The sequence below is a fragment of the Paracoccus sp. J56 genome, from assembly GCF_019633685.1.
Lineage (GTDB): Bacteria > Pseudomonadota > Alphaproteobacteria > Rhodobacterales > Rhodobacteraceae > Paracoccus > Paracoccus kondratievae.
In genome coordinates this window covers 1-115013 of sequence record NZ_JAFL01000011.1, presented here as the reverse complement: position 1 = coordinate 115013, position 115013 = coordinate 1, and the positions used below count along the sequence as shown (strand labels likewise).

The window sequence follows — 115013 nt, the reverse complement described above, 5'->3', positions numbered from 1 at the left end:
CGCGCAGATTCGACATCGCCTGCGGTTTCGGACAGGATCTTTTGCCACAGGCGCAGGGCTGACACCGGACTCCATGGCAGCGCCGCCTGCGCCAGCCAGCGGCGCAATTCCGGCGGCAGGCGGTCGTATTGCGCAATCGGGCAGGACCTGCGACGGCGGCGCAGCGAGGTAGCAAGATTGGCGCGCATCAGTGCAGTCGCCGCCTGTCATCAGGGTCTATCGCCGGATCAAGTGCCAGAAACAGCCGCGCCTGTCCGGTGCCCTTGATCGGCGGAGAGCGGTGCAAAAGCCGTGTCACCTCCTCTCCCGGCCAAAGAGTGCCGCGCATGATCGCCACCTCTCCGCTTTTCATCCTGGTGACAGGGATGATATTGCCCTCGGCGTCCTCATGCGCGAACTGCGTCCCCGGCCCGCGATAGCTACAGACCAGCCGCGACGGCATCCGGTCGATGTGATAGCGGCGGCAGGCGTCCGTCGTCACCGCCTCAAGCCGCAGATGCAGCACCGGGCTAGCCGCCACCTGGGCAAAGACCAGTGCCAGCGCCGCGATGTCGCTGGCGAACAGATCGCGCATCTCACCCCGCGGCAGGCCAGAAATGTCACAGGCGGTATGAACAGCACTTTCCACCGAACGCAGCCCAACCACCGACCGCAGGGCGGGCAGTTGCTCCAAAGGGATCTCATCAACCCAGCGGGCAAAGCCGGGCGACAGGCTGCGCCGCCAGATTGCCGCCCCGATCCCCGCATCGGCGACCCGCGGCAAGATCAGCCCATTCGGGGATTCGGCGATCATACGGGCCTCGACCAGCGCGGAGGTGCGCAGCGAATGCAGCGTGGATTCCGTCATGCTCGAGCCCTGTTTTCAAGCGACACGGCGCTGGCCCCATTGCGGAAAGGGATCAGGCAGATCGGCCCATGCTTCGGGAATAAAGCCCTCATCCTCGACCAGTGCACCGTCGAGCGCACGGGTGATTGCCGCCGGGTCCATGCCCGCACCGATAAAGACCAGCTCTTGTCGACGGTCGCCCCAAGGGTCCTGCCAGTTCCGCGTCAGTTCGGACAGGCTGTCGGGATGCACGGGCCAGCGCTCCCGCGGAACCGAGGCCCACCATGCTCCAAGCGGCGTCACACTGGACATCGCGCCGGCGAGGCTGAATTCAGCCGCCCAATCGGGGCGCGAAGCGATCCAGAAATGCCCTTTTGCCCGGATCACCCCCGGCAAATCACCGTTGAGCACCCGATAGATACGTTGCGGATCGAATGGCCGCCGCGCGCGATAGACAAAGGATGAGATGCCGTATTCCTCGGTTTCGGGCACATGATCGGCAAAGCCGTAAAGCTCTTTGGCCCACATCGGATGCATATGCGCCCGGTCGAAATCGAACAGGCCGGTGTCAAAGATCGCGTCCGCAGCCACGCGGCTGAAATCCGTCTCGATCAGCCTTGCGTCGGGGTTCAGCGCCCGCACGATCTTGCGCGCCTGATCCAGCCGTACCGGCCCCGCATCGCTGACCTTGTTCAGCACCACCACATCGGCAAATTCGATCTGGTCGGTCAGCAAGTCGACCAAGGTGCGATTGTCCTGATCGCCCAGCGTCTCGCCCCGGTCAGCAAGAAAATCGTGGCTGGAGAAGTCTTTGGTCAAGTTCACGGCATCAACCACGGTCACCATGGTATCCAGCCGCGCCACGTCCGACAGGCTGTCGCCGTTCTCGTCGCGGAAATCAAAGGTAGCGGCAACGGGCAGCGGTTCGGCAATGCCGGTCCCCTCGATCAGCAGGTAGTCAAAACGGCCTTCACTGGCCAGTCGGCGGACCTCGACCAGCAGGTCATCGCGCAGGGTGCAGCAGATGCAGCCGTTGGTCATCTCGACCAGCCGTTCTTCGGCGCGGTTCAGTTCGGCGCCGTCGCGGACCAGATCGGCGTCAATGTTCACCTCGGACATGTCATTGACGATGACAGCGACGCGGCGGCCCTCACGATTGTTCAGGACATGGTTCAGAAGCGTGGTCTTGCCCGCCCCCAGAAAGCCGGACAGGACGGTGACAGGCAGGCGGGCATCGCCAGAATGCTGGCTGGTCGGCATGGCGTCCTCTTTATGTAATGTTATTACATTTCTTATTAGAGGCAAACGCCACCGACCGCAATCCCCTTGCAGCGATCACATGATGCAAAAATCCCTGAGCCCGGCCGCAGAACGCCGACCGGTCACCGGGTCAGGATCTGAGGAAAGGCCCGCCTTGGGCGGTCAGCGCCCCTCGTCGATCTTTGGCAGGAACCAGGCCAGCAGCCCGGCCAGCGGCAGGAACGAACACAGCTGATAGACTGTCCCGACCCCATAGCTGTCGGCAAGCGTACCCAGAATCGCCGCCGCGATCCCGCCAAGGCCAAAGTTCAGCCCATAAAACAGCCCGCCGATCAGACCGATCCGACCCGGCATCAGCTCCATCGCATAGATCAGGATCGAGGCGAAAGCGCTTGCCATGATCAGGTTGATCGCGACCGTCAGCACTCCGGTCCAGAAAAGATCAGCATAAGGCAGGATCAGGGTCAGTGGCAGGGGTCCCAGCACCGAAATCCAGATGATGCGATAGCGGCCGATACGGTCGCCGATGATGCCACCAACCAGCGCCCCCACCGCCGAGGCCAGCAGAAAGATGAAAAGCATCATCTGCGACGACCGGATCGACAGGCCAAAGCGATCCATCAGGTAGAAGGTATAGAACGAACGGAAGCTTTCGTTATAGGCGTTCTTGGAAAACATCAGCAGCGTCAGCACCACAAGCCCGATCCCGATGGTCAGGGGGGCGTAATGGGCCTGGGGGGTGGCACCCTTTTTCGTCGCCGCCCTGTTGGCGACGAATTCGGCGCTGATCTCGCGCTGGCGGCGGCCGATCCAGACCAGCATCATCATCGCGATCAGGGCAGCAACCGCGAAGATCGCAAGGCTCGGCTGCCCCCAGGGTACGATGATCAGCGCGGCAAAGACCGGGCCCAGGGCCCCGCCCGCCTGTCCGCCAACCTGAAAGATGCCCTGCGCAAAGCCCTGCCGCCCGCCTGCGGCGTAACGGGCCATGCGCGTCGCCTCGGGGTGAAAGATCGACGAGCCGATGCCGATCAGCGCCACTGAAATCAGGATGATCTGATAGCTATGGGCATAGGCAAGACTAACCAGTCCCGACAGGGTGAACATCATCCCTGCCACCGGCGAATAGGGGGCCGGGTGGCGGTCGGTCACCATCCCGATCACCGGCTGCAACAATGAGCCCGCGATCTGAAAGGTCATGGTGATCATGCCGATCTGCGTAAGCGACAACCCGTGCTCGGCCTTCAGGATCGGATAGGCGGCAGGGATCAGCGATTGCATCAGGTCGTTCAGCAAATGCGCCAGACCCAGAACCAGCAGCACGGTCACATGGGTTCTGGCCCGGGGGGCGGCGGTCAGCGTAGCGCTAGTCATTACGACGATCCTGGGCTTTTTCCAGAGAGAATACGGCGATGGTCAGGCCGATTCTGCGCCTATCTGATGCCACAATCGCCCCGCTTCGCAAGAGCCCAAAGGCTTATGCGCCCTTTCTTTGCCGATCCAGCGCCCCGCGCGACAACCGGTCAAGCAGGACCGCCACCGCGACGATTGCAAGGCCGGCGCGCAGGCCCAGCCCCATCTCCATCCGCGTCAGGCCGCGCGTCACCTCGGCGCCCAGACCGCCCGCTCCGACCAGCCCGGCCAGCACGACCATGGCAAGGGACAGAAGGATGCATTGGTTCAGACCGACAAGCAAAGTAGGCCGAGCCGCGGGAAATTCGATCTTCCACAGGATCGCGCGGGGTTTGGCGCCGATCGCCTGACCAAGTTCTTTCAGATCGTTTGGCACAGTGCGGAACGCCAGAGTGGTCAGACGCAGCATCGGCGGAATGCCGTAAACGATGGTGGCGATGATCGCAGGCACCCGCCCAAGGCTGAAGATCATCACGGCCGGGATCAGATAGACCCATGGCGGCACGGTCTGCATGACATCAAGGATCGGACGCAGTGCCGCCTCGACCCCCGGCCGGCGCGCCGCAATGATGCCCAGAGGAAAGGCGATGGCGACCGCGATCAGCACCGCTACAAGGACCAGCGCGATGGTCTGCATCGAGGCCTGCCACAGCCCGGTCAGCCAGCAAAAGCCAAGGCAGCACCCTGCAAGGACTGCTACCCGCAGCCCGGCGGCCATAGCGGCCAGCACCACAACCGCTGCAACAAGCCCCGCAGGCGGCAAGGCCAGAAAGGCTGCCTCGATGGCGCTTAGCACCGCCTCGATCACCTGGGTTATCAGCGCGAAAAACGGGTGAAAGCTGGCGTTCAGCCAATCGACAGCGGGTGCCAGAAAGGCTCCGGGATTGAAACTCATTTCGTCCTCGCTGCAGCCTGGGTCACACGGTCCAGCACCATCGTCAGCACCACGATGGCAATCGATGCGTTGATCGAGGTGGCAATATCCAGCGTGCGGATGGCGCCATAGATGGTTTCGCCAAGCCCGCCCGAACCGACGATTCCCGCGATGACCACCATGCCAAAGGCCATCATCAGGCTTTGGTTAACTCCGGCCATGATCGAGGGTACGGCAAAGGGCAACCGGATTTTCAAGAACATCTGCAAGGGCGTCACGCCTGTTGCATGGCCAAGCTCGATGAACTCGCGCGGGGTCTGGCGGATGCCCAGTGCCGTCAGGCGGATCGCCGGAGGCATGGCCACGATCACCGTGGCAATAAGCGCTGTTGCCGGCCCATAGCCCAAAAGCGCAATCGAGGGCAGCAGGTAGATATAGGGCGGCAGGGTCTGAACCAGATCCAGTGCCGGGGTCAGCAGCTTTTCCAGCCGCGGCAGCAGTCCGGCCAGCACGCCCAACGGCAGGCCAGTCGCCAGCGCGATAACGGTGGCCGCAATGACCAGCGCAAGCGTGCTCATGGTTTCGGGCCATAGCATCATCGCTGCGCAAAGCGCGAGTGCTGCGGCCGTGACCACTCCGGGAACCAGTCCCAGCACCCGCCAGGCCAGCAACCCGGCAAGGGCAGCGATGACATAAAAGGGCGGCAGCATCAAAAGCCCAAGCACACCGGCATATAGCCCTTCGAGCACGAGCCGGCAAAAATCAAAGACAAAGCTTGCATGATCGGCAAGCCAGAACAGCGCATTATCAACCTGCGCATCAAAGGCCGAGATGAGTTCTTCCATGGCCAATCCCTCCTTTATGGCCAACCGCTCAGGCCGCGCGAGCCTCGGTTTCGCCCCTGACCCCCAGCAGCAGATCGCGGATGGTGACGATGCCCCGCAGGCGGCCGCCCTCTTCTACCGCGACGGCATCGCTGCCCGTGCTGGTAATCAGACCGATCAGCGCGTCGATATCGGCATCAGGCGAACAGCGTGGCAGACCGTCCGTCACGCCCTGCCAGCGGACCAAGGGCTGCATGACCGAATGCGCGCGGATCAGGTGCAACCGCGAGATACCGGCAACGAAATCCGCGACATATTGGTCGGCGGGGTTCACCACAATCTCTTCTGCGGTGCCGGTCTGGATGATGATCCCGTCCTTCATGATGGCGATACGGTCGCCGATGCGGATCGCCTCATCTAGATCATGGGTGATAAAGACCGCCGATTTGCCAAGATCTTTGGTCAGCTGCCGGAATTCATCCTGCAGCTGGCGCCGGATCAGCGGGTCAAGCGCGCTGAAAGGTTCGTCCATCAGGATGATTTCGGGGTCCGAGGTCAGCGCGCGCGCCAGCCCGACGCGCTGCTGCATCCCGCCCGACAATTCAGCCGGAAAGCGCGCTTTCCAATCCGACAGCCCGACCTTGGCCAGCGCAGCCTCGGCAGCGCGGTTGCGCTGATCTCGCGGGACGCCCTGCACCTCAAGCCCAAAGGCAGCGTTTTCCAGCACAGTGCGCTGAGGCAACAAGGCGACCGACTGAAAGACCATGCCGATATGGCGCGCACGCATCTGGCGCAGCTCGGCAGCGTCCAGCGCGGCGATGTCACGCCCTTTGACCATGATCCGGCCAAGACTTGGCTCGATCAGCCGATTCAGCAGCCGGATCAGCGTCGACTTACCCGAGCCTGACAGGCCCATGATGCAGAAAATCTCGCCCCGGCGGACCTGTAATGAGGCGTTCGAGACACCAACCACACAGTTATATTGCCGCAGGATATCCTGTTTGGTCAGATCGCGTTCGGCGATGGCGCGAATAGCCTCGTCACTGCGGTCGCCAAACACTTTCCAGACCGACTGGCAGTCGATCAGAGCCTCGGTGCTTTCCATGTTTTCCCTGTCGCTTTTTCCTGATGCCGCAGCGGCCCGGCCAAAGGGCCGCCGGGCAGGGATCAGTAGGACTTGATGCTTTCCCAGCGCTTCAGCCGGTCCTCATGCGAGGCGGTCCACTCTGCAACCGCCTGATCCATGGTCTGGCCATCGTTCACCGCCGCATTTATCCGGGCGATCTCTTCGATGGGGATGTAAACGCTACCGATGATCTCGCGCGCTTCGGGATTGGCTTCGGCAAAACCCTTTTGCGCGATCCAGTAATAGGATTGCGGCGGCGCGAAAATGCCTTTGGGATCGGCAAGGAACCTGGTGTCGAACTTCAGCGCCATCCAGGTCGGTTCCCACAGGGTGACGGCGATCCACTCCTTGCGGTCCACCGCCGATTTCAGGGCGGCGGTCATGCCCGCGGTGCTGCCCTCAACCAGTTGCAGTTTCAGCCCATAGGCGTCGATCGCATCGGATGCCTCACGCATCAGGCCCGCTCCCGGCTCGATCCCGATGAGGCGGCCGCCGAACTTGTCGGCGTTCTCATTCAGCTCTTCGACGGAATCGATGGTGACGTATTTCGGCACCGCGATGCCCTGATAAAGCCCGTGCGAAACCGGAGACAGTTTCTCAAGCCGGTTCTTGTTGCGGTTCCAGTAGTCATGGGCGACATAGTCGATCTGCGAGGCCATGATCTGTACGTCGCCCTTGGTCAGCGCCGCATAGGCGATGCCCCACTCGGAAAACTCGGTCACCTTGACGGTGTAACCTTTGTCCTCAAGCACCTTTTTGGTGATGCCGGTGATCGGGGTCAGGTCCTCCCATGACAGGGTCCCCATGCGAATCACCTTTTCCTGAGCGATGACTTCGGACGCCAGCCCCAGGGCCAGCGCGCCGGCAAGAACAGCTTTGAATAACCTGCGCATTTTCGTTCCTCCACTGATTGGATCGTTGTCGGTCCAGGTCGCGGACATGAGGCGTCCCTTGCCACGACGCACGACGCAGCAGTCTTTGCCCGGACTCATGTGTTTCGAGACGGGTTGCGATTTCCGGTGGGTTCAGAAGTGGCCTTACGTCAGGACGCCCCCATCCTGAATAAACTCATTTATCCATTCGCACCGGCACTTGAGCAAACGAGATTTTGCTTTGGTCGGGCATTAGAAAATCTACGGCGGGCCGCCAGCGGCATCAGCCTGCCTGTTCCTTCAGCACGGTCAGCACATGTTCCACAAACCCCGCCACATCCGGCCGTTTCAGAGATTTCTTTTTGCAGTTCAGAAAGTTGCCGCGACCCGCCGTGATCAGCGCAGGGTGGGCGAATGTCAGCCGCCCCTCATCGATCAGCGCCCTGACCATATGATGCCAGCCCAGCATCACCCCCTCGCCCCGCAGCGTGGCGTTCATCAGCAGACTGACCTTGTTCGTCGACAGGCTGGAAGGGGCCTTGGCCCATTCAGCGCCCTGCGCGCGAAACCATTCTGCCCAGCCAAGCGGCTGCCACCCGATGGCATCCGCACTCCAATGTCGGTCATGCAGATGCAACAGGTTGACGCGGTTCAGTGCATCGGGGTCCTCAAATGGTCCGTGTTCGGCCAGAAATGCCGGGGTACAGACCGGCTGGGCAATTTCCTGAAACAGAAAATGCAGCTCTTCGCCGACCTCGCAACGCTCGTTGCCGCATAGGAACGAGATATCCACCTCAGAGTAATTGCGCAGCGTGTCATCGGAATCCGAGGCCAGAACCACAAATCCGATCTCGGGGTGGCGGGCGCGGAAACTGTCGATCAGCGGCTGCAACCAGAACAAGGCCATGGCGTCGGTGGCCGAAATGGTCACCGTTCGCGGTCCCTCATCGCCGGTCAGAACCGAAACTGCGGCGCTGATCGTATCAAGTCCGGCTGTAACTGCCGCATAAAGGCTGGCGCCTTCGGGCGTCAGTTCCAACGCATTGTGCCTGCGGATGAACAGCGCAGTATCAAGCGCCCGCTCAAGCAGCCGGATTTGCTGGCTGACCGCGCCTTGGGTCACGTTCAGCTCGCGTGCAGCAAGGGTAAAGCTCAGATGCTTGGCCGCCACCTCGAACGTGGCGAATGAGCCAAGCGAAGGCAGGTAGCGGCGCTTGATCGGCGGCATGGCAGCGACATGTCCAGTTGAACGGGACGTCATTCTAGCCGCGCGCGCCATTCTTTCCAGCGCATATAAGCGTTCGCGCCGACCGTGTCTAAAGGATGGGGCGGCAGCCTGTCCGGCTGGGCCTCGGCGGTGAAAAAGCGGGTCACGGCGCTTGTCAGGCCGCATAGCATTTCGGCCGCGCCGATCCCGGTCAGGGTACTGCGCGTGGTGCCCAGCCCGTTATCCACACAGGCCGCGTACAGCCCCGGCTCAAGCTCACGCATGACCGAAACGCCATTTCGGGACAGGCACAGATGGCCCGACCAGCAATATTCAAAGCGCACACCCCTTAGCATCGGGAAACGCGCCTCGAATTTCTGCCGCATATGGCGGACAAGGCGGGCAAGGTCGCGGGTGCTGGTCTGCATCCGGGGCCGGTAATAGCCACCTTGCCGGATAACGATACGATGGCCGCCCTGTGCCGGACCAATGCGCCGCACTGTCGTCCCCATAGGATCCGAGGGCGTCGCCCCCCAGCATTCATGTCCGCCAAGCGCGCGCAGATGATCCGCCGACAGCTCTTCGGTCATGCAGGCGTTCAGCATGATGTGCATCAGCCGTCCGCGCTGAAAGCCAAAGCTTTCCAGATGGCCGTTATTCGCCATGATCACCCGCTCGGCGCGGACCTCGCCCCGTGCGGTCAGCAGCCGCCAGCCCTGTGCCCCATTCTCGATGCAAAGAACCGGCGATTGCTCAAAAATGCGAACGCCCGTACGTTCAAGCCCCAGGGCAAACCCGCGTACATAACCTGCCGGCTGGATCATCGCAGCGCCGGGGGTGTAAAGCCCGCCGCGATAATAATCGGTGCCCGTGATTTCGCGCATGGCGCTGGCGTCCAGCATCTCATGCGCCTCGCCCAGATCGCGCAGATGGCGGGCGTAGCTTTCATTCGCAGCCATCCCCACCGCCGAGGCAGCGGCGTTGATCTTGCCGCTGCGCTGAAACCAGCCCTCAGGGATGGCGTATTCCGCCACCGCCTGCGCGGCAAAGTCGATCGCATGCCGGTTCAGCTGGGTTAATTGCCGATCCCGGCTTTCACCCGAGCCCGCATAATCTGACGAGGTCAGCTCATGCGGCAGGTCGATCATAAAGCCCGAGTTGCGCCCGGTTCCCCCTTCCGCGATCCGCGCCGCCTCAAGGATTACCACGTCCAGTCCCGGATCAATCTGATGCAGGCGGCGGGCGGCGGATAGCCCCGCGAACCCACCGCCGACAATGGCGATATCGCAGCCAGTCGCCCCCTCAAGCCGTGCACGCGGCGCGGCCCGAGACAGGATGGCATTCCACCCGGCCGGACCGTTAAAGACCGGGGTGCGAAGGGCCTCGTGCCTTGCCATCCTAGTCAAGGGCCGTATCGGCGTGATCGGTCAGGTCCAGCCAGATCGTCTTAAGCTGGGTGTACTGGTCATGGGCGTGGATCGAGTTGTCACGTCCACCAAAACCCGACTGCTTGTAGCCGCCAAAGGGAGTCGAGATGTCGCCCTCGCCAAAGCTGTTCACCGTCACGGTACCCGCGCGCAGCATCCGCGCCCCACGCAGCGCCCGCTTGCCATTGGCAGTAAAGATCGAGGCGGCGAGCCCGTAATCCGTGTCGTTCGCGACGGCTATGGCTTCCTCAAAACTGTCCACGGTTATAACCGTCAGGATCGGGCCAAAGATCTCTTCTGCCGCCAGTCTGGAATCACGCGGAGCCTCGACGATGGTCGGTTCGATGAAGCCATCAGCCACGATCTTGCCGCCCATCAGAATGGTTTCCTGCCCGGCTGCCTCCAGATAGGCGCTGACCTTGCCAAAATGCGCCGGGCTGACCAGCGCACCTACCCGTACCTGCGGATCAAGGGGATCGCCCACGATCCATTCACGGGCATGGGCGCGCACCCGCTCAAGCAGCCGGTCACGGATGCCGCGCTGAACGATCAGACGCGAGGCGGCCGAGCAGTTCTGGCCCATGTTCCAGAAAGCCCCGTTGACGACATGGGCAGCAACCGCATCCAGATCTTCGGCATCATCCAGCACGATACAGGGGTTCTTGCCACCCAGCTCAAGCACCACCTCTTTCAGGTTGCTATCGGCCGAATAGTGCAGGAACCGCCGCCCGGTCACGGTCGAGCCGGTAAAGCTGACCATATCCACATCCGGGTGGCGGCCCAACGGCTCGCCCACATCGGCACCACTGCCGGTCACAACGTTCAGCACGCCACGCGGCAACCCGGCCTCGACCGCCAGTTCCGCAACACGCAGCGCGGTCAGCGTGGTCTCGGCAGCAGGTTTGACCACGACCGAACAACCGGCAGCCAGCGCCGGGCCGATCTTCCACGCCAGCATCAGCAGCGGAAAGTTCCAGGGCAGAACCAATCCGACCACACCCACCGGCTCACGCACGATCATGGCGATATGATCGTCCGAAGCCGGCGCGACCTGATCATAAATCTTATCGATCAGCTCGGCATGCCAGCGGATGACATGGATCGTTTCGGGCACGTCCACCGTTTCGCAGTCATAGATTGTCTTGCCGCTGTCGATGCTTTCCATCACCGCCAGTTCGCGCGCGTTACGCCCGATCAGGCGGGCAAGACGCAGCAGAATCTCTTTGCGCGCGCCGGGATGCAGGCGTGACCAGCGGCCATCCTCGAAAGCCTCGCGGGCCTTTTGCACAGCCAGATCAACATCCTCGGCACCACAGGCGGCAACCTCGGTCAAGGTCTCGCCGGTCGCGGGGTTCACGGTGGCAAAGGTCCGGCCCGAGATGGCCGGCCGGAAAGTGCCGTCGATAAAGGCGTTCTGCGGCAGGCTCAGCGCCCCGGCGATAGCCTTATATTCCTGATTGGTCAGCAGACCGGTCATCTCAGTTTCCCTCCGTGATCGCCTTGACAGTGGTTTTCAGTGAGCGGATCACCTGTTCCAGAGCGCGCTTTTCATCCTTGTTCAGCCCCTTCAGCGGCGGGCGCATCGTGCCAGCACGCAGGCCGGTCGTCTCGACCCCATGTTTGACGCATTGGATGAATTTGCCGCCCTGTTCGAGCACGCGCATGAGCGGCAGCATCGCCGACATGATCTGGCGGCCACGGGTGAAATCCCCCCGGACGACGCATGCTTCGTACAGCGCGACATGCTCTTCGGGCAGGAAGTTCGAGCCGGCGCAGATCCAGCTGCGCGCACCCCATGCAAAGAATTCCAGCGCCTGATCATCCATGCCGCAGGACAGCTGGATATGCGGATAATCGCGCGCCAGCAGATGCAGCCGGTTGATATCGCCAGAACTTTCCTTGATGCCAATGACGTTGCGCGAACGCCCGACACGATCAAGAAACTCGCGTCCCATCTCGACGCCCATGCGGCCGGGATAGTTGTAAAGCACGATCGGCAGATCCGCCGCCCGGTCAATGGCAAGCGCATTCAGCGCATTCTCACGCTCGGTCGGGACCGAATAAGGCGGCGTGCCCAGCAGCAGCCCGTCCGCCCCCATCTGACGCGCGCCCTGCGCCAGCGCAATCGAGTCGGGCGTGCGCATGGCACCGGTGCCGACAAGGACCGGCAGGCGACCCGCCGCGCGCTCAAGGATAAAGCGCGCAAGATCCAGTCGCTCTTCGACGGTCTCGGCATAGTTCTCGCCGGTAGAGCCGCCCGAGATCAGGCCGTGTACCCCCGCCGCAACCAGCCGCTCGACCAGATCAGCCAGCGCGTCATAGTCGATCGAGCCATCGGCGTGAAACGGGGTGATCAGCGGCGTGTAGATACCTTCCAGCACCATCCGGGGCGTCATGTCGCGGCCTCCATTTTTCCTGTAGGATGGCTGCTTGATAAGGCCCCGCCGGACAGCCCGGCAAAGGAGAATATTCAGGCCCCTGGCATTAGAAAAAATAGGGCCAGCAGGCGCCCGGCCATGGCGTTGCAGGGGCGACATGTTGATGAAACACCCCCTCTGCTGCTAATAATCATGGCTGCAATGACAACAAAACTCTGCAGGCAGCAGAAGGGGCAGTACATGAAATTTCCGCGCAGGACATTGCGGCTTGGCATCGCCGTGGCCTCGGCGCTGCTCGTATTGAGCGGCTGTTCGGGGTTCCGTCGCCACAGCGAACTGGAGTGCATGGAGCGCGCCATGTATTTCGAATCCAACCGCTCAAGCCGGGACGGCATGATCGCGGTTGGCAGCGTGGTGATGAACCGGGTGCGGTCGGACAAATTCCCGAACTCGGTCTGCGGCGTCGTCGGGCAAAAGGGTCAGTTCGCCCGTGGCATCATGACCCGCAAGATGAACCCACGAGAGATGCCCAAGATCAAAGAGGCCGCCCGCTCGGTCATGCGCGGCGAACGCCATCCGCTGATCGGGGACGCCACGTTCTTTCACACGGCCGGGCACCGCTTTTCCTATGACAACATGCATTACGTGCTGGTGACAGGGGGCAACGCCTTTTACGAAAAGCGCAAAAGTGCCTTTGTAACCCGTCCCGTACCCCCGCCGCCGATCGAAGGTATCACCGGCCGGTAAAAAATAAAGAACCGGCCCCGGTCCAATGCCGGGGCCGGTCAGGTGCCGCCCCGGCGAACCGGGACAGCTGGCGGGGACTTCAACGCGAGCGCTCTTTGAGGCCACCGGTATGCGGGTCGATTTCCTCGAAATGGCCGTGAACCTCGATATCGTCCAGCAGCCCCTTCCACAGCGAGGCGCATAGCCCGACCATCACGACAAGGAAGGGCGCAGCGGCAATGATCGAGGCGGTTTGCAACCCGTCAAGCCCGCCCATCACCAGCAGAACCGAGGCCGAGGCGCCCGCAAGCACGCCCCACAGCACGACGATGCCGGCGCGCGGATGGGTGGTGCCGTAACTGGACAGCATCCCCATCACGACCGAGGCCGCATCCGCCCCCGAGACGAAAAAGATCGCGACCAGGAACATCGCCACGACCGAGGTAAGCCCGGCCATCGGATATTGCTCCAGCATCGCAAACAGCGACACGGCCTCGCCCTTTTCGGCAATCGCCCCGACCAGCCCGCCGGGGCCGCTGATCTCAGAGAACAGCGCGCTGCCCCCCATGACGGTGAACCAGACAAAGGTCACCGCACTGGGGATCAACAGAACGCCTACGACGAATTCACGGATCGTGCGCCCACGCGAAATGCGGGCAATGAACACGCCGACAAAGGGGGCCCATGAAATCCACCATGCCCAGTAAAAGATCGTCCAGCTTGCCAGCCATTTGCTGTCGCTAAAGGCCGAGGTGCGGAACGACATCGAGATCAGATCGCTGAAATAATAGCCCAGCGACTCGATCAGCGTGTCGAGGATAAAGACCGTCGGACCCAGCAGCGCCAGAAACAGCAACAGCACCACCGCGATGACCATGTTCATGTTGCTGAGAAACTGGATGCCCTTGCCGACGCCCGAGACGGCCGAGAGGATGAACAGCACCGACAGCACCGCGATGATCGCCAGCGCGATGGCCGGGGATTCTCCGGTCTGCCACAGATAATTCATGCCGCTGTTGATCTGCTGCGCGCCAAGCCCCAGCGAGGTGGCGGTACCAAACAGCGTGGCGATGATCGCCAGCACGTCGATCATGCGCCCGACCGGCCCATGGATGCGGTCACCAAGCAGCGGGTGAAAGACGCTCGACACCAGCGTGGGCAGGTCGCGGCGATAGCTGAAATAGGCCATGGCAAGGCCCGCCATCGCATAGATTGCCCAAGGGTGCAGCGCCCAATGGAAATAGGCATATTGCATGGCGACCAGAGCCGCCTCTTTGGTCTGCGGCGCGGCAAGGCCATGGGGCGGGTTGGCGTAATGGCTGATCGGCTCGGCCACGCCCCAGAACATCAGCCCGATGCCCATGCCGACGCTGAACATCATGCAAACCCATGAACGCGTCGAGAATTCGGGCTGTTCGTCATCATGGCCAAGCTTGATGCGGCCAAAGCGGCTGAAGGCCAGAAACAGCGAGAAGGCCAGAAAGAAGGCCGTCGAGATAACAAAGCTCCACCCAAAGACCCGGATGATCCAGTTCAGGGTGGCCCTGGCGACCACGGCCAGGCTGTCGGGGCCTAGAACGCCCCACATCACAAAGCCTCCTGCGACCGCAATGGCCGGCCAGAAGACGCCAATGTTAATTCCCCTTTCGGGTTTCGTCTGCATTTACGATCTCCTCCGCAGTCTCCTCCAAGACTCGTTAAGGCGTCCGGCGCTGGGGATGCGCCGGGGCCGTCAGGCTCTCGCACAAAATGGAGGTCCGCATGACCCGGTCGTGGACAAGGCGGCACGCGTTTCACGCAGCCAGATCATGGCTTTGTTCCGATACGGCTTTTGCTCTGTGGCAGCGAACAATTCGTTGGCTTGGGCGAGTATCCTACGCTGGGTAAGATGTGACATGAGACCCGCCGCAAAGAGTACTCAACCGACATGTTGAGAGGCAAAAACGTCCAGATCGCGACAATTGCATTTAAGCTTGGTCAACAAAAAACCACACTCGAAGCCTTTGGCATTGCTGATTTTCCACCCCAAGAACAGGCCCGGCGGGGGCTGCAACAGAGGCGGCCGGGCGATTCTGCCTGAGGTTGATGCGGCATTGCAGGGTCTGACCCTGCTGGCGCTTCATCTCATAAAAAAACGCCTGCCCCGCAAGGGGGGCAGGCGCAAGGATACAAAAGGGACGTCAGACTCTTTCCAGCGCGATGGCGATGCCCTGACCCACACCGATGCACATGGTCGAAAGCGAGCGTTTGCCACCGTTCAGCGCTAGCTCAAGCGCAGCGGTGCCGGTGATCCGCGCACCCGACATGCCCAGCGGGTGACCCAAGGCAATGGCACCGCCATTGGGGTTCACGCGCGGGTCATCCCCGGCGATGCCAAGCTCGCGCAGCGTGGCGATGCCCTGGGCGGCAAACGCTTCGTTCAGTTCGATGACGTCGAAATCGGCAGGGGTCAGGCCCAGCCGCTGCATCAGCTTGCGGCTTGCCGGGACCGGGCCGATGCCCATGATCCGGGGCGGGACGCCCGCCGTTGCCCCACCCATCACCCGGGCGATGGGCGTCAGGCCATGGGCCTTGACCGCCGCCTCAGATGCCAGGATCAGGGCGGCCGCCCCATCGTTCACGCCCGAGGCATTGCCTGCCGTGACCGAACCATTGGGAAACAGCGGGCGCAGCTTGGCCAGCGCCTCGGCCGTGGTGGCACGGGGGTGTTCGTCGGTATCGACGACCACAGGCTCGCCCCGGCGCTGAGGGATCGTAACAGCAGCAATCTCGCGCGCCAGACGGCCATTGGCGATGGCAGCCGCCGCCTTTTGCTGCGAGCCCAGCGCCATGGCGTCCTGCGCCTCGCGGCTGATGCCGAATTCATCGGCGACGTTCTGGCCGGTCTGAGGCATGGAATCGGTACCGTACGCCACATCCATCTCCGGGTTCACGAAGCGCCAGCCGATGGTGGTATCGTGAATCTCGGCATGGCGGGAAAAGGCGCTTTCGGCCTTGGGCAGCACAAAGGGCGCGCGCGACATGGACTCGACCCCGCCCGCGATCATCAGGCTGGCCTCTCCTGCCGCGATCTGGCGCGCAGCGACCAGCACCGCGTCCATGCCCGAACCGCAGAGCCGGTTGATGGTGGTGCCTGGCACCTCGATGGGCAGACCGGCAAGCAGCGCTGACATACGCGCGACGTTGCGATTATCCTCGCCCGCCTGATTGGCGCAGCCATAGATCACGTCATCCACCGTCTGCCAGTCCACATTGGCGTTCCGCTGGATCAATGCGCGCAGGGGAACCGCGCCAAGATCGTCCGCACGCACCGAGGACAAAGCCCCGCCGAAACGGCCGATCGGCGTGCGGATATAGTCACAGATAAAAACAGCATTCATATTCAAAGCTCCGGTACGATCAGATCGGCGATTTCGCCATCTACATGCAAGCGCGCGCCGGTCACAGCCTGCAATTCGTCCAGCGAGATCGCAGGCAGCTTTTCACGCAGCACGAAATGGTCATTTTCGATATCAACCACAGCAAGCGAGGTATAGACGCGCGTCACGCAGCGAACCCCGGTCAGCGGCAGGGTGCAGCTTTCGACAAGTTTTGGCATGCCATCCTTGGTGACGTGATCGGTCAGGACGGCGACACGTTTCGCGCCATGGACCAGATCCATCGCGCCGCCAACAGCCGGCACGCCACGCGGTCCGGTGGACCAGTTCGCCAGATCACCGTTCTGCGCCACCTGATAGGCGCCAAGGATCGCGACATCCAGATGCCCGCCCCGCACCATGGCGAAACTGTCGGCATGGTGGAAAAAAGCCGCCCCGGGATTAAGGGTGATAGCCTTTTTGCCAGCATTGATCAGGTCCCAATCCTCTTGTCCGGCGGGCGGGGCCTCGCCAAAGCCAAGGACGCCGTTTTCGGTATGGAACACCGCCTGACGGCCGGAGGGCTGGAACCTGGCCACCATCTCGGGAAAGCCGATGCCCAGGTTCACATAGGCACCGTCAGCGATGTCCTGCGCCGCGCGCCAGGCGATCTGGGCGTTGGAAAGCCTGGTCGTCATGCCTGCACCTCGGGATAGACCGCATTGGCGCGGTTCAGCGCCTCTTCCTGCGCGGGGTTTGCGACTTCGACGACGCCATCGACAAATATGCCCGGCGTCACCACATGTTCAGGATCAATGCCGCCCGGCGCGACCACCTGTGTCACCTGCACGATGGTTCGTGCCGCCGCCATCGCCATCAGGGGCGAGAAATTGCGTGCCGCCATGCGATAGGTCAGGTTGCCGTGATGGTCGCCAAGTTCGGCCTTGATCAACGCCACATCGGCCTTGAGCCAGCGTTCCTGGACATAATGCCTGCCCTCGAACTCTGCGACCGGCTTGCCCTGCGCCAGATCGGTGCCATAGGCGGTCAGAGTGTAAAAAGCCGGAATACCCGCGCCACCGGCCCGGATCCGTTCGGCCAGCGTGCCCTGCGGGACGAGTTCCAGCCCGATCTCTCCGGCAAGGTATTTCTCGGTAAAGACACGCGGATCAGCCGAGCGCGGGAAAGAACAGACCATCTTGCGCACCATTCCCTGCTTGATCAGCGCAGCAATACCGACATGGCCGTTGCCAGAGTTGTTGTTGATGACCGTCAGGTCACGGGGGCTGCCGGTCGCCAGACAGCGGTCAATCAGCGCATGGATCAGCTCGATCGGCGCGCCCGAGCCGCCGAAACCGCCGATCATCACTGTTGCGCCGTCCGGGATGTCGGCAACCGCCTCGGCCAGACTGGGGATGCGTTTGTCCATGTGTCCTCTTCTGCAGGTACGGACAGGTTGTTGCCCATAGAGCCACCGGCGGGCCAGAGATTCCGTGCGGATGTTGACATTTGTTCAAATTGTGGAAAATCCTGTGCGCATGGTGAACAAAACTGACTTTATCGCCTCGCTTGCCAAGGGGCTGAAGGTGATCGAAGCCTTTCGGGCCGAGCAACCGCGCCTTTCAATCACCGAGGTCGCCGAGGCGACCGGCCTTGACCGTGCGACCGCGCGGCGCTGTCTTTTGACCCTGCACGAGCTTGGCTACGCCGATTACGACGGCAAATTCTTTACCCTGACCCCGCGTGTCCTGCGTCTTGGCATGGGAGCAATGGCGGCAATTCCACTGGCGCAACTGGTGCAGCCCTGGCTTGACCAATTGTCCGAACAGATCGGCCAAAGCACCTCGGTCTCGATCCTCGACGATACCGAGATCGTCTATCTTGCCCGTGCAGCACAGCGACGGGTCATGTCGATCGGGCTGATGCCGGGCTCGCGCCTGCCGGCGCATTGCACCTCAATGGGGCGGGTGCTGTTGGCCGCCCTGCCCGAGCCCGAGGCCCGCGCCATTATCGAACGTTCTGACCTGACCCCGCGCACACCCTTTAGCCTGACCGCGCCGGCTGAGATTATGGCCCGTCTTGGTCAGGTCCGGGCCGAGGGCCATTCGCTTAACGATCAGGAGGTCGAGCTGGGGCTGCGCTCGCTTGCCGTGCCGCTGTACAATATTCATGGCCGGGTGGTCGCGGCACTGAACACCGGCGTGGCTGCGGTCCATGCCTCGGCGCAGGAAATGGCCGCGCTGTACCTGCCGCCCCTGCTGAAGGTGCAAGAGGGGCTGCGCCGCGTCCTGCGCTGACCGATTATTCTACATCATGGAATGATAAGCGCGCGGAACCTTGCTTTTACAAATCCGGGTGCAGAATTTCCCTTGCGTTCCGGCAAGAATCGTTCAGAAATCTGCATCAGACAAGGCGGCTACCGCGTCCATATGGTGGATCGGTGTCAGGGGAGGGGAGGCCCCCGCCGCCATGGGAGGGACAAGATGCAACTGACCGACACCCAGCCCGAGGGAGAGTTGGCCCTAGGCGGTATCGAGGCGCTGGCCGAGCCAAAGCGCGCCGAGCGTTGGATGCGCCCGGTTGAAATCATCGCTGCCGGCCTTTTGGTGGTGATGATGGTCACCGTGCTGGCCAATGTCTTTTTTCGCTATGTGCTGACAAAGCCGCTGATCTGGGGGGATGAGGTCGCCTCGATCAGTTTCATCTGGATGGCGATGCTGGGCGCGGCTCTGGCGGTGGACCGGCACGAGCATATGCGGCTGACCGTATTCCTGCCGCTGCTGCCCGGACGGGTGGCACGCGTGGCCGAGATCGTGGGGCAGGTTCTGGTCTGCATCCTGCTGCTGCGGCTTTTGCCGGTAGCGGTGGAATATGCCTATGAGGAAAGCTTTGTCCGCTCTCCCGCGCTGGGGCTGCCGATGTCATGGCGCGCCTCGGCCCTGCCTGCCGGGATCGGGCTGATGACATTTCTGTCGCTGCTTGCGGTGCTGCGCACCCGTGAATGGCGGATAATCGGGGCCACGCTGATCGTAACGGCGGCGGCAGTCGCGGTGCTGTGGTATGCACGCCCTGCCCTTTTGTCGCTGGGCAACTGGAACCTGCCGATCTGGCTGGGGCTGCTGGTCGCGGTGCTGCTGTGCATAGGGGTGCCCATTGCGTTCTGCTTTGCGCTGGGAACGCTTGCCTATCTGACATTTGCCAGCCACGCGCCGATCTTTGTGATGATGGGCCGCATCGACGAAGGCATGTCCTCGCTGATCCTGCTGTCGGTCCCGGTCTTTGTTCTGTTGGGCTGCATTCTTGATGCAACCGGCATGGGCAAGGCCATCGTGAACTTTCTTGCCTCGCTGCTTGGCCATGTGAAGGCGGGGATGAGCTATGTGCTGCTCGGCTCGATGTTTCTTGTATCGGGGATCTCGGGTTCAAAGGTCTCGGACATGGCGACGGTTGCCCCGGCGCTGTTTCCCGAAATGCGCCGCCGCGGCCATTCCGCGCCCGAGATGACGGCGCTGCTGGCGACTGGCGCAGCCATGGCCGACACGGTCCCGCCTTCGATCGTGCTGATCGTGCTTGGCTCGGTCGCGGGGGTGTCGATTGCGGGGCTGTTCACCTCGGGCTTTGTCATCGCCATGGTGCTGCTGGTGGTGCTTGCCGTGCTTGCGCGCTGGAAAGCCCGGGGCGAGGATATGTCGGGCGTCAAACGCGCAACCCCGGTGCTGATCGGCAGGGCGCTGCTGATTGCTGCCCCGGCTTTGGTCCTGCCCTTCATGATCCGCAGTCTTGTTGCCAGCGGCGTTGCGACAGCGACCGAGGTATCGGCCATCGCAGTCGTCTATGCCTTTATCATCGGGGTCGTGCTTTACGGCGGCATCCCGCTGCGCCGCGTGGGCGCGATGCTGGTCGAGACTGCCGCCATGTCGGGTGCAATCCTGCTGATCCTTGGTGCAGCCTCGGCCATGGCCTGGGCGCTGACACAATCGGGCTTTGCCCGCGACCTGATGACCGTGGTTACCGGTCTGCCGGGCGGCTGGGTCGTGTTCATGCTGGCCTCGATCGCGATCTTTCTGATCCTTGGCTGCGTGCTGGAAGGGCTGCCGGCCATCGTGCTGCTGGCGCCGATCATGTTCCCCATCGCCCGAGGGCTTGGCATTCACGACATCCATTACGCCATGGTCATCGTCACGGCCATGAACATCGGCCTGATGGCACCGCCCATCGGCATCGGCTTCTACATCGCCTGCAAGATCGCCAATGTGCCCGCCGATCAGGTCATGCGCCGGATCTGGCCCTATCTTGCGGCGCTGATGATCGGCCTTCTGGCCATCGCTGCCGTGCCCTGGTTCTCGACCGCATTGCTATGATCCAAACAACCTCGGGGAGGAGGAAACCATGAAAATCAACCGTCGCAGCGTCCTGATGGGGGCCGCCGCCGGGGCGCTGGCCGCGCCCTTTATCCGCACCGGCGCAGCCCGCGCCGCCGAATTCAGCTACAAGATCGCCAATAACCAACCGCTAGAACACCCAAGCAACGTCCGGCTGATCGAGGCGGTCAAGGCGATCCTTGAGGAAACCTCGGGCGCTGTGGACATCCAGATCTTTCCGTCCAACCAGCTTGGCGCCGATACCGATGTGCTGGGTCAGCTGCGCTCGGGCGGGGTCGAGTTCTTCCAGCTGTCGCCGATCATCCTTTCGACGCTGGTGCCGAACGCCTCGATCAACGGTGTGGGCTTTGCCTTCCCGGATTACGACACGGTCTGGAAGGCGATGGACGGCGAGCTGGGTGCCTATGAGCGCGGACAGATCGAGGCCGCGGGCCTTGTCGTGATGGACAGGATCTGGGACAACGGCTTCCGCCAGACCACCTCCTCGACCAAGCCGATCACCTCGCCCGAGGATCTTCAGGGCTTCAAGATCCGCGTGCCGGTCAGCCCGCTGTGGACCTCGCTCTTTTCGGCCTTTGGGGCGGCTCCGGCCTCGATCAACTTTGCCGAGGTCTATACCGCACTGCAAACCGGCATCGTCGATGGTCAGGAAAACCCGCTGGCGATCATGAAGGTCGCCAAGCTGTGGGAGGTGCAGAAATACCTGTCCATGACCAACCATATGTGGGACGGGTTCTGGCTGCTTGGCAACCGCCGTGCCTGGGCCGCCCTGCCCGAGGAAGCCCAACAGATCGTCGCCAAGAACTTCAACGCCGCCGCCGAACGGCAACGCGCCGACGTGATGGAGCTGAACGCCTCACTGCGTGGCGAGCTTGAGGGACAGGGCTTTGTCTTTAACGACGTCGATCCCAAACCATTTGAGGACAAGCTGCGCGAGGCGGGCTTCTATACCGAATGGAAAAAGACCTACGGCGACGAGGCGTGGGAGATCCTTGAGACCGCCATCGGCCGCAAGCTCGCCTGACATGACCGGACAGCCCGCCCCATCCCCCGCACCCCCTGCGCCTGAGCCCGCCGGCGGCGGCGCGCAGGCGGTGGCGCGGGCGCTGTCGCTGCTGTCGCTGGTCGGCAGGGGTGGCAGCGCGGGATCGGGGCTGGCTCAGCTTGCCGCTGCAACCGGGCTTGCGCGACCGACAGCACGGCGGCTGCTGCTGGCGCTGACCGAGGCGCGCATGGTCGAGCAGGACCGCCACACCCGCCGCTATCATCTTGGTCCCGAAGCGTATCTGCTGGCCTCATTCGCGGCCGAGCGGCACGGCATCCTGCATCACGCGCGCGACTCCATGCTGCGGCTGGCGCGCGACACTGGCGATACGGTGCTGCTGACCGTGCCACAGGGCGACCACACGCTTTGCCTTGAGCGGATCGAGGGCGACTTCCCGGTCCGGACCCATGCTCTGATGCGCGGCGACCGCAAACCAGCGGGCGTCGGCGCAGGGGCGCTGGCGATCCTTGCCGCCCTGCCGGTGGCCGAGGCGGATGCGCTGCTACAGCGTACGGCCCCGCTGACCGAGGCGATGGCCCCCGGCCTTGCCCCGGCACTTATCGAGGATCTGGCGCGCGCGCGGGCCAGCGGCCATGCGCTGAACCCCGGTCGGGTCGTGCCGGGATCGTGGGGCCTGGGCGTTGCAATCCTGTGGCCCGATGGCCGCCCGGCGGGTGCGCTGTCCATCGCTGCAATCGACAGCCGCATGGGCGAGGCCCGTCAGGCCGAACTGACAGCCATGCTGCACCACGAAGCGCGGCTGACCGAAACCCGTCTCGCCGCGCTTGAGACGCAACCCGAAAGGAACATCGCATGACGGATCCGCTGATCGTCGGCTGGGCGCATACGAAATTCGGCAAGGCCGAAGCGCCCGACACCATGGCCCTGATGGCCGAAGTTGCGCGCCCGGCGCTGGACCACGCCGGGCTTGGCCCCGAGGCCGTCGATGGCATTTTCGTCGGGGTCTATAACAACGGCTTCTCGCGGCAGGATTTTCAGGGCGCTCTGGTCGCCATGGGTACCCCCGAACTGGCGGGCGTACCCTTTATGCGCACCGAAAACGCCTGTGCCACCGGCTCGGCCGCGCTTTACTCGGCTGCGGATTTCATCGCCTCGGGGCGTGGCAAGGTCGCGCTGGTGATCGGCGCCGAAAAAATGAGCGCGACCCCCGGAGATCAGGTCGGCGACATCCTTTTGTCAGCAAGCTACGTCCCGGAAGAGGGCGACATCCCCGGCGGATTTGCAGGCGTTTTTGGCCGCATCACCGACACCTATTTCCAACGCCACGGCGACCGCTCGGAAGAGCTGGCGATGATCGCCGCAAAGAACCACGAAAACGGTATGCGCAACCCTTATGCGCATATGCAAAAGCCCTTTGACGTCGCTTTCTGCAACACTGTCTCGGACAAGAACCCGCGGGTGGCGGGACCGCTGCGGCGCACGGATTGTTCACTCGTCTCGGACGGGGCTGCGGCGCTGGTGCTGGCCGCGCCCGATGTGGCGGCCGATCTGCAACGCGCCATCCGCTTTCGCGCCCGGGCGCAGGCGGGCGATCTGCTGGTGCTGTCGCGGCGCGACCCCATCGCCTTTGACGGCCCGCGCCGGGCATGGGCAGCGGCGCTTGAACAAGCCGGGCTTGGTATCATGGATCTGGCGCTGGTCGAGACCCATGACTGTTTCACCACCGCCGAGATGATCGAATACGAGGCCATGGGCCTGGCCGAACCCGGTCAGGGCTGGCGCGTCATCCGCGACGGCGTGACCCGCTTTGACGGCGCGTTGCCGGTGAACCCCTCGGGCGGGCTCAAGTCGCGCGGCCATCCGATCGGCGCAACCGGCGTCTCGCAACATGTCATGGTCGCCATGCAGCTTTGCGGTGATTCTGGCGAAATGCAGGTGCCGGGCGCCACACTCGGCGGGGTATTCAACATGGGCGGCGCAGCAGTCGCCAGCTATTGCTCGATTCTGGAGCGGATGAAATGACCGAACCCATCGGCGGCCTGAACCCGGTCTCGACCCGGGTGATGAACCTTGCCACTTTTCTGACCCAGGCAGCACGGCGGGACCCTGACGGCGTCGCGCTGGTCATGGGCGATGCGCGCTGGAGCTGGCGCGAGTTCGAAGCCCGCGCCGACGCCCTTGCCCACGCGCTGCAAACCCGCTTTGGCCTGCAAAAGGGCGACCGGGTCATGTGCCAGTCGCAGAACTGCATGGAGATGATGCAGGCCATGTTCGCGGTCTGGCGCGCCGGTGGCGTCTGGGTGCCCGCGAACTTTCGCCAGACGCCCGAAGAGGTGGCCTATCTGACACAATCCTCGGGCACGGCACTGATGTTCTGCAACGCGGGCTTTCCCGATCACGCCGCCGCCTGCGGGGTAACGACGCTGGTCTTTGGTCAGGCGGACTTTGGCCCCTCGGTGCAGGATATCACCGAGGCGCATCTGGGCCAGCGCCCCGAAGTCGCGGTGGTGGATCGCGACGACCCGTGCTGGTTCTTCTTTACCTCGGGAACGACGGGACGGCCCAAAGCCTCGGTCCTGACCCACGGGCAAATGGCCTTTGTCGTTACAAACCATCTTGCTGACCTGATGCCCGGGCTGACGGGCGACGATGCCTCACTGGTCGTCGCGCCGCTGTCCCATGGCGCGGGGGTCCATCAGCTGACGCAGGTGGCACGGGGGGTCAAGACCGTGCTTTTGCCGTCCGAACGTTTCGATGTCGCGCAGGTCTGGGATCTGGTGCGGGAATGGCGTGTCTCGACCATGTTTACGGTGCCGACGATCCTTAAACTGCTGGTCGAACATCCGGCGACAGCCGGGGCCGATACCTCATCGCTGCGCTATGTGATCTATGCTGGCGCGCCTATGTACCGGGTCGATCAGCAAAAAGCGCTGGACACGCTTGGCAAGGTGCTGGTGCAATATTACGGGCTGGGCGAATGTACCGGCGCAATCACCGTCCTGCCCGCCCATCTGCACGAAACCGGGGAAGGTCCAAACGTCCGCATCGGTACCTGTGGCCATGCCCGCACCGGGATCGAGATCCAGATACAGGACGATCAGGGCCGCGAACTGCCGCCCGGCCAGACCGGAGAGATTTGCGTGATCGGCCCCGCCGTCTTTGCCGGCTATTACCAGAACCCACAGGCCAATGCGAAATCCTTTCGCAACGGCTGGTTCCGCACCGGGGACCTTGGCCATATGGACGAGGCGGGCTTTGTCTATATCACCGGACGCGAATCCGACATGTTCATCTCGGGCGGCTCAAACGTTTACCCGCGCGAGATCGAGGAAAAGATCCTGACCCACCCCGCCATCTCTGAGGTCGCGGTGCTTGGCATCCCCGACCCGCTGTGGGGTGAGGTCGGCTGGGCGGTCTGCGTTGCCCACGCTCCGGTCAGCGAAGCAGAGCTGACCGAATATCTTGGGCCCAGGGTCTCGCGCTACAAACTTCCCAAACGCTTTCTGTTCTGGGACGCGCTGCCGAAATCGGCCTATGGCAAGATCACCAAAAAGATGATCCGCGAAGAGCTTGAGGCCCGCGGCCTGCTGGAGAAAGCACCGGCATGAGCCCCGACACGCGGATGGTCCATCCCGGCCCGCGCGCCACAAGCCGCGCCGAGGTGCGGCGCGCCGTGTTGCGCCCTGTCAGGGGGCGGCTGCGCGCGGGTCAGACGGTCATGCAGGCGGTGGGCGATCTGTTCGCCTCTTGCGGCTGCAAGGGCGGGGTGTTGTCGCTTGCCGGGCTTTGCTGCGGGCCGATGCGTTATGTGCTGCCCGACCTGTCCACCGACGGGCTGCATGCGGCGTGGTATTCCGAGACGCACGCCCCGCCGGGCCGCTGGACAATCCGCAGCGCCACCGCCACCGTCGGCTGGAAAGAGGGCGCGCCCTTTCTGCATTGCCACGGCATCTGGTCGGATGGGCGCGAAACGGCCATGGGGCACCTTTTGCCCTTTGACTCGGTCATTGCCGAGGACGTCACGGTCGAAGGACTTGGCGCCCCCGGCACATGGTTCGAGGCCCTGCCTGACCCCGAGACCGCCTTTACCCTGTTCACGCCTGAGGGGGGCGAGGATGGCGCCGCCCTTTTCGCCCGCATCCGCCCGGGCGAGGACGTAGTCACCGCCATCGAAACCCTCGCCGCCAGGCATGGCATCAGCTCGGCAAGGCTGCATGCCGTCGGCAGTATCGACCACATCCGCTTTTCGGACGGGCAGCGTATGGACTGCCTTGCCACCGAACTGCGTTTTGACGACGCCCGGCTGATCCGGGGCACCGCGCATATCCCGATTGAGGTCGTGGATATCCACGGCCATATCGCCCGAGGCGTGCTGGAACGTGGCCCGAACCCTGTGGGCGTCACGCTGGAACTCATCATCGAACCGACAGAGGACCCATCATGAAAACCGCTATCGTCACCGGGGGTTGCCGGGGCATCGGCCTTGCCGCCACCGAGATCTTTCTTGAACAGGGCTGGCGCGTGGCCATGGTCGATCGTGACACCGAAGAGCTGCACCGGGTCGCGGATGGTATGGAAAACGTGCTGGCGGTCGAGGCCGATGTCTCGATTCCCAAGGATGTCGAGCGCATGGTGGCCGAGACAACCGCCGCATTCGGCCGCATTGATGCGCTGGTGAACAATGCCGGGGTCGCGCTGTTTTCGCGCGTCGGCCGCACCAGTTTCGAGGAATGGCGCGAGGTGATGTCGACAAACCTTGACGGCGTCTTTCTGTGCACCCAGGCGGCAGTGCCGGAACTGGCCAAGACGCGTGGGGCAATCGTCAATATCGCCTCGATCTCGGGCCTGCGCGCCTCGACCCTGCGGGTAGCATACGGCACCTCCAAGGCGGCGGTGATCCACCTGACCAAGCAATTCGCCGCCGAGCTGGGCGAACAGGGCATCCGCGTCAATTGTGTGGCACCCGGCCCGGTCAAGACCAAGCTGGCTGCCGCCGTCCATGCGCCCGAAATCATCTCGGCCTATTACGACGCCATCCCGCTGAACCGCTATGGCGAGGCGCGTGAGATCGCAGAAGCCATCGTCTTTCTATGCTCGGACAAGGCGAGTTTCGTGTCAGGACAGACCCTGGCCGTCGATGGTGGCTTTGACGCAACCGGCGTCGGCCTGCCCGCGCTCAGGCGCGAGAACGAACCGGCCTGACCGCGGGCCGGTGCCGCATCCAACCCGCTGACCAATGCCGGGCCGTGTCACGACATCACGGCCCGGCCGAAAATTGTCTGCAGATATAATCATAACAATATTGCCAATTGCCTGGATTGGATTAATTTCAATCCATGACAATATGGACCCCAGATCCCGGTACCCTGCATCGCCCGGCCTATCTTTCGCTGGCCGAGCAATATGCCCGCGCCATTCGCGACGGGCGGCTGCCCGCTGGCACCCGCCTGCCGCCCCAGCGCAAGCTGGCCGACGATCTGGGATTGTCGGTCCAAACCGTCTCGCGCGCCTATGAAGAACTGATCCGCCGCGGCCTGGTGGTCGGAGAGGTCGGGCGCGGCTCTTTCGTGTTGCCCCCGGGGGGCGAAAACTCACCACCCTATCTGGCAGAGCGGCAGCGCGAACTGATCGACCTGTCGATCCTCAAACCCGTGACCGAGCATATGCATGTCGAGACCTTCCGTCAGGGCCTGCATTGGGTGGCCGAAAATCTGACGGCTTCGGCCGCGCTGTCCTTCCGCCCGAACTCGGTCCTGCCGAAACACCAGCAGGTCGCCGCAGACTGGCTGCGCCGTCATGGCGTCGACACCGCACCGCAAAACATCACCATCACCGACGGCGCCACCTCGGCCATCACCACGGCGGTGATGAGCGCGGTCCCGGCGGGCGGCACTTTGGCGGCCGCCACGCTGACCCATCATCTGTTGATCCCGCTGTGCCGCTATCTGGGCCTGCATCTTGAGGGACTGCCCGTCGATGAGGACGGCATCATCCCCGAGGCGCTGGATCATCTGGCCCGCAAGGGCTGTTTGCGGGCGCTGTATATGCAACCGGCGGCAATCAATCCCATGGCAATCATGACCAGCACCCAACGTCGCGCCGAACTTGCCGATATTGCCCGTCGGCATGATCTGCTGATCATCGAAAACGACATGCTGAACGCGATGATTCCCGACCGGCCGACGCCCATGGCGGCACTCGCGCCCGAGCGGGTGCTGCATATCAACGGCTTTACCAAGACCACGCTGCCGGGCCTGCGGGTTGCCTGGCTGGTGTCTCCGCCCCAGATCGCCTCGACCGCCGCTAACCGGCATCTGGTGACAAACTGGATGGCCACACCCGCCATGGTCGAATTGCTGAGCCATTGGATCAGTGACGGCACGGTGGACCGGCTGATCTGCTGGCAACGCGAGGCGTTGGAACAGCGCCACCGCATCGCCCGTGAGGTGCTGGGCGCAACCCCGTTTCGCGCACATCCCCAAAGCCTGCACATCTGGCTGGAACTGCCCGAAGGTCGCGACGAAGAGGAATTTGTCGCCCAGGGCCGCCAGCGCGGCGTCGCCATCGCTTCGGGCCGGGCCTTCCGGCTGAGTGAACGTGGACGCCGCGACGCGGTGCGAATCGCCCTTGGCTCGACCAGCACAGATGAGCTGCACCGGGGCCTAGCACTGGTCGCCGATGTACTGAACGGCACCTCGGAGCCGTTGCTTCCGCTGATCTGATGAGCAGATCAAAGCTAAAAATTGTTATGATATTATTTTAATATTGACCTGATTTGATCTCGCTGCAAAGCTCTCCTCAGCAACAAAGGGGGACGCCTTTGGACCAGCCGATCATCCGCATCCAGAATTTGCAGAAATCCTTCGGGACGCTGACAGTTATCGACGGGCTGAACTTTGATGTGGCCAAGGGCGAAAAGCTGGCGCTGATCGGCCCCTCGGGCTCGGGCAAGACCACGATCCTGCGCATCCTGATGACGCTGGAAGGGATCTCGGGCGGACGGATCGAAATCTGTGGCGAACCGCTGTACCACATGCAACGCAATGGCGCCGAGGTCCCCGCGGATGAGGCGCATCTGCACCGGATGCGTCGCCACATCGGCATGGTATTTCAGCATTTCAACCTGTTCCCGCATAAATCGGTGCTGCAAAACATCACGCTCGCCCCCATGCTGACCAAGGGCGAGACGCGGGCAGCGGCCGACAAGCGGGCGCGCGAATTGCTTGATATGGTCGGCCTGGCCGATAAGGCCGGCTACATGCCAAGCCAGCTTTCGGGCGGCCAGAAACAACGCGTCGCCATCGCCCGCGCGCTGGCCCTTCAGCCCCAGATCATGCTCTTTGACGAGGTGACCTCGGCTCTTGACCCTGAACTGGTCGAAGAGGTGCTCGAAGTGATGAAGCGCCTGGCCGCCGAAACCGACATGACCATGCTGCTTGTCACTCACGAGATGGGATTTGCCCATGACTTCGCTGATCGCGTCCTGTTCTTTGACCGGGGCCGCATCGTCGAACAGGGTCCGCCCAAGCAGATCTTTACCGCGCCGGCAGAGGACCGGACGAAGTCCTTCCTGCGCAAGATCATCGCCGCCGGACAGCGCGTGTGATGCAACCCAACAGGAGAGAATGATGAAAAAATGCCTGATCGCCTTGGTTTTGGTGGCCGCGCCGCTGCCGGCCCTTGCCGACAAGCTAGATGACCTCAAGGAACAGGGCTATGTCCGCATCGCCATCGGCAACGAACCGCCCTATACGGCTGTCGCCTCGGACGGCAAGGTCTCGGGGGCGGCACCGGATGTGGCACGCGCGGTCTTTGAGCGGCTGGGGATCAAGGATCTTGAGGCCTCGATTGCCGAATATGGCGCGATGATCCCCAGCCTTCAGGCCGGGCGGGTCGATGCGATCACCGCAGGTCTGTTCATGAAACCCGAGCGGTGTCAGGCCGTCGCCTATTCCGAACCGATCCTTTGCGATGCCGAGGCACTGCTGCTGCCCAAAGGCAACCCAAAGGGCTTTAAATCCTATGCTGACATCGCCAACGACCCTGCGGCAAAGCTTGGCGCGCCGGGCGGAGGCACCGAGGAAAAGCTGGCGCTTGATGCGGGCGTGCCGCGCGACCGGCTGATCGTGGTTCCTGATCCGCAATCGGGGCTGAAGATGGTGCAGGACGGCCGTATCGACGCCTATTCGCTGCCGGTCCTGTCACTCAACGATCTGCTTAAGAAATCGGGAGACGCGAACCTTGAGGTCTTTGCCCCGGTCGAAGGCGCCCCGGTTTATTGCGACGGCGCGGCCTTTAACAAAAAGGACACCGCCCTGCGCGACGCCTTTGACGTCGAGCTGGCCAAGCTGAAAGAATCGGGCGAGTTCGCCAGCATCGTCGAGCCTTACGGCTTTTCGGCACAGGCGGCGATGTCGACGACGCGCGATCAGCTCTGCGCGGCGCAGTAACCTCTGGGCGGGGGGTTACCTCGCCTTTTCATCAGCGAAAAAAGGCAGGCTTCGGCGCATGGGCGACTGGGCAGGATATCTGACACTCATCCTTCAGGGGGCATGGGTCACGGTCAAGCTGACCCTGATGGGCTCGGCTTTGGCGCTGGTCGTGGCCTTTCTTGCCGGGCTTGGCCGCATCTCGCACCACGCGCCGATCCGCTGGCTTTCAACCGCGTATATCGAATTCTTTCGCGGCACTTCGATCTTTGTCCAGCTGTTCTGGATCTATTTCGTGCTGCCGATGACAGGGGCCGAGCTGACGCCCATGCAGGCGGGGGTAATGGCGCTGGGGTTGAATGTCGGCGCATATGGGGCCGAGGTGGTGCGCGGCGCGATCCTGGCCGTGCCGCGCGGCCAGCACGAGGCCTGCATCGCCGTCAACCTGACGCGCTGGCAGCGGCTGCGCCATGTCATCCTGCCGCAAGCCCTGCCGCTGATGCTGCCGACCTTTTGCAACAATGCCATCGAGCTGCTCAAGGCGACTTCGGTCGTCTCGCTGATATCGCTGTCGGACATGACCTTTCAGGCGCAGGTGGTCCGTTCACAGACCGGCAGCACGCTGATGCCCTTTGTCACCATCCTGGTGCTGTATTTCGCGATGTCCTCGGCCATCTCATTCGGCATGCGCCGGATCGAGCGCCGGGTGACGCGCGGTCTCGACGGAGTGCGCTGACATGGAATGGGATTGGGATTTCGCCTGGTCGATCATGCCCACCCTGCTTGCAGGGTTCCGCATCACGCTGATCGCGACCTTTCTCGGCGCTATTGTGGCCGCAGTGCTGGGGCTGGTCTTTGCGATCCTGCGCCGCTCATCCAACCGCTGGCTTTCACGCGGGACCAGTTTTGTGGTCGAATTCATCCGCGGCACGCCGCTGCTCGTGCAGCTGTATTTCATCTTTTACGTGCTGCCCGATCTGGGGCTGCGATTGCCGGCGCTGATGGCGGGGGTGATCGGCATGGGCCTGCACTATGCGACCTATGCTGCCGAGGTCTATCGCGGCGGCATCGAATCCGTCCCGCGGGGCCAGTGGGAGGCCGCGCGCGCCACCAACCTGACCACCCGGCAGACCTGGCTGCATGTCATTCTGCCGCAGGCGGTGCCACCGATGATCCCGGCGATGGCGAATTACCTGCTGGCCATGTTCAAGGAAACGCCGTTGCTATCCGCCATCACCGTACTTGAGCTGATGAATCAGGCGAAATCGGTCGCCAACAGCTCATACCGCTATGTCGAGCCGATGACGCTGGTCGGGGTGATGTTCCTGATCGTCAGCCTGCTGTCGGTCATCGCGCTGCGCTGGCTGGAACGCCGTTATGGAAGGGTCTCGCAATGAACACCCTGCCGCTGTCCGTCACCTTTGACAACCGGCCCCTGCCCCGTCGCGTCGGGCTGGTGACACTGGCCACAGATCACACGACCGAGGTCGATTTCTCGGTCCTGCCGGCGCATGGCGTTGGCGTCTATGCCACCCGCATCCCCTTTGCCAATCCCGTCACGCCCGAGACATTGGCCGCGATGGCCCGCGACGTGACCTCGGCAGCGGCGCTGATCCTGCCTGATGAGGATCTGGACGCGGTGGTCTATAGCTGCACTTCGGCCTCGGTCGTGATCGGCGACGAAGCGGTGCGCGAGGCGATCCGGCTTGGCAAGCCGCGCGCTGAGCCGATCACACCGATTTCAGCCGGATTTGCCGCTTTGCGGGCGCTTAAGGCAGAGCGGATCACACTTCTGACCCCCTACACCCCGCGCACCACCCAGCCGATGGCCGATTGCTTCCGGGGTGCGGGCTTTGCCCTGCAAGGGGTGTCCTGCCTGAACCTGACCGACGATCGCGAAATGGCACGAATTTCGCATGCGACGATCATCGAGGCGGCGCGTGCCGCCATCGCCCCGGACAGCCAGGCATTGTTTATCGCCTGCACTGCCGTCCGCGCCGCCACCGTCGTCGACCGGATCGAACAGACGGTCGGGGTCCCGGTGGTCTCGGCCAATTCCGCAACGCTGTGGGCGGCTGCGCGGGCCTGCGGCGTGACCGGCCCGATCGCGCCCGGCCAACTGATGAGGACGGCATGAGCGTCACCCTTAACGACATCCACGCCGCCGCCAAGCGCATCCGCGCCCATGTGGTCGAAACGCCGCTGTTGCCGGACGAGGTCCTGTCAGCCCGGCTGGGCAAGCCCATCTGGCTGAAATGCGAATACCGCCAGACCACTGGCGCCTTCAAGCTGCGCGGCGCGACCAATGCGCTTTTGTCCCTGCAACCCAGGGCGCTGGCGCGCGGCGTTGTCACAGCTTCGACCGGAAATCATGGCCGGGCGCTGGCCCATGCGGCCCGCGCGCTTGGCGTGCCGGCGACTGTCTGCCTGTCGCGTCTGGTACCCGAAAACAAGGTACGTGCCATCCGCGACCTCGGGGCCGAGGTGCGCATCGCCGGCGCCAGCCAGGATGAGGCAATGGCCGAGGTTGCCCGCGCAGTCGAACGCGAAGGGATGACCGAAATCCCGCCCTTTGACCATGAAGCGGTGGTTGCCGGTCAGGGAACGTTGGGTCTGGAAATCGCGCCCATGGACCCTGCGACGGTGCTGGTACCGCTTTCCGGCGGCGGGCTCGCAGCTGGGATTGCGGTGGCGCTCAGGTCGCTTGCCCCCCAGACACGGATCATCGGCCTGACGATGGAGAGTGGTGCCGCCATGGCCGCGAGCCTTGCCGCCGGTCACCCGGTCGAGGTCGGGGAAAGCCCCAGCCTTGCCGACAGCCTTGGCGGCGGCATCGGGGTCGCAAACCGCGTGACCTTTCCGCTGTGCCGCGACCTGCTCGACGATGTGGTCCTGCTGACCGAAACCGAGATCGCGGCCGGTATCCGCCATCTTGGCCGCGCGGGCCATGTCGTCGAAGGCGCGGCCAGCGTCGGCACCGCCGCGCTTCTTGCGGGTAAGGTCGCGCCGACCGGCCCGACCATCTGCATCCTTTCCGGCGCGAATATCGACCCCGCGCTGCATTCCCGCATCATGGCAGAGGCCGCATGAGACCGCCCGTCACCATCCTGACCGAAACCGACCTGCGCGCGCTTGTGCCGCCGGATACCAAAGCTGTTGCCTGCATCCGCGATGCCTTTGTGGCGCTGGCGACCCGACCTGTGGCAATGCCGCCGATCCTGCGCCTGGATATCCCCGAACACCGGGGCGAGGTCGATGTAAAGACCGCTTATATTCCTGGCCTTTCGCATTTCGCGATCAAGATCTCGCCCGGATTTTTTGGCAATCCCGCGCTTGGCCTGCCCTCTACCAATGGGATGATGGTGGTGCTGTCCTCGCGTACCGGACTGGTCGAGGCTCTGTTGCTCGACAACGGCTATCTGACCGATATTCGCACCGCGGCAGCCGGGGCAGTGGCCGCCGACGCGCTTGCGCGCCCGGATGCAGGCAAGGCAGCGATCCTTGGGGCGGGGATGCAGGCGCGGATGCAGCTGCGCGCGCTTACACTTGTGCGCAAACTTACCGGGGTGCGGGTCTGGGCGCGGGATGCGGCCAAGGCACAGGCTTTTGCGGCCGAGATGACCAAAGCGTTGGGCATCCCCGTCACCCCCGCCGCCAGCGTCGCCGGGGCGACGCACGACGCTGATCTGGTCGTGACCACCACCCCCGCCGAGCAGCCGATCCTAGGTCCCGACGACATTGCCCCCGGAACCCATGTCACCGCCATGGGCTCGGACGCGCAGCATAAGAATGAGATCGCGCCCGAGCTGATCGCCTGCGCACTCTATGTTGCCGACCGCCTCTCGCAAACGCGAGAGCTGGGCGAACTGCGCCATTCGCCCCTTGCCGGGCAGGAATTTCCCGAACTGGGCCAGATCCTTGCCGGACAGGCCGCGGGCCGGACCAGCGCCAGCCAGATCACCCTGGCCGATCTGACCGGCACCGGGATTCAGGACACCGCCATCGCCACCCTGGCACTTGCCCGTGCGGGCAAAACCGGGGCCGGCCGTACCTTCACCCTGTGAGAGCAACCGCCATGACAGAAGTCGCATTGAAATTCACCCGCGAGGAATATGCCGGACGCCTCGCCAGGACCCGCCGGGCGATGGAGGCGAAAGGCGTCGATCTGCTGATCGTCACCGATCCGTCGAACATGAACTGGCTGACAGGCTATGACGGCTGGTCATTTTACGTCCATCAATGTGTCGTCATCCCGCCCGAGGGCGAACCGATCTGGTACGGGCGCGGACAGGACGCCAATGGCGCAAAACTGACCGCCTATCTGCGGCATGAAAATATCATCGGCTATCCCGACCATTACGTGCAGAACCCCGAAATGCACCCGATGGACCACCTGTCCGCCATCCTGCGCGACCGTGGCTGGGGCGCAAAGCGCATCGGCGTCGAAATGGACAATTACTGGTTCACCGCCGCAGCCTTTGCCAGCCTGACACAGCACCTGCCGGATGCGCGGTTTTCAGATTGCACCGCCCTTGTGAACTGGCAACGCGCGGTGAAAAGCCCGCAAGAGATCGCCTATATGCGCAATGCCGCGCGGATCGTCGAGGCGATGCACGCCCGCATCCTCGACAAGGTCGAGGTCGGCATGCGCAAATGCGATCTTGTGGCCGAGATCTATGATGCAGGCGTGCGCGGCATCGACGGAATCGGCGGCGATTATCCCGCAATCGTGCCGCTGTTGCCCTCGGGGCGCGATGCCTCGGCCCCGCATCTGACATGGGACGACAAGCCGATGCAGCGCGGCGAGGGCACTTTCTTTGAAATCGCCGGGTGCTATCACCGCTATCACGTCCCCCTGTCGCGCACGGTATTTCTGGGCAAACCGACACAGGCGTTCCTAGACGCGGAAAAAGCGACGCTCGAAGGGATGGAGGCAGGGCTTGCCGCCGCGAAACCCGGCAATACCTGCGAAGATATCGCCAGGGGCTTTTTCGACGTTCTGGCAAAGTACAACATCATCAAGGACAACCGCACCGGCTATGGAATCGGCGTCAGCTACCCCCCGGATTGGGGTGAACGCACGATGTCCCTGCGCCCCGGCGACCGCACAGTGCTGCAACCCGGGATGACCTTTCACTTCATGACCGGCCTCTGGCTTGAGGACATGGGGCTGGAGATCACCGAGTCGATCCTGATCACCGACACCGGCGTCGAGTGCCTTGCCAATGTCCCGCGCCAGCTTTTCGTAAAGGATTAGGGCCATGTTGCAGATGCAGCCCCCGCCCTCGCTGGTGCCTTCGCCCGTCACGGCGACGGTGGATTTTGCCGCGCCCGGGGTACAGCACGGCTTTCTGCGCCTGCCCTACTCGCGCGATGACGCGGCCTGGGGTTCGGTGATGATCCCGGTCACCGTGGTCAATCACGGCGAGGGGCCGACGGCGCTGCTGACCGGCGCAAACCACGGTGACGAATACGAAGGGCCGATCGCGCTTTTCGATCTTGCCGCAACCGTCCGGCCCGAGGAAGTCACCGGCCGGCTGATCATCATTCCGGCGATGAACTACCCGGCCTTTGCAGCAGGCACCCGTACCTCTCCGATCGACCGGGGCAACCTGAACCGCAGCTTTCCGGGTCGGCCCGACGGCACGGTGACCCAAAAGATCGCCGATTATTTCCAGCGCGTGCTGCTGCCCATGGCCGATGTGGTGCTGGATTTCCATTCGGGCGGAAAAACGCTGGATTTCCTGCCCTATTGCGCCGCCCATGTGCTGCCCGACAAGCGGCAAGAGGCGGCCGCCTTTGACCTTGTACGCGCCTTTGGCGCCCCATGGTCGTGCAGGATGCTCGAAATCGACGCGGTCGGCATGTATGACACCGCCGCCGAAGATATGGGCAAAATCTTTGTCACCACCGAACTGGGCGGAGGCGGGACAGCATCGGCCCTCACAGCCGGAATCGCCCGGCGAGGCCTGAGAAACCTGCTGATTGCCGCCGGGGCGATGCGGGGCGAGGTCACGGCCCAGCCGACACGCTGGCTTGATATGCCCGACGCTGATTGCTTTGCCTTTGCCGAGGACGGCGGGTTGATCGAATTCCTGATTGATCTGGGCGGGCCGGTCAGTGCCGACCAGCCTGTCGCGCGCATCTTTCCCATCGGGCGGACCGGGCTTGCCCCGATTGCCGTCCATGCCCGCCGCGCCGGGCTGCTGATGGCGCGGCATTTCCCCGGCATCGTGAAACCCGGCGACTGCGTCGCCGTCATCGGCGAGGAGGTCGAAGGATGATCTCGGACAAGACCCTGCTTTGCGAAGACGCCTTTATCAACGGCGGCTGGGTCGGCGGCCCGCGCTTTGACGTCACCGACCCCGCGACCGGCACGGTTATCGCCCGGGTGGCACGGCTTGATGCGTCGCAGGCCCGCGCAGCCGTCGATGCGGCTCAGGCCGCCTTTGCCCCCTGGGCCGCCCAGCTGCCGCAGGAACGCGCGGCAGTGCTGTTGCGCTGGTACCAGCTTATCCGCGAAAACCGCGAGGATCTGGCCCGGCTCATGACCGCCGAACAGGGCAAACCCCTGTCCGAGGCCCGGGGCGAAATCGACTACGCGGCCAGCTTTGTCGAATTCTACGCCGAAGAGGCAAAGCGACCGAATATCGAAAGCGTGACCTCGCATCTTTCGACCGCCGAGATGGAACTGTGGCGCGAACCTTTGGGCGTCGCGGCGCTGGTGACCCCGTGGAACTTTCCCTGTGCCATGATTACCCGCAAGGCCGCGGCAGCACTGGCGGCGGGTTGTACCACGGTTGTGCATCCTTCGGCGGAAACGCCACTTTCGGCGACCGCCCTGGCAGAGCTTGCGCGGCGCGCAGGCTTTCCGGCAGGCACCTTTAACGTCGTGACCGGGGACGCGGCCGAAATCGTCGGCGCATGGTGCGCCGACCCCCGGGTTCGGGCGCTCAGCTTTACCGGCTCGACCCGTATCGGCAAGCAGCTGTATCGCCAAAGCGCCGATACGGTAAAGCGGCTAGTTCTTGAGCTTGGCGGTCACGCGCCCTTTATCGCCTTTGCCGATTGCGACCTTGATCTGGCCGTTGATGAGGCGATCAAGGCCAAATTCGCAACCTCGGGACAGGATTGCCTTGGCGCAAACCGCTTTCTGATCGAACGCGGGATCTATGATGAGTTCTGCCGCCGCTTTGCCGCCGCCACCGCCGCGCTGACACTGGGTCCGGGGGTCGAGGACCGCGACCTTGGTCCGCTGATGAATGAAGTCGCCGTCCGCAAGCAAGAGGAACATGTCGCCGACGCATTGGCCCGCGGCGCACGGCTGCTGACCGGGGGGACACGGGATGCGCAGGGGCCGCTGTTCTATCAGCCGACCGTTCTGGCCGATGTCCCGCCCGAGGCGCTGATCTTTCACGAAGAAACTTTCGGCCCTGTCGCCGCCATCGCCCCTTTTGAAACCGAGGACGATGCGGTGGGTATCGCCAATGGCACCGAATACGGGCTGGTCGCCTATGTCCATAGCCGCGACCCGCGCCGCATCTACCGCCTGTCGCGGGCGCTGGAATTCGGCATGGTCGCCGTCAACCGCACCAAGGTCACCGGCGCACCGATCCCCTTTGGCGGCATGAAACAGTCCGGGCTGGGCCGCGAAGGCAGCCGCCACGGGCTCGAAGCATTCACCGAGATCAAATACGTCTGCCGCGACTGGGCAGAGACAAGGAGAGCATGATGCTGACCAATGACGAACTGTCCAAATGGGACCGCGAGAGCCTGTTCCACCCCTCGACCAATCTTGGCCAGTTCGCGCGGGGCGAGGGCGCGCAGCGCATCGTCGCAGGCGCCGAGGGTGTCCATATTCTGGACCGCGACGGCAACCGGCTGCTGGACGGCTTTGCGGGCCTGTACTGCGTGAACGTGGGTTATGGCCGCACCGAAATCGCCGATGCAATCGCCCGGCAGGCGCGCGAGCTGGCCTATTACCACGCCTATGCCGGTCATGGCTCAGAAGCGTCGATCACGCTGGCAAAGATGGTCATGGACCGCGCGCCCAAGCATATGGCGCGGGTCTATTTCGGGCTTGGCGGCTCGGACGCGAATGAAACGAACATCAAGCTGGTCTGGTACTACAACAATATCCGCGGGCTGCCGCAAAAGAAAAAGATCATCTCGCGCTGGCGCGGCTATCACGGCAGCGGCCTGATGACCGGCTCGCTGACCGGGCTTGAGCTTTTTCACCGCAAGTTCGACCTGCCGCTGGCGCAGGTGATCCATACCGAGGCGCCCTATTACTATCGCCGCAAGGATGCCGGCATGACCGAAGAGCAATTCAGCGCCCATTGCGCCGAAGAGCTTGAGCGCCTGATCGCCGCCGAAGGCGCGGACACCATCGCCGCCTTTATCGGCGAGCCGGTTCTGGGCACCGGCGGGATCGTCCCGCCGCCCAAAGGTTATTGGCAGGCGATCCAGAAAGTTTTGGCGCGTCACGATATCCTGCTGATCGCTGATGAGGTGGTGACAGGCTTTGGCCGGCTGGGCAGCATGTTCGGCTCGGACCATTATGGCATGACGCCCGATATCATCACCTGCGCCAAGGGCCTGACCTCGGCCTATGCGCCGCTGTCGGGCAGCATCGTCGGGCAAAAGGTCTGGGATGTGCTGATGCAGGGCACGGACGAAAACGGCGTCCTTGGTCATGGCTGGACCTATTCCGCCCATCCCATCGGCGCAGCGGCCGGTATCGCCAATCTGCGGCTGATCGACGAGCTGGGACTGGTCGGGAACGCCGGTCGCACCGGCCGCTATCTGAACGACCGGATGCGCGCCGCCCTTGGCGATCATCCCAATGTCGGTGAAATCCGCGGTGAGGGCATGCTTTGCGCGGTCGAGCTGGTCCGGGATCGGGACCAGCGCACCTTCTTTGACGCTGACGAGGGGGTCGGGGCCAAGGTCGTTGGCGCAATGCTCAGACGCGGTGTGATCGCCCGCGCCATGCCGCAGGGCGATATCATCGGACTTGCCCCGCCCCTGTGCCTGACCGAGGCCGAGGCCGATGTCATCGTCGATGCCGCCGCCGGATCCGTGCGCGAAATCCTGGGCTAAGGCGGAATAACTCGTGACGACCGCTATCCCCGAAACGATGTGCGCCATGGTCCTGACCGGCCATGGCGGCCCCGACAGGCTGGAATGGCATGACGACTGGCCCGTTCCCCGCCCCGGCCCGGGCGAGGTTCTGGTCCGCATCACCGCCTGTGCCAAGAACAACACCGACCGCAAGGTGCGTGAGGGGCTGTATTCCGACGATGGCGCGGTCGCCTCATTCGCCATGGCGGGCGAGACGCTGACCTTTCCGCGCATTCAGGGCGCCGATGTAGTCGGCCATGTCGTCGCCGTGGGTCCGGGCGTATCGCCCGACCGGATCGGCGAAAGGGGGCTGCTCGATTTCAACATCTATCCCGATCAGCGCGACGATCTGAACCTTGCGCCGGATTATTTCGGCCATGGCGCAGACGGGGGCTATGCGGAATATGGCTGCTTTCCCTCGGACCAGTTCCACGCCATCTCCAACCCCGCGCTCAGCGATGCCGAGCTTGCGACACTGGGCATGTGCTCGTGGCAGACGGGCTATCACATGTTGACCTCGGCCAATGTTTCGGCAGGTGAGCATGTGCTGGTCACCGGGGCCTCGGGCGGGGTCGGAACCGCGCTTTTGCAAATGTGCCGGGTCATCGGCGCGATCCCCCATGCCATCGCCAGCGCCGGCAAGGCCGAGGCACTGCGCGCGCTTGGCGCCGAAAGCGTGATCGCACGCGAGACCGTCACCGACTGGCCCGTGGCGATTGCGCAGGCAACAGGCGGTGTCACGATCGACGCGGTGATGGATCTGGTCGGGGGCGAGATGACCGTGCCACTGATCCGCACCATGTGCCGTGACCTGCGCGGACGGCGGACACCACCGCGCCTGTCCATTGCCGGGGCAAGCGCGGGCAATGTCACTGCCCTGCCCTGGACGCTGATCTATCTTAATCAGGTCCAGATCTTTGGCGTCTCGCACGGCACCCGGGCCGAAGCGCGGCAACTGATCAGCTGGATCCGCGAGAACCGGTTCAGGCCCGTGCTGTCAGGGATCATGCCCCTGTCCCGCCTGCGCGAGGCCGAGCAGCTGTTTGTCGAGCGTAGCCGCGATTTTCTTGGCAAGCTGGTGATCGTCCCGGATCGGGTGATCGCGGAACAAGGGCTGACACCAATGGCCTGAACCTCCCGCCCGGCAGGGCAGATGTGCAAGGGGCGACCCACACCGGCCGCCCCTTGTCTGATGAACTGTCTTTGGCGATGGGCCGCAGGTCAGGCGCGCTCGGGCACCGGCAGACCCAGCCAGTCCTTGTAAAAGGTCTCGATATCCGGCTCAAAGTCATGGATGACCGGATACCATGGGGTCGGCGCCTCGACCTCCAGCAAATCGCCCGACAGCGGACAGAAATATTCGCGGATGACCTGCCAGTCGGGCGAGGGGGCCATCAGGCGCGGATAAATCTCTTCCATCTGCTGGGGGGTGCTACGCACCCGGACCCGGGCATAAAGTTTCCAGTTCTGGTCCCAGTCGCAGAAATCATGGCCCGCCTGACTGCGGATCACCCATTTCTTGTCCGACTTGCGCTGCACGATATACAGTTTAGGTCCCAGCGGCAGAATGATCGGATCGTCCCATTCCACCTGCTCTTGCAGGATCTCCAGATAGATCTGGAAACGCTCGCGGTCCTTTGGCGTGGACAGCATGTTATGCAGCGTGTCACGGTCGATCTTGCCGTCCACCAGATCCTTGATCTTGGCTTTGGTATAGGCCATCGGTTCCTCCCTTGGATTGGCCTTGAGGGGATATTGGCTGCGCCCGGGGGGAACGGACGCAGCCGGGGGCGTCATTCCTCGACGAATTGCACGGTCCTGACGTCCGGCAGTTCCGAGATATCCATCGAGTATTCCCGCCCGTAAGAAGGGATGGGCAGATCCGCCTCGCACAGTTTCCAGTCGGCGGGCAGGTTCCAGAAGGCGCGGAACTGCTCTTCAAATCGCGGCCCAAGCTTGAACGAGGCGGCATACATCTGCTGAACATGCACACCCGCATCCTTGTTCAGGATCCGCTGGCGTTCCTCGGCCATCCATTCGTTGGTCGGGACCGATTCCGCGAGCCGCTGTTTGCGGATGGCCTGACGGCGGACCTCGGTCGCGGCCAGATCCACGCCCTTCATGCCGTCGCCCGCCTCCTTCAGCACCACGCCATAGACGCTGTCGGCAAACCGTTCGAGCAGATAGCCGCCGTTCACGTCGTCAGCGACCTTCTGCGGCTCGCGGTCCAGAGGATCGCCAAAGCCCGGCCCACCCCGCATGTAGTTGAGGTAAAGGTCATAGTCCCTGAACATCGCCTCGGTGGTGATGGCCTGCTTGTCACGCTTGATGCGCGCGTCAGGCAACTGGCCATCCCAGACCGGATTTTGCGGGTCGGTATCGCCGCCATGGGGGATCGGGCCACCCTCGGCGATGAGCTCTTTCAGGCGGGTGTCATGGGCCTCGAACCGATAGCCCGAGGCAGCGGGGTAGCCACCCATCAGCCCCCAGTCCGAGCTGATATGCCCGTTACCCATAAAGAACATGGTCCAGTCTTTGGCGTTCCAGACCATGCGCAGCGATTCAAAGCCGCAGCCGCCGCGATACTTGCCCGCGCCGCCTGACGAGGCCTTGATCTGCCGACCCAGATAGATCAGCGGTTCGGCCAGTTCCCAGATCTCCATGTCACCCATGTCGCCTTCGGGGTTCCAGACCGCAGCGGCATGGCTGATCCCATCGCTGAAGGCGCTGGCCCCGACTCCGTTCGCGGCGCATTCGAACGAGTTCACGGCATGGATTTCATCATACTGGTTAAAGCCGCCGCCCTGTAGCCAGTTCGAGGTATTGGCGTTACCCGAGTTCACTTCTTCCAGATAGCCGCGCCCGAAATAGGCCCGGCTCAGCCCGCGCCACAGCGCAGTCCACGAACTGACGAGGAAATGCCATGAATAGCTGAATGCCACCCGCCTGTCGTCGGGGTTCATCCATGTGCCCTTGGGCAGGCGGAACTCGGTCCCGTAGGCGGCGCCGTCGTTGATCATCTCGGTCGGGATCAGCGACTGGGTCATCATCACCCAGATACCGCTGGTAAAGCTGACCTGATGGGCGTTGTAGGTGTGCCAGCCCCAGCGCGAGGCGCCCTCGAAATCCAGCCGCCATGTACCATCCCCGCGAATGGTGATTTCGGACGGGGTGTGCATGATCGTGTCGACCTTGGCAAAGTCCGAGGGGACCCGCACATCCTCATGCGCATAGGGCACGTCCACAAAACCGACCTGCCGATACTTGCCGGGAATGGTCATCGCCCTGATACGGGCCTGAAGACCCAGCCGGCCGTGCTCGACCGCCTCATAGGCGAATTTCCAATAGGCCTCGATACCCTCTTCGGCGATCACCTCCTGCACCAGATCGCGGATCATGTGGCAGCCCGCGACGCGGGTACGCTCGTCCAGCATCCAGTAGCGCGTAGTGCGCACCATGCGCTGGCTTTCGTGCAGCCAGTCGCGGAACAGCGTGTCATTTTCGCCAATCTTGCGGCAGGTGATCGAATAGCCGTCGCCGAAACGCTGCACCTGCCCGGTAGACATCGAGCCCGGCCCGACCGAGCCGGTGTCGATCACGTGGGTGACGCCACCGACCCAGCCGATCAGTTCCCCCTCGTGAAAGATCGGCACGATGGTGTGGATGTCGCAGGGGTGGACGTTCCCGATCAGGCTGTCGTTGTTGCAGAAAATGTCCTTGTCCCTGATGCCGGGGTTATGTTCCCAGCCGTTCTCGATCATATATTTGATCGCCGCGCCCATGGTCCCGACGTGGATGATGATCCCGGTCGAAGTCAGGATCGAGTCGCCAGCCGCGTTATAAAGGGTAAAGCACAGCTCACCCTCTTGCTCGACGATGGGCGATGCCGCGATCTTTTTGGCGGTTTCGCGCGCATCCACCACCCCGGCCCGCAGCCGCGAGAAAAGCTTGTTGTACTTGATCGGATCGCTGTCGCGCATCTCAAGCCGCTCAAGCCCGGCGTAATGTTTGGTCCGCCTGGTGGCCTCCATCAGCCGGTCGCGGTGTTGCTTCAGGGTCTCGCCGCCGCGGACGATGCCGCGCGTGTCGACCTTTGCTTGAATGTTCATGTCGATCTCCTCCCTCGGAGCTTCAGAGTTCTTTCAGGTGGAACAGGCGATGACCGTCGAGCCAGGTCTCGAAACCTCCGGGCACCACAAAGGTCGTGGCGTCGGATTCGATGATCGCCGGGCCGGTGACGCGGTTGCCCGGTTTCAGCTTTTCCATCTGGTAAAGCTGCGCATCGACCCATTGCTTGTGGCGATAGAACTTGCGGGTGCCAAGCCTGGCCTCTTCGGGCGGGGTCGGACCGGCCTCGGGTTCCTTGGGGATCCGGGGTTTGGGGATTGGCACCGTGCCGCGCATGATCGCGCCAGTCACCGAATAGCCAAGCTCGGGCGAGCGGGCAGCGGCGGCATAAACGCGTCCATAGGTGTCGTTGAAGGCCTCGACCAGCTTATCCCAGTCCTCGGCCGAGTTGGCCTCAAGGATCGGGCTTTCGATTTCCAGATCGTTCAGCTGGCCGCGATACTGCATGCGGAAACCGGGTTGCAGTGTCACGCGATCAGCGGAATAGCCGTTGATCTCGAACTCTTCGAGGACCCGCTCTTTGAGCTCTTCCCAAGCTGCCTGCAGGGTCTGGGCCTGACGGACCTTGAGATCATCCCCGGCCTCGCTTGCGATGTTGATATCGAGCGATTTATCATAGCGATACTCGAAATCCGCCGCCGCGCAGCCAAAGGCGGAAAAACCTGCCGCCCAGGCGGGAACGATCACATCCTCAAAGCCCAGACCCTCGGTATAGCCATAGGTGTGGACAGGACCTGCGCCACCATAGCTGAAGCAGACGAAGCTGGACGGGCTGTAACCCTTGCCCGAGATCATCGAGCGCAGATAGTCACGCAGATCGCTGTCCAAAAGCTCGATCACCCCAGCCGCGGCATCCTCGACCGACAGGCCAAGCGGATCGGCGATCTGCTCCTTCATCGCGTTCCAGGCCCGCTCGCGGTCCAGCTTGACCTGACCGCCAAGGAAGTTGTCGGGGTTCAGATAGCCAAGGATGACATGACAATCCGAGATGGTGACGGTCTCGATCCCCGATTCAGCCCAGCAGACACCGACGCGATAGCCCGCCGAATCCGGGCCAAGCTTGATCGCCCTGGTATAGGGGTCAAGCCGGATAAAGCTGCCCGCCCCGGCGCCGACCGAATCCATGGCGACCAAAGGCAGGGACAGGACAAGCCGCGCCATATCCGGGTCGTTGCGGATCGTCAGTTCGTTCTGGGTGATCAGCGCCACGTCGAACGAGGTGCCGCCAATGTCAGAGCAGGCGATATTGGAATAACCCAGCACTTCGCCAAGATATTTCGCACCGATCACGCCCCCGATCGGACCCGAGACGATGGTGCGCGCCAGCTCCTTGGCCTTCCAGCTGATGGTGCCGCCATGCGTCGCCATCACGCGAAAGTCGAATTTCGAGCCGTTATCCTTGAACGCGGATGAGATCTTGTTCAGCGTCTGGCGCGACGGCTCGGCGGCATAAGCCTCAAGGATGGTAGTATTGGTGCGGTGGGTTTCCTTGCGCACCGGATAATAGTCGGTCGAGGCAAAAACCGGGATGGACTTGCCCGAGGCCGCGATTTCCTCTTGCACGATATCGCGCACCCGCCGTTCATGCGCGGGGTTGCGGTAGCTGTGCAAAAGCGAGATCACGATGCCTTCGACATCCTGCGCGATCAGTTCGCGCGCAGCCTGACGGGCGGTTTCCTCGCGCAGCGGAATGACCACGGTACCCGACATGTCGATGCGTTCCATGACGCCGCGCGTCAGGTGACGCGGCACCAAAGGCTCGTCATAGTAATGGGTGTTCAGGTGGATCCGGTCTTCATAGGCAAAGCCCAGATAGGCCTGGATCGCACGGCCCATGCGGTGGAAATCCTCCATCCCCGCATTGACGATCAGGCCGCAGCGCAACCCCTTGCGCTGAACCACTCGGTTCAGCATGGCGGTGCCTGAATAGACACCGGTCTGGATTTCGGACAGCGCCTCTTCCAGCGTCAGTCCCCAATGCTCCAACCCCTCGCGAGAGCTGGCGATCAGGCCAAGCGCCTCGTTCTGTGGCGTCGATTGGGCCTTGCCGACGACGAATTCGCCTTCGCTGTCCACAAAGAACGTATCTGTCATGGTGCCGCCAGCGTCGATGCCCAGCACCTGCACCTTGCGTCTGTTGGGTTTGTCCAATGGCACGGTTTTCTCCTCCCATTGCGCCACCTCCCTGTGGCGTAGCGGCAGGATGGAATCGTGCCACCTGTCCGTGTTGTCCGGTTTTCGGACAGGGCGTCGGACAATGGCGGACAGAACGGCACTTATTCGCGGCGGGGCCGCCTGATGCCGTATTGGTCAAGCTTGAGGTAAAGCGTCGAGCGCGCGATCCCCAGCCTGCGCGCGACCTCGGTGATGTTGCTGCCCGCCTCGGCCATAGCCGCCATGATCTCGGCCCGCTCTCGGTCGCGCAGGGTTTCCTCGCGCCGCGGACCGGGTGCGCGCGTCAGGTGGCGGGGCAGGTCCGACGCATCAACCAGCCCGCTTAGCGAGGTCACACCCAGAGATTCCACCAGATTGCGCAATTCCCGCAGATTGCCCGGCCAGTCATGGGCCTGCAACTGCTGCATTGCCGCCGGGGTAAAGCGCAGCACCCTGCCCTGACGGTGCTGCGGCGCATAGGTCTGGGCAAAGCGGCGGATCAGCGCCGGCAGGTCCTCACGCCGCTCGGCCAGCGCAGGCAGGCGCAAGACCGCCGCAGCCAGCCGGAAATGCAGCGCCGAGCCAAGCCCGCCCACGCCAAGGCTGTCGGACAGCGGCACCGAGCACAAGGTTATCAACTGGACCGCCGTCCCCGCCCGTTCGATCTGCGCCAGCGCCTGCGTCAGAAGCGGCTGCACCTCGGCCGGGGTTTCGGCCGGTTCGTCAAGGCACAGCGTGCCGCCGCTTTGCGCCAGACGCAGCAATGCCTCGCTGCCACCCGATCCCGGCTTCAGCGTCGCCGCGTCAAGAAGGCTGCAATCGAGCATCTCGAACGGCAACCCGGCCAGGGGGCCACCTGCATGCAGCGCACGGGCAAAGGTCTCTTTGCCGCTGCCGACCGGCCCCTCAAGAACCAGAGGCAGGCCGTTTCCGACGATCCGTTCAGCGGCATTGCAAAGATCCTGCATCACCGCCCCTGTTTCAGCGATCTGGCGCAGATCTGGGGGCGCGGCCGGCTCACGCCGTGCTGGACGGGTGCGGCGGGGAAAGGTCACGACAACGCCCAGCGCCTCGCCACGTTCGGACAGGACATCGACCTCGGCATCGGCCAGAACCTCGCGCACCCGCCCGGCCAGATCATGGCAGTCGCCGTCGTTGTCCTTCATCAGGCTTTGCAGGACCGCACCTTTCGCTTCGACCTGCGCGGCAGCTTCGCGGCTGGGGGTGCGGGACCAGACTTTGCGCCCGTAGCGGTCAAGCAGCAACAGATCCTCGGCTCCCCCGCCATTGTGCCGTGCCAGCAGCGCATCAATCAGGACCGCATGTTCATGCAGACCGGCGCTGCGCAAGCTTTCCTCGATCTGCAAAGCCAGCGTCACCGACAGCGCGGCGCCCCGGCGCATGCTGTCCTGAGCAGGACCCGAGATATCGACAGCGCCAAGCAGCCGCCCGCTCAGCGGGTCATGGATCGGGGCTGCAGCACAGGACCAGCGCTGAATCGCCTCGCAGAAATGCTCCACCCCGGTGATGACGACAGGCTGGGCCAGATGCAGCGCGGTGCCGATGGCGTTGGTGCCAATCGCGCCTTCGTCCCAGCGCCCGCCCGGTTGCAGATGGTTTTCCGCACCGCGCGACAGGATGCGGGAATCGCCCGTCGCATCCATGACGACGCCTCTGCGGTCGCAAAGCAGAAGCATCGCCCCGGCGTCCTCAAGCATGTATCCGGTGCGGCGGATCGCGTTCTGCGCCGCCTTGCGCAGCCTCGCGTTGCGGTGGCGAATGCCATGCAATTCGTCCTGCGCAACCGTCGGCGCACGGTTGAGCGAGCCGATTTCCCCCCGCTCCCGTGATCTGACCCAGGACCTGAACACGATCTCCCGGATGCTGGGGGGCACGCTCCCCAACGCACGGAACCGCTCCCAGTCCTCCTTCTGGATGCTTTCCGTCATCATCGCGCCTTTCTGCAGGCTTGCCGCAGAGTAATGTGACTGGCGCAGCTTGTGTCAAGAAAAGAACGCCGCGCCCCGCCTCTGGTATGGGATCGGGGGACGGCGGGTCACCTAGCGGTCAGAGGTGCGAAAATCCAGCTTGCCCGACATGAGAATGGCGATGACCGAACAGACGGCGCCCGAAAGCAGGTATAGCCCCGCAGCCGACAGCCCCAGCCAGGTCGACAGCAGCAGTGCCGTCAGCGGCGCGAAACCCGCCCCGAACATCCAGGCCAGATCCGAGACGATGGCCGAGCCGGTATAGCGGTTGCGCGCCCCAAAGAGCGAGGCCACCGCACCCGAACTTTGCCCGAAGCTAAGGCCAAGGATAAAAAAACCGGCGATCATGTAAATGAGCTCTCCGGTCTCGCCGCCGGACAAAAGCAGGGGGGCGAGTGCCGCAAAACAACCGATAAGCAGCGCCCCGATCAGCAAGAGGTTACGCCGTCCAAAGCGGTCGGCAAGCCAGCCCGACAGCAGAATGGCAACGATTCCAGCAACGGCGGCCACGGCCTCGATAATCAGAAAGCTTAGCAGCGTCTCGTCGGTATAAAGATAGATCCAGGACAGCGGATAGACCGTGACCATGTGGAACATGGCAAAGCTTGCCAGCGGAACGAAGATCCCGACAAGCACCGCACCGCCATCCTCGCCGAGGGTCTTGCCGATGCGGGTCGGCTGCAGCTCACGCGATTCGAAAAGCTGGGAAAACTCATCGGTCGCGACGATGCGCAGCCGGGCAAACAGCGCCACCACGTTGACCGAGAAGGCGACAAAGAACGGGTAGCGCCAGCCCCAGTCCAGAAAATCCTGCGCCGTCAGATTGGCGGCAAGATAAGCAAACAGCAGGCTTGCCACGATCAGCCCGATCGGCGCGCCAAGCTGCGGCACCATGGCGTAAAGGCCGCGCCGGTTCGGTGGGGCCGTCAGCGCCAGAAGCGAGGGCATACCGTCCCATGCCCCGCCAAGTGCCAGCCCCTGTGCGATGCGCAGGATAGCAAGGATGACCACCGCCCAGCCGCCGACATTTTCATAGCTGGGGATCAGGCCCATCGCGACGGTGGCGGTTCCCATCAAAAACAGGGCTGCCGTCAGCTTGGTCACGCGTCCATGGCGTCTGTCAATACCCATGAACAGGACGCTGCCAAGCGGCCGGGCGACAAAGGCCAGTGCCAGCAGCGCAAATGACAGCAGCGTGCCGGTCAGCGGATCGACAAAGGGAAAGATCCGCTGAGGAAAGACGATCACCGAGGCAATCGCGAAAACGAAGAAGTCAAAGAACTCCGAGGTGCGTCCGATGATCACCCCGACGGCAATGTCCGAGGGTGAAACGCTGTGATGGCCGTGCGATGACGGGGCTGCCGTCCCGGCGGCGGGCATGGAAGAAGTTGTGCTCATGTTCCCGAGGAATCCGATGTGATCCAGATTCGCGCCCGGCTTGACCAAAGTCCACCGCGGCGTTTCCTACCTTATTGCTGCCGCAATGAGGGGCCAGGCAGTATAGGACAAAACGCCGCATGGCGGATTTGATCCAGATCAAGGTAAGCCAATTACCGCATAGGTCGCAGCCTTTCGCGACTCAGCCATCCGCACCTGTCGTTCACGGACACTCGGACAGTCCAATGACCCAAAAACGAAAATTCGCCGGCCTGCCGTGGCTTGCGCTGGCGTTCCCGCTGGCCGCCTGCAAGGCCGAAGTTCTGGCCCCCGCCGGGGATGTGGCGGCGCGACAGCGCGACCTGCTGGTGACCTCGACGCTGCTCATGCTGCTGATCATCGTCCCGGTCATGATCCTGACGGTGATCTTTGCGCTGCGTTACCGCGCCAGGAATCGCCGCGCCGACTATCAGCCCGACTGGGACCATTCGACCAAGCTTGAGTTCGTGATCTGGGCCGCGCCGCTTTTGATCATCATCACGCTTGGGGCGCTGACCTGGGTCGGTACGCATCTGCTGGACCCCTATCGCCCGCTTGACCGCATCACGAGCGGCAAGCCGGTGGCCAGCGACACCAGGCCTCTGCAGGTGCAGGTGGTGGCGATGGACTGGAAATGGCTCTTTATCTATCCCGAACAGGGCATTGCCTCGATCAACGAGATGGCGGTGCCGGTCGATCGTCCGGTCGAGTTCACGCTGACCTCGACCTCGGTCATGAACGCATTCTACATCCCGGCGATGGCTGGCATGATCTACGCCATGCCGGGGATGGAAACCAAGCTGAATGGCGTCTTTAACCGCCCGGGCGAATACAAGGGCATCGCCTCGCATTACTCGGGCCAGGGCTTTTCGGGGATGCATTTCAAGGCACTGGCCAGCGACGAGGCAGGCTTTGACGCCTGGGTCGCCAGGGCCCGGGCTGGCGGCGGCACGCTGGACCGCCCCCGCTACCTTGAGCTTGAGGCACCCAGCGAAAACGTGCCGCCGATGTCCTTTGCCGATGTCGATCCCCAGCTTTTCCAGCGCGTCGTGAACATGTGCGTCGAGCCCGGCAAGATCTGCATGGCAGAGATGATGGCCCTGGACGCCCAGGGCGGCACCGGGCTTGCCGGTACGATGAATGTGCAGCGGCTGACCTATGACAAGGACCAGCGACGCGGCACCCGCGCCCCGGTTCTGGGGTGGGAGCCCTTTCAGATCGCCTCGTTCTGCACGCCCGAGGATTCGGCGCGGATGTTCGGAAAATCGCCCGAGCTGACCCGCACGACAGTGAACATGACGCCTCTGCGCGGCCATGCGCTGCCCCCGCCGAAAGGGCTGTTCACCCCCTCACAGGACAATGCCGTGACGCTGTTGGACCCAACCAGGGGTCAGGCGCAGAAATTCTGATCGGACGCAAGCATGGCAACGTTTTCCAACGAAACCACCTTTCTTCTGGGCCGGCTGAACTGGGATGCGATCCCGAAAGAGCCGATCGTCCTGGGCACCTTTGTAGTCGTAGCGATGGGCGGGGTCGCATTGCTTGCAGCCCTGACCCGCTACCGTCTGTGGGGCTGGCTGTGGCGAGAGTGGTTTACCTCGGTCGATCATAAAAAGATCGGCATCATGTATATCATCCTTGCGCTGGTCATGTTCCTGCGCGGCTTTGCCGATGCGATCATGATGCGGTTGCAGCAGGTCTGGGCCTTTGGCGGATCCGAGGGCTATCTGAACTCGCATCACTACGACCAGATCTTTACCGCCCATGGCGTCATCATGATCTTTTTCGTGGCGATGCCCTTTGTCACAGGGCTGATGAACTATATCGTGCCGCTGCAGATCGGCGCGCGTGACGTTTCATTCCCCTTTCTGAACAACTTCTCGTTCTGGATGACGGTCGGGGGCGCGATCATCACCATGGCCTCGCTGTTTGTGGGTGAATTCGCACAGACCGGCTGGCTGGCCTTTCCGCCGCTGTCGGGCATCGGCTACAGCCCATGGGTCGGGGTGGATTATTACATCTGGGGCCTGCAGGTCGCGGGGGTCGGCACCACGCTTTCAGGCATCAACCTGCTGGTGACGATCCTCAAGATGCGCGCGCCGGGCATGACGATGATGCGGATGCCGGTGTTTACCTGGACGGCCTTCTGCACCAACATCCTGATCGTCGCCTCGTTCCCGGTCCTGACCATGACGCTGATCCTGCTGACGCTGGATCGCTATGTCGGCACCAACTTCTTTACCAATGACCTTGGCGGCAATCCGATGATGTATATCAACCTCATCTGGATCTGGGGCCACCCCGAGGTCTATATCCTCATCCTGCCGCTGTTCGGGGTGTTTTCCGAAATCACCGCGACCTTTTCGGGCAAGCGGCTGTTTGGCTACAGCTCGATGGTCTATGCCACCGTCTGTATCACGGTGCTGAGCTATCTGGTCTGGCTGCATCACTTCTTTACCATGGGCTCGGGCGCCTCGGTGAACTCGTTCTTCGGGATCACCACGATGATCATCTCGATCCCGACGGGGGCCAAGCTCTTTAACTGGCTGTTCACCATCTATCGCGGCCGCGTCCGGTTCGAACTGCCGATGATGTGGACGCTGGCCTTTATGCTGACCTTTGTGATCGGCGGCATGACCGGGGTGCTGCTTGCGGTGCCGCCCGCCGATTTCGTGCTGCACAACTCGCTGTTCCTCGTTGCGCATTTCCACAACGTCATCATCGGCGGCGTGCTGTTTGGCTGTTTCGCGGCGGTGAATTACTGGTGGCCCAAGGCCTTTGGTTTCAAACTGGATGTGTTCTGGGGCAAGGTCTCATTCTGGTTCTGGGTCATCGGCTTCTGGTTTGCCTTCATGCCGCTGTACATCCTTGGCCTGATGGGCGTGACGCGAAGGCTGCGTGTCTTTGATGACCCGGACCTGCGCATCTGGTTTGCCATCGCCGCCCTTGGCGCGGTGCTGATCGCCGTCGGCATCTTGGCCATGTTCGTGCAGTTCGGCGTCTCGATCATGCGCCGCAACCGCCCCGGATACCGCGACCCGACCGGGGACCCGTGGGACGGGCGCACGCTGGAATGGGCGACCTCGTCGCCACCGCCCGCCTATAACTTTGCGTTCAACCCGATCTCGCACGGGCTGGATACCTGGTGGGAGATGAAGCAGCAGGGCGCCACCCGGCCGACGTCAGGCTTCATGCCGATCCATATGCCGAAAAGCACCGGCACCGGCGTGATCCTTGCCGCTTTGGCGACGGTCTGCGGGCTGGCGATGGTCTGGTATATCTGGTGGCTGGCGGGCCTGAGCTTTCTTGGCATCATCGCTGTCTCGATCGCCCATACCTTCAACTATGATCGCGACTATTACATCCCGGTCCCGGAAATCGAGGCGACCGAGGATGCCCGGACGCGCCAGCTTGCGCAGGGGGTCTGAGCCATGAGCCACGTTGTAACCGACACCACCACAGACAACCTTGGCCGTTATTGGGAGCTTAAACCCCATCACCACCCCGAGGGCGCCTCGACCAGCCTGGGTTTCTGGGTCTATCTGATGAGCGACTGCCTGATGTTTGCAGTGCTCTTTGCGGTCTATGGCGTGCTTGGCACCAGCTTTGCCGCCGGACCAGGGCCTAAGGACCTGTTCGATCTTGGGCTTGTGGCGGTCAATACGGGGATGCTCCTGCTGTCCTCGATCACCTTTGGCTTTGCCATGCTGGCGATGTTTGCGGGCAGGCAGGGGGCGACCCTGCGCTGGCTGGGGGTGACGCTGGTCTTTGGTCTGTGCTTTCTGGGGATCGAGCTTTACGAATTCCAGCACATGATCCACCTGGGCGCCGGACCGCAGCGTTCGGGCTTTCTGTCGGCTTTCTTTACGCTGGTCGGCACGCACGGGCTGCATGTGACCTTTGGTTCGATCTGGCTCATAACGCTGATGGTGCAGATCGCGCGCCGGGGGCTTGGGCCAGAAAACCAGCGCCGGATGATCTGTCTGTCGATGTTCTGGCATTTCCTCGACGTGATCTGGATCGGCGTTTTTACCTTCGTCTATCTTCTGGGGATGATCTGATGTCCGCTGAACACGCACATACCGCGCATCATCAGGATCACGGCCACGACCACGGCAGCCATGCCGCCTATATCAAGGGTTTTCTGCTGTCGGTGATCCTGACCGCGATCCCCTTTGGTCTGGTCATGGCCGGAGGGTTTGAAAACCGCTCGCTGACCGCCGTCACGGTGATGGGTTTTGCCGTGGCCCAGATCCTCGTCCACATGGTTTATTTCCTGCATATGAACGGTAAGCAGGAAGAGGGCTGGACCATGCTTTCGACCATCTTCACCATCGTCGTGGTGGTGATCCTGCTCGCCGGTTCGCTATGGGTCATGTATCACATGAACACCAACATGATGCCGCAGATGGATCATGAGCTGATGCAGGGCTTTGGCTCGTGAATTTCCGCCGGCTGCTGGCGGCTGCCGGGGCGCTGGCAGTCCTTCTGGCGCTGATCGCGCTTGGGGTCTGGCAGGTCCAGCGGCTGGCGTGGAAAACCGATCTCATCGCCCGGGTTGAGGCACGGCTGGCAGCCGATCCCGTCCCCGCCCCCGGACCAGCGGATTGGGCTGGGCTTGATCCGCGCGATGCCGAATACCGCCGGGTGACGGTCAGCGGCAATTATCGCGCCGACAGCGACACTTTGGTCAAGGCAGTGACTGCCCGGGGGCCGGGCTTTTGGGTCATGACGCCGATGCGCACCACCGAGGGCTGGGATCTGTTGATCAACCGCGGTTTTGTCCCCGAAACCACCCGCAACGACCGCCCCTTGCCCAGGGATCAGGTGACGGTCAGCGGGCTTTTGCGGATGAGCCAGAACAATGGCGGGTTCCTGCGCCGCAATGATCCCGTCGGCGGACGCTGGTATTCCCGCGACACCTCTGCCATCGCCGCCGCACAGGGCATCGGCCCGGTCGCACCCTATTTCATCGACGCCGACGATCGCGGGGACGAGGCGCAACCGATCGGCGGGCTGACCGAGGTCAGGTTCCGCAACAGCCATCTTGGCTATGCGCTGACCTGGTTCTCATTAGCGGCGCTATGGGCGGGCGGGCTGATCTGGCTGCGCAGGCGCGGCCGGACCTGATCCCCCGACATCAGGGTCGTATTGCAGGCTTAGCGGTCAATCAGCTTAACCATAAGCCACCGGAACCGGTGGAACGGCTCGGGCGATATCAAGCCTATCACAACCCATGAAAAACGGGCCGGGAATATCCCGGCCCGCCAAAGGTATCCGGCGCGATCAATGCGCCGCTGCCGCCGGGTCGGTCCCACGTGCCGGAATGCCATTGAACAGAAGGTTCAGCAGCAGGGCCGAAAAGGTCCCGACCAGAATGCCGCTGTGAAAGATCCGCTCGACCAGATGGGGCATCTTGTCAAACATCGTCGGCGCGACAACCGGGATCATCGACAGCGCAAGGCTGACCGCCACGATATAGACATTGCGCCGGTTCCCGACAAAATCGACCCGCGCCAGGATCTTGACCCCTGTGGCTGAAACCATTCCGAACATGACCAGCGCCGCGCCACCGATCACATAGCTGGGGATCGAGGCGCTGATGAAAGCGATCTTGGGCAGGCAGCCCAGCAGGATCAGGATTGCACCGCCTGCCGCGACCACATAGCGGCTAAGCACGCCCGTGATCTGCAACAGCCCGACGTTCTGCGCATAGGTCGTGTAGGTGAAGGTATTGAAGATGCCGCCGATGATATTGCCGATACCATCGGTACGCAGTCCGCGCGCCAGACGCTCTTCGCTGATCTTTTGCCCGACCATGTCACCCACGGCAAGAAACTGACCGGTGGCCTCGATCATCATCACGATCATCACGGCGCTTAACCCAATCGTGCCCCAAAGGTTAAAGGTCGGCAGACCAAAGGCAAAAGGGGTGACCAAATTGACCCAGTGCGCCTCGGCCAGACCTTGAAAGCTGACCTTGCCCGCCGCAATCGAGATCAGAAAGCCCAGTCCGATTCCGATCAGCACGCCAAGATTAGCGTAAAATCCGCGAAAGAACCGGGTCACCAGCAGGATGGTCAGAAGCACGATCCCGGCGACGGCTATGGCAAAGGGTTCGCCATAGGCTGGGTTCGGAACAACGCCTTCGGCAGTGCGGATGGTCGGATTGCCGCCAGCAGCCCAGTTCACCCCCACCCGCATCAATGAAACACCGATCACCAGCATAACCGTGCCAGTCACGACCGAGGGGAAAAAGCGCACCCATTTGCTGAAAAACCAGGCAGCAAAGACTGTAAATATCCCCGAGGCAATCACCGCACCGAAAACGCCGCGGATGCCCACATCGGGATCGCTGCCGGTGGCGATGATCACCGGGACGGCGGTAAAGCTGATCCCCATCATGATCGGCAGCCGGGCACCAAATTTCCACAGGCCCAGACACTGGATCATCGTCACGACGCCGCAGCAGAACAGATCGGCGCTGATCAGCAGCGCCACCTGTTCCTTGCTCAGCCCCAGCGAATTGCCGATCAGCAACGGCACCGCCACCGCACCCGCATACATCACCAGAACATGCTGCAGCCCCAGCGCCACAAGCTTGGGAACCGGCATTTTTTCTTCAATCGGATCAAAGGCCACTGCCCCTTCCCGGGACACAGCAACTGGCGCGGCCGCCTCCTCCCCGTCCCATGCAGAGTTTCTCATATCGAGTGTGCCACTCATGGTTTCGTCTCCCTGTCTGCTGGCTTGGTCGGCATGTCTTTTGCGCATGCACTTCATCTTGGGCCGACGACAATTCATTTATCAATCGGCACAATTGACTTTGTTCATATGATCTTTCTATGAATTGAGATGGAGGGATCGCATGGAACCCACGCTCAAGCAGTTCCGGGCCTTTGTCGCCGTCGCGGAAAGCGGACAGTTCACGCGGGCAGCGGAACGGCTGGGGCTGTCGCAATCCGCGGTCAGCACCCTGATCAGCCAGCTTGAGCAAAACCTTGGCCTGCGGCTGTTTGATCGCCACACACGATTGCTGCGGCTGACCCAGGCTGGTGCCGAGGCACTGGCCGTGGCGCGTCAGGCCGTCGGAGATCTGGATCGTCTGGTTGAAAATGCCCGTGATCTGAACAATTTCAGCCGGGGCCGGGTCAGCATCGCCGCTGGCACCTTGCAGGCAGCACTGATGCTGCCGCGCCTTATCCGCAGCTTTCGCGACAGATACCCGAATATCGACGTGACCATGCACGATGTGTCGGAACGGGCGGTGGTCGATATGGTCAAATCCGGCCAGGTCGATCTGGGTCTTGGCACCGTTCCGGATCGGGACAGCGAGGTTCTTGGGCTGGAGCTGACCACCGATTCCTTTCTGGTTGTCATGCCGCCGGAGCACCCTCTGGCCCAACGGCGCGGGCTGCGCTGGAAAGATCTTGAAGCCGAAACACTGATCGGCCCGCAGCGGGGCAACCCCATCCGCGAACGGCTGCGGGCCGAGCTGGCGCGTGTCCAGGTGAACCTGACGCTGCACCGTTCGTTTCAGGATGTCTCGTTGCCGCTGACAATCATCGGCATGGTCGAGGCGGGGCTTGGCATCGCGGTGATGACCTCGGCCGTCAATCCTCTGGCGAAATCCATGGGACTGGTCACGGTGATGCCGGTCGAGCCGATCATCACCCGCAAGATCTCGCTTATTCAACGCGCCGATCATTCGCTGTCGCCTGCCTGCCGACTGTTTCGCGACTTTCTGCACCGATCGACGCAATCGAGCCTGCGCAACGGGTTTCGCCGGACCGGATCGGGTCAGTGACCCCCGCCGCCAATCGGGCGGGGGGCAGTAGCCTGGCCGTGCGCCTTAGTCCCGTGCGGAACTTTCAGCGGCCTTGCGACGCAGGCCATTCAGCACATCCTCGGGCGTGATCGGATAGTGGTGAAAGCGCACGCCGACGGCGTCGTAAACGGCATTGGCAATGGCCGGGCCAATGGCAATGATCGGGTCCTCGCCTACCCCTTTGGCGCCCCATGGCCCCCCAGGATCGGGCGCGGCCTCAAGGATTACAGTTTCGATATCCGGCATATCCATCGACAGCGGCATCTTGTAATCGACCAGACCGGCATTCAGTGACCGGCCGGTCGTCCGGTCGATCACATAATCCTCGGTCAGGGTGTGGCCGATGCCTTGCTGGATACCGCCCTCGATCTGCCCCTGCGCTGCGACGGGATGGATGACGCGGCCTACGTCATGGACGGGCATCACCTTGCGGCATTCGATGATTCCGGTTTCGGTATCTACCGCAACCTCAACGAAATGCGCCGCAAACGAGTGGGACTTGGTCGGCATATAGCTGCCCGAGGCAACCAGATGCTCGGCCGGAATCCCGCGCGACGGGCCCATTGCCTCAGCCACGGTGATGCTGCGGTCAGGCTGCCCCTGGACCAAGATCACCCCCTCGACCATCTCAAGATGCCCGGGCTTTTCCTGCAGCTTTTCGGCCGCGCGTGCCAGTACACGCTGACGCAGCTCGGCCGCAGCCATTTTTGCCGCCGAGCCGACCAGATAGGTGGTGTGGCTGGCAAATGCACCGATATCCCAGGGCACCACATCCGTATCGCCATGCACGACCGAGACCGTCTCAAAGGGCACGCCCAGCTCTTCGGCAACGATCTGGGCCAGCGCGGTATGGGCACCGGTCCCCAGCCCCGCCGCCCCGGTCAGCAGGGTAACGCTGCCGTCCTCATTCATACGGACAATGGCGTTGCCCTGCTCTTTAATGCCCGGATAGGCAGATGAGCCGTGCATCTCGCAGCCGATGCCCCAGCCCTTGCGGATCGCGGGGTTGGCGGGATCGTGACGGTCAGCCGCGCGCTTGCCCGCCCAGTCAAAGGCACGTATGCCGTGCCGGATACAGGCCTCCAGCCCATATCCGACGACAGGATGGCCAGAGGGGGCGATATCACCTTCGCGTACAGCATTGCGCAAACGGATCCCGGCCGGGTCGATACCCAGCTTTTCGGCCGCCTCATCCATCTGGATGTCGATGGCGAAATAGGTCTGTACCACGCCATAGCCGCGATACGCCCCGGCAATCGGCGTGTTGGTATAGACCGCGCGCCCATCCAGCCGCACATTTTCGCAGCGATAAAGCGAGGTGGCCGAGGCAGTGCCGACATTGGTGACGCCGGGACTGTGCGATCCATAGGCACCGGATTCATAGACGATCTTCATCTCACGCGCGGTCAGCGTACCATCTTTGCGAAAACCCTGCCTGAGCCACAGCCGGAAGGGATGGCGCGACCGGCCGGCAAGAAAGGTCTCGCGCCGGGTAAACTCCATCTTGACCGGGCGACGGCATTTCTTTGCCAGCAGCGCACATAGGAATTCATGCTGGAACAGGTCCTGTTTGGCCCCAAAGCCGCCGCCCATATGATCAACGAGCACCCGTACCTTGTTCAGCGGCAGGCCAAGCACCTCGGCCAACGCCCCCCGCACCATGAATGAGGTCTGGGTCGAGGTCCAGAAGGTCAGCTTGTTGCTGCCATCCCAGTCTGCGATGCAGACATTCGGCTCCATATAGGTTGGCACGGGACGACCGCCCGAGAACTCTCCCTCAAGGATCAGGTCGGCCTCGGCAAAGCCCTTTTCGACATCGCCCCGTTCGATATGGACAGGCGGGATCACCAGATTGCCGCCGGGGCCGACGTCATGGATCAGCGGCGCATCGGGGGCCTGCGCGGCGTCTATATCCAGAATGGCGGGCAGCGGCTCGTATTCCACCTCGATCAGATCCAGCGCCTCATCGGCGATTTCCTCGCTGACCGCGGCGACAGCGGCGATCCCCTCGCCCCAGAACCGCACGCGGTCATCAAGGATATACTGGTCCATCGTACAGGACGCCGAACGTGGATGCGGCGAGCCGTAATGCAGCACGCGTGGTACGTCGTGATGGGTCAGCACCGCCTTGACACCGGGATAGGCCAGCGCCCGTGACACGTCGATCCGACGGATCCGGGCATGTGCGATCTCGGCGCGCTTGATCTTGCCAGACAGCAGGCCCGGCAGGTGATAGTCGCCGGTGTATCGGCCCTCGCCGGTGATCTTTTCAATGACGTCCTGACGTTTGACGCTTTTGCCGACAATGCGGAATTCATGCTTCGTCATCTCAGGCCTCCACCGACTGGGCCCTGGCGGCGGCCATGCGGCGGCCCGCCGTGCGAATGGCATCAAATATCTTGGTATAGCCGGTACACCGGCAGATATTGCCCGAGAGGCCAAAGCGGATTTCTTCGTCGCTGGGCAGGGGATTACGATCCAGCAGGCATTTTGCCATGATCAGAATGCCCGGAGAGCAAAAGCCGCATTGCGACGCCCCGTGCTCCATGAACGCCTCTTGCAGGGGGTGCAGCGTATCGGGATCGGGCTGCAACCCCTCGATGGTCAGGATTTCTGCACCCTGCGCCTCGACTGCCAGCATCAGGCAGGCATTAACGGGCCGCCCATCGACGATGACCGTGCAGGCACCGCAGTCGCCGACATCGCAACCCTTCTTGGTGCCGGTCAGCCCAGCCTCTTCGCGCAGCGCATCCAGAAGCGAGTGATGACCTTCGACCATCATGCTGCGCGCTTCGCCATTTACGGTAATTTCCAGATGAATCTTGTTCATGCCGCTTCCTCCAAGGCAAGCATCACCGCGCGGCGGGTCAGGACCCCCACCATCTCGCGCCGATATTCGGCCGAAGCGCGGACATTGCTGATTGGCGTGCATTCCTGCATCGCCTGTTCTGCCGCTGCGTTCAGAACGGCGGCATCCAGACGCGAGCCGACAAGTATTGCCTCGGTTTGTGGGGCACGCAGCACCACCGGACCAACCGCACCAAGCGCGACACGTGCGCCTGTACAAAGCCCGTCTTCGACCTCAAGGCTGACCGCCACCCCGACGGTGGCAAGCTCCATAGCCTTGCGGCGACCATGTTTAAGATAGGCTCGATGGCTGCCCTGCGCGGGCGGCGGCACGGTCACGGCGATTACGATTTCGCCCGGTTCCAGCACCGTACGACCGGGGCCTGCAAAGAATTCGGCCAGCGGAATATGCCGACCGCCCCCGGGACGATAAGTCTCGATCACGGCACCATCGGCGATCAACGGCGGGATCGTATCGGCCGAGGGCGAGGCCCGGCAGACATTGCCGACCACCGTCGCCCGGTTTCTGACCTGAATCGAGGCCAGAGCCTTAAGCGCGGCCCGCAGGTTGGGATAGCGGCCGTTCAGATAGCCCGAGGCCTCCAGCTGCCCGGCCGTCACCTGCGCGCCAAAGCGCAACCCGGTTTGGTCGGACCATTCGATCTGGTCCAGCCCCGGCACCCGTTTGATGTTCACAAGATGGCGCACCTGGCGCAGCCGCTCGCGGATCTCGACGAACAAATCGGTGCCTCCTGCCAGAAAATACGCCCCCTCCCCCAGGGACGTCAGCAGTTGCAAGGCTTCCTTCAGTGATGTTGGCTCGTGGTACTCGAATCTGCGCAATTCACCCTCCTCTGGCTATTCAAGCGACGATTCTTTTGCCTGGCCGCTTACCGATCGGGGCTACGCCGGGACGTTTCTATTGCGTGCCGCGGGCCCTCCCTCCGACATCGCGTTCTGCCGATTCGCGCAGAAACTCACGTTCCAGCGCGCATAGCAGTTCGGTGTTGGCGGCCTCGGCCTCGGCTCCGTCGCCGCGCTGCAAGGCTGCCAGCGTCTTGGTATGGGCGATCACGCCCGAAAAACTGGACGGCCGGTCCCGGTCCCAGGCCGCAAGCAGCGGCTGGCAAGCGATCAATTCACGCATGAAGCGGGCGATCATTTCGTTACCGGCCATTTCGGTAAAGGCGATGTGGAACTGGCGCGAAAAATGGCGCGCCTCGCTAATGCGCCCCTCGTCATAAGCCGAGGCTTCATTACGCAGGATCTGCTGCAACCGCCCTGATCCTGCCTCATCAAGCCGGGGGGCAAGCATCCGCAGGGCGGCACCCTCGTTAATGATCCGGGCCTGCATGATCTGTCGGGTCATGTCAGGTGTGCATTGCATGACAGTCGCCCCGCGATTGGGAGTTAGCTGCACCAGACCGGCCTGAGACAGGCGCAGCAGCGCATTGCGCACCGCCTGACGATTGGCATGTGCACCCTCGGTCAATTCACGTTCGACAAGCCTGTGTCCGGGCGGGATGCGATGCTGGCCGATGCCCTCCATGACCAGCCGGACCACGCGCTCTTCGGCATCAAGGCCGCTTTTGCTCAGGCCGGGATCAGTGTCGGGCAAGGTCTGGGTTGGGGTCTGACTCATGACGATTCCAGATTGTTGACAATTTTTAGCTTGCGGCGATGCCGATAAATTGTCAACAATCTATTAAATCCCGCTCTTCACGGCCCAGGCAGTCGAGCGAAGCTTTAAGACAACCCGTTGGGAGGCTTCGTGATTCAGGATTTCCACATTTCCATTCCGGTGCGCGACCAGCACCCTGCCCTGCTGGACCCCTGGCTTGCAGCACTGGAGTTCGGCCCCGGAACCGTCATGGCCGTTCTGACCCAAACCATCGGCCCGGCTTACAAGACCCGCGGCGCAGCCATGGCAATCGCAGCGGATGGACGAACCGCTGGTGCCCTGAGTTCGGGCTGTATCGAGGCCGACCTGGTGCTGCACGCGCAAAAGGTGCGCCAAAGTGGCATCGCACGGCGGCTGCGCTATGGGCAGGGCTCACCCTTCATGGATCTGCGGCTGCCCTGTGGCGGGGGAATCGAGGTTATGCTGTTTCCCCTGCATGATCTCGCGCCGCTGGAAACCCTGGCCCGGCGCATGGCGGCGAGACAGGTCACCACCCTGACGGTGACCAAGGTGGGAACGCTGGAGCTTGGCGCAAATGCGGGGTTTCGCCTGACCTTTCGCCCGCCGCTGCGCTTTGTCATCTTTGGTGCCGGCGCCGAAGCAGCGGTCTTTGCTGATCTGGTCCGCTCGCTTGGGTTCCGGCATGTGTTGCTGTCGCATGAGGATCGCAGCCTCGACATGGCGCAGGCCATGGGGTGCATGACCCGGCGGCTTGGCCCTTTGCCTGACATGGCAGAGCTATTGCCTGACGATCGTTGCGCGGCCCTGCTATTCTATCATGACCATGACTACGAACCCGAGATTCTGCGCGCGCTTCTGTCCGGTCCGGCTTTTTACATCGGCGCCCAAGGCAGCCGCCGGACGCAGGCGGACCGGCTGGAAAGGCTGACCTCCATGGGAATACCGATCAAGCAACGCCAGCGTGTGCGCGGCCCTATCGGGCTGATCCCTTCATCCCGTGATCCCCGCCAGCTTGCGGTCTCGGTACTTGCCGAAGTGCTGATGGTCGCGGGCACGCAGGATGTTACCGCCGGAGCCCCGGCATGACCCGGGTTGGCAGCCTGCTCGCGGCCGGTCAATCGCAGCGCTTTGGCAGCGAGGACAAGTTACTGGCGCTTTGGCGCGGCCGCCCCTTGGTGGACTGGGCGGCAGAGGCCCTGAGGGCGGCCGGATGCGACCAGCTGATCGCGGTTGTGTCCTCGCCACAGGTGGGCGACCGGCTGACGGGTTTTCATTTGCTGCCTGTGCCGCCCGGCCTGCCCATGTCGCATTCCTTTGGCAGGGCACTTGGATACGCAAGCGAGGCTGGTGCCGAGGGGCTACTGATTTGTCTGGGCGACATGCCGAACGTAGATGCCGCCCTTTTGCATCAGCTTTCCGGGCATACCCACAGTGCGGCCTGCATTTCCGCAGGCCGTCCGATGCCGCCCGCCTATGTCGCGGCATCGGATTTCGCGGCAGCCCGGGCCGCCCCGACAGGCGATCATGGCGCGCGGCATATTATCGCGACAATTCCGCCAGAGCGGCTTATTGCGATAGACGCCGCAACCGCGCATGACATTGACCGCCCCAAGGATTTGCGCGGCCCGCAGCCTTGCTAGCAGGGTGCGGGGTCAGGCATCACATGCCATAGGCTCAAGGCGCCGGGTGCTTTCCGAAACCAGTCTGCCAGCAGCCAGAACCTGCATTTCGGTCGCACCACCGGCAACCAGCGTGACGATATCCGCGCTGCGTGCGATCACCAGATCGGCGCGCGCCCCAATGCGCAGACCATGATCATCTAGCCCCATCAGCCGCGCCGGAATCCCGGTAATCATGCGATAGGCGAGCTCCAGCTCATCCCCTTTGAGATGCCCGGCCAGCAGCGTCCAGCGCGCTATCTCAAGCATGTCGCCCGATCCGGTCGGAACGAAGGGGTCCTGAATATTGTCCGAAGCGGTCGCGATGGGAATGCCCGCCCGCGCCAGCTCTGCCACACGGGTCAGACCACGCGGCGGCAAGATGTCGCTGTCCCGGCCCTGAAGGTAAAGGTTCGCAGCAGGCAGGGTGATGACACCAATATCAAGGTCGCGGATTTCGGCCATCACCGCCTCGAACCCGGCCCGGGGCATGGCGCTTAGCACCGAGCAGTGGCTCAGCACCGTCCTGCCCTGCATGCCAAAGCGCCGCACCCGTTCAAACACTTTGGGGAACAGCTGGCGCGAGGCGTTCAGATGCTCATCCATATGCAGATCGACCGGGCGACCATGCTGCGCTGCGGCCTGAAAAATGATGTCCAGATAGGTATCGGGATCCTCGGCCACCGCTGGCGTCCCGCCGACGGCGTCGCCCTGCTCGACAGCGCGGTCGATATTGGCGCGCAGCCAGTCCAGATCCTGCCCCGGATGCGGGGTCATGAAGGCGACAAGCTGCAGACGCACCCGGTCGGCCCAGTCCCGCCGCAACTGCGCCAGCGCCTCCATCCCGTTGAAACCGGCATCCTTGTCGACGTTCACATGGCTGCGGATTGCGGTCGTGCCATGCGACAGGCATTGCGCGATCGTCAGGGACGCGCGGTTCAGAATATCCTCGGGCGGGGCATTGCGGGCATATAGCGCAAAGGCATCCCGCGCGCCCTGAAGCGTTCCCGAAGGATTAGGCGCAAACCGCAGCACCCCGGTCTTGTCGAGATGCTGATGCGCATCGACAAAGCCGGGCAGGATCAGGCAGCCATCGGCCTTGATGATCTGACAGCCTTCGGGTGGGTCAATCCGGTCCCCAATTGCGGCGATGCGACCGTCAGAACCGATCAGCACATCGGCCGGGCTTGCAGACGCGGTCTTCGTCATGGGGATGCCTCCCCGGATCAGCACCGCAGAGCGGGCGGGTTCCTTTTGCATCTGGTTCATCGTCATCCTCAGCTCTGGCGAAAAGGGGCGTGCCCCTGTCGGGTTGCATGGTCAGTCGCGAAACCGCAAGGCCGGGCTCCGCGGCCAAAGTTCGGAACGTTCTCAGGCCTCGGCCTGGATCGGAGTGATCGGGGCCGGACCAGCCGGCAGATGAACATCATCGCCCTGATCATCACCCGCCCCGTTCAGGACCAGATTCAGCGTCACAGACACAAGACAGGCGATGACCACGCTGCTGTGCAGGACCGTCCTCATCCAATCAGGCAGCTGGCTGAACAGGTTCGGCGCCATGATCGGGATCAGCGCAATCGACAGCGTCAGCGCCACGATCATCAGGTTATAGCGGTTGTTCGCATAGTCGACCTTGGCAAGCGCCTGAATCCCCGCCGCAGCAACGATGCCAAACATCGCCATGGCCGCCCCGCCAAGTGCCGGGGCCGGAACCGCGGCAAGCAAAGCGCCGAACTTTGGAAAAAAGGAAAAGACGCAAAGCATCAGCCCACAAAGCGCCACGACCCAACGGCTGCGCACGCCGCTGAGGATGACCAGCCCGATATTTTCCATATGCGTGATGACGGGGAACCCGGCGAATATACCTCCGACCGCACTGGACAGGCCATTGGCGCGCACTCCGTCCGAAACCTGCCGCGGCGTCACCTGCCGGTCGACCATATCGCCGATCGAAATGAACAGGCCCATGGATTCGACCGCCTGCACGATCATGACGATGGTGATGGTAAGAAAGGGCAGCAGCCCGAATTGCGGCAGGCCGAACTGAAACGGCATCGGCAAGACCACCCATGGCGCTTCGCGGACCGGGTCCATGTTACCCATCCCCAAAAGCCACGCGACCGCCGCGCCGACCCCCATGCCCACAAGCACCGCCAGATTGCGCATCAAAGGTGAGCCCAGCCGGTTCAGCATCAGTATCACCGTCAGCACAAGCAGCGCGATGCACAGAAACACCGGGTCGCCAAAGTTCTCGTGATTTTTCCCGCCGCCAGCCCATTGATAGGCGACTGGCAGCAACTGCATGCCAATGGCCGTGACGATGCAGCCCGTCACCACCGGCGGGAAAAAGCGCCGCAATCGGCCAGCCAAAGGCGCGATCAGGACGATAAACAACCCGCCAAGGATCACCGCGCCGCAGATACCCGAGATACCAACGCCCGGCATGGTCCCGATCGCGATGATTGCCGAGACGCTGCTGAAGGCCACCCCGGTCATGATCGGTAACCGCACCCCAAAGCGCCAAAACCCCACCGTCTGCACCAGCGTCGCCAGACCCGAGCAGAAAAAGGTCGTGCTGATCAGCAGGATCGTATCTTCCCGGGTAAAGCCAAGAGCATTGGCGATAATCAACGGGACCGCGACCGAACCGACATAGGCCACGGCGACATGCTGAAGCGCCAGGGCAAACATCTTCTTTGCCGGCAGGATTTCATCCGCCGGATGTACTGTGGTTGTCATTTCTCCCCCCTGTTTTGGGTTTTCCCCCTTTATCCGGCACTCTGCCGGACAACCCCGGTCAGGCGACCCTTATCTCCTCCCCGGGTCGCTGCCGGTGCTGCTCGTGCCTCCTCAGGCAGCGCGGCATTGCGCAAGACGCGCCTGAAGCGCGGCGCGGTCAAGATTGCGACCGATAAAGACCATCTTGTTGCAGCGTGGCTCATCCGCCCAGGGATGGTTCGGGCGGAATTCGATCTGGTCATGAACCCCGTGCAGAACATAGCAGTAGTCGTCGCCCTGGATCGAAAAGATGCCCTTCATGCGAAACAGGTCGCTGTTGTCCTGCTGCCTGATCTCATGCACCCAGCGGGCCATGGCAGCCGGATCCATGTGACCGGGCAGTTCAATCCCGACCGAGGTGACCGAGGCATCATGTTCGTGATCGCCGTCCTTATCCCAGGGCGCCGCATGATGATGGGCATGGTCGTGATGGATATCCGCGGCCAGTCTGCGGGTGCGATCAAAGGCGCCAAGTCCCAGGATCTTGTCCAGCTCGATCCGGGCATGGCTGGACCGCACGATCTCGGCCGTCTCATTAAGGCGGCTGACACGCGCCTCGACCTCGGCGATCTCGCCCTCAGCGGCAAGATCGATCTTGTTCAGCACGATACGGTCCGCGCAGACGATCTGATCCACCGCCTGATTGTCATGCGCCTCGACAAGGGTATCGTCCAGATGGCGCAGGATATGTTTGACATCGACCAGCGCGATCACCCCGTCCAGATTGGTCTCTGCCCTGATCGGATCATCAAGGAAAAAAGTCTGCGCCACCGGATAGGGATCGGCCAGACCGCTGGTTTCGATGATGATCCGGTCCAGCCGTTCGGGCCGCGCCAAAAGCTGACGGATGACACGCAAAAGGTCATCACGCGCCTCGGCCACGCAGCAGACGCAGCCGTTGGTCATCTCAAAGATCTCTTCGGTGCTGCCGATCACCAGCCCGCCATCAATGCCGATCTCGCCGAACTCATTCTCGATCACGGCAATCTTCATCCCGTGATTTTCGCGCAGGATATGGTTCAGCAAGGTGGTCTTGCCCGAGCCCAGAAACCCCGTCAGCACCGTGACCGGTATCTTGTCCTTGACCGTCTTTTGCATCGTTCCTCTCCCAAGTGAAATTCAGGGGGTCTTGACCCAGCGCCGGACCTTGCCGCTATCAAGGTCGAACATGTCCAGCACCCTGCCCAGCGTGTGATCAACCATGTCGTCCAGGCTGGCAGGCCGTGCGTAAAAAGCCGGGACCGGAGGGGCGATGATCCCCCCCATCTCGGTCACGGCAAGCATGTTTTGCAGATGGCTGCGGGTCAGCGGCGTCTCGCGTGTCATCAGCACAAGCCGGCGACGCTCTTTCAGCGTGACCTCGGCGGCGCGGCTGATCAGCCCCGAGGTTACCCCCTGCGCGATCTCGGCCAGCGTCTTCATCGAGCAGGGCGCGACAATCATGCCCATGGTCCGGAATGAGCCGCTGGAAATGCTCGCCGCGACATCGTCTGAACGGTACAGGAAATCTGCGCGCGCTTCGACATCCGACAGCTTGCAGCCGGTTTCATGAACCATTGTCAAAAGGGCGGCGCGGCTGACAACGACATGGGTCTCGATCCCCAGATCACGCAGGATTTCAAGCAGGCGCACCCCGTAGACAAAGCCCGATGCGCCGCTGATGCCCACCGCCATGCGCCCAGGCGTCTCACCGCGGGGGACAGCATGGGCGTTCATGGCTGCCCCCCCGCAATCAGGGCCCGGGCACGTTCTTGCGCTGCGGGGCTGATCGTGGCGCGGATGCCGTGAAAATCTGGTCCGCGCGTGGCATCCAGCGCCAGACGCGATGTGGTGCCGTCGGAGGTCGAGGATGGGTCCAGCGGGCTGCCCGGCAGGCCAGCGATGGTGAACATGTCGCGATGCGGCTGGAAATGCGTCGCCAGCGCCCAAAGCACCTGGCTGTCCTGGGTGACGTCGATGTCCTCATCGACCGCGACCACCGTTTTCAGATAGGGGTCCCAGCCCAGCAGACCCAGCATGACCTGTCGCGCCTCGCCGGGGCGGCTTTGGCGCAGCGCCACATAGGCGTGAAAATGCGTGCCCGAGGTCGGATAATGCAACCGCGTCACCGCCGGGAAGCGGGCCTTCAGCTTTTCAAACATCTCGGCCTCGCGCGGCAGGCGTGCAAGGTTAAGGTGTTCGTCCGTCGCTCCGCCCACCACATCAACCAGCCAGGGCGCGCGTTTGCGCATTATGGCCGTAACGTGGAACAAGGTGTTGGTGGAACGGTCGGAACTGTAGCCCGAAAACTCTCCGAACGGGCCCTCGGCTACATGGGCTTCGGGGTCCAGATGGCCCTCAAGCACGAACTCGGCAGCTGCTGGCACGCCGATCCCGTGCCGGGGTGTGCGCAGCAGTTTCAGCGGCTCTTGCATCAAGGCGCCTGCAATCGCCCGCTCATCGACCCCATAGGCCACCCGGGCCGAGGCGGCGAGCATGAACAGCGGATGCGCCCCGATCACCATGGCAACCGGCAAGGGCCGTCCGGCGCTGCGCGCTGTTTCATACATGCGCCACAGATGGCCGCGCGAATGCAGGCTGGTTGCCAGCGCATTGCGCGCATGGCGCATCGAGCGATGATAGCTAAGGTTCGCCACCCCGGTTTCGGGATCACAGGCAACGATGATCGCATTGGTCGCGTAAGGACCGCGGTCGCTGTCGAAATGCCGGATCATTGGCACGTTTCCCAGATCGACGGCATCGCCTTCGGCAACCTCTTCCGCCACCGGACCGCTTTCCACATATTCGGGTTCGATCGGAGAATTGGCGCGGCGCTGATATTCGGCGTGCAGGTTGTCGGGATCGGTGCCAAGAATGCGCGCAATGCGGTTGCGCGAGGCAAAGACATTGGTGACCAGGGGCCAGTCACTGCCCGGCACCCGATCGCAGAACAGCATCGGTGAACGGCCTTGCCGTGCCAATGCCTCGACCAGCGCGGTCACGTCCTGCCCGTCTGTAAGGGCAGAAGGCACATGCAGCACATCCTGCGGAAAACGCGCCCGATACTCGCGGGCAAAGCTTTGGAAATCCTGATTCTGGCTCATGTTCGCTTTCCCTGCGGGCCGGATGAAAGGGGTGCGGGGTCGGGGGCCCCGCACCCATGCCTCAGACGTAGGTCGCCTTAAGGCGCTTCTCGGCCTCGGCCAGGTCCTTGGGAGGCTTGGTCGGCTCGAGACCGATCAGACGGGCAATGTTGTTGCCCAGATAATCTTCCAGAATGTCCTCGCTCAGGTTCATCCCCTGCGGCTCGGGCGAGCAGAGAACCTCCAGTTCCCGCAACCACATGCCGGGGTTGTTCGGCGGCGAGTCGGTGCCAAACACGATCTTGTGCGGCGGCAGCTGCTTGGCGAACTCAACGATCCGCGACTGGAAGCACCAGCCGGATTCGCAATAGACGTTGGGTGTGTCCATCGCCATCCAGAAGGCCTCGAAACTATAGTTCCCGCCAGTCTGGATACCGAAATGGCCAATGATAAAGTTGACCATCGGGAATTCGCGGATGATCGGATAAAACTGGGTCGGGATGGAATAGGGACCATCCCCGGTGTGAATCAGCACCACCACGCCCAGTTCTGCGCATTTCCGCATTGCCGGACGCAACCATTCCAATGCGCGATCAGGACGATAGCCATGCATGTTGGAATGCAGCTTCAGCATCCTGAAGCCGTATTCCTTGACATGAAACTCCAGCTCGGCGGCACCGTTTTCCGGCCCCCAGCGCGGATTGAAGGTAAAGTTGCCGATAAAGCGGTCAGGATATTTCTGGCAAAGCTCGGCAACGTAGGACATGTAGTCGCGGATGCCCTCGCGGCCGCGGCGGTTCCCATCCCGATAGCCGGTATTTCCGGGCGGCGGCTGGATAAAGCCCATGTCGATCCGGCGCGGCTTGCCGTTGATCATATAGGGGCCGTCCATGAGTTTCAGCATACGCTCGCCGGTAAAGGGCTCGCCCGTGTGCCGCCATGCCTCATCCACCAGATTGGTAGGATGCAGGTGCGTGTCGATGATCATTGTCGCTCTCCGAAGATCTCAGACGAGGGTGGCGAGGTAGTGCCGGTTCTCGATGCCGTGGCGTTCGAGTTCGGCTACCGCGTCCTCATAGGTCGCAGGATGGGGGGTCGGCTCGATGCCGATCATCCGCGCCAGGTTGTTGCCCAGGTAATCCTCAAGCGTGGCCTCATCGAGGTTCATGCCCTGCGGCGGTTCATGGCAAAGAACCTCAAGCAGGTTCAGCCACATGCCGGGTTCATTCGGCGGCGTATCCGAACCGTAAAGGATCTTGTGCGTTGGCAATTCCTTGGCGAATTCTACGATCCGCGACTGCAGGCACCAGGCGGTTTCGCAATAGACGTTGGGCAGTTCCATCGCCCACTGGAAGGGCTCGAAACAATAGACCCCGCCGGTCTGCACACCGAAATGCGCCATGATGAAATTGATCTGCGGGTATTCCTTGATCAGCGGAATCCATTCGGTCGGGATCGAGTAGGGACCGTCCCCGGTGTGAACCTTGACCAGCACGCCCAGCTCGGCACATTTGTCAAGCGCGGGGCGCAACCAGTCCTTGGCCCGGTCAGGCCGATAGGCGTGCATGTTCGCCTGGAACTGCACCATCTTAAAACCATGTTCGGTGACATAGCGCCCGATCGCCTCGACACCGTTCTGCACGCCGCAGCGCGGGTTATAGACGAAGCAGCCGATGAAGCGATCCGGGTATTTCTGGACCATCTTCAGCGTATAGGCCATGTATCTGTCGATGGACTCGCGCCCTGAAAGTTCGCCGTCGGTCCAGGTGTAGATGGTGTTGCCTTGCGGCGGCTGGATAAAGGCCTTGTCGATGCGGCGCGGCTTTCCGTTGATCGTATAGGGGCCGTCCATCATCTGGATCAGGCGTTCACCGCTGAACGGCTCGCCATCGTGCTGCCATGCCAGATCGACCAGATCGGTCGGATAGCAGCTAGTGTCGATGATCATGCTTGGTCTCCTTCTGCTCGGCTCCGCTGTGGGGCCGATGGACAAGAAAACCGCCGTGCCCATCCCATGACGGACCGCTTGCAGCGCCCGCGCCTGACTTGCGCCGAACAACTTTTCCCGACAGTGGCGATTTCCTTCAGGCCAAGGTTGGCATCACATCACCCATTCGTATAATATCGCTTTCATGTGATGGTGAGATGTTTTGAATATGGACCTTGCCGATCTGCGTCCCTTCAACCTGCGCACACTGCGCTACTTTCTCGTGCTGGCCGAGGAACTGCATTTCGGCCGTGCTGCCGCACGTCTGAACATGTCCCAACCACCGCTAAGCCAGCAGATTCGCCAGCTGGAGGCCGACCTGGGCGCCGCGCTGTTTTTGCGCAGCCATCACCATGTCGAGCTGACCCCCGCCGGACATGCGTTTCTTGAACAGGTGCCGCTGATCTTTCAGCAGCTGGAAAAGGCAGTTACGACCGCCCGCCGTACTGCAAGCGGCCAGATCGGACGGCTGGAGATTGGTGTCATCAGTTCATCCCTGGTCGGCGTGGTGCCTGCCGCACTGGAAACCTTTCGTGAGCGCCATCCGGAGGTTGAGTGGCGCCTGCACGAACTGACACCGGCACGCCAGATCGAAGGCTTGCTTGAACGGCGGATCGATATCTGCCTGTTCCGCATGCCCCCCGCCCGCGAAGGTCTGCATCGCGAGTTGATTCAGCAGGAAAAGCTGATGATCGCCCTGCCCCGAACCCACCCGTTGACCGAACGCGAGGCGATGGCGTTGACCGAACTGAAAGAGCAACCCTTTGTCATGTTCGGTCTGCGACAGTCGCATTTTGCCGACTATCTTTACCAATGCTGCGTCAAGGCAGGGTTTGCACCGCAGATCCGCCAGCAGGTGCTTGAGGTGCAGTCGCTGCTCAGCCTTGTCGCCGCGAACATGGGGGTGGCCCTGTTACCGGCCAGCATGGCATCGCTTGCCCCTCAGAACGTGGTATTCCGCGACATTATCTCGGCGCCCCGCATTCCGCTTTACGCCATCTATCGTCAGGACGACCCCTCACCAACGCTGGAAGGTTTCCTGTCGGTCATCCGCGAGCTGGTCAGCAAAGAGCAGGCGGCGCAGGACAGCGACCGCCACCCCTAGCACTTGCCTCATCTCCGGGCGGCAAGCCGCGATCACTACAGGTTCAGCAAGCCCTTTTGCCGCAGGATAAAGACCAGCTCAGGATACCGACGACGATCTTGGTCCACCAGCTCGACAGCGTGCCGTCAAAGACGATGCAAGTCTGGATCAGCCCCATGGTCAGCACACCGACCAGCGTGCCAAAGACATGGCCCGCTCCGCCTGTCAGCAGGGCTCCTCCGATCACCACAGCGGTGATGGCGGTCAGTTCCGTCCCCACGGTCGCCAGCGAATAGCCCGGGCCGGTGCAGATCGAGAGCACGATCCCCGACAGCCCCGCCGTCAGCCCCGAAAAGGCATAGACCCGTATCGCCCTGCCCGGCCGGACCCCCATCAGCCGCGCGGGCGCCTCAGGGCAGACGCTCGCGGCTGTTTCTGCGATGATTTCACAGGCCCTCGAGAAGGCAAAGTCCCCCGCTGGTGCCGAGATTTGGCAAATTGGTCGGGTCGGAAGATTGGCTGCAGAGACAATATCTTTCTCATAGCTCTGCTACATCCCAGCGGCTCATCCTCCTGCCGATCGCTTATCCGCTAAGACGCATCGGGCCCGGTATCCAGAACCCAAACCATCAGCCGGGCAAAGCTGTTCATAACTGCCGCCCTGCCCTGCTTCCACCACAGACCCTCACGTCGGGCACGAGCTATACTCAATGCCTCATCCGGCGGTCATGTTCCGGGACAGCTGGCTGCTTTGGGTTGACCAGCCCATGCAGATCCCGCAAGGGCTCAGCATCGGTCCGGTATGTGAAGATTTCAAAGGATTCCCGATGACGCAGCCCGATAGCGACTTCACCGTGACGCCCCAGGTTCAGGACAAAGGGCTGGCCCGCCAGCGGCTGCGCCTGTGGGTGCATATGCTGAAAGCGGTGCGCCACATCGAAAGTGATCTGCGCGACCGGCTGCGGCGGGATTTCGACATGACGCTGCCCCGCTTTGACGTGCTGGCTGCGCTACACGCTGCACCCGAGGGACTGAAGATGACCGACCTGTCACAGCAGCTGATGGTCTCGAACGGGAATGTCACCGGCATTGTAGACCGGCTGGTCAAGGACGGCCTGGCCGAGCGGCAGGTATCCGAGACCGACCGTCGCGCTTTTCTGGTCCAGATCACACCTCAGGGCCGCCAGCTGATGGACCGAATACTGACCGTACATCTGGCCTGGATCGATGACCTGCTGCGGGACGTCTCCGAAACGGACATCGCCCGCGGCATCGCGATCATGATGGATATCCGCCACAAACGCCCGATCTGACAGCCTGCTGGACGAATCATCTCACACTCTCAGCTTTGCCCCGCACCCTGCAGCCAGTCCTGCTACACAGAGTGACGGGATGATGACCCTGCCGTGACGCCGTCAAGGCATTGCCGCACCCGCAAAATCACAGCAAACCTTTAAGAACAAAACGATTTATCAAGCCGTAGCAACATTGGTTATGCTTGGCAGTCCAGTTTTTCTGCTGTGCGGCAATGCCTCCAACTTAGGCATCTGAGTAATATTCGCCAGGAATTCATTTTAATCTTGAAACAATAAGAAATATGCATTTGCATATATTAAGGCGCAATGTCGCCCTGGGAGGACATGATGAACACCACAAAGCTTCTGGCCGATCTGGCCGGGGCGCTGGCTCATGGCGAGGTCACGATAGTCGACTGCTCTGCCGTTCTGGGCCCGCAGACACCCGTCCTGAAACTGCCGCCCGAGATTGCAGACGACACCCCGGCGGTAGAGATTCACAAGATCTCGGAATACGGTGACCGTGGGCCTTATTGGGCGTGGAACTGGCTGAAGCTTGGCGAACACACCGGCACACATTTCGACGCGCCCAAGCACTGGATCACCGGCCGCGATTTCGCGGATGGCACGACCGACACTATTCCACCGCAGAACTTTATCGCCCCCGTCAACGTCATAGACTGTTCGGCCGAGGCTGAAGCCGATCCCGATTTCCTGCTGACCCGAACAGGGGTCGAGGCATGGGAGGTCAGACATGGTGCCATCAATCCCGGCGAATGGGTGCTTATGCGCACCGACTGGGATCGTTTCAACGACGACGCAGACCGCTTTCTGAACGCAGATGCTGCGGGACCGCATACGCCCGGACCGTCGGTCGATTGTATCCAGTATCTTATGGAACGAGGGGTACTTGGCTGGGGCACGCAATGTATCGGCACTGATGCGGGTGCTGCGGGCTGCTTTGATCCGCCCTATCCCGCGCACAACCTGCTGCATCTTCACAATCGTTATGGGCTGGCCAGCCTGACCAATCTGGACAAGCTGCCGCCCAAGGGGGCGATCCTGATTGCCGCGCCGCTCAAGATCCAGAACGGCACCGGCTCGCCCGTCCGGGCACTGGCACTGGTGCCAGGCGCATAGGCGGGACTGACCATGACCTCCTGTGATATTGCCATCATCGGCTCAGGGATCAACGCATTGACTGCCGGGGCGATGCTGGCAAAATCCGGCAGACGCGTAGCCTTGTTCGAGCGTGCACCGGTCGCGGGCGGCTGCATCCGTACCGAAGAGCTGGCGCCCGGCTATCTGCATGATCCGCTGGCGACTACCTTTGTCCTTTGGGTCACCGGCGGGGCGCATGGCGCGCTTGCGCCCGATCTTGCCAGCCACGGGGTCGAGTTTCTGACGACCGAGACGCCCACCGGCGTCCTGCTGCCCGATGGCCGGTCGCTTGGCTGGAGTATGGATCGCGCCGCCAATATTGCGGCCTTTAACGCCGCACATTCTGGCGATGGCGACCAATTAGGCCGCGATCTGGACGGTTTTGCGGCCAAGGCAGAGCTACTTTTCGGTCTGATGGGCGGCGACCCGTGGTCCCGCCAGACCGCGCTTTTGCTGGGCAGGGAAACGTGGCGGCGCAGGCCGCATGGGTTGGCCTCGACCTTGGGAGAGGCGCTGATCTCGATGCGTGGCTGGCTTGAGACCAGCTTTCAATCCGACCTCGCCCGCGCCGTTTGGGCCCCCTGGTGCCTGCATGCCGGACTGGGCCCGGAGGCCGCATTCTCAGGTCAGATGGGTCAGATCATCGGCTTTGCACTTGAGGCCGCGGGTGCACCCATCATCAAGGGTGGTGCCGCGCGCATGGCACAGGCGCTGCTGGCCATCATTACGGAACATGGGGGCAGCATCCGCACCAATGCCGAGGTAGCGCGCATCACCACCACCCAAGGTCGGGCAACCGGCATTGAACTCGCAGGCGGTGAGCGGATTGCAGCAGGCAAGGTGCTGGCTTCGGTCACGCCCAACGCACTTTATGCCGGGCTGACCGACATCCCTGAGCGCCGCGATGATTTGCGCAAATACCGCTATGGCAAAGGCAACTTTCAGCTTCACTACGCGCTCAGACGGCCTGTCACCTGGGCGACGCCCGGGCTTGAGCGCGTGCAGCTGCTGCACCTGACGCCCGGATTAGACGGGGTCTCAAAGGCCGGGAATGAATGCGAGCGGGGGCTTTTGCCAGAGGTGCCGACGATCTGTCTTGGCCAGCCCTGCGCCGCCGATCCATCGCGCGCGCCCGAAGGCGCCGCGACATTGTGGCTGCAGATGCCCGAGGCTCCTCGCCATGTCAGGGGCGATGCTGCCGGGCTGATCGACGTGCCCCCTGACGGGCGCTGGACCCCGGCCCTGCGCGAAGCCTTTGCCGACCGGATCGAAGCGATCCTGCTCCACCATATCCCCGATCTGCGTGAGAGCATCGTCGCCCGGCGCGCCATCTCTCCGGCTGATCTTGAGGAGTACAATCACAATCTGGTCGGCGGCGATCCCTATGGCGGGGCCTGCACGCTGGACCAGCTTTTTGCCTTTCGTCCCTTTGCAGGCAGCAAGCGACACGAAACCGGAATCAAGGGATTGTATCATATCGGGGCTTCGACCCACCCCGGCCCTGGCCTCTCGGGCGGGTCAGGTTTTCTCGTCGCAAAGGAGCTGGGCGCATGAGCCGCGATCTGGAGCGATTTACCCCTTATCTGATGAATCGCATCATGGCGCGCTATAATCGTGGGGTCGAAGAGATATTGCGCACCGAGGGTGTCAGCGTCGTGCAGATGCGCACACTGGCCGTGTTGCTGGAACACGGCCCCCAGACGGTCAACGACCTGTCCGTGCTGACCGTGGTCAAGCAATCGACCCTGTCGCGCACATTGGACCAGATCGAGGCGCTTGGCCTGATCCGCCGCGAACTGGATCCCAGCGACAGCCGTCTGCGCATTATCTGCGCGACCGAGGCGGGCGCAGCTCTTCATGCCAAGGTCTGGCCTGCAATGCTGGCAGCACAGGACCGGCTGCTTGCTGCCCTGGACGCATCCCAGCGCGAACACCTGAACGATTTGCTGACCCATATCCTGCGCAGCATCCGCCATCACGATTTCTGACCCATTCCGGGGCCAGCGGCCCCGACCAAGAACAGGGAGATACCACCATGGCAGAGCGTTCCTTCGCCAAGGAAGTTAAGAAACTAAAGATGGGTGCCGGCGAAACCTTCCGGGGCGAAGGTATCCTCGCCGTCACCAAGGCGCTTTTGGAAAACGGTGTCGGCTATGTCGGCGGTTATCAAGGCAGCCCCATTTCGCACCTGATGGACGTACTGGCGGATGCACAGGAAATTCTGGGTGAGCTTGGTGTGCACTTCGAAGCCTCTGCCAATGAGGCGACGGCCACCGCCATGCTGGCCGCCTCGGTCCACTATCCGATCAGAGGCGCGGTAACCTTCAAATCCACCGTGGGCACCAATGTTGCATCAGATGCGCTGGCCAACCTTGCCTCGGGCGGGGTGACAGGCGGGGCACTGATAATCGTGGGTGAGGATTATGGCGAGGGTTCGTCGATCATGCAGGAACGCACCCATGCTTTTGCGATGAAATCGCAAGTCTGGCTGCTTGATCCACGACCCAACCTGCCGTCGATCGTCAAGGCCGTAGGGGACGGGTTCGAACTGTCGGAAGCATCCAACACCCCAGTCATGCTGCAGATGCGCATCCGGTCCTGCCACGTCTATGGCCAGTTCACTGCCAGCAACAATCGCCCGCCGTCGATGACGGTTTCGGAGGCGCTGGAAAACCCCAGGCGCGACCTGACCCGTATCGTACTGCCGCCCGCGACCTATCTGCACGAAGAGGAAAAGCTCACCAGGCGCTGGCCCGCAGCCGAACGGTTCATCCTTGAACGCGGCATCAACGAACGCTTTGGTGACCCGGCTTCCCGCATCGGCATCATCCTGCAAGGCGGGATGTATAACACGCTGATCCGGGCACTGAACCGCCTTGGGCTGGCCAGCATCTATGGCGACACACAGATCGACATGTTGTGCCTGAACGCGGTCTATCCGCTGGTCGAAGGCCAGATCCTCGATTTTTGCGAAGGCAAAGATGCCGTTCTGATCGTCGAGGAAGGCCAGCCCAATTTCATCGAACAGGCTATCGGTCACATGCTCTACAAGGCTGGCGCCCGGGTCACCTTGCAGGGCAAGGGCATGCTGCCGATGGGGGGTGAATATAACGGTCAGGTGCTGGTCGATGCGCTGGGGCTGTTTCTTGAGACCCATGCCCCCGAGCTGCTGCCTGTCGCCAAACAGGCGGTGAATGAGCCGGCAACACCGATCCCGGATATCTCGGCCAAGCTGCCCTCACGGCCACCCGGCTTCTGCACCGGCTGCCCCGAGCGCCCGATCTTTGCCGCCACCAAGCTCGTGCAAGAAGAGTTGGGGCCGCACCATATCTCGTCCGATATCGGCTGCCACCTGTTCTCGATCATGCCGCCCTTTGACATCGGGGCCACGACCATGGGTTATGGCCTTGGCCCGGCCTCGGCGGCAGCCCTGCGCAACAAGGACCCAAAGGGCAAACGCTCAATCTCTTTCGTGGGCGACGGCGGTTTCTGGCACAACGGCCTGACCTCTTCGATCGGAAACGCGGTCTTTAACAAGAATGACGGCGTGATCGTCATCGTGGACAATTTCTACTCATCGGCCACGGGCGGGCAGGATATCCTGTCCTCGCGCGCTGACAACCCGACCAAAACGACGCAAAACCCCATCATCGACGCCGTAAAGGGCATGGGTGTCAACTGGGTGCGCCAGATCGACCGCACCTATGACGTGACCCTGATGCGCGACACGATGAAAGAGGCGCTCGCCTCGGATACCGAAGGGCCAAAGGTCATCATCGCCTCGTCGGAATGCATGTTGAACAAGCAGCGCCGCGAAAAGCCCTTGCTGGCCCGGGCAGCAAAGGACGGCAAGCGTGTGGTAAAGCCCCGCTTTGGCGTGGATGAGGACATTTGCACCGGTGATCACGCCTGCATGCGGTTGTCGGGCTGTCCGTCGCTGTCAGTCAAGGACACGGGCGATCCCCTGCGCGATGACCCCGTAGCCAGCATCGACCAAAGCTGTGTCGGCTGCGGCAACTGCGGCGAGGTCGCCGATGCAGCCGTGCTTTGCCCAAGCTTCTGGCAGGCCGAGCTGGTCTCGAACCCCACGCGCGGCGAATCGCGGCTGGCACGTTTCGCGCAGCGCATCATCACCCGGCTGCAAGCGCGCCGCGAAGCCCGCCGCATCGTCTTTCAATGAGGCCCGCCATGAATATCCAAACCGGCAAGCCAGCTCCGCGCATCGCCCGCCGTTCGCCCGGTCCCGACGGAGAGGGGATCATTACCCTGGCCGCTCTGGCGGTTGGGGGTCAGGGCGGCGGCGTGCTGACCAACTGGATCGTGGAAGTAGCCGAAGAGAACGGCTGGCTTGCACAATCCACCTCGGTGGCAGGCGTGGCGCAACGCACCGGCGCGACCATCTATTATGTCGAGATGTGCCGCGATACGGACCGCCAACCGGTCTTTGCACTGTCCCCGGCGCCGGGCGATGTGGATATCCTGATGGCCTCGGAACTGGTCGAAGCCGGGCGGGCCGTGATGCGCGGCTTTGTAACGCCGGGCCGAACCACGCTGATCGCCTCGACCCACCGCATTCCGGCAGTGTCGGAAAAGATTGCACCGGGCGATGGTCGAACCGACAGCAGCGCCGTGATCAAGGCCATGGGCATTGCTGCCGATCATGTCGTCGCCTTCGACCTTGAGGCCTTGGCCAAGGAAAGCGGGACCGTGATTTCAGCCACGCTGCTGGGAGCGTTGGCAGGCTCGAACGCATTGCCTTTCCCGCGTGAAAGCTACGAAGAGGTGATCCGTCGTTCGGGCAAGACGGCCGAGGCGTCGCTACGCGGGTTCCGCCGGGCCTATGACTGCGCGACAGGCGCAGCGCCGCCGCCTCAGCCGCTGGCCGAGGACAAGGCAAAACCGGCGCTGGCGGTGCCTGCAAAGCTGAAAAAGCCCTGGCAGGCACTTGAAGCCCGTCTGCATACCTTGCCGACCGAGGTGCAAGAGATGGCCAGGCTCGGCCTGCAAAAGGTCGTCGATTATCAGGACATCGCCTATGGTGCCGAGTATCTCGACATGATCAAGCAGATCGACGCACTTGATCACGCCCCTTTTGACATGACAATCGCTGCGGCTAAATACTGCGCGCGGGCGTTATGCTATGATGACATCTTGCGGGTCGCTGATCTGAAAACCCGTTCTTCACGCTTTCGCCGCATCCGGGCCGAGATTGGCACCACAGACGCCCAGCTTTTGCGACTGACAGAGTATTTTCACCCGCGTTTCGAAGAGTTCACCACCACCCTGCCACGCCGTCTGGGCCGCTGGTTACAAAACAAACCCGGAACCGCGGCCTTTTATACCCGCCATTTCGATAAGGGCCGCCGCATCCGCTCAAGCAGCCTTGGCGGATTTCTGGCGCTTTGGGTGGTGTCCACCCTTCGCCCGTGGCGGCGCTCGCTGCTACGCCATGAGACCGAGATGGCACATGTCCGCGACTGGTTCACGACCGTTCTAAGGCTGGCCAGGACCGACCGCGCTTTGGCAGCCGAGGTGCTGGCCAATTACCGCCTGATCAAGGGTTATTCCGATACGCATATGCGCGGGCTGTCGAAATTCGCCCGCGTGATGGGCAGCCTTTCGATGCTTGAGGGGCGAGCAGACGCGGCCGACTGGATGCGCCGCCTGCGTACTGCCGCCCTGGCGGATGAAAAAGGTAAGGCGTTGGACGGCGCGCTGACGACCGTTGCCTCTTTTGCCAAACCGGGTTGAGTGGCGCGCAGGTAAGGGTCTGCGCCGCCACATATTTTAAATCTGAAATATCTAAACATTAAACAAATATGCGACAGGGAAGCTGATGAAACCTCAGGGATCACCACCCGAAATTTCGATCGCAAAAAGCCATATCGTGGTCTTTCTATGCTGGCTTGCAATCTTTGCCGAAGGATATGACGTCGGAGTTCTGGGCGCGATATTGCCTTCGCTCGCCTCTGATCCCGTCTGGCAGCTGACGCCACTGCAACTGGGCGCAATGGGCAGCTATACCGTACTGGGCATGTTGGTTGGCGGAATTCTGGCCGGTACGCTAAGCGAACTTTACGGACGCAAGCCGCTGTTCATTGCCTGTCTGGCACTGTTTGCCGGTTGCATGGTGGCCAGCGCCCGTGCGCCTGATCCGACGACTTTCGGCATCAGTCGTTTCATCGCCGGGCTTGGGCTGGGCGGGATCATCCCCTGCGCCGCCGCACTGACCACCGAGTATTCGCCCAAACGCCGGAAAAGCTTTAACTACGGGCTGATGTATTCGGGCTATTCGGCCGGCATCCTCGCAGCTGCACTGGTCAGCCGGGCAAATGTCGAGGAACACGGCTGGCGGATGATGCTGATGATCGGTGCCTTTCCACTGATACTTCTGCCCATCTTTGCTATTTTTTTGCCGGAATCGCTGGAGTGGCTGGTCTCGCAAGGCCGCAAGGCACGGGCCGCAGAAACCGCGCGGCGCTGGAACATGCCGCTGCCCGCAGCGCCGGCAACGCGCGAGGCCGCGCCCGGCGTAATTCAGGTGATCTCGCGGATATTCGCCCGGGATCGCGCATTCGAGACCGCTTGTTTCTGGACAGCGCTTTTTGCCGGATTGCTGCTGGTCTACGGGCTAGGGCAATGGTTGCCGCAGATCATGCGTAAAAGCGGGTACGACCTGGGCAATAGCTTGCTTTTCCTGGCGGTCTTCAGCCTTAGTTCGGCCATTGGCGGAATTTTCCTGGGTAAGCTTGCCGACCGCTTCGGTGTACGGCGGGTGGTGGCGCTGTCCTATGGCGCGGGGGCGCTTGGCATCCTCGCCCTGAGCTTTCAGAATTCGTTGGTGGTGAACTATATCTTCGTCGCCCTCGCGGGGTTCGGCACCGTTGCGGCCTCGCTGATTTTGACCGGATTCCTCGCACAGCGTCTGGACCCGGACATCCGTGCGGCTGGGACGGGTTGGGCGCTAAGCTTTTCGCGGATCGGAGCACTTTGCGGACCGATGCTGGGAGGCGCAATCGCTGCTTATGACATGCCACCAGCCGCGAATTTCCAGGTCTTCGCCGGTATTGCGCTTGTTGCTGCGCTCGCCACAGCAATGATCTCGACTGGAGCCGTCAGTCGTCAGCCATCCCGGGAGTGATCTGAAGATCCGCCGATCCAAATGGTTTTGATGAAGCTGAAAGGGAAGGAGCATGTCCGATCCCTCCCGCCGTTCTCCCCGCACGGTTTTTCCGATGCTGTGGAACAGCAGCGACAGGGGTTTTGGCGCGCGACGTGTCGATATCCACACCTTCAGGCCGTGTTGATAAAAGGGGCTCCGCTGTTCTGCAACCTGTGATTCAGGCGCATCTCCACGAGGGAGACGAGCTTGGCACGCAACCTGATATCCCACAATGAATGAACTTTCTGCGAGGGGGTCACTCGCGCTGTCCGGCATCCGGACAGGCATAAGCCTGCAGCTCATCATCTTGTTATTGATTCAATTTTCCGGATCACGCTGACGAGCGCGCCAGGTCCTGTTCCATGCGAGCATCGGCCTGGGCCGCCGGAAACGCCGATGCCCCGCCCGACGGTGGTTGAGGTTGCGGATCTCTTACCTGCTCTTCAAGAGAAGGTGCCAGCCGCGCCGCACAGAAGCCTGGCATTGCCGGATGAGATCCCGGCGCCGTCATCATCCGGCATGGGTATCCTACCCCCCTCATCAGGCCAATCTTCCGGGGCGACAAACGGGGCATACGGCCCGTAGCCGCACCGCAGCAGTGCCTGTGAAGCGTCAGATAGCGGAGGTGCAGACCTCCTGTTGCCGGGCCTTTTCAGGCATGGCGACCTGAAACGCCTCCAATGCCGAACATGCCGCCAAAACCGCATCAACGCGCGAGAGATGCTGAAACTCTACCCCCCAGCGGCTGGCGTTATATAGCTGCGGGATCAGCACACAATCGGCCATCCCCGGTTGATCGCCATAGCAGAAGCGCCCGGTAAAACCCGGATGGTCCAGCAAGCGCTCAATCGTTTCAAGGCCGCGGGCAATGTTATCACGGTTCCATGCGGCACGTGCCCCGGGTCCGGCCAGATCCCCGACGCGCGCCAGAACTCCAAGGTTCGAAATGGGGTGAATCTCGCAGGCCACGGCAAGCGCCAATGCCCGAACATGTGCCCGCGCCTTGGCGTCTTGGGGCAGCAAGGGCGGCTCAGGCCGGGTTTCCTCAAGATATTCAAGGATCGCCAGTGATTGCGTCAGGCGCAGCCCATCTGTTTCAAGCACCGGCACCAACCCTTGCGGGTTCCGCGCCAGATGTTCAGCGTCCCGCTGCGCACCGGAAAGCAGATCGACCGGCACCCGCTGATAGGCGATGCCCTTCAGCGCCAGCGCAATCCGCACCCTGCAGGATGCGGATGAGCGCCAGTAATCATAGAGTACGACGCTCATGGTTTCGCAGGCAGGATCTTGCCTGTGCACGGGCCAAAGCCGATGCAATAGCCGTCGCCCCGGGCATGGGCAAAGAGGTCAATCTCATCCCCGTCCTCAATGAAAGTGCGCGGCGCACCGTTGACCATGACCGGAGTCTTGCCACCCTCGGTCATCTCAAGAAGCGCCCCGGTTGCGTCCCGGGTTGGCCCCGAGATCGTACCCGAGCCAAGAAGGTCCCCCACCCGCAGCGGACAGCCCGAGCTGCTGTGATGGGCAAGCTGTTGGGCGCTGGAATAATACATGACGTTGTAATTCGTCCGCCCCATCACCTGCCCGTTCATGGTCCAGCCGACCTGCAGGTCATAAAACCCCGGCCGGGCCTCTTGCAGATAGGGCAGCAGCGGGTTCACCCGCTCGGCCCCGGGACTGCGGAACGGCTCCAGCGCCGCCTGCGTCACCACCCATGCCCCGATGGTCGTGCCAAGCGCCTTGGCCTGAAACGGACCAAGCGGCTGGTATTCCCAAGCTTGAATATCCCGCGCCGACCAGTCGTTTAGCAGGACATAGCCAAAGATCATCGCTTCTGCTTTTTCGACGCTGACCCGTTCGCCCATGGTGCTGTCCGCACCAACGATGGCGCCCAGTTCAAGCTCAAGGTCCAGCCGCCTGCACGGCGCCCAATCCGGGCCCGCCTCTCCGCGAATCTGTCCCATCGGCCGCCGGATCGGCGTTCCCGAGACCACGACCGAAGAGGCCCGGCCGTTATAGCCGATGGGCATATGCGTCCATTGCGGCGGCAAGGCATTTTCAGGACCGCGAAACAGCACCCCGACATTGAAGGCATGGTTTTTCGAGGCGTAGAAATCGGTGAACCCGGTCACACGGATCGGCAGATGCATCTGTGCCTTTTCCATGGGGACCAAGGGCAGCTGAGTGCCCGAGTTTTCGGCCAGAAGTTCGGTCAGACGCGCCCGCACCCTGTCCCATTCGGCCCGCCCCAGCGCCATGAACCCGTTAAGCTGCGGCTGCGAGAATGTTCCCCCCGCATGCAGCAGCCCCATCGCCTCGCAGGCAGCCAGATCGACGATCATATCGCCAATAGCCGCCCCGCAGCGCGGCGCAGTGCCGGTGGTTGAAAATACGCCATAAGGCAGGTTGTTCAGGGGAAAGGGGCAATCCGCCCCATTGGCGCTTTCCACCCAGGACCGCAGCAAAGCCAAATCCGGCCTCCTTCTATGATTTTCCGATTGCCGCGACGGCGTCACTTGATGCCGGGCGTGCCGTCGAATTTCTTTTCAAGCTGTTGCCAGACCTCGATATATTCCTGTTGCAGCGGCGCTTCGTTCGCGGCGAATGCGGTCAGATGCTGCGGAAAGCGGGTCTCGAACATAAAGGACATGGTGTTGTCCAGCTTTTCGGGTTTCAGTTCGGCATTGCTGGCCCCCTCGAACGCATCGCGGTCGGGGCCATGGGGCAACATGCAGTTATGCAGGCTGATCCCGCCCGGGGCAAAGCCCTGAGGCTTGGCGTCATAGATGCCGTAGATATTGCCCATCAGCTCGGACATGATGTTGCGGTGGTACCACGGCGGGCGGAAGCTGTGTTCGGCCACCATCCAACGTTCGCGGAACAACACGAAGTCGATGTTGGCCACCCCCTCTTGCCCCGAAGGCGCGGTCAGCACGGTGAAAATCGACGGGTCAGGATGGTCGAACAGGATAGCACCGACCGGGGAATAGCTGCGCAGGTCGTATTTGTAAGGGCAGTAATTGCCGTGCCAGGCGACAACGTCCAGCGGGCTGTGGTCAATCCAGGTTTCATGGAAGCGGCCACACCATTTGACCACCAGTCGCGAACGGGTTTCCCTATCCTCGAAAGCCGCGACAGGGCATTTAAAGTCGCGCGGATTGGCAAGGCAGTTCGCACCGATTGGCCCGCGGTTCGGCAGGGTAAAGGTCTGGCCGTAGTTTTCGCAGACAAACCCGCGGCATGGCCCCTCCAGCACCTCGACCCGGAAGATCAGACCGCGCGGGATGATGGCGATCTCTTTCGGCTCGACGTCGATCACGCCCAGTTCGGTGCAAAAGCGCAGCCGTCCTTCTTGCGGCACGACCAGCAACTCACCGTCGGCGGAAAAGAAATATTCGTCCTGCATCGAGCGCGTGACCAGATAGACATGGCTTGCCATGCCGACCTGCAGGTTGACATCCCCCGCCGTCGTCATGGTCCGCATGCCGGTCAGCCAGGTCAGATCCTGATCCGAACCCGGCAGCGGAATCGGGTCCCAGCGATACTGGCCGAGGCTGGCAATATCGGGCAGCACGTTCGGCGCGGTCTGCCAATAGGGCAGCTCGATCGGGTCGAAACGCCCGGTATGGCGAACCGAGGGGCGGATACGATAGCACCAGGTCCGCTCGGGATGCGGGCGGGTAAAGGCCGTGCCGGAAAGCTGTTCGGCATAAAGTCCATAGGCGCATTTCTGCGGGCTGTTCTGACCCTGCGGCAATGCGCCCGGCAACGCCTCGGTTTCGAAATCATTGCCAAAGCCCGGCATGTAACCGTCATGGGTGCCAGTGATGACCGTAGCGCGGGTCATACCCTGAGGCAGTGGATGCCGGGTCATATTCTCCTCCCTGTCAGATCATTGCTATTGCAACAAATATGCCGTTGCATCAGCAATGATGTCAACTGATATCTGCGCCGTTATTGTTCCTTGTTGCGAACGCAACGGCTTTCTGCTGTCCTGCCCATCAAGGAGAAGCAGCACATATGGCATTCAATCTTGATCAATTCCTGCCCTATCGCCTTAGCGTTGCCGCTGCTCAGATCAGCCGCCGCTTTGCCGCCCGCTATGCAGCCGAGGCGGGACTGACTGTCCCCGAATGGCGGGTGCTGGCGCATCTGTACCACTCGGGCGCGGTCAGTGTGCGTGACATCAACGTCCGGGTGAACCTCGACAAGTCGATGGTCAGCCGTGCCGCCTCCCGCCTGCAAGAGGCGGGCTGGGTGCGCAAATCGGAAAACGACACCGACCGCAGGCTGGTGGTGCTGGAACTGACCGCCGAAGGTCGGGCCCTGATGACCCGCCTGACCCGCGTCGCCGAGGATTTTCAAGCCGAGCTGCTGAAAGAGCTGGGTTCAGATGCCGAGGGAATAGACCGGGCTTTGACCAAAATCATCGCGAAAGGTGGCGCTGACTAGCCCGTCTGCTGCATCTGGCCCAGGCGCGAAGATGGGCTGGCCGCCCCGGATCCGGCCCGATCCACCTCAGCGATGCCCTGCGCCAGCGCGCCCCGATCCGCAGCAGACATCGCGTTGAGTATCTGGTTTGCCCGCGTCTCGACAGCACCAAAGGCGCGGCTGAACAGATCGCGCCCCGCATCAGTGATGGCATAATTGCGCAAGCGGCGCTCCGGGCCGAGAACCGAGTGCGTGATCAGACCCTTTTCCTCTGGCCGCGATGCCGCACGGCTGACCTGCACCTTGTCAGGCAAAGTACGCTGAGACAGTCGCCGCGAATCCAGCGAACCGGCATCTTTCAGCAGAAACAGCAATCGCCATTCCTCGCGCGGGAAAACGTGCTTGTGTCCATAAACGGCAACAAGCTGGCGCGAAAAGCCCCGGCCACCACAGCTGGCTGATAAGGGAAAAAGGTCCCGATACGCATGACACACCCGCAAAATATTTTCGTCGAAAGTTCGTCCGTCGCATACGGACTGATCTTTTCATGCCCCGGCGAACCGCCGGGCTCCCGCCGCTGGTCAACTTGTCGCAAGCGCGGACAAATCCGGGCAAGGCCACCGCTTATGAAACCAGCCGATTGCGACGGCTCGGTGACAGGCCTGCAACATCACTCACAACCCCCGGCATGAGACCTGCGAGTGATGACAGTTTAGGCCTGCCGCCCTTTACACAGCCGCTGATTGCCCGACGACATATCCAAAGGTCAGCGCCGGACCCAAGGTGCTGCCCGGGCCGGGATAAGCATCGGACATGATCGAGTTGATACCGTTCCCGCAAGCATAAAGGCCGGGTATGACTTTGCCTTGCCTGTCCCTGACCTCACCCTTTGCCGTGATGTCGGGCTCCATCGAGGTGCCGATGTCGCCGGGGTAGATCTCGACGGCATAGAACGGCCCCTCAAGCGGGCGCAGACAGGGGTTTGGCCGATGTTCGGCATCGCCCAGATAGCGCTGATAGCTGGTCGATCCCTTGCCGAGTTCGGGACCTTCGCCACGGGCTGCAGCCTCATTGAATCGGGTCAGAGTTTCGATCAGCGCCGGGGCAGCGATACCACATTGCCGGGCCAGCCCCTCGGGCATCTGGCGGTATGGGGGCCAAAATGCGCCGGAAACGCATGCGCCGCGCCCAGCCCATAACGCCGGATCGCCCGATGATCGGCAATCAACCGGACGGATTTCTGCCCCTCGGCTAAAAGCTTGGCTATCAGGCGCTGTACGAAATCATGCTAGCTTGACGCCTCATTGACAAAGCGTCGACCATCATGGCCGACAGCGATCACGCCGGTCTTGGCGCGATCCAGAAACAGATGCGGGAACGGCCGCATTGATCCATCAGCATTGCGCAGCAGCAAAACCGAGGGCCAGAAACCGCCGTTAGGGTTCGTATCCACAAAATTCGCACCGAAGGCCGCGGCCGCGGCGATCCCACCGCCCGTGCCAGAAACCGGCGACATCGAGTAATGCAGCAGGCCGCGTCTGACATGGTCAAAGCTTTGCGCCCGGCGCGCCACATCATGCGGATAGCCGTCCTCAGCCAGACGATGCGCAATCGCCCGCCCTATGCCTGAGCCTGCGCCGGCTCCGATTGCGGTCGGAAGTGTTTGAGAAGTCGTGATTTGCCAGTTGGTATGCAGTGGATAGGCTAAGGCAAAAGGGCTGGATCAGTTCACGCCAAAGATGGTGTCATCAACCTTGGCATAGATCTTTATGCACGAGGCGCGCGATGGCCTCGGTATCGTTGCGATCAACCCCTTCCAGCAGTTCGGATCATTTGCGGGCCAGTGCCGGATATTCGTCGATGACCGGGGTCGGATCGTCGATGCCGCGCTGTTTCATCGTACGTTTGGCCAGTCCCGCCAACATCCCGTCCTGGAACTCTTTCAGCCTGGCCTCAATTGCGGGCGACGCGTCCGAGACGATCACCCCGCGACCCCCGCCCCCTTCGGCGCCGAAGCCACGCCTTGCAGGTAAGCCACCTGAGACCGGGCAAGCGCAAGCCCCGTCCGATCCAGAATGGCGCGCCAGTCCTGCGGTGAAAGGCTGGCCCAGAAATCACGATCAAGCACAGGACACGCCGGGATCAACGCCCTATGGCGCAAAATCTGTGCAGAATTGCGCGGAAGTTCTCGCGCCTGAATACTGGCGGACAGCAAGAATTCTGGGCCTTGAAAGCCCCGCGTTCAGGACCGACCCGCCGCCGATCTGCCAAACCCTCTGCCATTCCGGCCGCTTGCAGGTCACCTGCGAAATGGCCTTTGGGTTAGTCCCTTAGTGCTACTTCGCGGGGAGGAGGCTCGTCCGGCATAGCCGTTTATGTGAAGCTCGTGGCGGGGGAGAGATGATGAACCAACTGGACAGGCCTGCCGGAAATCCCGTTGCCACGCTGGTGAGCGAGGTTTCAGCAGGGCTGATCGGCCATCACCAGATGGTCGAACGGCTGGTGATCGCCTTGCTTGCCGGGGGGCATGTGCTGCTGGAGGGGCCGCCCGGCATTGCCAAAACCCGTGCGGTCAAGCAGCTTGCCTCGCATTTGCCCGGCAAACACGCACGCATTCAGTGTACGCCTGACCTGCTGCCTTCGGACTTGACCGGCACGCAGGTTTTCCGCGCCGATACGGGCGGCTTTGATTTCGTGCCCGGCCCGCTGTTTCATTCGCTGGTGCTGGTCGATGAGATCAATCGCGCGCCGCCAAAAGTACAGTCAGCCTTGCTAGAGGCGATGGCTGAACATCAGGTGACCACTGGCGGCACGACAAGGCCCTTACCTGATCCATTCATGGTGGTGGCAACGCAAAACCCCATCGAGCATGAAGGCACATTTCCGCTGCCCGAGGCGCAGATGGACCGTTTTCTGCTGCACCTGTTTCTGGACATGCCGGGGGCTGAGGCCGAGCGGGCAATCCTTGATCTGGTCGAGGCCGAGACACTGACGCCCGTGTCAGCCATTCAGCCGGTGATTGCCGATGCTGACATCCATGCCGCGCGGCAGGCAGTTGCCGGGATCCATCTGGCCCCGGCACTCAAGGACTTTATCGTCCGGCTGGTGATGGCAACCCGCGCCGGGGGTGAGGTTGCAGACCGGATCGAACATCCCGTCTCGCCCCGTGGCACGCTTGCCCTGGCTGCCGCCGGGCGTGCCCGTGCCTGGCTGCATGGGCGCGATCATGTGCTGCCTGAAGACGTCGAGGATCTGGCCGAGGATGCCCTGGCCCATCGCCTGATCCCGAACTGGCAGGCCGCCAGCGAAGGGTGGAATGGCCGCAGCTTGATTGCCGAGATCCTGCGCAAGGTGCGGCCATGGTAGCAGCTGCATTGGACCATCCGGGACTGCGTCTTACCGCTGCAGAACTGATTGCGCTGCGTCCTGCGTTCAGGCCCGCCCGACACCGTCCTGCGGGTGCGCGCCCCGGAGCAATTCCGGCGCGGGTCGCAGGTCAGGGCATGGACCTGCGCGAGATCAGGGCCTTTGCCGAGGGGGACGACCAGCGCCGCATAGATCCCGGCGCAACCGCCCGGACGGGTCAGCTTCATGTCCGCAGCTTTCATGAGGATCGCGATGACACGAGGCTGCTGATCGTCGATTTTCGTCATCAGATGCTATGGGGCACGGGGTCGGCGCTACGCTCGGTCCGGGCGGCGCGGTGGCTGGCCCGGATCGGCTGGCAGGCGGTGGCACAAGGGGCGTCGGTCGCGCTGATGGCGGTCAAGGAGGGGGCACTGGCGTTGCTGTCCGCAGGGACGGGTACGCCCCAAATGCTTGCGCTGTCTCAGACCATGGCGCAGGCCCATGATGCGGCGCTGGCCCTTGGATCGGGTCAGTCCAGCCTTGCGACGGCGCTGGTTCAGGCACGGCGCATGGTCCCGCCGGGCGGGCAGGTGCATCTGGCGACCGGCCCCGACGGGTTGGCCGGGGCTGACGCAGCCTTGTCGCAACTGGCGCGGGGGCGGGTGATACGCGTGCACGTGATCCTTGATCCTGCCGAGACCACTCCGCCCCGAACGGCGCTGTCGGTGCGCCACGGACATGCCGCACGCCATGGACGGCTGTCCCCGCTGGACTGCGGGGCCTTGCTTGCCCATCTGCACAGCCTTGGCGCCGAAGCCCGGGCGGTTTCACCCGATGACACGGGCTGAACTGATCGCTGCACTGTCGCCAAGCCGCCTGCCGCCCTCGACATTGGTGCCGGGCTGGCGCGAGGCGGTGGCGCTGTTCGGTCTGGGGCTTCTGGCCGGGGCTTTGCTGATCTGGTTGCTTTCACCGATCCTGACGCATCGCCGCTCAGTCCGCACCCGCATTCGCGCGACGCGCGGGCTAGAGCCCGAAGAGCGGCTGCTTGTCATCGCCCGCATTCTTGGCCGCCTGCCACGGGCACTGCGCCCCGCGGCTTATGGTGCGGCACCCATGCCCCCAGCGGATGAGATCGAGCGACTGGCAAGGAGCCGCGAATGAGCTTTGCCTGGCCGCTGGCCTTTCTGCTTTTGCCCGTACCGCTGTTGATCCGTTTGCTGCCGCCAGCGTCCGTGCAGACCGGGTTGCGGGTGCCCGAGCATATTTTCGCAGGCGTCACCGCTGAAAGACGGGCGGGACGCAGCTGGTTGCCAGCCGGGCTGGCCTGGGTGTTGCTGGTGATTGCGATTGCAGGGCCTCAGGTCAGCCGAACCAGCGATATGCTGCCTGCTACGGGACGCGATATCGTGCTGGCCATTGATCTGTCGGGCAGTATGCGGAAAGAGGATTTCCACCTCGACGGTCAGCCGATTTCCCGGCTGGATGCGGTTAAACGCACTGCCTCGCGTTTTGTCGCAGCGCGGCGGGGGGACCGGATCGGGCTGGCGATCTTTGGCGACCGTGCCTATTTCGCCCAGCCGCTGACCTTTGACGTCGACGCTGTCGCACGTGCCGTCGATGAGGCCCAGATCGGGATCTCGGGGCGCGGAACGGCAATATCGGACGGGCTGGGCCTGGCGATCAAGCGGCTTGCCGCCAGCGAGGCGCCGACACGGGTGATCGTTCTGCTGTCGGACGGTGTCGATACCACGGGCAAGGTGCGCGCGGCCGATGCGGCCCGGTTGGCGGCAAGCCACGGTATCCGCATTCATACCATCGCGCTTGGTCCCGAAGATCTGGAAAACCAGCCTAACTCCCGCGACGCGGTAGATACGAAAGCCTTGCGCGAAGTGGCCAGTCTTGGCGGCGGCACCGCCTTTCGTGTGCGTGACATGAACGATCTTGAGGCGATGGCCGCCAGTCTGGATCAGCTTGAGCCGAACCCGGCCGAGCGTCCGCCAATGCGTTACTGGCATTCGCTGTGGTTCTGGCCGGGCGCGGTGGCGCTGATCCTGATGATGCTGATCTGCTGGAGGCGCGAATGATCCTGCTGCGCCCCCTGTGGCTTCTGGCCCTTGCTGCGCTGGTCCTGCTTGCGCTGGCGATCTGGCGGCGCGGACCAGATGCGGGCGGCTGGCAAGCTGTATTGCCACCCCATATGCGACGGGGCATGGCGGCACTGGGTCAGCTTGGCGCGGGTGCGGACCGCGCGCGATACCTGCCTTTGGCCGGTGCTGCCGCGCTGGTGCTGGGGCTTGCCGGGCCTGCAGTGCAGCGGGCCAAGGCGCCGGTCTTTGCCCAAAGCGATGCGGTCGTGATTGCACTGGACATGTCTTCTTCGGTCGCGGATGGGCCGGGGCTTAAGGACGCGCAGGCGGCCACAGCAGGGTTGCTGGCGCAGCTTGCGGGCCGTCCGGTCGGGCTGATCCTTTATGCGGGCGAGGCCTACCTGATCGCCGCCCCGACCCAAGACCCCGCGACGCTTGAAACCCAGATCGCGGTGCTGGACGCGGAAACCATGCCCGACGAAGGTTCGCGGCCCGCTGCCGCTCTGGCCATGGCAGGGCAATTGCTGCGCGGGTTGCGGCGGGCGGATCTGGTGCTGATTTCGGATGGCGGCGGCATTGATCAGGCAGCGCAGGCCGAGGCCGCGCGGCTGCAATCCGGCGGGGTGCGGATTTCGGCGCTGACAGTCGCGGGCAATCCGCCCTCGGATCCCGAGGCGCTGCGGACGATCGCCAACGGCCCTGTCGCCCGCTTTGACGACCCCTATCGGGTGGCTCGCTCGCTGGCCTCTTCGGGGTTGGATCGTGACCCGGCGCTTCGCTCGCAGCAGTATTACGATCTGGGACCGTGGCTTGCGCTGTTGGCGCTGCTGTCTTTGCTGCTTCGTTTCCGGAGGCTGGCATGAGAATACCTGTCCTGTTGACCGCCGGCATCATCTGCCTTGCCCTGGCCGGACCCCAGGCGCTGGGTCGGCTGGCCCTGCTGGGCGGAATGCCGGGGCTTGCCGTGCCATTGCTGTCAGATCCCGTCGAAAAGGGCGTCGCGCTGTATCGCGCGGGACAATATGACCGTGCGGATAAGGCGTTTGCCGCTTCGGGGCGCAGCCAGACCTATAATCGCGGGCTTAGCCTTGCTGCCATTGGGAACTATCCGCTGTCTGTGGCCTATTTCGATGCGGTTCTGTTCTCTAACCCCGCTGACGCCGAGGCGCGCCACAACCGCGACCTGGTCAGCGCGATGTATCCGCCAGCCCGCGGTGAAAGCGTGGTCCCGGGGCGCATCCGTGGCTATGGGGGCCTTGGACCTGGGGAAGAGATGCAGCAGTCCTCGGGGGATATTCAGGACCCCGAAACACGGCGCAAGGTTGATGCGGGCGGGATCGTTGCAAGTGACGACTGGCTGGCCACCATCAGGGATGATCCGGGAGAGTTCCTTAAGCTGCGTCTGAAATCGGAATATGATCGCCGCCTTGGCCAAGGCCTTATCCGGCCGCGGGAGGCTGAGCCATGGTGATCCGCGCGCTGCTGTTGTTGCTTTTGACGACGCTGCCAGCAATGTCGGACAGTCTGCGCCTGCTCATACCCGAGATGCGTCCTGTGGTCGGCGAGATGATCCCCGTGACCATCCGCGGCGAATACACCGGCTCTGTCACGCTGGAAAAGATGGTTTTCCCGGACTCCCCCGCCTATGACTGGGTGCAAACCGCCCGTGACCGGTGGGTGGATGAACGGGTGGACGGCACCCTTTATCGCGTCTTTGAGCGGAGGGTCGCCGTCTTTCCACGTCATGCCGGCACTTTGACCATTGGACCGGTTACGCATCATCTGACCAAGGCCGAAGGTACGTCCCGGATCGCAGTCAATGTTGAGGCGCAGCCTGTGACGCGCGCTGTGACACCCTATCCCGGCTCGGGCCGGGCGTTGGCGGCCCGCAATGTGACGGTCAGGGATGAGTTTTCGGCCAATCCCTCGCAGCTTGGCCCGTCCGAATCCTTTACCCGGCGGATCACGCTGATTGCTGAGGGCAGCATGGCCCATCTGTTGCCTGCACGCCCGACAATCCGCGAACCATGGCTGATCAGCTTTGCCGCCCCCGAGCTGCGAGAGACGCGGCTGACGGCGCAAGGTCCGGTCGCGGTCGCCGTGTGGGAGTGGACGCTGCGCCCGCATACCGGCGAAACCGGTTCGCTGACCCCGCTGCGCTTTCCCTGGTTCAACACCCAGATCCGCGAAATGCGCGGTGCTGTTACCCTGCCGGTCGAGATCGGGATCGCGGGCTTTGGCAACAATATTGGCGGGCAGGCGTTCTCATCACGGACAATGGCCGTTCAGATGGGTGCCTTTGCCTTGGCGGGGCTGGTTGTTGGGATGGTCGCAGCACTGGTCGGGCGCGCGCCCGCACCCGGACGTCTGGTGGCTCAGATACGCCGCCTGCTGCCCAACCCCAAGGGGCGCGCCCTGCGAAAGGCCGCGCGGACTGGCGATCTGATGGCTTTGCGCGCCGCAGCCGAAGCATTCGTCATGGCCGAGGTCCGGTTGGGCCGGACGGTCAACCCCAGGCCGCTGCGCGATCTGGACGAAGAACTGTTCTCCGGCAGGCAAGCCGGTACATTCGACCGGCGCGATTTCCTGAGGAGGATCGGCGCGTAGGTTGGCGACAGTTTGGTAATCCTCTCGGTTGGGTCCAAACCACGGTCAGCGCCTGCGGCCGATCTTTCAGGGTTTCTGACCACCGGGTCGCAAAACGTCCGGTGGCCGATACACAAACGATCAGGCGGATCAGGCCCTCAGATACTCAGATGCTTTAGCACCGTTTCTCTCGACTCGGCGTTGCAGGCACCTTCGTCGACGATTTGACCCAACTTCATGACCGCCCAGCGATCCGCCACGCTGAGTGCGAAATCAAGATTCTGCTCGACCACCAGAATACTGATCCCGCGTCGTTCGCGCTCGGTCTTCAGGGCTGTTGCAATGCGCTGAACCACGCTGGGCTGTATCCCCTCAGAGATTTCGTCGATCAGTAAAAGATCGGGTTCGTTCATCAGGGCGCGCGCCAGGATGAGCATCTTTTGCTCACCCCCAGACAAGGTGCCTGCCAACTGTTCCAACCGTTCAAGCAGAAAGGGAAAGCTGCGCCCAACATTCTGCAAGGCCTTGGCCAGATCGCGATCATGACGCAAAGCAAGTCGCAGATTGTCACGGATCGAGAGGTCCTGAAACAAGGGCAGCTCTTGCGGCGCATATCCCACCCCATGCGCCAAAAGCCAGGCGGGCGGCTTGCCGTCGACCGGGCTGCCATCAAGCATGATGCGGCCCGCGCGCGTCTGGATCAGGCCCATCACGGTCTTTAGCAGCGTGGTTTTGCCCATGCCATTGCGCCCCATCAGGGCAAGAATCTCGCCCCGGCGCAAAGTCAGCGCAACCCCTTGCAGGATATCGGTCTCGCCATAGCCAGATGTCAGGGCCTCGATCGTCAGCCTGTTGTCAGTCATGGGCCATCCCCGAATAGATCGAGCGTACAAGCTCTGAGTTCACGACCTCTTCGACAGAGCCATCCATCACCAGTCGGCCCTGGTGAAGCACGACGAGCCGCTGCGAGATTTCTTTTACGAAATCAATATCATGCTCGATAAGGATCGCGGCGTAGCCCAGGTTTTGCGTCAGTCGCTTCAACACCTCGCCGATCAACGTCCGCTCGGCCTTGGTCAGACCTGCGGTAGGCTCGTCCAACAGGATCAGCCGGGGCTGCATGGCGACGACCATCGCCAGCTCCAGGCTTTGCCGCATCCCGTGAGAAAGTCCGCTGACCGGTTCGCCCAGTTTCTTGTTCAGGCCCGTCAGCGCAAGGATCTCCAGCGCGGCTGACGGCAGTTCGATCGTCGAGGCGCGATGCCACAGGCTGGGCCGTTCATGGGTCGTGCGTGCAAGGCGCAGACATTCAGCGACGGTCATGCTTTCAAAGACACTTGCGACCTGAAATTTGCGACCGATGCCCAGTGCGACGATATCTTCGGGCGGGCGGCCGGCAATGTCCTTATCGACCACGGTGATATTGCCCTCGATAGATTCTGTCCCGTCCGAAAGGCAGCGCAGCAGAGTGGTCTTGCCGGCACCGTTTGGTCCGACCACCGAGATCAGCTCACCGGGTCTGACCTTCAAATCAATGCCATCAAGCACGACAAAATTGCCATAAGCCTTGCGCAGCCCCGAAACCGTAAGCAGCGCATCGCGGCCGCTTTCCTGCCTTTGATCCGGCAGGGCGACCAGTGCCGGTGCTGCCCCGCTGTGCTTGCGCCGGGGAAGAAGCCCCACAAGACCGCGCGGGACAAACAGGATCATCGCCACGAAAAGGACGCCGATGATCAGTTGCCAGACATAGGGCATGCTGCCCGACAGTTGGGCGCCCAGATAATCGATGCCGATTGCGCCAAGGGCTGGCCCAAAGATCGAGGCCCTGCCGCCCAGTGCGGTCCAGACGATCATTTGTGTACCAAAACCAAAGCCCGCAATCTCGGGTGCGACGATGCGCCCGGCATTGGCGTAAAGAAAACCGCACAGCCCGGCGATTCCACCCAGCACGGTCATCAGCAGGATCTGCACCTTTTGGGTGCGGATACCCAGGTAAGCCGCGCGCAGGGGATTGTCCCGAATGGCGACGAGAACCCGCCCCGCATCCGAACGAACGATGATCCAGGACAGAGCAGCAAACAGGATCAGTGCCACCCCAGCAAGGCGGAAGTAATTGGCCGCGCCAAGCTTCATCACCGGATACCCGACCAGCCCACTGGAAGAGCCGGTAAAACTGCCTCCGGCAAAGATGGCCTGCGTCAGCACGATCGGCACCACCAGCGAAATGACGGATGCGTAAAGCGGCGTCGACTTGTGGTAAAAGGACAGCCAGCCAACCAGTGCGGCCAGCACCATTGGCAGGATTACCGACAGGGCCAGGGCGAGCGCAAAGTTCTGCATGCCTCCGCCGATATGGGTCAGGATCAGGGCGGTTGCGTAAGCCCCGGCACCGAAAAAGGCGGACTGTCCGAATGTCAGGATGCCGGTATAGCCCCACAGCAGATCCACCGTGATCGCCATCATCGCGTAGATCATCGAGCGGGTCAGGACATTCTGCGTAAAGCGGTCCAGAAACAGCGGTCCCAGCAGCACCAGCGCCAAAGCCAGAGCGCCCAGCAGGAACAGCCCCGTCCCATGACGGGTAAACATACGGTCGGAAACGGCAAGGGAATGTGCGCGATCAGCCACGGGCAAAACCTTTCGGATGAAGTCGCAGTACGACGGCGCAAAGCACAGCTACGGTCACGCTGCCAAGGATGGGGCTGATCCATGTCGACACCAGCACCTGCGCTGCGCCAAAGCACAGACAGGCCAGTGCAAGTGCTGCGACCGAGGTGCCAGATACCATGACCAGCATGAACGCTCCGATCAGCCAGGAAATGCCCATGGTGGGATCAACACTGGAAAGGGGCGTCAGCAGGACCCCGGCCAGGGCTGCGATGGCCGAACCCAGCATAAAGGTGACCAGTCGCACTTGCGAAGTATTGATGCCCAATGCGCGTGCCAGCGTCTCATTCATGATGACTGCTTGCGCATTCAGGCCAAGGCGCGTGCGCTCAAGAACAAGGACGAAGGCCAGGCCCATGATGACCGCAGCGACCAGCAAAAACAGCCGGTAGCTGGAATATGGCATACCCAGCACGTCAACAGTTCCGGTGATAAGCGCGGGCGGCATCTGCATGTCCCGGCCAAACGTCAGGGTGATGATCTGGACGATCACCACGCCCAACCCCCATGTCGCAAGAATGGCGTCCAGGGAACGGCGATAAAGCGGGCGCACAATGGCGATCTCTGTGGCCGCGCCCAGCAGCCCGCCAACGAAAACGGCCAGCGGCAGCGACAGCCAGGGGCTGAACCCCATCCTGGTCGCGACCACGGTTGTGTAGGCGCCGATGGTCAGCCATGCGGCATGGGCGAAATTGATGATCTTGAGTACGCCGAATATGACGAACAGACCGGCAGAGACGATGAACAGCAGCGCTGCGGTCGTTGTTATGTCAAGTAATAGGGCCATGCGGTTCCCTCGTTGAAGGACAGGCGTGCCCGCGACCGCGTATGACGGTCGCGGTACGGGACGGCTCAGAGATCAGGGCACTGGTCGCCCGGGTCCACGTTCGGGAATTCGGCCACGACCTTGACCGAACCGTCAGCCTGTACTTCCCCCAGATACATGGTGAGGGGGGCATGATGCTGTTTCGACATTGAAATCTCGCCGCGCGGCCCTTTGAACGAGACTTCGGGGAAGGCTGCCAGGACGGCTTCGGTTTCCGTGGATCCGGCCTTTTCGACAGCGGCCTTGTAAAGATAGACCGCCTCATATTGCGGGGTGGACAGATCGTTCGGGGTCCGCATCTCACCCCCGAATTTCTTTTCCAGAGCCGCGATGAAATCCTTGTTCTCGGGCGTGTCGATTGCGGTCAGGTATGATGCCGAAATAAGAATGCCCACACCATCCGCCCCCATCGCTTTCGCGGTGCCTTCGTCAACCGCCAGATTGGCGTAGGGGATCGAGATACCCGAGGCGCGCAGCTGTTTTGTCAGCGTCACGTTCGGTGTTCCGCCCGCCGTCGAGGTGATGACCGCATCCGCGCCCGCGCTACGCAGGTTCGAAAGGATCGCGGTCCAGTCCGACCCCTCCATCGGCAGGTATTCCTCGCCCACGATCTTGCCGCCCTTATCCTCGATATACTTGCGCGAGAACTCAAGCATGCCCCGCCCGAAGGCATAATCCGAACCGATCAGGAAAAAATTCCTGGCACCATCCGCCATCAGCTTTTCCACAACCGGAGGCACCTGCTGTTCAGGCACCCAGCCGTTGACGAACATATTGGGTGAGCAAGAGCGGCCTTCATAGAATGATGAATAAATAAAGGGCTTTTCTCCCTCTTCCACGATGGGAAGGCCCGCGTTGCGCGCGGCCGAGGTTTCCATCGCGATCAGCACGTCAACGTCGTTCTGGAAGACCAGCGTATTATAGGCGGTTTGCGCCCCTGCCGCGCCCGAGGCGTCATCTGCGACGACAACCTTGACGGGGCGGCCCAGGATCCCGCCGCTGGCATTGATCTGCTCAACGGCAAGCTCGGTGGCCTGAACCACGGCGGGGGCAATAACGCTGTTTGCCCCGGACAGGCCAACGGGCACGCCAATGGTGATCGGCTCGCCTTCCTGGGCAAGGGCGGGGCCGCTGACAAGCGCGGTGGCAAGCAGCAGGCAAAGGCAGGTGGGTTTAGCGTTTTTCATCTTACATTTCCCTGTTGTATCAATTGGTTATGCGCAAGCGATCAGTTATAAAGATCGGTGCGCCGGTCTTCCCAGACGTTATTGCGTTCACTGACGCGTCGCTGGTTTTCCAGGTCTCCGAACATCACATCGGCGATCAGGATCTCGGGGTTGGTAGGGGATGCAGGACCGGCAAGAGGCCAGCCGCGTGGCCCGACGATCAGGCTGCATCCCAGAAAGGGCTGGCCACGTTCGATGCCCACGCGATCGGCACAGGCGATGGCGACACCGTTCGAATGGGCGGCCGCTTTGTGAAGGATATTGGCCATCGGTTCGGCACCGGCGGGTTGGTCTGGAATGGGAACCCAGTTGGTCGGCACGCAGATCAGTTCGGCACCCGCAGCGACCAATCCCCGGAAGGTTTCCGGGAACCAGCCATCATAACAGATCGCCACGCCAACCTTGCCATAGACCGTGTCGAATACAGGCAGCCCCAGATCGCCGGACCGGAAAAACAGCTTTTCCTTGTTCCACAGATGCAATTTGCGGAATGTGCCCAGATACCCCTCTGGCCCGCAGAATATCGCCGAGTTGTAGAAGGTATCCCCGGTTTTCTCGCATAGCCCGGCCGCTATGTAGACGCCCAGCTCAGCCGCCAGTGCGATCAGCGCCTGTGATGGGCGTCCTTGGGGAATGGGTGCGGCCAGTTGCTGCAATTCATCGGCTGCCTCAAACACATAGCCGGTGTCCGCCAGTTCGGGCAGGACAAGGATCTTGGCCCCCTTTGCCGCAGCCTCTCTGGCCAGCCGGTCGATGGCGGCCAGATTGGCCTCGACCTCGCCAAAGCGGGGTTCGAATTGCAGGCAAGCGACGGCAACCGTTTGCTTCTCTTGGACCTTGTGCGTCAAGGCGCCCTCCAGAAATGAAAAAAGCCCATGGACGCGGGAAAGATCCGCATGCCATGGGCTACCTAGCCTCGATTTCAGTTCGGCAATCCTGCCGACAGAGCAACCTTGCTCGCAGACAACTCTGCCAAGCTCAGTTCAAATGTCAACGAGAAATGGCAATCGACCCAGGTTCGCAAAAGGCAGGGCTATTTTTCGGCAATCGTCAGGCCGATGCTGCGCAGCGTTGCTTCGGCGGCAAGCAAACCTTCGGCGATCGAGGTCAGCGAGGTCCGCCTGGCCGTCGCCTGATCACGTAAAAGACGATAGGCCTCATCATCCGGAATACCGCGCAGCTCGGCCATCAGTTTGACCGCGCGATCAACGAGGCGGCGGCTTTTCATCGTCTCTTCCAGCTTCTGGATCTTGCCTGTCAGCCGCCCCTCATAGCCCCGGCGATAGCGGGCCAGCACGAACTGGGCGAGAATGCCGAACGGCCGCAGCGGCTTTGAAATCACGCCATGGGCGTTCAGATCGGTGATGGCTTGCAGCGCGGTCGGCGTCTCATAGGTCATGATCGCGATGATGGCTGGCGTGCGATCCTGCAGCAGCGCGGGCAGTGCCTCTCCGGGCAGATCGTCGACCTGCACGAATATCGTGTCGGTTTCAGGCGGCAGCGCGGCGGGCAGAGGCCACAGGGCCGTTACCGCGCAGCCAAGTCGCTTGAGATGTTCGGTCAGGACCGCCCTGTCTTCGTCGTGTGGATGCAGGACCAGCACCCTGGCCTGACGCAGATCGTCCAGGAGGCGGCGCGCGGCAGGGCGCCGGCTGCGATCAACTGGTGCGCCCGTCAAACCCAGACCTCATCAAAGCGAGCAGTTGCCAGATAGGGGTCGGGACGGACCGGGCTGTCAGCCTGCCACGCGACGTCGAACAGCCCGTCCCGGCGCATGATGCCGATGCGCGGTGTCAGCCACAGATGCCGGTTTTCCTGATCGACACAAACCGGGCCTTCGGGTGCCAGCAGGTTTTGCCCCAGCAGGTGCGGGGCAAGCGCCGACGGCTCAAGACTGCCCGCGCGTTCAAGTGCATGCGCCAGCAGGTATACCTGCAGATATGCCGTCTGGGACCAAACGCTGGTTGTCGCTTCGGGCCCGAACCTGTCTTTGTAGGCCGCAACGAACAGCTGGTTCTGGTCAGAGGGCAGCGTCTGGAAATAGCTGGCCGACAGCACATGGCCGTGACAGTATTCGGGCCCGATCTCGTTGATTTCGGTTTCGGCCATGGTCAGGCTGGCGATGGGGCGCTGTTGCGTGTCAAAGCCCGCCTCGGCATACATGCGGTACAGTTGACGGGCCGGGCCGCCGATCACGGTACTGAACACCGCATCAGCCTGCCAACTGCGGATATGGCCCATCAGTTCTGCGACCTCGGAGGATGAGGCTTCAAGCGGTGCATAGACCTCGCCCGCGACCTTGGCCCCCTTGCTTTCAAGGATGTCGCGCATGGTGCGGTTTGATTCGCGCGGGAAAATATAGTCCGCCCCGACAAAACCGATGCGCTTGCCGTAACGGCGGATCAGGAAGTCGGCCAGAGCAAAGGCGCATTGGTTCAGCGTGGCGCCCGCATAGATCACGTTTTCCGAATACTCGAACCCCTCATAGACCGAGGGGTAGAACAACAATGCATCATGCCGCTCGACCAGCGGAAGCACCGCCTTGCGCGAGGCCGAATGCGAGCAGCCAAAGATGATCGTGACCCCTTCATCCACGATCAGCTGCCGTGCCATCTGGCGATAGATCGTCGGGCTTGATTGTGGGTCGCGCAGGACGGGGACAAGGGGCAGCCCGCGCACGCCGCCGCCCTTGTTGATCTCTTCGATGGCCAGGGTCGTGCCGCGCAGATGCTCGCTTTCGGTCAGCGCGCTAAGCCCGCTGCGCGAAAACAGCACACCTATACGCCAGCCCTCAGAGGCGGTGGGAATATGGCTCATGCAGATGGACCTGAATGTCAGATTCCCGGACTTTGCATGCATCAATGCGTAAAAACAATGCCTGAGCGAGAACGACAGCATCGAAGAGCTTCCCGATCAGAAATGGCGGCCCGGCTTTGGGGTCAATACAGGCGCAATGTTTTATTCGCCCGAGGTGACGGATATGCCAAAGGACGGGACGATCATCATCGTGGCTTCGATAACCGCCCGGGACGCAAGCTTTACTTTCCGGCCACCGACGCCGGGCCGCAGGCGGTCGTATTGGAAATCAGACCTTCCCCGATGCCTTGTCACGCAACGCCAGCGATGCGCGCCAGCCGCGTGCCTGGTCATGGATGAAACGGGTCAGGCTTTGCACTTTGGAACTGCGGTGCAGGTCCACATGCGTCACCACCCAGATCTGCGTCCGCCATTCCGGTGGGCAGATGCCGGGGAACAGCTCGACCAGCTCGGGCGAGGCGGTCAGCGGGCTGAGAAAGCCGATGCCCAGCCCCTGTTCGACCGCGCGATAGGCCACAGAGCTTTGCGGGGTGCGCAGGACAAACGCCTCATCCGGGACGCGGCTGAACAGCCATTGATAAAATGGCGCGCGGGCGAAACGATCCTCGCCCACGATCAGATGATGCGCGGCCAGATCTGCCAGCGTTTCCGGGCGACCATGCCGGGCGATATAGGACGGCGCCGCGTAAAGCGCATGTGGGTAGTCAAACAGCGGCGTGACCACGCTGTCCTGTGCTGAAGGACGCGGACCGGCCCGCAGCGCCACATGCGCCTCGCCCCGCGACAACTCAAAGGTGCGCTCATCCGAATCATAGGTGACCTGCACCAGCGGGTGGTCGCACAGGAATCGGCCCAGCATCGGTACGATCAGCGGGTCAAGGCTGGGCACCGCCGTCAGCACCAGCCGTCCTGAGACCTGATTTCGCGCGGTTTCGATCCGCCCCAGCATCTGGGTGAATTGCTCGTCCACCGCGCTGGCGGTTTGCAGCAGCTCCTCGCCCGCTTCGGTCGGTGTATAGCCGCGCGAATGGCGCTGGAACAGCTTGACGCCCAGCTCGGCCTCAAGCGTGTCGATATGCCTGATGACAGAGGAATGATGCATCCCCAGCACCTCGGCTGCGGCACTGACCCGGCCCAAACGCGCCACCTGAGCAGCGGTGCGGATTTCACTCCAGAGATTCAGGCGCATAGTTCCACTCAGTTTTGCACATCAGTTGTCATTTTTGGCCAGTTTAACGCGGAAATGCAATGTTCATATTGGCTTCATACCGGGGCGAAACACAGCCGCCGCCGGATCCAAGGAGAAGTTGAAATGCTGAATAAACTTGTTATCGCCGCCGTTGCAGCAAGCTTTGCCGTGCCCGCCCTGGCCTCGGAAATCAATCCGGGCCGCCAGATGCAGGCGGACCTGCTGGGACTGGACGCAAGCCAGTTCACCACCAACGAGCTGGCGCAGATTGCCAGCGAAAAACTGGGTGAAGAACGCGCCAGCCGCGCCGCCTTCATCACCGCACAGAAAGGCACGGGCGTCCTCAATCTGGTGTCCGGCAACAATGTGGCGGGGCTCTATACCGTAAGCCGCGCCGGCGACAAATAACGACACCTGTTCCGTTTGTACGCAAAGCGGCCATGCCTTTGGGCATGGCCGTTTCCATTTGTCACAAAGTAGCAGACGCGCGACCTGCCTTTCGCATCGAAGGACCGACCCGCCCGGAACACCAAGACAGGCATTCTTGCAGAAGGCGGGCTCGATCATATTCGCCCCCAAGGGAATCAATGAGTGAGAGTCCAAGCTGTGGGGTTCTGTCAGCGCGGGACTAATGCCGATAGTATCGCAGCAGGCCGAAGCTCCCGGACGACCCGGAAATACCACCCACCAGCCTCAGGCAAAGGCTGCCAACCGTGCAGCCGCAACGTCAGCCAGCACCGAAATTGCAAGCGAGGACGCGTCCCTTGTCGGGCCGAACATGCCGATGGGGGCCTTGACCCGGGCAATATCGGTCTCAGGGATCCCCATACCCCGTAAACGTTCGACGCGCGCGCGATGGGTCCTCATGCTGCCCAGCGCCCCGATGTAAAAGGCGGGTGACTGCAATGCCCTGTGCAGCACGGGCAGTTCGGCGTCCAGATCATGGTACAGAACGGCAAAGGCCGTATAGGCATCGGCCAGTTCCCCGATGTCATCCGCCACAAGTGAGGGACCCAGCACCAGAGTGTCATACCCCGCGCAGGCGGCAAGCTGCGCCAGCTTCTGCGCCTCGATCGAGCGACCCGAGATCACCATCCTCGTCACCGGATGATAGACCGAAAGAAAGCCGCCGTTGTCCCATCCCGGCCGTTCTGGCACCGGCGCACAGCGCAACGCCTGCTGTTGCGGATCATAGCACAATGCCGCAGGCCGACGCGCAGCGAGGTTATGAAGGGTATGCTCGATGGCACCGACATCGCGCAGCACATGGATGGCGATGGTAATTCCACCGCCGCAGGGCAGGACAATGTCGAAAAACGGAGACCCCTCGCCAAAGACGGCTGTCCGGTCATGCCCGTCGGCCATGGCAAGCAGAGCCTCGGCCGCGACTGCGGCCTCGACACAGCCGCCCGAGACAAACCCCGCATAGCCACCATCCGCCGCGATGACGACATGCGACCCCAGCCTTCGCGCCGCACTGCCGCGAATGCCGGTCAGGGTCGCAACCGCAACCGGACCCCGGGCAAAGCTGGTCACTGCGAAACGCAACAGCTCTGCCGGATCATCGCTTTCAAGCACCCGGACGGGTGTTGGCAATACGCTAAGAATCTCCGTCCCGTTCAACTCATGCCCCGCGCGAAACTCGGTTGCCTGATCGGGCGACTAACGGCAGGTACCGATGCCCTGCCGTTACGCCACAGCCAGCTTCAGGTTGCGCCGCCCTCCTCCAGGCTGAACTTCGACAGTGGCAGGCTGCGCACACGACGCCCGGTCAGGGTCGACACCGCGTTCGCCACAGCTGGCGGCACGCCCGGCACCCCGGGTTCGCCGATACCGCCCATGGGGGCGCCGCTTTCCACGATGCGGACATGGACGCGCGGCATCTGATCCGGCGTCAGGATCGGATAGCCGTCGTAATTGCGCGCCTGTGGAACACCGTCGACATAGACCACCTCTTCCAGCAAGGCAGAGGACAGCCCCAGCGCAACCGCCGAATTCACCTGAGCTTCGATGATTGCCGGGTTGACGATGCTGCCCGGATCAATGGCCACCCAGATGTCATGCACAACGATCTGGCCCTGCTGGATCGACACTTCGGCGATAGTCGCCACCTCACTGCCGAAAGGCGAGGCCATGGCGACACCCCGGGCGCGGCGGCTGCCATCCTCGGCCTCAAAGGGTCCGCGCTTCCAGCCGCCTGCCAGTTCGGCAACCGCTTCAAGCAGGTTTCTGTGACGCGGACTGTCGGCCAGCAGACGGTGGCGCAACTCATAGGGATCATGCCCCCCGACATCGGCCATTTCGTCGAAGAAGGTTTCATAAAAGAAATCATTCATGGAATGCCCGACCGAGCGCCAGAAGCCGATGATCGCCGGATCATCTACATGGATATGCCCGACGCGACGGTTCTTGATCGCATAGACCTTGCCGGCAATCCCCTCGACAGCGGTACTGTCGACCTTGTCCGGATCACGCCCGAACCAGCGGCCAGCCGGTCCCTCGCCCGCGGACACCGCATGTAGCGCAACAGGAAGCCCGTCAGCATCCAGCCCGGCACGAAAGCGGACAGCGGACATGGGACGAAGGGCGTCACGCAAGAACTCTTCCTCGCGGCTCCAGATCAGCTTGATTGGCCGGCCAACAGCTTTCGACAGCAGTATCGCCTGCGGAAAGGGGTTGGCGGTTTCATAAAGAAAATGGCGTCCGAAAAAGCCGCCAAGCAGGGGCGAATGAACAATGACCTGCCCGGGCTCGATGTCAGCCACCTTTGCAGCATGGGCCTGGAACATCTCGGGCGCCTGATTCGGGGCCCAAAGCTCCAGCGTGCCATCTTCGTTCCAGCGCACCAGCGCCGAGGGCGGTTCCAGCTGACCATGCGCCAGATAGGGCGCGTCATAGCTGGCCTCGACCACCTTCGCAGCACCGGCAAGTGCGGCGGAAACGTCCCCTTCCTCTTCAAAAGCGATGCCGTCGCCGGGCGCGGCCTTCAGCGCAGCCAGATGTGCCTCGGTCGAGAAATCGGCCGGCATGGCACGGGAAACATCGGGTGCCGGCTCGGTCCAGGTCACCTGCAACGCCTCGACCGCCATCCGGGCCCGCCACCAGCTGTTGGCAACCACCGCGACCGCGCCGGGCAGCCGGTGAACCGAATGGACGCCCGGCATACCGGCTACCTCGGCTTCGTTTTGTAAGCTGTCCGGCTCGCCCCCCAGATGCGGGCTGTGCTGCACGGCGGCATACAGCATCCCATCGACCTTAAGGTCGATGGAATATTGCGCCTTGCCTGTCGATTTGTCATGCGCATCCAGCCGCCCGACCGGTTTTCCGATCCAGCGAAAGTCGGCGCTGTCACGCAAAGCGACCTCTTCGGGCACCGGCAACCCGGCAGCCGCGTCCACCAGTTCACCATAGGGAATGCTGCGCCCCGACTTTGCATGCAGCACACGCCCCGGCTCTGTCGACAGTTCGGCAACCGGCACATCAAGCTGCGTCGCCGCGGCCTGCATCAGCATCATGCGGGCCGAGGCACCCAGCTTGCGCATGGCATCATAGCTCATACGGACCGACATGCTGCCGCCGGTAAAGCGTGCACCGCCGATCAGCAGATAGTCAGGACCCGGAGGCGCACCCTCAACGGTAAAGTTGGCCGGATCAACGTCCAGTTCCTCGCCCACGATCTGCGCCATGGCGGTAAAGATCCCCTGCCCGCCTTCGATGAAGGCGCTGCGGAACAGCACGGTGCTGTCAGGACGAATTTCGATAAAGGCGGATACACGTGTACCCGGCACAACAGCCTGCGCCGCCTGCGCACGGGCACGCCCCGCCGGCACGACCACCCCCAGTGCCAGCGCCCCTAATGAAGCGCCGATGAAACCACGACGCGACAGTTTGAACGGTTTGCCGATCTCGCGGGACTTGATGAACATGTCATTCATTTTTCTGCCCCATTACGCCTGAGCCGCATCACGCACAGCGGCGATTATGGCGTTATAGGTGCCACAACGGCACAGGTTGACCATTGCCGACGCAATGTCCTCATCTCCGGGCTGGGGCGTTTCCTTAAGCAGCGCCGTCGCAGCCATCACCTGTCCCGACTGACAATAACCACATTGCGGGACCTGATGGGCGACCCAGGCTTGCACCACCTTCTGGCCGATCGGGTCCTCTTCGATGGCTTCGATCGTCGTGATCTGCGCCCCCGCCACGCTGTCCACCGTGGTCACACAGGACCGGGTGGCGACTCCGTCAACCAAGACAGTGCAGGCTCCGCATTGCGCAACTCCGCAGCCGTATTTGGTTCCGGTCATACCCAGTTCATCGCGCAGCACCCAAAGCAGCGGGGTTTCGGGTTCGATATCAATTTGGTGCTTGGTGCCGTTGATTGTCAGATCCATGGGTAGCTCCTCAGCCTGAAAGTGGTACGGGGGGATGCCCGTCGCTGCCATCAGTTTCACTCCGGCCCGGCTTCCAGAGGTCAGGCCGCCCGGCTACGGGCTACTGGAATACGGTCAGCCTATCACGGATAAGGACAGCACAACAGGCCGCCCCGGTCTATAGGGGGCATCTCACATTCTCATGAATGATCGGGATACATCTTCGTCCAGCGTGATGGTGGGACAGAGTTGTCCTCCGGTCCCATTGGATCATTCCCCACAACCAATTGATTTTAAAATAATTCATAGCCTCTCCGCATGAAAATGAAGCGATGGCGGGTGCGATGTTCCTGGCACACCGACGAGCAGATGGCGCATCTGAAGCCCAGCTTTCCCAAGTCCCATGGCAAACCCCGCGTCGATGACCTGTGTGTTCCGAGCGGAAAATCGCATGGTTTCTGGCCTCTGCGGTGATAACGAAATCATCGCGCGCCACGCTTTCGGGGAACTTGTCGAACGGCGGGTTGGTCAGGATCAGATCGGCCGGATCGAATTTCTTGGCGTCAGAAGTCAGCACATCAATTGGGTCGATCGGCTGGTCAATGCCATGCAGCAGCAAATTCATCGTATTCAGCCGGTGCGTGCCGGTAATCAGTTCCGCGCCCTGGTACTTTCCATTTCGCTGGGCAAAGGTGACGTCCTTGGGAACGGTCGTTAGGTCGTCGGTGTCGCGCATGATGGCGCGGTGGGCGGCAATCAGAAAGCCTCCGGTGCCCGCCGCAGGGTCTTGGATGACCCCGCCAACCTTGGGCTTCATCAAGTGGATGATGGCTTTGATCAACGGACGCGGGGTGAAATACTGACCCGCCTTAGACTTTCGCTCAGACGTGGTGCGTTCCAGTAAGCCCTCGTAGAGATACCCGATTGTCGCAGGTGCCCTTGTTGCGTGCCGTCGAACAGCCGATCAGTGTCGCTGAGTATCCACCGCCGCAGCAGGCGCATTTGGTCAGGCCGGAGAAGAGGTATTTGGGACGCCGACGAGTGTTGATCTGGCCCAAATCGGCCTGGCCCTTGTCGTTCCGCTCGATCCGGTTCCCGGTCTTTCAGAGCATCCCATAGCTCATCATCGAGTATGCGCAGCTCCGGCTGCTTCCTGAGTGACCCATTCCGATTCCGGGTTGGGGCGGGCCTGCCGCTTGCCGGTATCGGGGTCTTTGACGAACCTCTGGCGGTTCCACACGATCTTGCCGACATACATCTCATTGTTGAGGATGCCGTTGCCACGCTTGGGATTGCCATTGATCGTGCTGAAGCCCCAATCGCCTCCCGTCGGTGCGGGAATACCGTCCCTGTTCAACGCCACGGCGATGATCTTGGCAGACTTGCCCGCAGCATAGTCGCGGAATATCCGGCGGACCACTTCGGCTTGAGCTTCGTTGATCGTGCGATCTCCTCGAACAGGCTCGCCATTGCCGTCGAACTTCTTGACCACATCGTAGCCATCGGCGTTGCCACCGCCAGATTTACCCACTTCGACACGCCCGCGTTGCCCGCGGCGCGTCTTATCGGCCAGGTCCTTCAGGAACAGGGCATTCATCGTGCCCTTGAGGCCGACATGCAGATGCGTAACTTCACCTTCCGACAGTGTGAACATCTTCACATCGGAATAGGACATCCGCTTGAACAGGCCGGCAATATCTTCCTGATCGCGCGACAGACGGTCCATCGCTTCCGCAAGGATCAGGTCGAAACGGCCGCGGTTCTCGTCGGAGATCAGCGCCTGAATGCCGGGGCGCAGCAGGGGCGAGCCGGAGATGGCATGATCGGAATATTCTTCGACAATGTGCCATCCCTGCTTTTCGGCATGCAGTCGGCACATGCGGAACTGATCGGCAATCGAGGCGTCACGCTGATTGTCCGAAGAATAGCGGGCATAGAGTGCGACCTTCATCGGGCATCGCTCCTTATCGGGAGTCGCGCGAAGGCCGTCCGTCCATCTGCGACAGGAGGTTCTCTCTCGCCAGTTGCTCGCCGAGCAGACGGGCGAGTTGCACGAGGCACGGGTCGCCGCGCGGTGTGAAGGTGAGTTCGGCAGCGTCGACCAGCATCGCTTCGAGCAGCGCCTCGCGCTCGCTCTGCGACACAGCTTCCGTCGATTTGCGTGCATCCTCGGTCATGCCACATAGAATTCATGGCAATTCCCATGTAAACAACTGAATTCAATAGATAATAAGTGGCAGCACCGGGCGGGGTATCGCGCATTATGGTGCACGACAGCGTAGAGGCGCGTGCGCTATCGTAGTAAAATAACCTATGTGCTCTTCGCGAAATCTGTTGCTGACGCATGTGATCTCCTCGGCGCGCACCCGTCATTCGTCCCATAACGGAGGCAAGGCGGGTCGCGAGTCAGGAAACGATAATGTATTGCGTTTGGCGCTACAAGCCTCTATATTGCGGTCAAGGAGATGAACAAATGGCCAACACCGCAGAACGTAAGGAATACCCGATCTCGATGCGTTTGCCCGAGGCGGATGTCGCGATGATTGATCGCGCCGCCAGCCTGCGCGGTCGTTCCCGCACGGATTTCGTGCGGGATGCCGCCGTGCGTGCGGCTGAGGAAGTCGTGATGGAACAGGGATTGATCCGCATGAGCCCGGAGGGCTTTGCGGATTTCATGGAGATCCTTTCACGTCCGCCCACCATCGTCCCGGAGATGATGGAGGTGCTGAAGAGGCCCGCCCCTTGGGAACCCGGCTACGAACCGAAGCGGTGAGCCGTGGCCTTATCTGCACCCGAGCTGCTTAATGCGGCCCATGACGTTTCCGCGTTTTCCTGCGGCAAGCCCACGCTCGATCATTGGCTGAAGACCCGCGCCCTTGCCAATCAGGAAAAGGGGTTCACGGCTGTCGTCGTCGTTCACGAGGCCGGGCGTGTCGTCGGATATTATGGCCTGGCCCCGACAGGGGCCGTCCCTTCAGTCCTGCCGCGCACAATCCGCACCGGCCAGCCCCCAAATCCTGTTCCCTGCCTGCTTCTCGGGCAACTCGCCACGGACACGGGATGGTCGGGGCAGGGGGTCGGCACCGGCTTGATGAAACACGCCCTTCAGCGTTGCGTTCAGGCGTCGCGCCTGATCGGCGGACGGGCCTTGTTGGTCAATGCCGTCGATGAAGAGGCGGCGTTGTTTTGGGAGCGGCGGGGCTTCCTGCGCTCCAAAGATGATCCGCTGGTTCTGCTGCGAGCGATCTCAGACATTGCAGCCATGCTGGCGAAAGGCGGGATCGAGGTCTGACGGGGCACGGTAACTTGGAGTGTGCGACCTGAGCCGAAGACGGATTTGATGATGGATCAAGTGGACGAATTTCTTGTCGGTAAATACTCGGACTACAGGGCCGCGCTACAAGGCGTAGAGCAATGCACACCGTTCATGCCATATGGATGGTTCAAACCGCCTCAAACCGTCAGACTGGATACTGATTTAGGGCGTCAGCAGATGGTTACCGGGATCAGGCCCAGGATGTCGCCCGGGATCTGGCCAACGGCATAAATCATCTGATCAACCTGACCAGACGGCTGGAAGCGTGGAGGACGGTTCTGGAAGGGCTCGATCTTCCCCAGAAAAACGATCTGCTCCACGAGTTCGTTGTTGCCATATACGCTCAAGGCCAGATTCTACTTCGCGATCGCGCATCTCTCTCATCAGGCGAATTGTGTGCAACAAGGGGCGCTATGGTCGGACGACTTTTCCACCCTGCCCGAGGATTGGGGGATCAATGAAGGGGTCGCTGCAAGATTGGCGAAGCCCTGGCGGTCCTGGGGGAAGCTGATCAAGTCGCTCAACACCGTCGACAACGGGGACTACAAGGCGGCGACGGATGATTTCCGCAGCAAGCATACCCACCGCTTCACACCGCACGTCGAACTTGGGATGACGCAGATGATGAAACGTCTCCCTTCCCAGGATGCCCAAAAGCCCTGCTACGGGATCGGTGGCAGCGATCCTATCATGCTGGACGTCCTGGTGAACGAGGAGAAGAAGCAATGTACCCGCCTGTCGAAAAGCTACCGGGCGTTTCAGAAACTCGTTTCTGAACAAAGCTCCGTCCTCTTTGGAGAATCTTGCACCTGATCTCAGCCCCCGGACCAGGAAACGGGATTTGATTTTCCAGTCAGTGTCCACTTGTTCGGTGTGAGGGGGAAAGCCTTCCCCCTGGCCGGCACTTCGTTGCCGGCGCACCCCCATCGAGCGGGGAGACCCCGCAACGCCCTCTTAGAGTGAGAGTGCGGACGGGTTTTCCGTGACGGGTTGAGGGCTGGGAGAGAGGCTTCCGGCGCCCGTCGCGGAGAACCGCGATGTCCAGATACTTCCGCAGCGCGCACCCCGGAACCGACCGGACCAACCTTTACGACGAAATCACCAGCAAGATCATCGGCGAGTTGGAGCAAGGCCGCCTGCCGTGGGTGCAGCCTTGGGGCACCGCCACGACGAAGGCACCGCTCGCCATGCCGGTCAATGTCTCCACCGGCCGTCCTTATTCGGGGATCAATGTCCTGATCCTCTGGGGTGCGGTCATCGAGCATGGTTTCCCCGGCCAGGGCTGGCTAACTTTCCGCCAGGCGCTGTCGCTTGGCGGCAATGTCCGCAAGGGCGAACGCGGCACCACCGTTGTCTATGCCGACCGCTTCACCCCGGAAGACGAGAAGCGCCGCGCCCGCGAGACCGGTGAAGAACCGGGACGCATCCCGTTCCTGAAAAGGTTCACCGTGTTCAACGCCGCCCAATGCGACGGTCTGCCCACAGAAATCGCCACCGTTGCACCGCCAACGCCGCCCGGCCTGATCGAACCGCGCGTCGAGGCGCTCATCAAAGCGACGGGGATCGACTTCCGCATCGGCGGCAACCGCGCCTTCTATATGCCGTCGCAGGATTTCGTGATGGTCCCGCCTCCGCAAGCCTATCCCGAGCCGATCAACTGGCACAGGACGGCTCTGCACGAGCTTGGCCATGCCAGCGGCCATTCCTCGCGCCTCGCCCGCGATTTCTCCGGCTCTTTCGGCACGAAGAAATGCGCATTCGAGGAACTCGTGGCCCAGATAAATGCCGCGTTTTGCTGCGCCTCGCTTGGGATCGTGCCGACCGTCCACCACGCCGATTACATCGGTTCATGGCTGGAAGTGCTGCGCGAGGACAACCGCGCCATCGTGCGCGCCGCTTCGCAGGCCAGCAAGGCCGCCGACTGGATTCTGTCCTTCCTCCCTGAAGACGGCGAGCCGGACATAGACGCGACCTCGATCGACAGGAGGGCGGCATGATCCTGTTGACCGACGAATTGCGCGAGCAACTCCTGGCCAATGGCCGGAACCGCGACGTTGACCATGTGCCGGTGGTCAAGTTCTTCAACCCGTTCGGCGAAGGCGTCTGGCTCGCCACTGAACTGGACCCGGGCGGCGACATCATGTTTGGACTGGCCGACATCGGCTATCCCGAACTCGGAAGCTGGAGCTTGTCAGAAATGCAGGCAATCCGCCTGCCGTTCGGCATGGGGATCGAGCGCGACCTTCTGTCCGCTACCAGCCTGCCGGTTTCTGTCTGGGCCGAAGCAGCCCGTGAGGCGGGGAGCATCCGTGTCAATCGGCGTTGCATGGTGCCCCCCGGCGTCGCAAAGGGACCCCTCTGGCGATGTGGTGAGCAGGCCCGTGGCGGCGTAGCTTTCCAGCTGGCGCAGCCGAGGCGGGCCTGCGTTTTGGAGGTCGGTCAGGCTCGTGTTTTGATGCGCCAGCTGTCGTTTCCGGTTTCGACGATGTCGCAATGGTGAGTGAGACGGTCGAGCAGCGCGGTGGTCAGCTTCGCGTCTCCGAAGACGGTCGGCCACTCGCCGAATGCGAGGTTGGTGGTGACGATGACGGAAGTCTGCTCGTAGAGCTTGCTGACCAGATGGAACAGCAACTGGCCGCCGGATCGGGCGAATGGCAGGTAGCCGGGCTCATCGAGGATGACGAAGTCGAGTCGCATGAGATGTTCGGCCAGGCGGCCCGCCCGCCTGGCACGGACCTCGGCCTCCAGCCTGTTCACGAGATCCACAATATTGAAGAAGCGTCCCCGGGCGCCGTTGCGGATGACGGCTCGCGATCGCCACGGAGATATGGGTCTTGCCGGTCCCGGTGCCGCCGACCAGCACGACATTGCGCTGCTGGCCGAGGAATTCGCCGCTGGCCAGATCGCGCACCAGCGTCTCGTTGATCGGGGTGTCATCGAAGGTGAACTCCTCGATCTCCCGGGCATAGGGCAGCTTGGCGGTGGTGATCTGGTATTTGACCGACCGCGCCTTCTTCTCGTTGATCTCGGCGGCCAGCAGTTCGCCCACGATCTGACGGGGTTCATGCTGGCGACGCACAGCCACCGCCATGAGTTCGTCGTAGGCGGCGCGCATGCCATAGAGCTTCAACTCGCCCATCGCTGCCATGATCTCTGCACGATCCATCAGCCGGCCCTCCGCGAGCCGGGTCATAGCGGGCGCAGTCGGCCTTCGGTTCATGGGTCAGGCGCAGGGCCGGAGAGGTGAGCAGCAAGGGTGGCGGCTCCGGGTCGCGCCTGCGGGACAGGATGTTGAGGATCGAAGCCATCGGGCGCCATCGGTTCGAGCCCGATGGCTGAGGCTCCTGCGTCTCGCGCGGATAGGCCCGCACGAAGAACATCCGGCTGTGGCACAGGCGAACATGCGCCACTTTGATCGTGGTGGTCGCCCCATCGATCAGGACAACCTCGTGGCTCCAGTCGAACTGATAGGCTTCGCCGGGGGCAAAACTCAGCGGCACGAAGGCGGACGAGGCACCGGAGCTTTGAGTGCGCGCCCCGAGACCGAGGCATAGCGGCGGACCGCATCATACCCGCCTTCATACCCGAGACCGCGCAGTTCCTCGTAGATCTGGATCAGTGTCAGGCGTTCCCGGCGCCCACGAGCCGCGTTGATCGCCAACAGCCGGCTCAGTTCCTCAAGCCAGGCGCCCAGCTTCGGGCGTGGCTGAACCGTCCGGGTGTAGGTGAACTCCGCTACCCCGGTGCGGATCACCTTGCGCACCGTTCGGCGTGGCCTCGAACCGATGGCGGCTCACGCCTCACTCTTCGACAGCTTCAGGTCGCGGCAGATCGTCTTGATCCCCTTGCCCTCGGTAAAATGCAGCCGCCTGATTTTTGCGATTGTCTCCACGATCAGCATCCCGCGCTCGGCCTCCGATAATCCTCGGAAGCACAATGGACCCAAACCCCGGTCGGTGGGGGCCATTTGGGACGCCGATCACCCCAGAAGCGGGGGCCTTATTCCACGCCGCTCAACAGTGTGTCCCTGATCATGCGAAGACCTTAAGCGACGGGCTCACCCGACACGGCCTTGGCAGTGCCGTCAGCCTTGGGCATACTCGCGGCAGTTTTCTTTACCCATTTCCCCGACGAGGCTTGTTTATGAACGCCCCCCTTCGCCAGACCGAGCGTCTCGGCCGTCTGACCACCGCGCTTGGCGCTGACACGCTGGCGCTTCTGCGCTTTGACGGCACGGACCATCTCAACGAGCTGTTCGAATACCGTGTCGAGGCGCTGGCCACCCGCGATGATCTCGACTTCGACGCGCTCATCGGCACCCATGCCACGGTCGAGATCGAGGGCCGTGAGGGCACCCAGCCCTTTGACGGCATCGTCACGCAGGCGCGATGGGCCGGGGTGGGCGAGAACGGCCACCGCTATGATCTGGTGCTGCGCCCGTGGTTCTGGCTGGCAGGACGGCGGCGCAACCAGCGGATCTTTCACAACAGGACCGTGGTGCAGATCCTGCGCGAGCTGCTGTCGGACTATGCCCAGCTCGGTGATCCGGCGCTGGATGTGCAGCTGTCGCAGGACTATCCGGTGCTGGAATACACGGTGCAGTACCGCGAGAGCGACCTGGACTTCGCCCGCCGCCAGATGGAGCGGCACGGGATCAGCTTTCATTTCCGCCACGCCATGGGCAGCCATACGCTGGTGCTGACCGATGACGTTCTGGCGCATGAG

The 115013-nt window shown here is 62.4% G+C and carries 108 protein-coding genes and 3 pseudogenes (1 of these 111 running past the window's edge); 53 read left to right on the top strand and 58 right to left on the bottom strand.

Going from position 1 to position 115013, the window contains the following annotated elements; genetic code table 11:
• The 12 genes from M511_RS10250 to M511_RS10195 form a co-directional block, all read right to left on the bottom strand.
• Window positions 1-188, bottom strand: partial view of a DUF6525 family protein gene (locus M511_RS10250; RefSeq protein ID WP_085502131.1) — the 5' portion only. It extends 109 nt beyond the left edge of the window; the window shows 188 of its 297 coding nt (coding positions 1-188); the start codon lies at window positions 186-188; its stop codon lies beyond the left edge, outside the window.
• Entirely contained in the window at window positions 188-847 is a 660-nt protein-coding gene (locus tag M511_RS10245; protein WP_085502130.1) for a DUF1826 domain-containing protein, read from the bottom strand. The genes M511_RS10250 and M511_RS10245 overlap by 1 nt, the downstream gene beginning before the upstream one ends.
• Before the next feature lie 15 nt (window positions 848-862).
• The gene (zigA, locus tag M511_RS10240) at window positions 863-2086 is read right to left on the bottom strand and encodes a zinc metallochaperone GTPase ZigA (protein WP_085502129.1); all 1224 of its coding nucleotides are present in this window, start codon (window positions 2084-2086) and stop codon (window positions 863-865) included.
• 162 nt (window positions 2087-2248) lie between these two features.
• Entirely contained in the window at window positions 2249-3460 is a 1212-nt protein-coding gene (locus M511_RS10235; RefSeq protein WP_085502128.1) for an MFS transporter, read from the bottom strand.
• Window positions 3461-3563: 103 nt separating this feature from the next.
• Window positions 3564-4394, bottom strand: a complete 831-nt coding sequence (locus tag M511_RS10230) for an ABC transporter permease (protein ID WP_010394569.1) — start codon at window positions 4392-4394, stop codon at window positions 3564-3566.
• Window positions 4391-5218, bottom strand: a complete 828-nt coding sequence (locus tag M511_RS10225) for an ABC transporter permease (RefSeq protein ID WP_085502127.1) — start codon at window positions 5216-5218, stop codon at window positions 4391-4393. Before M511_RS10225 ends, M511_RS10230 begins: the two co-directional genes overlap by 4 nt.
• Window positions 5219-5246: 28 nt before the next feature.
• On the bottom strand, window positions 5247-6302 hold the full coding sequence (locus tag M511_RS10220; RefSeq protein WP_085502126.1) for a quaternary amine ABC transporter ATP-binding protein: 1056 nt from the start codon (window positions 6300-6302) through the stop codon (window positions 5247-5249).
• A gap of 62 nt (window positions 6303-6364) precedes the next feature.
• A complete protein-coding gene (locus M511_RS10215; RefSeq protein ID WP_010394576.1) occupies window positions 6365-7216 on the bottom strand; it encodes a glycine betaine ABC transporter substrate-binding protein in 852 nt (283 codons plus the stop codon).
• 262 nt (window positions 7217-7478) lie between these two features.
• Window positions 7479-8423 (bottom strand): LysR substrate-binding domain-containing protein, encoded by a 945-nt coding sequence (locus tag M511_RS10210; RefSeq protein WP_085502125.1) that lies wholly within the window; start codon window positions 8421-8423, stop codon window positions 7479-7481.
• Window positions 8424-8452: 29 nt separating this feature from the next.
• A complete protein-coding gene (locus M511_RS10205; protein WP_085502124.1) occupies window positions 8453-9799 on the bottom strand; it encodes an NAD(P)/FAD-dependent oxidoreductase in 1347 nt (448 codons plus the stop codon).
• Between the two features lies 1 nt (window position 9800).
• On the bottom strand, window positions 9801-11306 hold the full coding sequence (locus M511_RS10200) for an aldehyde dehydrogenase (protein WP_085502123.1): 1506 nt from the start codon (window positions 11304-11306) through the stop codon (window positions 9801-9803).
• A 1-nt stretch (window position 11307) separates the two neighbouring features.
• Complete coding sequence (locus M511_RS10195) at window positions 11308-12225, bottom strand: dihydrodipicolinate synthase family protein (protein WP_441339020.1); 918 nt, start codon at window positions 12223-12225, stop codon at window positions 11308-11310.
• Between the two features lie 222 nt (window positions 12226-12447).
• Here M511_RS10195 and M511_RS10190 point away from each other — a divergent pair, with 222 nt between their 5' ends.
• A complete protein-coding gene (locus tag M511_RS10190; protein WP_085502121.1) occupies window positions 12448-12954 on the top strand; it encodes a cell wall hydrolase in 507 nt (168 codons plus the stop codon).
• A 79-nt stretch (window positions 12955-13033) separates the two neighbouring features.
• Here the strand turns inward: M511_RS10190 and M511_RS10185 are convergent, their stop codons facing one another.
• From M511_RS10185 to M511_RS10170, 4 genes are all read right to left on the bottom strand, one after another.
• Complete coding sequence (locus M511_RS10185; RefSeq protein WP_010394588.1) at window positions 13034-14596, bottom strand: BCCT family transporter; 1563 nt, start codon at window positions 14594-14596, stop codon at window positions 13034-13036.
• A 517-nt stretch (window positions 14597-15113) separates the two neighbouring features.
• Window positions 15114-16313: a 3-oxoadipyl-CoA thiolase gene (gene pcaF, locus M511_RS10180; protein WP_010394594.1), complete on the bottom strand. Its 1200-nt coding sequence runs from the start codon at window positions 16311-16313 to the stop codon at window positions 15114-15116.
• A gap of 2 nt (window positions 16314-16315) precedes the next feature.
• Window positions 16316-16987 carry a 3-oxoacid CoA-transferase subunit B gene (locus M511_RS10175; protein WP_085502120.1) on the bottom strand — a complete coding sequence of 224 codons (672 nt, stop codon included), beginning with the start codon at window positions 16985-16987 and terminating at the stop codon, window positions 16316-16318.
• Window positions 16984-17718 carry a 3-oxoacid CoA-transferase subunit A gene (locus M511_RS10170; RefSeq protein WP_085502119.1) on the bottom strand — a complete coding sequence of 245 codons (735 nt, stop codon included), beginning with the start codon at window positions 17716-17718 and terminating at the stop codon, window positions 16984-16986. Before M511_RS10170 ends, M511_RS10175 begins: the two co-directional genes overlap by 4 nt.
• Window positions 17719-17827: 109 nt before the next feature.
• On the opposite strand from M511_RS10170, the gene M511_RS10165 reads away from it, so the two are divergent.
• The 21 genes from M511_RS10165 (at window position 17828) to M511_RS10065 (ending at window position 40361) form a co-directional block, all read left to right on the top strand.
• The gene (locus M511_RS10165) at window positions 17828-18586 is read left to right on the top strand and encodes an IclR family transcriptional regulator domain-containing protein (RefSeq protein WP_029371704.1); all 759 of its coding nucleotides are present in this window, start codon (window positions 17828-17830) and stop codon (window positions 18584-18586) included.
• Between the two features lie 186 nt (window positions 18587-18772).
• Window positions 18773-20650 (top strand): TRAP transporter large permease, encoded by a 1878-nt coding sequence (locus M511_RS10160; protein WP_010394603.1) that lies wholly within the window; start codon window positions 18773-18775, stop codon window positions 20648-20650.
• A gap of 28 nt (window positions 20651-20678) precedes the next feature.
• Window positions 20679-21695, top strand: a complete 1017-nt coding sequence (locus M511_RS10155; RefSeq protein WP_085502118.1) for a TRAP transporter substrate-binding protein — start codon at window positions 20679-20681, stop codon at window positions 21693-21695.
• 1 nt (window position 21696) lies between these two features.
• Entirely contained in the window at window positions 21697-22533 is an 837-nt protein-coding gene (locus M511_RS10150; protein WP_085502117.1) for an IclR family transcriptional regulator, read from the top strand.
• Window positions 22530-23699, top strand: coding sequence for an acetyl-CoA acetyltransferase (locus tag M511_RS10145; protein ID WP_085502116.1), 1170 nt, complete (start codon window positions 22530-22532; stop codon window positions 23697-23699). Before M511_RS10150 ends, M511_RS10145 begins: the two co-directional genes overlap by 4 nt.
• Entirely contained in the window at window positions 23696-25285 is a 1590-nt protein-coding gene (locus M511_RS10140; protein ID WP_085502115.1) for an acyl-CoA synthetase, read from the top strand. The genes M511_RS10145 and M511_RS10140 overlap by 4 nt, the downstream gene beginning before the upstream one ends.
• The gene (locus tag M511_RS10135) at window positions 25282-26121 is read left to right on the top strand and encodes a PCC domain-containing protein (RefSeq protein ID WP_085502114.1); all 840 of its coding nucleotides are present in this window, start codon (window positions 25282-25284) and stop codon (window positions 26119-26121) included. Before M511_RS10140 ends, M511_RS10135 begins: the two co-directional genes overlap by 4 nt.
• Window positions 26118-26879, top strand: coding sequence for an SDR family NAD(P)-dependent oxidoreductase (locus tag M511_RS10130; RefSeq protein ID WP_010394615.1), 762 nt, complete (start codon window positions 26118-26120; stop codon window positions 26877-26879). The genes M511_RS10135 and M511_RS10130 overlap by 4 nt, the downstream gene beginning before the upstream one ends.
• A 134-nt stretch (window positions 26880-27013) precedes the next feature.
• A complete protein-coding gene (gene ehuR / locus M511_RS10125) occupies window positions 27014-28399 on the top strand; it encodes a MocR-like ectoine utilization transcription factor EhuR (protein ID WP_085502113.1) in 1386 nt (461 codons plus the stop codon).
• A gap of 98 nt (window positions 28400-28497) precedes the next feature.
• Entirely contained in the window at window positions 28498-29283 is a 786-nt protein-coding gene (gene ehuA / locus M511_RS10120; protein ID WP_010394619.1) for an ectoine/hydroxyectoine ABC transporter ATP-binding protein EhuA, read from the top strand.
• A gap of 19 nt (window positions 29284-29302) precedes the next feature.
• On the top strand, window positions 29303-30127 hold the full coding sequence (gene ehuB, locus M511_RS10115; protein ID WP_010394621.1) for an ectoine/hydroxyectoine ABC transporter substrate-binding protein EhuB: 825 nt from the start codon (window positions 29303-29305) through the stop codon (window positions 30125-30127).
• A 58-nt stretch (window positions 30128-30185) separates the two neighbouring features.
• A complete protein-coding gene (ehuC, locus tag M511_RS10110; protein ID WP_010394623.1) occupies window positions 30186-30842 on the top strand; it encodes an ectoine/hydroxyectoine ABC transporter permease subunit EhuC in 657 nt (218 codons plus the stop codon).
• 1 nt (window position 30843) lies between these two features.
• Window positions 30844-31503: an ectoine/hydroxyectoine ABC transporter permease subunit EhuD gene (gene ehuD, locus M511_RS10105; protein WP_010394625.1), complete on the top strand. Its 660-nt coding sequence runs from the start codon at window positions 30844-30846 to the stop codon at window positions 31501-31503.
• Window positions 31500-32243: an aspartate racemase/maleate isomerase family protein gene (locus M511_RS10100; protein ID WP_085502112.1), complete on the top strand. Its 744-nt coding sequence runs from the start codon at window positions 31500-31502 to the stop codon at window positions 32241-32243. The genes ehuD and M511_RS10100 overlap by 4 nt, the downstream gene beginning before the upstream one ends.
• Window positions 32240-33196, top strand: coding sequence for a hydroxyectoine utilization dehydratase EutB (gene eutB / locus M511_RS10095; RefSeq protein WP_085502111.1), 957 nt, complete (start codon window positions 32240-32242; stop codon window positions 33194-33196). The genes M511_RS10100 and eutB overlap by 4 nt, the downstream gene beginning before the upstream one ends.
• Window positions 33193-34170: a cyclodeaminase gene (locus tag M511_RS10090; RefSeq protein WP_085502110.1), complete on the top strand. Its 978-nt coding sequence runs from the start codon at window positions 33193-33195 to the stop codon at window positions 34168-34170. The genes eutB and M511_RS10090 overlap by 4 nt, the downstream gene beginning before the upstream one ends.
• An 11-nt stretch (window positions 34171-34181) precedes the next feature.
• Window positions 34182-35363 (top strand): ectoine hydrolase DoeA, encoded by a 1182-nt coding sequence (gene doeA, locus M511_RS10085; RefSeq protein ID WP_010394634.1) that lies wholly within the window; start codon window positions 34182-34184, stop codon window positions 35361-35363.
• Window positions 35364-35367: 4 nt separating this feature from the next.
• On the top strand, window positions 35368-36390 hold the full coding sequence (doeB, locus tag M511_RS10080) for a N(2)-acetyl-L-2,4-diaminobutanoate deacetylase DoeB (RefSeq protein ID WP_085502109.1): 1023 nt from the start codon (window positions 35368-35370) through the stop codon (window positions 36388-36390).
• Window positions 36387-37838 carry an NAD-dependent succinate-semialdehyde dehydrogenase gene (locus M511_RS10075; RefSeq protein ID WP_085502108.1) on the top strand — a complete coding sequence of 484 codons (1452 nt, stop codon included), beginning with the start codon at window positions 36387-36389 and terminating at the stop codon, window positions 37836-37838. The genes doeB and M511_RS10075 overlap by 4 nt, the downstream gene beginning before the upstream one ends.
• Complete coding sequence (locus M511_RS10070) at window positions 37838-39208, top strand: aspartate aminotransferase family protein (RefSeq protein ID WP_085502107.1); 1371 nt, start codon at window positions 37838-37840, stop codon at window positions 39206-39208. Before M511_RS10075 ends, M511_RS10070 begins: the two co-directional genes overlap by 1 nt.
• 13 nt (window positions 39209-39221) lie before the next feature.
• Window positions 39222-40361 carry an alcohol dehydrogenase family protein gene (locus M511_RS10065; RefSeq protein WP_254901049.1) on the top strand — a complete coding sequence of 380 codons (1140 nt, stop codon included), beginning with the start codon at window positions 39222-39224 and terminating at the stop codon, window positions 40359-40361.
• Window positions 40362-40450: 89 nt separating this feature from the next.
• Here M511_RS10065 and M511_RS10060 read toward each other — a convergent pair whose 3' ends face one another.
• The 5 genes from M511_RS10060 to M511_RS10040 all read right to left on the bottom strand — a co-directional run bounded on the left by M511_RS10060 (window position 40451) and on the right by M511_RS10040 (window position 48897).
• On the bottom strand, window positions 40451-40951 hold the full coding sequence (locus M511_RS10060) for an acetone carboxylase subunit gamma (RefSeq protein WP_010394643.1): 501 nt from the start codon (window positions 40949-40951) through the stop codon (window positions 40451-40453).
• 71 nt (window positions 40952-41022) lie between these two features.
• The gene (locus M511_RS10055) at window positions 41023-43338 is read right to left on the bottom strand and encodes a hydantoinase B/oxoprolinase family protein (RefSeq protein WP_085502106.1); all 2316 of its coding nucleotides are present in this window, start codon (window positions 43336-43338) and stop codon (window positions 41023-41025) included.
• Window positions 43339-43360: 22 nt separating this feature from the next.
• Window positions 43361-45508 carry a hydantoinase/oxoprolinase family protein gene (locus M511_RS10050; protein WP_010394647.1) on the bottom strand — a complete coding sequence of 716 codons (2148 nt, stop codon included), beginning with the start codon at window positions 45506-45508 and terminating at the stop codon, window positions 43361-43363.
• A 125-nt stretch (window positions 45509-45633) separates the two neighbouring features.
• Window positions 45634-47460, bottom strand: coding sequence for a sigma-54-dependent Fis family transcriptional regulator (locus M511_RS10045; protein ID WP_227493481.1), 1827 nt, complete (start codon window positions 47458-47460; stop codon window positions 45634-45636).
• A 111-nt stretch (window positions 47461-47571) separates the two neighbouring features.
• Window positions 47572-48897: an MFS transporter gene (locus M511_RS10040; protein WP_085502105.1), complete on the bottom strand. Its 1326-nt coding sequence runs from the start codon at window positions 48895-48897 to the stop codon at window positions 47572-47574.
• Between the two features lie 224 nt (window positions 48898-49121).
• Here M511_RS10040 and cyoA point away from each other — a divergent pair, with 224 nt between their 5' ends.
• The 5 genes from cyoA to M511_RS10015 are packed head-to-tail and all read left to right on the top strand — an operon-like array spanning window position 49122 to window position 54045.
• On the top strand, window positions 49122-50324 hold the full coding sequence (gene cyoA, locus M511_RS10035) for a ubiquinol oxidase subunit II (protein WP_085502104.1): 1203 nt from the start codon (window positions 49122-49124) through the stop codon (window positions 50322-50324).
• Window positions 50325-50336: 12 nt separating this feature from the next.
• Complete coding sequence (cyoB, locus tag M511_RS10030; protein WP_085502103.1) at window positions 50337-52343, top strand: cytochrome o ubiquinol oxidase subunit I; 2007 nt, start codon at window positions 50337-50339, stop codon at window positions 52341-52343.
• Between the two features lie 3 nt (window positions 52344-52346).
• Window positions 52347-52976 (top strand): cytochrome o ubiquinol oxidase subunit III, encoded by a 630-nt coding sequence (cyoC, locus tag M511_RS10025; RefSeq protein WP_010394657.1) that lies wholly within the window; start codon window positions 52347-52349, stop codon window positions 52974-52976.
• The gene (cyoD, locus tag M511_RS10020) at window positions 52976-53359 is read left to right on the top strand and encodes a cytochrome o ubiquinol oxidase subunit IV (protein ID WP_085502102.1); all 384 of its coding nucleotides are present in this window, start codon (window positions 52976-52978) and stop codon (window positions 53357-53359) included. The genes cyoC and cyoD overlap by 1 nt, the downstream gene beginning before the upstream one ends.
• Window positions 53356-54045 carry an SURF1 family protein gene (locus M511_RS10015; RefSeq protein ID WP_085502101.1) on the top strand — a complete coding sequence of 230 codons (690 nt, stop codon included), beginning with the start codon at window positions 53356-53358 and terminating at the stop codon, window positions 54043-54045. Before cyoD ends, M511_RS10015 begins: the two co-directional genes overlap by 4 nt.
• 156 nt (window positions 54046-54201) lie before the next feature.
• On the opposite strand, the gene M511_RS10010 is transcribed toward M511_RS10015, so the two are convergent.
• On the bottom strand, window positions 54202-55530 hold the full coding sequence (locus tag M511_RS10010) for a nucleobase:cation symporter-2 family protein (RefSeq protein WP_085502144.1): 1329 nt from the start codon (window positions 55528-55530) through the stop codon (window positions 54202-54204).
• 253 nt (window positions 55531-55783) lie between these two features.
• Here M511_RS10010 and M511_RS10005 point away from each other — a divergent pair, with 253 nt between their 5' ends.
• Window positions 55784-56722 carry a LysR family transcriptional regulator gene (locus M511_RS10005; protein WP_010394665.1) on the top strand — a complete coding sequence of 313 codons (939 nt, stop codon included), beginning with the start codon at window positions 55784-55786 and terminating at the stop codon, window positions 56720-56722.
• Between the two features lie 45 nt (window positions 56723-56767).
• On the opposite strand, the gene M511_RS10000 is transcribed toward M511_RS10005, so the two are convergent.
• The 4 genes from M511_RS10000 to M511_RS09985 form a co-directional block, all read right to left on the bottom strand.
• Window positions 56768-59071: a xanthine dehydrogenase family protein molybdopterin-binding subunit gene (locus M511_RS10000; RefSeq protein ID WP_085502100.1), complete on the bottom strand. Its 2304-nt coding sequence runs from the start codon at window positions 59069-59071 to the stop codon at window positions 56768-56770.
• A 1-nt stretch (window position 59072) separates the two neighbouring features.
• Entirely contained in the window at window positions 59073-59573 is a 501-nt protein-coding gene (locus tag M511_RS09995; protein WP_085502099.1) for a (2Fe-2S)-binding protein, read from the bottom strand.
• A complete protein-coding gene (locus M511_RS09990; protein ID WP_085502098.1) occupies window positions 59570-60433 on the bottom strand; it encodes an FAD binding domain-containing protein in 864 nt (287 codons plus the stop codon). Before M511_RS09990 ends, M511_RS09995 begins: the two co-directional genes overlap by 4 nt.
• 76 nt (window positions 60434-60509) lie before the next feature.
• Window positions 60510-61232, bottom strand: coding sequence for a GntR family transcriptional regulator (locus M511_RS09985; RefSeq protein WP_010394673.1), 723 nt, complete (start codon window positions 61230-61232; stop codon window positions 60510-60512).
• Between the two features lie 129 nt (window positions 61233-61361).
• Here M511_RS09985 and M511_RS09980 point away from each other — a divergent pair, with 129 nt between their 5' ends.
• Together M511_RS09980 and M511_RS09975 are read left to right on the top strand one after the other, a co-directional pair.
• A complete protein-coding gene (locus M511_RS09980) occupies window positions 61362-62318 on the top strand; it encodes an XdhC family protein (RefSeq protein ID WP_237701493.1) in 957 nt (318 codons plus the stop codon).
• Window positions 62315-62872 carry a nucleotidyltransferase family protein gene (locus M511_RS09975; RefSeq protein WP_085502097.1) on the top strand — a complete coding sequence of 186 codons (558 nt, stop codon included), beginning with the start codon at window positions 62315-62317 and terminating at the stop codon, window positions 62870-62872. Before M511_RS09980 ends, M511_RS09975 begins: the two co-directional genes overlap by 4 nt.
• 12 nt (window positions 62873-62884) lie before the next feature.
• Here the strand turns inward: M511_RS09975 and M511_RS09970 are convergent, their stop codons facing one another.
• The 7 genes from M511_RS09970 to M511_RS09940 form a co-directional block, all read right to left on the bottom strand.
• Complete coding sequence (locus tag M511_RS09970; RefSeq protein ID WP_217809598.1) at window positions 62885-64099, bottom strand: amidohydrolase family protein; 1215 nt, start codon at window positions 64097-64099, stop codon at window positions 62885-62887.
• A gap of 162 nt (window positions 64100-64261) precedes the next feature.
• Window positions 64262-65629, bottom strand: coding sequence for a nucleobase:cation symporter-2 family protein (locus tag M511_RS09965; RefSeq protein WP_085502095.1), 1368 nt, complete (start codon window positions 65627-65629; stop codon window positions 64262-64264).
• 111 nt (window positions 65630-65740) lie between these two features.
• Window positions 65741-66766 (bottom strand): CobW family GTP-binding protein, encoded by a 1026-nt coding sequence (locus M511_RS09960; RefSeq protein WP_010394683.1) that lies wholly within the window; start codon window positions 66764-66766, stop codon window positions 65741-65743.
• Window positions 66767-66787: 21 nt separating this feature from the next.
• Window positions 66788-67384, bottom strand: a complete 597-nt coding sequence (locus tag M511_RS09955) for a UbiX family flavin prenyltransferase (RefSeq protein WP_085502094.1) — start codon at window positions 67382-67384, stop codon at window positions 66788-66790.
• Entirely contained in the window at window positions 67381-68751 is a 1371-nt protein-coding gene (locus M511_RS09950; protein ID WP_085502093.1) for a UbiD family decarboxylase, read from the bottom strand. The genes M511_RS09955 and M511_RS09950 overlap by 4 nt, the downstream gene beginning before the upstream one ends.
• Before the next feature lie 61 nt (window positions 68752-68812).
• Window positions 68813-69718, bottom strand: a complete 906-nt coding sequence (locus M511_RS09945) for an amidohydrolase family protein (protein ID WP_010394691.1) — start codon at window positions 69716-69718, stop codon at window positions 68813-68815.
• Between the two features lie 18 nt (window positions 69719-69736).
• Window positions 69737-70678 (bottom strand): amidohydrolase family protein, encoded by a 942-nt coding sequence (locus M511_RS09940; RefSeq protein WP_085502092.1) that lies wholly within the window; start codon window positions 70676-70678, stop codon window positions 69737-69739.
• Between the two features lie 208 nt (window positions 70679-70886).
• On the opposite strand from M511_RS09940, the gene M511_RS09935 reads away from it, so the two are divergent.
• Entirely contained in the window at window positions 70887-71822 is a 936-nt protein-coding gene (locus M511_RS09935; RefSeq protein ID WP_085502091.1) for a LysR substrate-binding domain-containing protein, read from the top strand.
• A gap of 43 nt (window positions 71823-71865) precedes the next feature.
• Here M511_RS09935 and M511_RS09930 read toward each other — a convergent pair whose 3' ends face one another.
• The gene (locus tag M511_RS09930) at window positions 71866-72195 is read right to left on the bottom strand and encodes an ABC transporter permease subunit (RefSeq protein ID WP_085502090.1); all 330 of its coding nucleotides are present in this window, start codon (window positions 72193-72195) and stop codon (window positions 71866-71868) included.
• Between the two features lie 433 nt (window positions 72196-72628).
• Between M511_RS09930 and M511_RS09925 the strand changes: the two genes are divergently transcribed.
• From M511_RS09925 to M511_RS09895, 7 genes are all read left to right on the top strand, one after another.
• Window positions 72629-73114 (top strand): MarR family winged helix-turn-helix transcriptional regulator, encoded by a 486-nt coding sequence (locus tag M511_RS09925; protein ID WP_085502143.1) that lies wholly within the window; start codon window positions 72629-72631, stop codon window positions 73112-73114.
• 327 nt (window positions 73115-73441) lie between these two features.
• Window positions 73442-74236, top strand: a complete 795-nt coding sequence (locus tag M511_RS09920) for a cyclase family protein (protein WP_217809597.1) — start codon at window positions 73442-73444, stop codon at window positions 74234-74236.
• Between the two features lie 12 nt (window positions 74237-74248).
• On the top strand, window positions 74249-75811 hold the full coding sequence (locus M511_RS09915; RefSeq protein ID WP_085502089.1) for a phytoene desaturase family protein: 1563 nt from the start codon (window positions 74249-74251) through the stop codon (window positions 75809-75811).
• A complete protein-coding gene (locus M511_RS09910) occupies window positions 75808-76245 on the top strand; it encodes a MarR family winged helix-turn-helix transcriptional regulator (protein ID WP_010394702.1) in 438 nt (145 codons plus the stop codon). The genes M511_RS09915 and M511_RS09910 overlap by 4 nt, the downstream gene beginning before the upstream one ends.
• A 47-nt stretch (window positions 76246-76292) precedes the next feature.
• Window positions 76293-78437: a thiamine pyrophosphate-dependent enzyme gene (locus M511_RS09905; protein WP_085502088.1), complete on the top strand. Its 2145-nt coding sequence runs from the start codon at window positions 76293-76295 to the stop codon at window positions 78435-78437.
• A gap of 8 nt (window positions 78438-78445) precedes the next feature.
• A complete protein-coding gene (locus M511_RS09900; RefSeq protein ID WP_085502087.1) occupies window positions 78446-80008 on the top strand; it encodes an indolepyruvate oxidoreductase subunit beta family protein in 1563 nt (520 codons plus the stop codon).
• 85 nt (window positions 80009-80093) lie between these two features.
• On the top strand, window positions 80094-81398 hold the full coding sequence (locus tag M511_RS09895) for an MFS transporter (RefSeq protein WP_085502086.1): 1305 nt from the start codon (window positions 80094-80096) through the stop codon (window positions 81396-81398).
• A gap of 633 nt (window positions 81399-82031) precedes the next feature.
• Here M511_RS09895 and maiA read toward each other — a convergent pair.
• From maiA to hmgA, 3 genes are read right to left on the bottom strand one after another with little or no spacing between them, the layout of a single operon-like run.
• Entirely contained in the window at window positions 82032-82688 is a 657-nt protein-coding gene (maiA, locus tag M511_RS09890; RefSeq protein WP_085502085.1) for a maleylacetoacetate isomerase, read from the bottom strand.
• Complete coding sequence (gene fahA, locus M511_RS09885) at window positions 82685-83890, bottom strand: fumarylacetoacetase (protein WP_085502084.1); 1206 nt, start codon at window positions 83888-83890, stop codon at window positions 82685-82687. Before fahA ends, maiA begins: the two co-directional genes overlap by 4 nt.
• 41 nt (window positions 83891-83931) lie before the next feature.
• A complete protein-coding gene (gene hmgA / locus M511_RS09880; RefSeq protein ID WP_085502083.1) occupies window positions 83932-85293 on the bottom strand; it encodes a homogentisate 1,2-dioxygenase in 1362 nt (453 codons plus the stop codon).
• Between the two features lie 146 nt (window positions 85294-85439).
• On the opposite strand from hmgA, the gene M511_RS09875 reads away from it, so the two are divergent.
• Complete coding sequence (locus M511_RS09875; RefSeq protein ID WP_010394709.1) at window positions 85440-85871, top strand: MarR family winged helix-turn-helix transcriptional regulator; 432 nt, start codon at window positions 85440-85442, stop codon at window positions 85869-85871.
• Here the strand turns inward: M511_RS09875 and M511_RS09870 are convergent.
• The 4 genes from M511_RS09870 to M511_RS09855 all read right to left on the bottom strand — a co-directional run bounded on the left by M511_RS09870 (window position 85868) and on the right by M511_RS09855 (window position 87835).
• Window positions 85868-86224 carry a MarR family winged helix-turn-helix transcriptional regulator gene (locus M511_RS09870; protein ID WP_240547592.1) on the bottom strand — a complete coding sequence of 119 codons (357 nt, stop codon included), beginning with the start codon at window positions 86222-86224 and terminating at the stop codon, window positions 85868-85870. The two genes, M511_RS09875 and M511_RS09870, sit on opposite strands and share 4 nt — an antisense overlap.
• 354 nt (window positions 86225-86578) lie before the next feature.
• On the bottom strand, window positions 86579-86992 hold the full coding sequence (locus tag M511_RS09865) for an FAD-binding protein (protein WP_217809596.1): 414 nt from the start codon (window positions 86990-86992) through the stop codon (window positions 86579-86581).
• Between the two features lie 146 nt (window positions 86993-87138).
• Entirely contained in the window at window positions 87139-87423 is a 285-nt protein-coding gene (locus M511_RS09860; protein ID WP_217809595.1) for an FAD-binding protein, read from the bottom strand.
• Window positions 87424-87679: 256 nt separating this feature from the next.
• Window positions 87680-87835, bottom strand: a complete 156-nt coding sequence (locus M511_RS09855; RefSeq protein ID WP_010394716.1) for a hypothetical protein — start codon at window positions 87833-87835, stop codon at window positions 87680-87682.
• A 418-nt stretch (window positions 87836-88253) separates the two neighbouring features.
• Here M511_RS09855 and M511_RS09850 point away from each other — a divergent pair, with 418 nt between their 5' ends.
• Genes M511_RS09850 through M511_RS09820 form a run of 7 tightly spaced genes read left to right on the top strand, consistent with a single transcriptional unit; the run spans window position 88254 to window position 93895 of the window.
• Window positions 88254-89216 (top strand): AAA family ATPase, encoded by a 963-nt coding sequence (locus M511_RS09850; RefSeq protein WP_029371725.1) that lies wholly within the window; start codon window positions 88254-88256, stop codon window positions 89214-89216.
• The gene (locus M511_RS09845) at window positions 89210-90046 is read left to right on the top strand and encodes a DUF58 domain-containing protein (protein ID WP_240547591.1); all 837 of its coding nucleotides are present in this window, start codon (window positions 89210-89212) and stop codon (window positions 90044-90046) included. Before M511_RS09850 ends, M511_RS09845 begins: the two co-directional genes overlap by 7 nt.
• Entirely contained in the window at window positions 90033-90362 is a 330-nt protein-coding gene (locus M511_RS09840) for a hypothetical protein (RefSeq protein WP_010394723.1), read from the top strand. The genes M511_RS09845 and M511_RS09840 overlap by 14 nt, the downstream gene beginning before the upstream one ends.
• A complete protein-coding gene (locus M511_RS09835) occupies window positions 90359-91285 on the top strand; it encodes a VWA domain-containing protein (RefSeq protein ID WP_085502080.1) in 927 nt (308 codons plus the stop codon). Before M511_RS09840 ends, M511_RS09835 begins: the two co-directional genes overlap by 4 nt.
• The gene (locus M511_RS09830) at window positions 91282-92151 is read left to right on the top strand and encodes a vWA domain-containing protein (protein WP_085502079.1); all 870 of its coding nucleotides are present in this window, start codon (window positions 91282-91284) and stop codon (window positions 92149-92151) included. The genes M511_RS09835 and M511_RS09830 overlap by 4 nt, the downstream gene beginning before the upstream one ends.
• Window positions 92148-92759 carry a tetratricopeptide repeat protein gene (locus M511_RS09825; RefSeq protein WP_029371728.1) on the top strand — a complete coding sequence of 204 codons (612 nt, stop codon included), beginning with the start codon at window positions 92148-92150 and terminating at the stop codon, window positions 92757-92759. The genes M511_RS09830 and M511_RS09825 overlap by 4 nt, the downstream gene beginning before the upstream one ends.
• The gene (locus M511_RS09820) at window positions 92753-93895 is read left to right on the top strand and encodes a BatD family protein (protein ID WP_085502078.1); all 1143 of its coding nucleotides are present in this window, start codon (window positions 92753-92755) and stop codon (window positions 93893-93895) included. The genes M511_RS09825 and M511_RS09820 overlap by 7 nt, the downstream gene beginning before the upstream one ends.
• Window positions 93896-94032: 137 nt before the next feature.
• Here the strand turns inward: M511_RS09820 and M511_RS09815 are convergent, their stop codons facing one another.
• From M511_RS09815 to M511_RS09780, 8 genes are all read right to left on the bottom strand, one after another.
• Window positions 94033-94737, bottom strand: a complete 705-nt coding sequence (locus M511_RS09815) for a branched-chain amino acid ABC transporter ATP-binding protein (RefSeq protein WP_085502077.1) — start codon at window positions 94735-94737, stop codon at window positions 94033-94035.
• The gene (locus M511_RS09810) at window positions 94730-96502 is read right to left on the bottom strand and encodes a branched-chain amino acid ABC transporter ATP-binding protein/permease (protein ID WP_217809594.1); all 1773 of its coding nucleotides are present in this window, start codon (window positions 96500-96502) and stop codon (window positions 94730-94732) included. The genes M511_RS09815 and M511_RS09810 overlap by 8 nt, the downstream gene beginning before the upstream one ends.
• Window positions 96495-97328: a branched-chain amino acid ABC transporter permease gene (locus M511_RS09805; RefSeq protein WP_010394738.1), complete on the bottom strand. Its 834-nt coding sequence runs from the start codon at window positions 97326-97328 to the stop codon at window positions 96495-96497. Before M511_RS09805 ends, M511_RS09810 begins: the two co-directional genes overlap by 8 nt.
• Before the next feature lie 65 nt (window positions 97329-97393).
• A complete protein-coding gene (locus tag M511_RS09800) occupies window positions 97394-98554 on the bottom strand; it encodes a substrate-binding protein (RefSeq protein WP_085502076.1) in 1161 nt (386 codons plus the stop codon).
• Between the two features lie 41 nt (window positions 98555-98595).
• Window positions 98596-99441, bottom strand: coding sequence for a nitrilase family protein (locus M511_RS09795; protein ID WP_085502075.1), 846 nt, complete (start codon window positions 99439-99441; stop codon window positions 98596-98598).
• A gap of 185 nt (window positions 99442-99626) precedes the next feature.
• Window positions 99627-100271, bottom strand: a complete 645-nt coding sequence (locus M511_RS09790; RefSeq protein WP_010394743.1) for an ANTAR domain-containing response regulator — start codon at window positions 100269-100271, stop codon at window positions 99627-99629.
• Window positions 100268-101410, bottom strand: a complete 1143-nt coding sequence (locus tag M511_RS09785; protein WP_085502074.1) for a transporter substrate-binding domain-containing protein — start codon at window positions 101408-101410, stop codon at window positions 100268-100270. Before M511_RS09785 ends, M511_RS09790 begins: the two co-directional genes overlap by 4 nt.
• A gap of 268 nt (window positions 101411-101678) precedes the next feature.
• Window positions 101679-102599 (bottom strand): LysR family transcriptional regulator, encoded by a 921-nt coding sequence (locus M511_RS09780; RefSeq protein ID WP_085502073.1) that lies wholly within the window; start codon window positions 102597-102599, stop codon window positions 101679-101681.
• On the opposite strand from M511_RS09780, the gene M511_RS09775 reads away from it, so the two are divergent.
• Window positions 102504-103007, top strand: a complete 504-nt coding sequence (locus M511_RS09775) for a hypothetical protein (RefSeq protein WP_176224535.1) — start codon at window positions 102504-102506, stop codon at window positions 103005-103007. The genes M511_RS09780 and M511_RS09775 overlap by 96 nt on opposite strands.
• Before the next feature lie 285 nt (window positions 103008-103292).
• Here the strand turns inward: M511_RS09775 and M511_RS09770 are convergent, their stop codons facing one another.
• The 6 genes and pseudogenes from M511_RS09770 to M511_RS09745 form a co-directional block, all read right to left on the bottom strand.
• On the bottom strand, window positions 103293-104195 hold the full coding sequence (locus M511_RS09770) for an XdhC family protein (RefSeq protein ID WP_085502072.1): 903 nt from the start codon (window positions 104193-104195) through the stop codon (window positions 103293-103295).
• 110 nt (window positions 104196-104305) lie between these two features.
• A complete protein-coding gene (locus M511_RS09765) occupies window positions 104306-106525 on the bottom strand; it encodes a xanthine dehydrogenase family protein molybdopterin-binding subunit (RefSeq protein WP_217809593.1) in 2220 nt (739 codons plus the stop codon).
• A gap of 21 nt (window positions 106526-106546) precedes the next feature.
• Window positions 106547-106993 carry a (2Fe-2S)-binding protein gene (locus M511_RS09760; protein ID WP_085502070.1) on the bottom strand — a complete coding sequence of 149 codons (447 nt, stop codon included), beginning with the start codon at window positions 106991-106993 and terminating at the stop codon, window positions 106547-106549.
• 538 nt (window positions 106994-107531) lie between these two features.
• Window positions 107532-107873: pseudogene (locus tag M511_RS09755) on the bottom strand (HsdM family class I SAM-dependent methyltransferase); the annotation flags it as partial.
• Between the two features lie 222 nt (window positions 107874-108095).
• Window positions 108096-108923 carry a recombinase family protein gene (locus tag M511_RS09750; protein ID WP_240547590.1) on the bottom strand — a complete coding sequence of 276 codons (828 nt, stop codon included), beginning with the start codon at window positions 108921-108923 and terminating at the stop codon, window positions 108096-108098.
• A gap of 13 nt (window positions 108924-108936) precedes the next feature.
• A complete protein-coding gene (locus M511_RS09745) occupies window positions 108937-109149 on the bottom strand; it encodes a hypothetical protein (protein WP_085502069.1) in 213 nt (70 codons plus the stop codon).
• Window positions 109150-109445: 296 nt separating this feature from the next.
• Between M511_RS09745 and M511_RS09740 the strand changes: the two genes are divergently transcribed.
• On the top strand, window positions 109446-109745 hold the full coding sequence (locus M511_RS09740; protein ID WP_085502068.1) for a type II toxin-antitoxin system TacA family antitoxin: 300 nt from the start codon (window positions 109446-109448) through the stop codon (window positions 109743-109745).
• A gap of 3 nt (window positions 109746-109748) precedes the next feature.
• Window positions 109749-110264, top strand: a complete 516-nt coding sequence (locus tag M511_RS09735) for a GNAT family N-acetyltransferase (protein WP_085502067.1) — start codon at window positions 109749-109751, stop codon at window positions 110262-110264.
• Between the two features lie 194 nt (window positions 110265-110458).
• On the opposite strand, the gene M511_RS09730 is transcribed toward M511_RS09735, so the two are convergent.
• Window positions 110459-110608: a hypothetical protein gene (locus M511_RS09730; protein ID WP_176224536.1), complete on the bottom strand. Its 150-nt coding sequence runs from the start codon at window positions 110606-110608 to the stop codon at window positions 110459-110461.
• A 10-nt stretch (window positions 110609-110618) separates the two neighbouring features.
• On the opposite strand from M511_RS09730, the gene M511_RS09725 reads away from it, so the two are divergent.
• The 3 genes from M511_RS09725 to M511_RS19655 all read left to right on the top strand — a co-directional run bounded on the left by M511_RS09725 (window position 110619) and on the right by M511_RS19655 (window position 112788).
• Window positions 110619-111101 carry a hypothetical protein gene (locus tag M511_RS09725; RefSeq protein ID WP_139824569.1) on the top strand — a complete coding sequence of 161 codons (483 nt, stop codon included), beginning with the start codon at window positions 110619-110621 and terminating at the stop codon, window positions 111099-111101.
• 224 nt (window positions 111102-111325) lie between these two features.
• Complete coding sequence (locus M511_RS09720; protein ID WP_085502065.1) at window positions 111326-112285, top strand: ArdC family protein; 960 nt, start codon at window positions 111326-111328, stop codon at window positions 112283-112285.
• Entirely contained in the window at window positions 112282-112788 is a 507-nt protein-coding gene (locus M511_RS19655; RefSeq protein WP_217809592.1) for a DUF2958 domain-containing protein, read from the top strand. The genes M511_RS09720 and M511_RS19655 overlap by 4 nt, the downstream gene beginning before the upstream one ends.
• Here the strand turns inward: M511_RS19655 and istB are convergent.
• A pseudogene (gene istB / locus M511_RS09710) lies at window positions 112728-113454 on the bottom strand (IS21-like element helper ATPase IstB). The gene M511_RS19655 and the pseudogene istB sit on opposite strands and share 61 nt — an antisense overlap.
• Before the next feature lie 175 nt (window positions 113455-113629).
• Window positions 113630-114189: pseudogene (locus tag M511_RS19185) on the bottom strand (IS21 family transposase); the annotation flags it as partial.
• Between the two features lie 242 nt (window positions 114190-114431).
• Here M511_RS19185 and M511_RS09700 point away from each other — a divergent pair.
• Window positions 114432-115013 (top strand): type VI secretion system Vgr family protein (locus tag M511_RS09700; RefSeq protein ID WP_248284548.1); only part of this gene is annotated, 582 nt, incomplete at its 3' end.

What these genes read in the sequence shown, in the direction of transcription:
- M511_RS10245 (WP_085502130.1), bottom strand. Translation starts at nt 847, where the DNA reads ATGACGGAATCCACGCTGCATTCGCTGCGCACCTCCGCGCTGGTCGAG.
- zigA (WP_085502129.1), bottom strand. Translation starts at nt 2,086, where the DNA reads ATGCCGACCAGCCAGCATTCTGGCGATGCCCGCCTGCCTGTCACCGTC.
- M511_RS10235 (WP_085502128.1), bottom strand. Translation starts at nt 3,460, where the DNA reads ATGACTAGCGCTACGCTGACCGCCGCCCCCCGGGCCAGAACCCATGTG.
- M511_RS10230 (WP_010394569.1), bottom strand. Translation starts at nt 4,394, where the DNA reads ATGAGTTTCAATCCCGGAGCCTTTCTGGCACCCGCTGTCGATTGGCTG.
- M511_RS10225 (WP_085502127.1), bottom strand. Translation starts at nt 5,218, where the DNA reads ATGGAAGAACTCATCTCGGCCTTTGATGCGCAGGTTGATAATGCGCTG.
- M511_RS10220 (WP_085502126.1), bottom strand. Translation starts at nt 6,302, where the DNA reads ATGGAAAGCACCGAGGCTCTGATCGACTGCCAGTCGGTCTGGAAAGTG.
- M511_RS10215 (WP_010394576.1), bottom strand. Translation starts at nt 7,216, where the DNA reads ATGCGCAGGTTATTCAAAGCTGTTCTTGCCGGCGCGCTGGCCCTGGGG.
- M511_RS10210 (WP_085502125.1), bottom strand. Translation starts at nt 8,423, where the DNA reads ATGCCGCCGATCAAGCGCCGCTACCTGCCTTCGCTTGGCTCATTCGCC.
- M511_RS10205 (WP_085502124.1), bottom strand. Translation starts at nt 9,799, where the DNA reads ATGGCAAGGCACGAGGCCCTTCGCACCCCGGTCTTTAACGGTCCGGCC.
- M511_RS10200 (WP_085502123.1), bottom strand. Translation starts at nt 11,306, where the DNA reads ATGACCGGTCTGCTGACCAATCAGGAATATAAGGCTATCGCCGGGGCG.
- M511_RS10195 (WP_441339020.1), bottom strand. Translation starts at nt 12,225, where the DNA reads ATGACGCCCCGGATGGTGCTGGAAGGTATCTACACGCCGCTGATCACC.
- M511_RS10190 (WP_085502121.1), top strand. Translation starts at nt 12,448, where the DNA reads ATGAAATTTCCGCGCAGGACATTGCGGCTTGGCATCGCCGTGGCCTCG.
- M511_RS10185 (WP_010394588.1), bottom strand. Translation starts at nt 14,596, where the DNA reads ATGCAGACGAAACCCGAAAGGGGAATTAACATTGGCGTCTTCTGGCCG.
- pcaF (WP_010394594.1), bottom strand. Translation starts at nt 16,313, where the DNA reads ATGAATGCTGTTTTTATCTGTGACTATATCCGCACGCCGATCGGCCGT.
- M511_RS10175 (WP_085502120.1), bottom strand. Translation starts at nt 16,987, where the DNA reads ATGACGACCAGGCTTTCCAACGCCCAGATCGCCTGGCGCGCGGCGCAG.
- M511_RS10170 (WP_085502119.1), bottom strand. Translation starts at nt 17,718, where the DNA reads ATGGACAAACGCATCCCCAGTCTGGCCGAGGCGGTTGCCGACATCCCG.
- M511_RS10165 (WP_029371704.1), top strand. Translation starts at nt 17,828, where the DNA reads ATGGTGAACAAAACTGACTTTATCGCCTCGCTTGCCAAGGGGCTGAAG.
- M511_RS10160 (WP_010394603.1), top strand. Translation starts at nt 18,773, where the DNA reads ATGCAACTGACCGACACCCAGCCCGAGGGAGAGTTGGCCCTAGGCGGT.
- M511_RS10155 (WP_085502118.1), top strand. Translation starts at nt 20,679, where the DNA reads ATGAAAATCAACCGTCGCAGCGTCCTGATGGGGGCCGCCGCCGGGGCG.
- M511_RS10150 (WP_085502117.1), top strand. Translation starts at nt 21,697, where the DNA reads ATGACCGGACAGCCCGCCCCATCCCCCGCACCCCCTGCGCCTGAGCCC.
- M511_RS10145 (WP_085502116.1), top strand. Translation starts at nt 22,530, where the DNA reads ATGACGGATCCGCTGATCGTCGGCTGGGCGCATACGAAATTCGGCAAG.
- M511_RS10140 (WP_085502115.1), top strand. Translation starts at nt 23,696, where the DNA reads ATGACCGAACCCATCGGCGGCCTGAACCCGGTCTCGACCCGGGTGATG.
- M511_RS10135 (WP_085502114.1), top strand. Translation starts at nt 25,282, where the DNA reads ATGAGCCCCGACACGCGGATGGTCCATCCCGGCCCGCGCGCCACAAGC.
- M511_RS10130 (WP_010394615.1), top strand. Translation starts at nt 26,118, where the DNA reads ATGAAAACCGCTATCGTCACCGGGGGTTGCCGGGGCATCGGCCTTGCC.
- ehuR (WP_085502113.1), top strand. Translation starts at nt 27,014, where the DNA reads ATGACAATATGGACCCCAGATCCCGGTACCCTGCATCGCCCGGCCTAT.
- ehuB (WP_010394621.1), top strand. Translation starts at nt 29,303, where the DNA reads ATGATGAAAAAATGCCTGATCGCCTTGGTTTTGGTGGCCGCGCCGCTG.
- ehuC (WP_010394623.1), top strand. Translation starts at nt 30,186, where the DNA reads ATGGGCGACTGGGCAGGATATCTGACACTCATCCTTCAGGGGGCATGG.
- ehuD (WP_010394625.1), top strand. Translation starts at nt 30,844, where the DNA reads ATGGAATGGGATTGGGATTTCGCCTGGTCGATCATGCCCACCCTGCTT.
- M511_RS10100 (WP_085502112.1), top strand. Translation starts at nt 31,500, where the DNA reads ATGAACACCCTGCCGCTGTCCGTCACCTTTGACAACCGGCCCCTGCCC.
- eutB (WP_085502111.1), top strand. Translation starts at nt 32,240, where the DNA reads ATGAGCGTCACCCTTAACGACATCCACGCCGCCGCCAAGCGCATCCGC.
- M511_RS10090 (WP_085502110.1), top strand. Translation starts at nt 33,193, where the DNA reads ATGAGACCGCCCGTCACCATCCTGACCGAAACCGACCTGCGCGCGCTT.
- doeA (WP_010394634.1), top strand. Translation starts at nt 34,182, where the DNA reads ATGACAGAAGTCGCATTGAAATTCACCCGCGAGGAATATGCCGGACGC.
- doeB (WP_085502109.1), top strand. Translation starts at nt 35,368, where the DNA reads ATGTTGCAGATGCAGCCCCCGCCCTCGCTGGTGCCTTCGCCCGTCACG.
- M511_RS10075 (WP_085502108.1), top strand. Translation starts at nt 36,387, where the DNA reads ATGATCTCGGACAAGACCCTGCTTTGCGAAGACGCCTTTATCAACGGC.
- M511_RS10070 (WP_085502107.1), top strand. Translation starts at nt 37,838, where the DNA reads ATGCTGACCAATGACGAACTGTCCAAATGGGACCGCGAGAGCCTGTTC.
- M511_RS10060 (WP_010394643.1), bottom strand. Translation starts at nt 40,951, where the DNA reads ATGGCCTATACCAAAGCCAAGATCAAGGATCTGGTGGACGGCAAGATC.
- M511_RS10055 (WP_085502106.1), bottom strand. Translation starts at nt 43,338, where the DNA reads ATGAACATTCAAGCAAAGGTCGACACGCGCGGCATCGTCCGCGGCGGC.
- M511_RS10045 (WP_227493481.1), bottom strand. Translation starts at nt 47,460, where the DNA reads ATGACGGAAAGCATCCAGAAGGAGGACTGGGAGCGGTTCCGTGCGTTG.
- M511_RS10040 (WP_085502105.1), bottom strand. Translation starts at nt 48,897, where the DNA reads ATGAGCACAACTTCTTCCATGCCCGCCGCCGGGACGGCAGCCCCGTCA.
- cyoA (WP_085502104.1), top strand. Translation starts at nt 49,122, where the DNA reads ATGACCCAAAAACGAAAATTCGCCGGCCTGCCGTGGCTTGCGCTGGCG.
- cyoB (WP_085502103.1), top strand. Translation starts at nt 50,337, where the DNA reads ATGGCAACGTTTTCCAACGAAACCACCTTTCTTCTGGGCCGGCTGAAC.
- cyoC (WP_010394657.1), top strand. Translation starts at nt 52,347, where the DNA reads ATGAGCCACGTTGTAACCGACACCACCACAGACAACCTTGGCCGTTAT.
- cyoD (WP_085502102.1), top strand. Translation starts at nt 52,976, where the DNA reads ATGTCCGCTGAACACGCACATACCGCGCATCATCAGGATCACGGCCAC.
- M511_RS10010 (WP_085502144.1), bottom strand. Translation starts at nt 55,530, where the DNA reads ATGCCGGTTCCCAAGCTTGTGGCGCTGGGGCTGCAGCATGTTCTGGTG.
- M511_RS10005 (WP_010394665.1), top strand. Translation starts at nt 55,784, where the DNA reads ATGGAACCCACGCTCAAGCAGTTCCGGGCCTTTGTCGCCGTCGCGGAA.
- M511_RS10000 (WP_085502100.1), bottom strand. Translation starts at nt 59,071, where the DNA reads ATGACGAAGCATGAATTCCGCATTGTCGGCAAAAGCGTCAAACGTCAG.
- M511_RS09995 (WP_085502099.1), bottom strand. Translation starts at nt 59,573, where the DNA reads ATGAACAAGATTCATCTGGAAATTACCGTAAATGGCGAAGCGCGCAGC.
- M511_RS09985 (WP_010394673.1), bottom strand. Translation starts at nt 61,232, where the DNA reads ATGAGTCAGACCCCAACCCAGACCTTGCCCGACACTGATCCCGGCCTG.
- M511_RS09975 (WP_085502097.1), top strand. Translation starts at nt 62,315, where the DNA reads ATGACCCGGGTTGGCAGCCTGCTCGCGGCCGGTCAATCGCAGCGCTTT.
- M511_RS09970 (WP_217809598.1), bottom strand. Translation starts at nt 64,099, where the DNA reads ATGACGAAGACCGCGTCTGCAAGCCCGGCCGATGTGCTGATCGGTTCT.
- M511_RS09965 (WP_085502095.1), bottom strand. Translation starts at nt 65,629, where the DNA reads ATGACAACCACAGTACATCCGGCGGATGAAATCCTGCCGGCAAAGAAG.
- M511_RS09960 (WP_010394683.1), bottom strand. Translation starts at nt 66,766, where the DNA reads ATGCAAAAGACGGTCAAGGACAAGATACCGGTCACGGTGCTGACGGGG.
- M511_RS09955 (WP_085502094.1), bottom strand. Translation starts at nt 67,384, where the DNA reads ATGAACGCCCATGCTGTCCCCCGCGGTGAGACGCCTGGGCGCATGGCG.
- M511_RS09950 (WP_085502093.1), bottom strand. Translation starts at nt 68,751, where the DNA reads ATGAGCCAGAATCAGGATTTCCAAAGCTTTGCCCGCGAGTATCGGGCG.
- M511_RS09945 (WP_010394691.1), bottom strand. Translation starts at nt 69,718, where the DNA reads ATGATCATCGACACGCACCTGCATCCTACCAATCTGGTGGATGAGGCA.
- M511_RS09940 (WP_085502092.1), bottom strand. Translation starts at nt 70,678, where the DNA reads ATGATCATCGACACTAGCTGCTATCCGACCGATCTGGTCGATCTGGCA.
- M511_RS09935 (WP_085502091.1), top strand. Translation starts at nt 70,887, where the DNA reads ATGGACCTTGCCGATCTGCGTCCCTTCAACCTGCGCACACTGCGCTAC.
- M511_RS09930 (WP_085502090.1), bottom strand. Translation starts at nt 72,195, where the DNA reads ATGGGGGTCCGGCCGGGCAGGGCGATACGGGTCTATGCCTTTTCGGGG.
- M511_RS09925 (WP_085502143.1), top strand. Translation starts at nt 72,629, where the DNA reads ATGACGCAGCCCGATAGCGACTTCACCGTGACGCCCCAGGTTCAGGAC.
- M511_RS09920 (WP_217809597.1), top strand. Translation starts at nt 73,442, where the DNA reads ATGATGAACACCACAAAGCTTCTGGCCGATCTGGCCGGGGCGCTGGCT.
- M511_RS09915 (WP_085502089.1), top strand. Translation starts at nt 74,249, where the DNA reads ATGACCTCCTGTGATATTGCCATCATCGGCTCAGGGATCAACGCATTG.
- M511_RS09910 (WP_010394702.1), top strand. Translation starts at nt 75,808, where the DNA reads ATGAGCCGCGATCTGGAGCGATTTACCCCTTATCTGATGAATCGCATC.
- M511_RS09905 (WP_085502088.1), top strand. Translation starts at nt 76,293, where the DNA reads ATGGCAGAGCGTTCCTTCGCCAAGGAAGTTAAGAAACTAAAGATGGGT.
- M511_RS09900 (WP_085502087.1), top strand. Translation starts at nt 78,446, where the DNA reads ATGAATATCCAAACCGGCAAGCCAGCTCCGCGCATCGCCCGCCGTTCG.
- M511_RS09895 (WP_085502086.1), top strand. Translation starts at nt 80,094, where the DNA reads ATGAAACCTCAGGGATCACCACCCGAAATTTCGATCGCAAAAAGCCAT.
- maiA (WP_085502085.1), bottom strand. Translation starts at nt 82,688, where the DNA reads ATGAGCGTCGTACTCTATGATTACTGGCGCTCATCCGCATCCTGCAGG.
- hmgA (WP_085502083.1), bottom strand. Translation starts at nt 85,293, where the DNA reads ATGACCCGGCATCCACTGCCTCAGGGTATGACCCGCGCTACGGTCATC.
- M511_RS09875 (WP_010394709.1), top strand. Translation starts at nt 85,440, where the DNA reads ATGGCATTCAATCTTGATCAATTCCTGCCCTATCGCCTTAGCGTTGCC.
- M511_RS09865 (WP_217809596.1), bottom strand. Translation starts at nt 86,992, where the DNA reads ATGCCCGAGGGGCTGGCCCGGCAATGTGGTATCGCTGCCCCGGCGCTG.
- M511_RS09850 (WP_029371725.1), top strand. Translation starts at nt 88,254, where the DNA reads ATGAACCAACTGGACAGGCCTGCCGGAAATCCCGTTGCCACGCTGGTG.
- M511_RS09845 (WP_240547591.1), top strand. Translation starts at nt 89,210, where the DNA reads ATGGTAGCAGCTGCATTGGACCATCCGGGACTGCGTCTTACCGCTGCA.
- M511_RS09840 (WP_010394723.1), top strand. Translation starts at nt 90,033, where the DNA reads ATGACACGGGCTGAACTGATCGCTGCACTGTCGCCAAGCCGCCTGCCG.
- M511_RS09835 (WP_085502080.1), top strand. Translation starts at nt 90,359, where the DNA reads ATGAGCTTTGCCTGGCCGCTGGCCTTTCTGCTTTTGCCCGTACCGCTG.
- M511_RS09830 (WP_085502079.1), top strand. Translation starts at nt 91,282, where the DNA reads ATGATCCTGCTGCGCCCCCTGTGGCTTCTGGCCCTTGCTGCGCTGGTC.
- M511_RS09825 (WP_029371728.1), top strand. Translation starts at nt 92,148, where the DNA reads ATGAGAATACCTGTCCTGTTGACCGCCGGCATCATCTGCCTTGCCCTG.
- M511_RS09820 (WP_085502078.1), top strand. Translation starts at nt 92,753, where the DNA reads ATGGTGATCCGCGCGCTGCTGTTGTTGCTTTTGACGACGCTGCCAGCA.
- M511_RS09815 (WP_085502077.1), bottom strand. Translation starts at nt 94,737, where the DNA reads ATGACTGACAACAGGCTGACGATCGAGGCCCTGACATCTGGCTATGGC.
- M511_RS09805 (WP_010394738.1), bottom strand. Translation starts at nt 97,328, where the DNA reads ATGGCCCTATTACTTGACATAACAACGACCGCAGCGCTGCTGTTCATC.
- M511_RS09800 (WP_085502076.1), bottom strand. Translation starts at nt 98,554, where the DNA reads ATGAAAAACGCTAAACCCACCTGCCTTTGCCTGCTGCTTGCCACCGCG.
- M511_RS09785 (WP_085502074.1), bottom strand. Translation starts at nt 101,410, where the DNA reads ATGAGCCATATTCCCACCGCCTCTGAGGGCTGGCGTATAGGTGTGCTG.
- M511_RS09775 (WP_176224535.1), top strand. Translation starts at nt 102,504, where the DNA reads ATGATGCATCCCCAGCACCTCGGCTGCGGCACTGACCCGGCCCAAACG.
- M511_RS09780 (WP_085502073.1), bottom strand. Translation starts at nt 102,599, where the DNA reads ATGCGCCTGAATCTCTGGAGTGAAATCCGCACCGCTGCTCAGGTGGCG.
- M511_RS09765 (WP_217809593.1), bottom strand. Translation starts at nt 106,525, where the DNA reads ATGTTCATCAAGTCCCGCGAGATCGGCAAACCGTTCAAACTGTCGCGT.
- M511_RS09760 (WP_085502070.1), bottom strand. Translation starts at nt 106,993, where the DNA reads ATGGATCTGACAATCAACGGCACCAAGCACCAAATTGATATCGAACCC.
- M511_RS09750 (WP_240547590.1), bottom strand. Translation starts at nt 108,923, where the DNA reads ATGAAGGTCGCACTCTATGCCCGCTATTCTTCGGACAATCAGCGTGAC.
- M511_RS09745 (WP_085502069.1), bottom strand. Translation starts at nt 109,149, where the DNA reads ATGACCGAGGATGCACGCAAATCGACGGAAGCTGTGTCGCAGAGCGAG.
- M511_RS09740 (WP_085502068.1), top strand. Translation starts at nt 109,446, where the DNA reads ATGGCCAACACCGCAGAACGTAAGGAATACCCGATCTCGATGCGTTTG.
- M511_RS09720 (WP_085502065.1), top strand. Translation starts at nt 111,326, where the DNA reads ATGTCCAGATACTTCCGCAGCGCGCACCCCGGAACCGACCGGACCAAC.
- M511_RS19655 (WP_217809592.1), top strand. Translation starts at nt 112,282, where the DNA reads ATGATCCTGTTGACCGACGAATTGCGCGAGCAACTCCTGGCCAATGGC.